94 protein-coding genes and 9 tRNA genes (1 of these 103 running past the window's edge) are annotated in these 115,343 nt (G+C 40.0%); 42 read left to right on the forward strand and 61 right to left on the reverse strand.

All coding sequences use genetic code 11. The features are described 5' to 3' along the window. Positions 1 to 456: 456 nt before the first annotated feature. On the reverse strand, positions 457 to 1,281 hold the full coding sequence (locus tag H9X96_RS18880) for an energy transducer TonB (RefSeq protein WP_187667776.1): 825 nt from the start codon (positions 1,279 to 1,281) through the stop codon (positions 457 to 459). 259 nt (positions 1,282 to 1,540) lie between these two features. On the opposite strand from H9X96_RS18880, the gene H9X96_RS18885 reads away from it, so the two are divergent. Together H9X96_RS18885 and H9X96_RS18890 are read left to right on the forward strand one after the other, a co-directional pair. Then, on the forward strand, positions 1,541 to 3,727 hold the full coding sequence (locus tag H9X96_RS18885) for a glutamine synthetase III (RefSeq protein ID WP_187667777.1): 2,187 nt from the start codon (positions 1,541 to 1,543) through the stop codon (positions 3,725 to 3,727). Positions 3,728 to 3,846: 119 nt separating this feature from the next. Continuing rightward, complete coding sequence (locus tag H9X96_RS18890) at positions 3,847 to 5,028, forward strand: AIR synthase related protein (protein ID WP_187667778.1); 1,182 nt, start codon at positions 3,847 to 3,849, stop codon at positions 5,026 to 5,028. A gap of 490 nt (positions 5,029 to 5,518) precedes the next feature. On the opposite strand, the gene H9X96_RS18895 is transcribed toward H9X96_RS18890, so the two are convergent. Then, positions 5,519 to 7,684, reverse strand: coding sequence for a S46 family peptidase (locus tag H9X96_RS18895; RefSeq protein ID WP_370576759.1), 2,166 nt, complete (start codon positions 7,682 to 7,684; stop codon positions 5,519 to 5,521). 58 nt (positions 7,685 to 7,742) lie between these two features. Then, positions 7,743 to 8,963, reverse strand: coding sequence for an MFS transporter (locus tag H9X96_RS18900; protein WP_187667780.1), 1,221 nt, complete (start codon positions 8,961 to 8,963; stop codon positions 7,743 to 7,745). Between the two features lie 133 nt (positions 8,964 to 9,096). Here H9X96_RS18900 and H9X96_RS18905 point away from each other — a divergent pair, with 133 nt between their 5' ends. After that, on the forward strand, positions 9,097 to 9,969 hold the full coding sequence (locus H9X96_RS18905) for a LysR substrate-binding domain-containing protein (RefSeq protein WP_187667781.1): 873 nt from the start codon (positions 9,097 to 9,099) through the stop codon (positions 9,967 to 9,969). A gap of 340 nt (positions 9,970 to 10,309) precedes the next feature. Here H9X96_RS18905 and H9X96_RS18910 read toward each other — a convergent pair whose 3' ends face one another. The 11 genes from H9X96_RS18910 to H9X96_RS18960 form a co-directional block, all read right to left on the reverse strand. Then, positions 10,310 to 11,410 carry a metallophosphoesterase gene (locus tag H9X96_RS18910; protein WP_187667782.1) on the reverse strand — a complete coding sequence of 367 codons (1,101 nt, stop codon included), beginning with the start codon at positions 11,408 to 11,410 and terminating at the stop codon, positions 10,310 to 10,312. A gap of 6 nt (positions 11,411 to 11,416) precedes the next feature. Continuing rightward, the gene (locus H9X96_RS18915; protein WP_187667783.1) at positions 11,417 to 12,874 is read right to left on the reverse strand and encodes a RagB/SusD family nutrient uptake outer membrane protein; all 1,458 of its coding nucleotides are present in this window, start codon (positions 12,872 to 12,874) and stop codon (positions 11,417 to 11,419) included. 12 nt (positions 12,875 to 12,886) lie between these two features. Then, on the reverse strand, positions 12,887 to 16,117 hold the full coding sequence (locus H9X96_RS18920; RefSeq protein ID WP_187667784.1) for a SusC/RagA family TonB-linked outer membrane protein: 3,231 nt from the start codon (positions 16,115 to 16,117) through the stop codon (positions 12,887 to 12,889). A 313-nt stretch (positions 16,118 to 16,430) separates the two neighbouring features. Next, on the reverse strand, positions 16,431 to 17,582 hold the full coding sequence (locus H9X96_RS18925) for a FecR family protein (RefSeq protein ID WP_187667785.1): 1,152 nt from the start codon (positions 17,580 to 17,582) through the stop codon (positions 16,431 to 16,433). Between the two features lie 71 nt (positions 17,583 to 17,653). Then, positions 17,654 to 18,232 (reverse strand): RNA polymerase sigma factor, encoded by a 579-nt coding sequence (locus H9X96_RS18930; protein WP_187667786.1) that lies wholly within the window; start codon positions 18,230 to 18,232, stop codon positions 17,654 to 17,656. A gap of 179 nt (positions 18,233 to 18,411) precedes the next feature. Beyond that, complete coding sequence (locus H9X96_RS18935; RefSeq protein ID WP_187667787.1) at positions 18,412 to 19,767, reverse strand: rhodanese-like domain-containing protein; 1,356 nt, start codon at positions 19,765 to 19,767, stop codon at positions 18,412 to 18,414. 150 nt (positions 19,768 to 19,917) lie between these two features. Then, positions 19,918 to 20,331 carry a DUF6691 family protein gene (locus tag H9X96_RS18940; RefSeq protein ID WP_187667788.1) on the reverse strand — a complete coding sequence of 138 codons (414 nt, stop codon included), beginning with the start codon at positions 20,329 to 20,331 and terminating at the stop codon, positions 19,918 to 19,920. Positions 20,332 to 20,402: 71 nt separating this feature from the next. Beyond that, positions 20,403 to 20,960 (reverse strand): YeeE/YedE family protein, encoded by a 558-nt coding sequence (locus H9X96_RS18945; RefSeq protein WP_187667789.1) that lies wholly within the window; start codon positions 20,958 to 20,960, stop codon positions 20,403 to 20,405. A gap of 68 nt (positions 20,961 to 21,028) precedes the next feature. After that, positions 21,029 to 21,823: a sulfite exporter TauE/SafE family protein gene (locus H9X96_RS18950; RefSeq protein ID WP_187667790.1), complete on the reverse strand. Its 795-nt coding sequence runs from the start codon at positions 21,821 to 21,823 to the stop codon at positions 21,029 to 21,031. 67 nt (positions 21,824 to 21,890) lie between these two features. Then, positions 21,891 to 22,016, reverse strand: coding sequence for a helix-turn-helix domain-containing protein (locus tag H9X96_RS23140; protein WP_187667908.1), 126 nt, complete (start codon positions 22,014 to 22,016; stop codon positions 21,891 to 21,893). Further along, positions 22,013 to 22,243: a hypothetical protein gene (locus H9X96_RS18960; RefSeq protein ID WP_187667791.1), complete on the reverse strand. Its 231-nt coding sequence runs from the start codon at positions 22,241 to 22,243 to the stop codon at positions 22,013 to 22,015. The genes H9X96_RS23140 and H9X96_RS18960 overlap by 4 nt, the downstream gene beginning before the upstream one ends. 59 nt (positions 22,244 to 22,302) lie before the next feature. On the opposite strand from H9X96_RS18960, the gene H9X96_RS18965 reads away from it, so the two are divergent. Beyond that, on the forward strand, positions 22,303 to 22,647 hold the full coding sequence (locus H9X96_RS18965) for a DUF417 family protein (protein WP_187667792.1): 345 nt from the start codon (positions 22,303 to 22,305) through the stop codon (positions 22,645 to 22,647). A 240-nt stretch (positions 22,648 to 22,887) separates the two neighbouring features. Then, positions 22,888 to 25,875 (forward strand): glycoside hydrolase domain-containing protein, encoded by a 2,988-nt coding sequence (locus tag H9X96_RS18970; protein ID WP_187667793.1) that lies wholly within the window; start codon positions 22,888 to 22,890, stop codon positions 25,873 to 25,875. Between the two features lie 87 nt (positions 25,876 to 25,962). Here the strand turns inward: H9X96_RS18970 and H9X96_RS18975 are convergent, their stop codons facing one another. Then, entirely contained in the window at positions 25,963 to 29,082 is a 3,120-nt protein-coding gene (locus H9X96_RS18975) for a TonB-dependent receptor (protein ID WP_187667794.1), read from the reverse strand. Positions 29,083 to 29,416: 334 nt separating this feature from the next. Between H9X96_RS18975 and lpdA the strand changes: the two genes are divergently transcribed. The 3 genes from lpdA (at position 29,417) to H9X96_RS18990 (ending at position 32,535) form a co-directional block, all read left to right on the forward strand. After that, a complete protein-coding gene (gene lpdA / locus H9X96_RS18980; RefSeq protein WP_187667795.1) occupies positions 29,417 to 30,805 on the forward strand; it encodes a dihydrolipoyl dehydrogenase in 1,389 nt (462 codons plus the stop codon). Between the two features lie 112 nt (positions 30,806 to 30,917). Further along, complete coding sequence (locus tag H9X96_RS18985; protein WP_187667796.1) at positions 30,918 to 31,757, forward strand: MBL fold metallo-hydrolase; 840 nt, start codon at positions 30,918 to 30,920, stop codon at positions 31,755 to 31,757. A gap of 448 nt (positions 31,758 to 32,205) precedes the next feature. Next, the gene (locus H9X96_RS18990; RefSeq protein ID WP_062547393.1) at positions 32,206 to 32,535 is read left to right on the forward strand and encodes a YegP family protein; all 330 of its coding nucleotides are present in this window, start codon (positions 32,206 to 32,208) and stop codon (positions 32,533 to 32,535) included. Between the two features lie 65 nt (positions 32,536 to 32,600). Here H9X96_RS18990 and H9X96_RS18995 read toward each other — a convergent pair whose 3' ends face one another. Continuing rightward, entirely contained in the window at positions 32,601 to 32,834 is a 234-nt protein-coding gene (locus H9X96_RS18995; protein ID WP_187667797.1) for a helix-turn-helix transcriptional regulator, read from the reverse strand. Between the two features lie 505 nt (positions 32,835 to 33,339). Here H9X96_RS18995 and H9X96_RS19000 point away from each other — a divergent pair. After that, on the forward strand, positions 33,340 to 34,200 hold the full coding sequence (locus H9X96_RS19000) for an RNA polymerase sigma factor RpoD/SigA (protein ID WP_062547391.1): 861 nt from the start codon (positions 33,340 to 33,342) through the stop codon (positions 34,198 to 34,200). Positions 34,201 to 34,310: 110 nt separating this feature from the next. Next, positions 34,311 to 35,759, forward strand: coding sequence for a glyceraldehyde-3-phosphate dehydrogenase (locus tag H9X96_RS19005; RefSeq protein ID WP_187667798.1), 1,449 nt, complete (start codon positions 34,311 to 34,313; stop codon positions 35,757 to 35,759). Between the two features lie 57 nt (positions 35,760 to 35,816). Here the strand turns inward: H9X96_RS19005 and H9X96_RS19010 are convergent, their stop codons facing one another. Continuing rightward, the gene (locus H9X96_RS19010) at positions 35,817 to 36,800 is read right to left on the reverse strand and encodes an aldo/keto reductase (RefSeq protein ID WP_187667799.1); all 984 of its coding nucleotides are present in this window, start codon (positions 36,798 to 36,800) and stop codon (positions 35,817 to 35,819) included. 166 nt (positions 36,801 to 36,966) lie between these two features. Here H9X96_RS19010 and H9X96_RS19015 point away from each other — a divergent pair, with 166 nt between their 5' ends. Further along, positions 36,967 to 37,929, forward strand: a complete 963-nt coding sequence (locus tag H9X96_RS19015) for a M28 family peptidase (protein WP_187667800.1) — start codon at positions 36,967 to 36,969, stop codon at positions 37,927 to 37,929. 3 nt (positions 37,930 to 37,932) lie between these two features. On the opposite strand, the gene H9X96_RS19020 is transcribed toward H9X96_RS19015, so the two are convergent. From H9X96_RS19020 to H9X96_RS19040, 5 genes are all read right to left on the reverse strand, one after another. Continuing rightward, positions 37,933 to 38,199, reverse strand: coding sequence for a hypothetical protein (locus tag H9X96_RS19020; protein WP_187667801.1), 267 nt, complete (start codon positions 38,197 to 38,199; stop codon positions 37,933 to 37,935). Positions 38,200 to 38,335: 136 nt separating this feature from the next. Beyond that, the gene (locus H9X96_RS19025) at positions 38,336 to 40,003 is read right to left on the reverse strand and encodes a S41 family peptidase (protein ID WP_187667802.1); all 1,668 of its coding nucleotides are present in this window, start codon (positions 40,001 to 40,003) and stop codon (positions 38,336 to 38,338) included. A gap of 137 nt (positions 40,004 to 40,140) precedes the next feature. Next, positions 40,141 to 40,752: an HAD hydrolase-like protein gene (locus H9X96_RS19030; RefSeq protein ID WP_187667803.1), complete on the reverse strand. Its 612-nt coding sequence runs from the start codon at positions 40,750 to 40,752 to the stop codon at positions 40,141 to 40,143. Between the two features lie 12 nt (positions 40,753 to 40,764). Next, entirely contained in the window at positions 40,765 to 41,262 is a 498-nt protein-coding gene (locus H9X96_RS19035) for a hypothetical protein (protein WP_187667804.1), read from the reverse strand. Positions 41,263 to 41,266: 4 nt separating this feature from the next. Beyond that, positions 41,267 to 41,917, reverse strand: a complete 651-nt coding sequence (locus H9X96_RS19040; protein WP_187667805.1) for an ABC transporter ATP-binding protein — start codon at positions 41,915 to 41,917, stop codon at positions 41,267 to 41,269. 65 nt (positions 41,918 to 41,982) lie between these two features. Between H9X96_RS19040 and sucC the strand changes: the two genes are divergently transcribed. After that, positions 41,983 to 43,173, forward strand: coding sequence for an ADP-forming succinate--CoA ligase subunit beta (sucC, locus tag H9X96_RS19045; RefSeq protein ID WP_062547383.1), 1,191 nt, complete (start codon positions 41,983 to 41,985; stop codon positions 43,171 to 43,173). 467 nt (positions 43,174 to 43,640) lie between these two features. Here sucC and H9X96_RS23145 read toward each other — a convergent pair whose 3' ends face one another. Continuing rightward, positions 43,641 to 44,975, reverse strand: a complete 1,335-nt coding sequence (locus H9X96_RS23145) for a HAMP domain-containing sensor histidine kinase (protein ID WP_187667806.1) — start codon at positions 44,973 to 44,975, stop codon at positions 43,641 to 43,643. Positions 44,976 to 45,075: 100 nt separating this feature from the next. On the opposite strand from H9X96_RS23145, the gene asnS reads away from it, so the two are divergent. Further along, a complete protein-coding gene (gene asnS, locus H9X96_RS19055; RefSeq protein ID WP_222943934.1) occupies positions 45,076 to 46,524 on the forward strand; it encodes an asparagine--tRNA ligase in 1,449 nt (482 codons plus the stop codon). A gap of 80 nt (positions 46,525 to 46,604) precedes the next feature. Here the strand turns inward: asnS and H9X96_RS19060 are convergent, their stop codons facing one another. Next, complete coding sequence (locus tag H9X96_RS19060) at positions 46,605 to 48,269, reverse strand: FMN-binding glutamate synthase family protein (protein ID WP_187667807.1); 1,665 nt, start codon at positions 48,267 to 48,269, stop codon at positions 46,605 to 46,607. A gap of 77 nt (positions 48,270 to 48,346) precedes the next feature. On the opposite strand from H9X96_RS19060, the gene H9X96_RS19065 reads away from it, so the two are divergent. After that, the gene (locus H9X96_RS19065; RefSeq protein ID WP_187667808.1) at positions 48,347 to 48,967 is read left to right on the forward strand and encodes an L-threonylcarbamoyladenylate synthase; all 621 of its coding nucleotides are present in this window, start codon (positions 48,347 to 48,349) and stop codon (positions 48,965 to 48,967) included. A gap of 39 nt (positions 48,968 to 49,006) precedes the next feature. Continuing rightward, on the forward strand, positions 49,007 to 50,188 hold the full coding sequence (gene nhaA / locus H9X96_RS19070; RefSeq protein WP_187667809.1) for a Na+/H+ antiporter NhaA: 1,182 nt from the start codon (positions 49,007 to 49,009) through the stop codon (positions 50,186 to 50,188). On the opposite strand, the gene trpA is transcribed toward nhaA, so the two are convergent. The 4 genes from trpA to trpD all read right to left on the reverse strand — a co-directional run bounded on the left by trpA (position 50,178) and on the right by trpD (position 53,885). After that, positions 50,178 to 50,945, reverse strand: a complete 768-nt coding sequence (trpA, locus tag H9X96_RS19075; protein WP_187667810.1) for a tryptophan synthase subunit alpha — start codon at positions 50,943 to 50,945, stop codon at positions 50,178 to 50,180. The two genes, nhaA and trpA, sit on opposite strands and share 11 nt — an antisense overlap. An 8-nt stretch (positions 50,946 to 50,953) precedes the next feature. Beyond that, positions 50,954 to 52,135, reverse strand: a complete 1,182-nt coding sequence (gene trpB, locus H9X96_RS19080; RefSeq protein ID WP_187667811.1) for a tryptophan synthase subunit beta — start codon at positions 52,133 to 52,135, stop codon at positions 50,954 to 50,956. 113 nt (positions 52,136 to 52,248) lie between these two features. Beyond that, positions 52,249 to 52,899, reverse strand: coding sequence for a phosphoribosylanthranilate isomerase (locus H9X96_RS19085; RefSeq protein ID WP_187667812.1), 651 nt, complete (start codon positions 52,897 to 52,899; stop codon positions 52,249 to 52,251). Next, positions 52,899 to 53,885, reverse strand: a complete 987-nt coding sequence (gene trpD / locus H9X96_RS19090) for an anthranilate phosphoribosyltransferase (protein ID WP_187667813.1) — start codon at positions 53,883 to 53,885, stop codon at positions 52,899 to 52,901. The genes H9X96_RS19085 and trpD overlap by 1 nt, the downstream gene beginning before the upstream one ends. A 199-nt stretch (positions 53,886 to 54,084) precedes the next feature. On the opposite strand from trpD, the gene H9X96_RS19095 reads away from it, so the two are divergent. Continuing rightward, the gene (locus H9X96_RS19095; protein ID WP_187667814.1) at positions 54,085 to 55,050 is read left to right on the forward strand and encodes an ion channel; all 966 of its coding nucleotides are present in this window, start codon (positions 54,085 to 54,087) and stop codon (positions 55,048 to 55,050) included. A 14-nt stretch (positions 55,051 to 55,064) separates the two neighbouring features. On the opposite strand, the gene H9X96_RS19100 is transcribed toward H9X96_RS19095, so the two are convergent. The 3 genes from H9X96_RS19100 to recR are packed head-to-tail and all read right to left on the reverse strand — an operon-like array spanning position 55,065 to position 57,349. Beyond that, on the reverse strand, positions 55,065 to 55,907 hold the full coding sequence (locus tag H9X96_RS19100) for an alpha/beta hydrolase (RefSeq protein ID WP_187667815.1): 843 nt from the start codon (positions 55,905 to 55,907) through the stop codon (positions 55,065 to 55,067). Between the two features lie 3 nt (positions 55,908 to 55,910). After that, positions 55,911 to 56,726, reverse strand: a complete 816-nt coding sequence (locus tag H9X96_RS19105) for an SDR family oxidoreductase (RefSeq protein ID WP_187667816.1) — start codon at positions 56,724 to 56,726, stop codon at positions 55,911 to 55,913. 5 nt (positions 56,727 to 56,731) lie between these two features. Further along, complete coding sequence (gene recR / locus H9X96_RS19110) at positions 56,732 to 57,349, reverse strand: recombination mediator RecR (RefSeq protein WP_187667817.1); 618 nt, start codon at positions 57,347 to 57,349, stop codon at positions 56,732 to 56,734. A gap of 78 nt (positions 57,350 to 57,427) precedes the next feature. On the opposite strand from recR, the gene H9X96_RS19115 reads away from it, so the two are divergent. Then, positions 57,428 to 58,936 carry a sodium:solute symporter gene (locus H9X96_RS19115; RefSeq protein ID WP_187667818.1) on the forward strand — a complete coding sequence of 503 codons (1,509 nt, stop codon included), beginning with the start codon at positions 57,428 to 57,430 and terminating at the stop codon, positions 58,934 to 58,936. Positions 58,937 to 58,954: 18 nt separating this feature from the next. Beyond that, on the forward strand, positions 58,955 to 59,662 hold the full coding sequence (locus H9X96_RS19120) for a TIGR00730 family Rossman fold protein (protein ID WP_062547368.1): 708 nt from the start codon (positions 58,955 to 58,957) through the stop codon (positions 59,660 to 59,662). A 316-nt stretch (positions 59,663 to 59,978) separates the two neighbouring features. Here H9X96_RS19120 and H9X96_RS19125 read toward each other — a convergent pair whose 3' ends face one another. Beyond that, complete coding sequence (locus tag H9X96_RS19125) at positions 59,979 to 60,569, reverse strand: DUF502 domain-containing protein (RefSeq protein WP_187667819.1); 591 nt, start codon at positions 60,567 to 60,569, stop codon at positions 59,979 to 59,981. A 9-nt stretch (positions 60,570 to 60,578) separates the two neighbouring features. Further along, positions 60,579 to 63,038, reverse strand: a complete 2,460-nt coding sequence (locus H9X96_RS19130; protein WP_187667820.1) for a bifunctional UDP-N-acetylmuramoyl-tripeptide:D-alanyl-D-alanine ligase/alanine racemase — start codon at positions 63,036 to 63,038, stop codon at positions 60,579 to 60,581. A 228-nt stretch (positions 63,039 to 63,266) separates the two neighbouring features. Here H9X96_RS19130 and H9X96_RS19135 point away from each other — a divergent pair, with 228 nt between their 5' ends. The 15 genes from H9X96_RS19135 to H9X96_RS19205 all read left to right on the forward strand — a co-directional run bounded on the left by H9X96_RS19135 (position 63,267) and on the right by H9X96_RS19205 (position 74,329). Then, positions 63,267 to 63,755 carry a regulatory protein RecX gene (locus H9X96_RS19135; RefSeq protein ID WP_187667821.1) on the forward strand — a complete coding sequence of 163 codons (489 nt, stop codon included), beginning with the start codon at positions 63,267 to 63,269 and terminating at the stop codon, positions 63,753 to 63,755. Between the two features lie 136 nt (positions 63,756 to 63,891). Beyond that, positions 63,892 to 63,964, forward strand: a tRNA-Gly gene (locus H9X96_RS19140). Positions 63,965 to 64,015: 51 nt separating this feature from the next. Further along, positions 64,016 to 64,100: transfer RNA gene (locus tag H9X96_RS19145), tRNA-Leu, on the forward strand. Between the two features lie 81 nt (positions 64,101 to 64,181). Then, entirely contained in the window at positions 64,182 to 65,537 is a 1,356-nt protein-coding gene (locus tag H9X96_RS19150) for a hypothetical protein (protein ID WP_187667822.1), read from the forward strand. Between the two features lie 135 nt (positions 65,538 to 65,672). Continuing rightward, positions 65,673 to 65,745: transfer RNA gene (locus tag H9X96_RS19155), tRNA-Gly, on the forward strand. Positions 65,746 to 66,152: 407 nt separating this feature from the next. Beyond that, positions 66,153 to 66,228, forward strand: a tRNA-Gly gene (locus H9X96_RS19160). A 44-nt stretch (positions 66,229 to 66,272) separates the two neighbouring features. Then, positions 66,273 to 66,357, forward strand: a tRNA-Leu gene (locus tag H9X96_RS19165). A 127-nt stretch (positions 66,358 to 66,484) separates the two neighbouring features. After that, positions 66,485 to 68,167, forward strand: coding sequence for a PNGase F N-terminal domain-containing protein (locus H9X96_RS19170; protein WP_187667823.1), 1,683 nt, complete (start codon positions 66,485 to 66,487; stop codon positions 68,165 to 68,167). Between the two features lie 286 nt (positions 68,168 to 68,453). Beyond that, a complete protein-coding gene (sufB, locus tag H9X96_RS19175) occupies positions 68,454 to 69,899 on the forward strand; it encodes a Fe-S cluster assembly protein SufB (RefSeq protein WP_187667824.1) in 1,446 nt (481 codons plus the stop codon). Positions 69,900 to 69,927: 28 nt separating this feature from the next. Then, entirely contained in the window at positions 69,928 to 70,692 is a 765-nt protein-coding gene (sufC, locus tag H9X96_RS19180; protein WP_187667910.1) for a Fe-S cluster assembly ATPase SufC, read from the forward strand. An 82-nt stretch (positions 70,693 to 70,774) separates the two neighbouring features. Further along, on the forward strand, positions 70,775 to 72,085 hold the full coding sequence (sufD, locus tag H9X96_RS19185; protein ID WP_187667825.1) for a Fe-S cluster assembly protein SufD: 1,311 nt from the start codon (positions 70,775 to 70,777) through the stop codon (positions 72,083 to 72,085). 1 nt (position 72,086) lies between these two features. After that, on the forward strand, positions 72,087 to 73,394 hold the full coding sequence (locus H9X96_RS19190; RefSeq protein WP_187667826.1) for a cysteine desulfurase: 1,308 nt from the start codon (positions 72,087 to 72,089) through the stop codon (positions 73,392 to 73,394). After that, complete coding sequence (locus H9X96_RS19195) at positions 73,394 to 73,837, forward strand: SufE family protein (RefSeq protein WP_187667827.1); 444 nt, start codon at positions 73,394 to 73,396, stop codon at positions 73,835 to 73,837. Before H9X96_RS19190 ends, H9X96_RS19195 begins: the two co-directional genes overlap by 1 nt. A 3-nt stretch (positions 73,838 to 73,840) precedes the next feature. Continuing rightward, a complete protein-coding gene (locus tag H9X96_RS19200) occupies positions 73,841 to 74,155 on the forward strand; it encodes an iron-sulfur cluster assembly protein (RefSeq protein ID WP_187667828.1) in 315 nt (104 codons plus the stop codon). A 103-nt stretch (positions 74,156 to 74,258) separates the two neighbouring features. Continuing rightward, positions 74,259 to 74,329 (forward strand) — tRNA-Cys (locus H9X96_RS19205). Positions 74,330 to 74,488: 159 nt separating this feature from the next. On the opposite strand, the gene H9X96_RS19210 is transcribed toward H9X96_RS19205, so the two are convergent. The 5 genes from H9X96_RS19210 to H9X96_RS19230 all read right to left on the reverse strand — a co-directional run bounded on the left by H9X96_RS19210 (position 74,489) and on the right by H9X96_RS19230 (position 78,832). Continuing rightward, the gene (locus H9X96_RS19210; protein ID WP_187667829.1) at positions 74,489 to 74,872 is read right to left on the reverse strand and encodes a VOC family protein; all 384 of its coding nucleotides are present in this window, start codon (positions 74,870 to 74,872) and stop codon (positions 74,489 to 74,491) included. Between the two features lie 4 nt (positions 74,873 to 74,876). Continuing rightward, positions 74,877 to 75,899: a YCF48-related protein gene (locus H9X96_RS19215; protein ID WP_187667830.1), complete on the reverse strand. Its 1,023-nt coding sequence runs from the start codon at positions 75,897 to 75,899 to the stop codon at positions 74,877 to 74,879. After that, positions 75,900 to 76,331, reverse strand: coding sequence for a DUF2147 domain-containing protein (locus tag H9X96_RS19220; protein WP_187667831.1), 432 nt, complete (start codon positions 76,329 to 76,331; stop codon positions 75,900 to 75,902). It abuts the gene before it with no gap. 80 nt (positions 76,332 to 76,411) lie between these two features. Then, positions 76,412 to 78,148, reverse strand: coding sequence for a HAMP domain-containing sensor histidine kinase (locus H9X96_RS19225; protein ID WP_187667832.1), 1,737 nt, complete (start codon positions 78,146 to 78,148; stop codon positions 76,412 to 76,414). A gap of 147 nt (positions 78,149 to 78,295) precedes the next feature. Then, complete coding sequence (locus tag H9X96_RS19230; RefSeq protein WP_187667833.1) at positions 78,296 to 78,832, reverse strand: hypothetical protein; 537 nt, start codon at positions 78,830 to 78,832, stop codon at positions 78,296 to 78,298. 191 nt (positions 78,833 to 79,023) lie between these two features. Between H9X96_RS19230 and idi the strand changes: the two genes are divergently transcribed. Next, positions 79,024 to 79,560, forward strand: coding sequence for an isopentenyl-diphosphate Delta-isomerase (gene idi, locus H9X96_RS19235; RefSeq protein ID WP_255431174.1), 537 nt, complete (start codon positions 79,024 to 79,026; stop codon positions 79,558 to 79,560). A gap of 170 nt (positions 79,561 to 79,730) precedes the next feature. Here idi and H9X96_RS19240 read toward each other — a convergent pair whose 3' ends face one another. The 5 genes from H9X96_RS19240 to H9X96_RS19260 all read right to left on the reverse strand — a co-directional run bounded on the left by H9X96_RS19240 (position 79,731) and on the right by H9X96_RS19260 (position 86,495). Next, positions 79,731 to 81,950, reverse strand: coding sequence for an NADP-dependent isocitrate dehydrogenase (locus tag H9X96_RS19240; RefSeq protein ID WP_187667834.1), 2,220 nt, complete (start codon positions 81,948 to 81,950; stop codon positions 79,731 to 79,733). Between the two features lie 270 nt (positions 81,951 to 82,220). Beyond that, positions 82,221 to 82,304: transfer RNA gene (locus H9X96_RS19245), tRNA-Leu, on the reverse strand. A 21-nt stretch (positions 82,305 to 82,325) separates the two neighbouring features. Next, a complete protein-coding gene (locus tag H9X96_RS19250; RefSeq protein ID WP_187667835.1) occupies positions 82,326 to 83,090 on the reverse strand; it encodes an MBL fold metallo-hydrolase in 765 nt (254 codons plus the stop codon). Between the two features lie 38 nt (positions 83,091 to 83,128). Continuing rightward, positions 83,129 to 83,779 carry an outer membrane lipoprotein carrier protein LolA gene (locus tag H9X96_RS19255; RefSeq protein ID WP_187667836.1) on the reverse strand — a complete coding sequence of 217 codons (651 nt, stop codon included), beginning with the start codon at positions 83,777 to 83,779 and terminating at the stop codon, positions 83,129 to 83,131. A gap of 16 nt (positions 83,780 to 83,795) precedes the next feature. After that, entirely contained in the window at positions 83,796 to 86,495 is a 2,700-nt protein-coding gene (locus H9X96_RS19260; RefSeq protein WP_187667837.1) for a DNA translocase FtsK, read from the reverse strand. Between the two features lie 319 nt (positions 86,496 to 86,814). Between H9X96_RS19260 and H9X96_RS19265 the strand changes: the two genes are divergently transcribed. Continuing rightward, complete coding sequence (locus H9X96_RS19265) at positions 86,815 to 87,465, forward strand: ankyrin repeat domain-containing protein (RefSeq protein ID WP_187667838.1); 651 nt, start codon at positions 86,815 to 86,817, stop codon at positions 87,463 to 87,465. Between the two features lie 30 nt (positions 87,466 to 87,495). Here H9X96_RS19265 and H9X96_RS19270 read toward each other — a convergent pair whose 3' ends face one another. The 4 genes from H9X96_RS19270 to pyrF are packed head-to-tail and all read right to left on the reverse strand — an operon-like array spanning position 87,496 to position 90,768. Next, positions 87,496 to 87,717 carry a PspC domain-containing protein gene (locus tag H9X96_RS19270; RefSeq protein WP_062547334.1) on the reverse strand — a complete coding sequence of 74 codons (222 nt, stop codon included), beginning with the start codon at positions 87,715 to 87,717 and terminating at the stop codon, positions 87,496 to 87,498. Between the two features lies 1 nt (position 87,718). Then, positions 87,719 to 88,999, reverse strand: coding sequence for a DUF2851 family protein (locus H9X96_RS19275; RefSeq protein ID WP_187667839.1), 1,281 nt, complete (start codon positions 88,997 to 88,999; stop codon positions 87,719 to 87,721). 51 nt (positions 89,000 to 89,050) lie between these two features. Beyond that, the gene (locus H9X96_RS19280; protein WP_187667840.1) at positions 89,051 to 89,941 is read right to left on the reverse strand and encodes a DMT family transporter; all 891 of its coding nucleotides are present in this window, start codon (positions 89,939 to 89,941) and stop codon (positions 89,051 to 89,053) included. Further along, positions 89,938 to 90,768 (reverse strand): orotidine-5'-phosphate decarboxylase, encoded by an 831-nt coding sequence (gene pyrF / locus H9X96_RS19285; RefSeq protein WP_187667841.1) that lies wholly within the window; start codon positions 90,766 to 90,768, stop codon positions 89,938 to 89,940. Before pyrF ends, H9X96_RS19280 begins: the two co-directional genes overlap by 4 nt. Positions 90,769 to 91,040: 272 nt before the next feature. On the opposite strand from pyrF, the gene rho reads away from it, so the two are divergent. Together rho and pssA are read left to right on the forward strand one after the other, a co-directional pair. Next, the gene (rho, locus tag H9X96_RS19290; RefSeq protein WP_187667842.1) at positions 91,041 to 92,714 is read left to right on the forward strand and encodes a transcription termination factor Rho; all 1,674 of its coding nucleotides are present in this window, start codon (positions 91,041 to 91,043) and stop codon (positions 92,712 to 92,714) included. Between the two features lie 6 nt (positions 92,715 to 92,720). Next, positions 92,721 to 93,437: a CDP-diacylglycerol--serine O-phosphatidyltransferase gene (gene pssA, locus H9X96_RS19295; RefSeq protein WP_187667843.1), complete on the forward strand. Its 717-nt coding sequence runs from the start codon at positions 92,721 to 92,723 to the stop codon at positions 93,435 to 93,437. Here the strand turns inward: pssA and H9X96_RS19300 are convergent. Together H9X96_RS19300 and folK are read right to left on the reverse strand one after the other, a co-directional pair. Beyond that, on the reverse strand, positions 93,421 to 93,798 hold the full coding sequence (locus tag H9X96_RS19300; protein ID WP_187667844.1) for an Hpt domain-containing protein: 378 nt from the start codon (positions 93,796 to 93,798) through the stop codon (positions 93,421 to 93,423). The genes pssA and H9X96_RS19300 overlap by 17 nt on opposite strands. Positions 93,799 to 93,815: 17 nt before the next feature. Beyond that, positions 93,816 to 94,310, reverse strand: a complete 495-nt coding sequence (gene folK / locus H9X96_RS19305) for a 2-amino-4-hydroxy-6-hydroxymethyldihydropteridine diphosphokinase (RefSeq protein WP_187667845.1) — start codon at positions 94,308 to 94,310, stop codon at positions 93,816 to 93,818. Positions 94,311 to 94,367: 57 nt separating this feature from the next. Here folK and sppA point away from each other — a divergent pair, with 57 nt between their 5' ends. The 5 genes from sppA (at position 94,368) to H9X96_RS19330 (ending at position 100,174) form a co-directional block, all read left to right on the forward strand. Continuing rightward, positions 94,368 to 96,143: a signal peptide peptidase SppA gene (sppA, locus tag H9X96_RS19310; protein WP_187667846.1), complete on the forward strand. Its 1,776-nt coding sequence runs from the start codon at positions 94,368 to 94,370 to the stop codon at positions 96,141 to 96,143. 201 nt (positions 96,144 to 96,344) lie between these two features. Beyond that, on the forward strand, positions 96,345 to 98,021 hold the full coding sequence (locus H9X96_RS19315) for a DNA polymerase/3'-5' exonuclease PolX (RefSeq protein ID WP_187667847.1): 1,677 nt from the start codon (positions 96,345 to 96,347) through the stop codon (positions 98,019 to 98,021). Positions 98,022 to 98,040: 19 nt separating this feature from the next. Further along, positions 98,041 to 98,643, forward strand: coding sequence for a DUF4254 domain-containing protein (locus H9X96_RS19320; protein ID WP_187667848.1), 603 nt, complete (start codon positions 98,041 to 98,043; stop codon positions 98,641 to 98,643). Positions 98,644 to 98,646: 3 nt separating this feature from the next. Beyond that, complete coding sequence (locus H9X96_RS19325; RefSeq protein ID WP_187667849.1) at positions 98,647 to 99,711, forward strand: glycosyltransferase family 9 protein; 1,065 nt, start codon at positions 98,647 to 98,649, stop codon at positions 99,709 to 99,711. After that, entirely contained in the window at positions 99,671 to 100,174 is a 504-nt protein-coding gene (locus tag H9X96_RS19330; protein WP_187667850.1) for a histidine phosphatase family protein, read from the forward strand. Before H9X96_RS19325 ends, H9X96_RS19330 begins: the two co-directional genes overlap by 41 nt. Here the strand turns inward: H9X96_RS19330 and H9X96_RS19335 are convergent. The 12 genes from H9X96_RS19335 to H9X96_RS19390 all read right to left on the reverse strand — a co-directional run. Next, positions 100,171 to 101,034, reverse strand: coding sequence for an AMP nucleosidase (locus H9X96_RS19335; protein WP_187667851.1), 864 nt, complete (start codon positions 101,032 to 101,034; stop codon positions 100,171 to 100,173). The two genes, H9X96_RS19330 and H9X96_RS19335, sit on opposite strands and share 4 nt — an antisense overlap. A 123-nt stretch (positions 101,035 to 101,157) precedes the next feature. Beyond that, entirely contained in the window at positions 101,158 to 102,399 is a 1,242-nt protein-coding gene (clpX, locus tag H9X96_RS19340; protein WP_187667852.1) for an ATP-dependent Clp protease ATP-binding subunit ClpX, read from the reverse strand. Next, entirely contained in the window at positions 102,383 to 103,093 is a 711-nt protein-coding gene (gene clpP, locus H9X96_RS19345) for an ATP-dependent Clp endopeptidase proteolytic subunit ClpP (protein WP_062547320.1), read from the reverse strand. Before clpP ends, clpX begins: the two co-directional genes overlap by 17 nt. 175 nt (positions 103,094 to 103,268) lie before the next feature. Beyond that, positions 103,269 to 104,615 (reverse strand): trigger factor, encoded by a 1,347-nt coding sequence (gene tig / locus H9X96_RS19350; RefSeq protein WP_187667853.1) that lies wholly within the window; start codon positions 104,613 to 104,615, stop codon positions 103,269 to 103,271. A 446-nt stretch (positions 104,616 to 105,061) separates the two neighbouring features. Beyond that, positions 105,062 to 105,143, reverse strand: a tRNA-Leu gene (locus tag H9X96_RS19355). A gap of 417 nt (positions 105,144 to 105,560) precedes the next feature. Continuing rightward, positions 105,561 to 105,645, reverse strand: a tRNA-Leu gene (locus tag H9X96_RS19360). A gap of 164 nt (positions 105,646 to 105,809) precedes the next feature. Continuing rightward, positions 105,810 to 106,607 carry an ABC transporter substrate-binding protein gene (locus tag H9X96_RS19365; RefSeq protein WP_187667854.1) on the reverse strand — a complete coding sequence of 266 codons (798 nt, stop codon included), beginning with the start codon at positions 106,605 to 106,607 and terminating at the stop codon, positions 105,810 to 105,812. Between the two features lie 31 nt (positions 106,608 to 106,638). Beyond that, the gene (locus H9X96_RS19370) at positions 106,639 to 108,957 is read right to left on the reverse strand and encodes an ABC transporter permease (RefSeq protein ID WP_187667855.1); all 2,319 of its coding nucleotides are present in this window, start codon (positions 108,955 to 108,957) and stop codon (positions 106,639 to 106,641) included. Between the two features lie 133 nt (positions 108,958 to 109,090). Beyond that, positions 109,091 to 109,780 (reverse strand): ABC transporter ATP-binding protein, encoded by a 690-nt coding sequence (locus H9X96_RS19375; protein ID WP_187667856.1) that lies wholly within the window; start codon positions 109,778 to 109,780, stop codon positions 109,091 to 109,093. Positions 109,781 to 109,826: 46 nt separating this feature from the next. Further along, positions 109,827 to 112,220 (reverse strand): ABC transporter permease, encoded by a 2,394-nt coding sequence (locus tag H9X96_RS19380; RefSeq protein WP_187667857.1) that lies wholly within the window; start codon positions 112,218 to 112,220, stop codon positions 109,827 to 109,829. A 14-nt stretch (positions 112,221 to 112,234) separates the two neighbouring features. After that, positions 112,235 to 114,661, reverse strand: a complete 2,427-nt coding sequence (locus tag H9X96_RS19385) for an ABC transporter permease (RefSeq protein ID WP_187667858.1) — start codon at positions 114,659 to 114,661, stop codon at positions 112,235 to 112,237. A 2-nt stretch (positions 114,662 to 114,663) separates the two neighbouring features. Beyond that, on the reverse strand, positions 114,664 to 115,343 hold the final stretch of the coding sequence (locus H9X96_RS19390; protein WP_187667859.1) for an ABC transporter permease. Its footprint extends 1,684 nt past the window's final position; the window shows 680 of its 2,364 coding nt (coding positions 1,685-2,364); the start codon falls outside the window, past its right edge; the stop codon is at positions 114,664 to 114,666.

Consider the following 115,343-nt stretch of genomic DNA (forward strand, 5'->3'; position numbering starts at 1 on the left):
CTTTCAATGCAAAAGTGAAAGCTTTCAGGGCTACTTCCAGGGGCGTAAGAGATGTCAAATTCTTTCTGTTCAGACTTTCTAAAATCTATGCTTAAACTTCCTTCCCCCCAAGAATTCCGCTTGATCCCTTCTTTCTCGTTTCCAAACACTGAATACGGACATCCTGAGAGAAGCCGCGATTTTGCAATATGTAGGAGCATTGCGCAAATGCAGAATATAAGTGTTTTCATTGTCCCTGTATATAAACTGGACTAATCTATGGGCTTCCATTAAAAAAGACAAGACCTTACAATCTCTCTAAAAATGACAAAGAGAACAACATAAACACAATCAACAGCAATTAAATCCAATAAAAAAGGGGTTCTATTAAATAGGCCCCCTCTTATTTTATTTCCAATACTTCAATTAAATTTATTCTGATACCTCATATAATGCCTGTATATAATAAGGTATATATTACTGCGCCAAGGCAAATGCCAATGGCATCGTATATCTTACCCTAACCGGCTGCGCATTTTGTTGACCAGGTTTCCATTTTGGAGATTTGCGAATCACGCGGAGTGCTTCCTCATCACAACCTGAACCAATGCCACTGATCAGTTTCACATCTGAGATGGATCCATCTCTTTCAATCACGAAACTTACCATCACCCTACCCTGCACTTCGTTTTCCTGTGCTAAGCTAGGATACCTCAGGTTTCTTTGTAGAAATTTCGTCCAGCCTTTCATTCCACCTTCAAACTCCGGATATACTTCTATCCCCCTGACCTCATAGATTTCGTTATCTACTTCCGCTATACCACCAGCACCTTCCGTTCTTCCTCCAGTACCACCTTTACCTGTTTCTGGCAGCACCTGTAAATTGGTCTCCAAACCAGACTGTGTTACAGGACCTGCTACCGCATGCTCCATTTCTTTTAAGGTAGGCGGTTCCGATATTGGATTTTCGACTACAATTGGGTCGCCAACCGCTTTATATGTTTTCAATTTTTCTTTTATCGGCTCCAGTATTGGTGCCTTTTCTTCTTTTTTAGGAACCAATGGTGCTGCAGGAGGTCTCAGCTCCACAACTGTATCTTTTCTTTCAGCGATTTCCGGCGGACGATTAATCATGGTCAGTAAAAAAGGAATCACAAACAATGGTGTAGCAATCAACAGGGAACGCAAAAGGATTTTTGAGGATTCTGCCCTCAATACAAAGGCACCGTAATTTTGGTTTCTGTTTTTGAATACAAGGTCGAGCCACTCGGACTTGTATAAGTTTGAAGAGGAGTTTAGCATAATTCAAAGGTTTTTCAATGTAATGATGGGATTATTCCAAGTATTCCATAATCCGCAGCTGTTTTTAATAGTTTAGGTGAAAATCCGCAAAAACACTAAACAGAAAGCCCAACAAGGCTATTTTTAAGCCTATTTTTCAAAAAACACCAAAAAACCAGAAATATTTCTTTGATTATCTAACGACATTCGTATTTTTACAAACAATTCAAGGAAAATACCAAACAAAAAATATATTTTTGACCAAATTTTAAACAAATAAATGAAAAGCTTAAGGACAACTGCATTAAAAGAGGCACAATCAAGAATTTCACCAGAAGTAAAGTCGCCTTCGACTAAGATTTCTGAGTTTTTCGGAGTGAATGTTTTTGATAAGAAAAAAATGAAAGACTTCTTATCAAAAGAAGTATTTGAAAAATTAAGTTCAACGATTGACCAAGGTGAGCTGATTAACCATGAAGATGCTAACCACATCGCTACTGCAATGAAAACTTGGGCTATGTCTAAAGGTGCAACACACTACACGCACTGGTTTCAGCCATTAACAGGTTCTACAGCAGAAAAACATGATGCTTTCTTTGAGCCAAGTAAAGATGGTGCAATTGAAGTATTTGCAGGAAGTGCATTGGTTCAACAAGAGCCAGATGCCTCAAGTTTCCCTAATGGTGGTATTCGTAATACGTTCGAAGCACGTGGATATACTGCATGGGATCCTTCTTCTCCAGCATTCATTATGGAAAGCAAAGCAGGTAAAACACTTTGTATCCCTACTGTATTTATTGCTTACACAGGCGAAGCCCTTGATTATAAAGCCCCTCTTTTAAAAGCATTATCTGCTTTAGATAAAGCTGCAGTTGACGTTTGTCAGTATTTTGACAAAGGCATCACTAAAGTAACTGCTTCTCTAGGTATTGAGCAGGAATATTTCCTGGTTGACCGTGCATTATACAATGCTCGTCCGGATTTAGCCTTAACAGGTCGTGCTTTATTTGGCCATATCTCCGCAAAAGGACAGCAATTAGAAGATCATTATTTCGGATCTATCCCTGAGCGTGTATTCACTTATATGGTTGACTTTGAAAACGAAGCCTTGAAATTAGGTATTCCTTTGAAAACCCGTCACAATGAGGTTGCTCCTTCTCAATTTGAGTGTGCACCGATTTATGAAGAAATCAACCTTGCCATTGACCACAACCAATTGTTGATGGACTTAATGGAGAAAGTTGCAGTAAAACATAACTTCAAAGTGTTATTACATGAGAAACCTTATGCAGGTATCAATGGCTCAGGTAAACACAACAACTGGTCGTTGATCACGGATACCGGCAAAAACTTATTGTCGCCAGGAAAAACACCTAAAAACAACTTAATGTTCTTAACGTTCTTCGTGAACACGATTAAAGCGGTACACGAACATGCAGATCTTTTAAGAGCAAGTATTGCTTCAGTGAGCAACGATCACCGTTTAGGTGCTAACGAAGCCCCACCAGCAATCATTTCTATCTTCCTTGGTTCTCAATTGAACGACGTGTTAGATGAAATCGAATCTTCAAGAAGCATCATTAAGAAAGTAAAAAGCGAAGATTCATTATGGTTAGGTATTCCTAAGATCCCTCAGATCTCTTTTGATACTACCGACCGTAACCGTACTTCTCCATTTGCCTTTACTGGTAATAAATTTGAGTTAAGAGCCGTAGGTTCTTCTGAAAACTCTTCAGCACCAATGACCGTATTAAACGCAATCGTTGCTGATCAGTTGAATAAATTCAAAGTTGAAGTTGATAAATTGATCAAAAAAGGTGAGAAAAAAGATGTGGCTTTATTAACCATCATCAAAAAATACCTTAAAGAATCAAAAGACATCCGTTTTGAAGGAAATGGTTACAGCCAGGAGTGGGAAGATGAAGCTGCAAAACGCGGTTTATCAAACATCAAAACTACACCTAAAGCATTAGATGCTTATGTAACAGATAAATCTACTGAGCTTTTTGCGAATACTAACATCTTCAGCAAACGTGAATTACATGCTCGTCATGAGATCTTATTAGAAAGCTATTTCAAGAAACTTCAAATTGAAGCAAGAGTTATGGGAGAAATGGTAAACAGTATCATCATTCCTGCAACCATCACTTACCAAAATGTATTAATTGAAAATGCTAAGGGCCTTAAAGACCTTGGATTATCAAAAGAAGCATTAGAAACTCCAGTGAACATTATCAATAAAGTTTCTGAGCATTTGAGCGGCCTGAAAGTAAACATCGACAAAATGCTGGAAGAACGTAAGATCACCAATGCTATTGAAGATAGTCGCGATAAAGCAATCGCTTACGATGAGAACGTAAAATCATACTTCGATACGATCCGTTACCACACTGATAAATTGGAACAAATCGTTGACGACAGCGTATGGCCTCTACCAAAATTCAGAGAATTATTGTTTTTGAAATAGAACCAAACCTCAATAAACCATTAAATTTTAGTTTTAATAACCCTTCAATGAATTTTGAAGGGTTATTTTTTTATTGTTAAGGCCTCAACATTCGGCCGTTTCCCTATCTTTGCAACAACATGAGTGATAACAGGTACAACCAACGTGGCGTTTCTGCGTCAAAAGAAGATGTGCACCAAGCCATCAAGAATATAGATAAAGGTATTTTTCCGCAAGCCTTCTGTAAAATCATACCTGATATTTTAGGGAATGATGACGCATTCTGCAATATTATGCATGCAGATGGTGCCGGAACTAAATCTTCCCTCGCCTACGTATACTGGAAAGAAACAGGTGATATTTCCGTATGGAAAGGAATTGCTCAGGATGCCATCATCATGAACATTGACGATTTGATTTGTGTAGGTGCTACAGACCAAATCCTTTTATCTTCTACCATCGGACGTAATAAGAATCTGATCCCAGGAGAAGTAATTGCCGCAATCATCAATGGTACTGAAGAGATACTTGCAGAACTTAGAGAGCTAGGCATCTCTATCTACTCTACAGGTGGTGAAACTGCTGATGTAGGCGACCTGGTACGCACGATCATTGTAGATTCTACGGTAACCTGCAGAATTGAAAGAGAAAAGATCATTAGCAATCATAAGATTCAGGCTGGTGATGTGATCGTTGGTCTTTCGTCTTCCGGACAAGCTACTTACGAAACAGAATATAACGGTGGTATGGGCTCTAACGGACTGACATCTGCCAGACATGATGTTTTTGATAAGTCGGTGGCCACAAGTTACCCAGAGAGCTTTGATCCTTCTGTTCCATTTGACCTGGTATTTTCTGGTGGCAAAAAGTTAACAGATACCATTAAGATTGATGAGGATACTGAAATTACCGTTGGAAAACTGGTACTTTCTCCTACACGTACTTATGCACCCGTGATTAAACAAATTTTAACCGCCTACAGAAGTCATATTCATGGACTTGTTCATTGCAGTGGCGGAGCACAAACTAAAGTGCTTCACTTTGTAAATGATGATGTTCATATCATTAAAGACAATATGTTCCCAGTTCCTCCATTGTTCCAGTTAATTCAAGAGCAGTCTGGCACAGATTGGAAAGAAATGTACAAAGTATTCAATATGGGCCATAGAATGGAATTATATGTTCCTGCAGCGATTGCTGAAGATATTATCGCCATTTCTAAAAGCTTTAATATTGATGCGCAGATTATTGGCCGTGTAGAAGCTTCTGAGCAGAAACAAGTCACTATAGAAAGCGATAAAGGTACGTTTGTTTATAATTAAGTATTTAATTCGCTGAATAGCGTGATTTATAAAGGAAACCGGTGATTTTATTACCGGTTTTCTTGTTTTGTGAAATTAAGGAGGTAAAAAATAACACCTCGCTCCTCAAAGGCGGAAAGCCTTGCGCTGAAGGGCGAAAAACCTTCTAAGCCTTTTCTGAGAAGGTCTTATTTTTTTAATATTAATTATTCTGCAAGCATTCGAACGAGATGGGTTAAAAAGAAAGATTATTTCCCAAGAGCGCTAAACCGGCTTATTAAACAAGATTGCTAAATAGAATACTAAGCAGCTATTAAATAAATTGGTTAGGCAACAAACCCCAAACCCGGCTTGATAAATAAGGCTAAAAACAGTAATTGATACTGAAATAAATCAGACTAAAACAAATACCTAGCCTATAAAAAAGGGATCAAACTTAGCGTCTGATCCCTTTCTACTTTTCCTGCACCATGGCTAAACACCTTGCAGATCGAATAATTATGATACAGAATTATTTTTTAATGGACAATTCGTTGATAATATTTTTCGCACCACCCAACACATCAATACACCACAATACGTAGCGCACATCCACACAGATCGTACGTTTAAATTTCTTATCAAAAGCGATATCACCACTCATTGCTTCCCAGTTACCATCAAAAGCAAGACCGATTAATTCCCCATTGCCATTGATTACAGGAGAACCTGAGTTACCGCCAGTAATGTCATTGTTAGTGATGAAGTTTACCGTTAAAGTACCATCGTTACCATACTGACCGAAGTTCTTTTTGTTGTAGTTTTCGATTAGGTTAGCAGGAAGGTCAAACTCACTGTCGCCAGGAATGTACTTTTGCATCATACCATCGATGGTAGTGGTTGTTTTATATACAATACCATCTTTTGGAGAATAATCCTGAACGTTACCATAAGAAAGACGCATCGTAGAGTTTGCATCTGGGTACATCAGTTTACCTTTGTTTTTTTCTAAGGTCGCTTTTAAATATAGGTGATCAAGATCTGCTTTTTTGCTTTCAAAATCAGCTACTAAAGAACCAAAATTAGTTTTGATGTAGTCTGGAGGATATACGTTGGCCGCATATTTATAGCCTGGATCAGCTTTAACTGCTTCGACAGAAGGATTTGTGGCCATAAAGGCTTTCAATTTAGCTGTTTTAATCAGGTTGCTATTTTCCCACAGGTAATCTGCGAACTTCTCGAAGGTTGTTTCAGGATTTCCTGTCCAGTACTTTTCAGCGATTTCCGCGAAGAATTTAGGCTGAGATTTCACAGGAACATCTTGGTAGAAACTGGCTAAAATTTTAGCGAAGATCTTTTTATCAGCAGCTTCTACATAAGTCTCCTCATAAGCAGCTGCAGCAGTCTGAAGGTTTGCTTTTACTTTTTCAGCGAAAGCAGCATCGCCTTTTTTCTGATCTACAGCAGCAAAAGAGCGCAGGATTGTAATCGCATTAGGCACCCATGCAGAAGCCATAAAACCTTCATTGATATAAGTCCGCTGTACAGAGATCGGATCGATTTCTTTATAGATCTGAGCATATTGCTCCATCAGACCAGCGAATTCAGTTTTCTGAGCTGCCCAATCCGTAAAAGCTTTCTCTTCTTTTCTTTTTGAATCGGCAACTTTCAGTCTTTTCAACTGTTCCGTCTGACCGATATAATATTTCCAGTAGTTGGCAATATTTGCATATTGAGAAGACAATTTCAAGCGTGTATCTACGCTTTTGTCCATTTCCTGTTTCCAGGATTTCAAGCGGATATCACGTAATTTAACGATAGTTGGACTTACTTTTTCAGTAGCCAAATCCACACCATAAGAAGTTAAATATCTGTCCGTACGACCAGGATAACCATAAACCATGGAGAAATCACCATTTTTCACTCCTTTGATAGAAACAGGAAGGAATTTTTTCGGGGTATAAGGAACGTTTGCTGCTGTATATTTTGCAGGGGCATTGTCTTTACCGGCATAAACTCTGAACACAGAGAAATCACCCGTCTGACGTGGCCATTCCCAGTTGTCTGTATCACCACCAAATTTACCGATATTTTGAGGAGGCGCACCTACCAAACGAATGTCATCAAAACGTTCGTATACAAAAAGGATAAACTGGTTAGATTTATAAAAATCTTTCACATTTGCTTCGATAGTTGGGCCAGTTACTGCGGCTTTAGCAATTGTACTGAATACTTCCAGCATTTTAGAAGATTTCTCCGCACCGGTAAGGCCTTTTGTAGCGGCTTCAACCTGAGGAGTTACATCTTCCATTTTCAATAGGAATTTCACAAACAATCCATCAATAGGCTTCTCTTCCCCATAATTTTTGGCGTAGAAACCATTGTCAAGGATGTTATTCTGAGGAGTAGAGTTCGAAGCGATTGCATCGTAACCACAGTGGTGATTGGTAAAGATCAGTCCTTTATCGGAAACGATCTCACCAGTACAGAAACCACCGAAATGAACGATCGCATCTTTCAGACTGGAGCCATTTGCATTGTAAAGGTCTTTTGCGGTTAGCTTAAAACCCTGCTTCTTCATTTGCTCATAGTTCTTTCCTATCAGCATCGGGATCCACATCCCTTCATCTGCGTTAACTGTATTCGCAAAGGACATAACCATTGCACACAGCAGCAGATAAACTGTTTTTCTCATGATATAATAAATTAGTTTTGATACCCAAAGTTAAGTAATTGTGACCATTAATAGGTATAGATTACAAGCTTACCGTCTTTCTTTGCGCATATTTACTTCTATAAATCACGAAACCTACAGTGGCGGCAATGCCGATGAGTCCTTCCAGGAAGATCGCCGGTCTTGGGCCCATTACATTAGCCATCCAGCCAATCAGCAGACTGCCGATCGGAAGAATGCCCTGGTATGCCATTACATAGTAACTAATGGCCCTCCCACGCATCTCTGGAACCGCATGTGTTTGAATATAAGTATTGATGGCAGAAGTTTGTCCCATCATCCCGATTCCTGTTAGGGTCATAAAAAATAAGGCCAATGGCAATTGCGGCGCATAGGCAAGAAACAATAAGCTACCACCCAGGATTCCTCCGGCAATCACCACCATTTTCATCAGGCCGTTACTATGTTTCAGGTTGGCTAAGTACACCGCAGTAATGATAGAACCTAGTCCGGCAGCACTTTCAAACCAACTGAAAGTCCTGGCATCCCCATTAAAAATGTCTTTGGCAAAAATGGGCATCAAGGTATTAAATGGGATCACAAATAAACTGCTCAAGCCAATCATGATCAGCATACTGCTTAGGTTTTTATCTCCAGAAACGTATTTAAATCCTTCATCCAACTCTTTCCAAATGCTTTTCTCTGATTTTATGATTTCTACCGCTTTTAGTCGCATCATAAACAGGCAGATCAATACCGGGATATAGCTCAGGAAGTTCAGTATAAAGCAAAAGTCTGTTCCAAATGTACTCAGGATGATCCCGGCAACTGCAGGACCAGCGATTCTGGCAAAGTTGACCATCGTAGAATTCAGCGCGATGGCATTGGGCAAGTCTTCTTTATGGTCTACCATTTCCACCATAATCGATTGTCGGCAAGTCATGTCAAAGGCATTAATGATTCCTTGGATCAGACTCAGTGCAACGATTAGGAGGATGTTGTAATAGCCAAAAAATAGGATTCCGGCCAAGGCTCCTGCCTGTAGCATCGAGGCGATCTGCGTGAGCACTAGAATTCTGTAACGGTTATGGCGATCTACCAGACTTCCCGCATAAGGTGATAACAATAACGAAGGAATCAGACTCACAAAACCAACTACTCCCAATAGTAACGCAGATCCTGTCAGCTGATACACCAACCAACTCACCGCCGTCTTCTGCATCCAAGTGCCCACCAGGGAGATAGATTGTCCGTAAAAAAACAGTTTAAAGTTGCGGGATTTGAGTGATCGAAATAGTGCCATGCGAATTTATTTGTGAACTTTTTTTGTCACATCCCAAATCTCGGGATAAAGAATATATTTGTAAAATTGATAGTTTTAATAGTATTGATTAGTTTTAACGATCGATATTATCCATTTTAAAAGCGATAACACTATGGAATTCAGACAACTCAGTTATTTCATCAAAGCGGCAGAACTGCTGCATTTCACCGCAGCTGCAGCGCAATGTTTTGTGACCCAATCTACTTTATCACAGCAGGTAAAACAGCTGGAAGAAGAACTAGGGATGCTGCTATTTGACCGGGTGGGAAAGCATGTACAGCTGACAGAGGCTGGAAAGCTATTTCTAAACCATGCCAGGCAGATCATGCTGGAGATCAAGAAGTCCAAGCAAGCCATTTTTGAACTGAACAACGTAGTGAATGGAGAGCTGAGAATTGGGGTTACCTATGCCTTTATTTCATTACTCCTACCCTCTCTCAGGCCTTTTTCCAATAAATACCCGGGGATTAAACTCCATATAGAGTCTGGCATCGCCGGAGAATTGGAAGCCCGTCTAAAAACCGCAGACCTTGATTTTATCCTGGCCTTTCATGAACAATCTGACAATGAAGGACTAGAGATGCAATTGCTATTTTCTTCCAGGATAAAGATGGTGACCTCCAAAAGGCACCCTCTGGCTAAATTAAGTCGTATCTCTTTAAAAGACCTCGCGCAAACGGAAATGATCTTAGCGAACAAAGGATTCAGCTCCAGGGATATGCTGGACGAGATTTTCAAAAAAAACAACATCATTCCTAATATTAAAATAGAGATGAATGATACCCATTCATTGCTTTCGCTAGTGGATACCGGAAACTGGGTCACGATTATCAACGAGAAAACAATTACGGGCTGGGAAGACCTGGTGGCGATACCCATTACCGGAAAAGAGCTCTATAAAGAAGCTTATATCTTATGGCAGAAGGGGGTTTTTAGAAAAAAATCAGCAACTCTTTTTATAGAAGAGCTGCTGAAGATAGTATAAGAGAGCGGACAAATATCTAGATATTTCAACCCCCCGGAATGTATTTGACAGGTCCTTTCACATTTGCCACCGACAGAAATTATTGCCAGTATTATCAAAATATCCAACTCTCTTCAAATAACAAAATTAAAACTAACACAAATTATTGATAATAACACCAAATTAAATCATTAATTAACAAACAAATAGCATTCAACAAAGTATAACTACAAAAACAGCGGTAAGTTTAACTGTCCTAAAAACTAAGGCAAAAAGAAACCGCCTCCTAATTAAATAGGAGACGGCTTCTTTTTGAAATTGGATAATCCCAGTCAGGAATCTCCCAGTTTATTTAATAGGTTCAAATATTGGATTTCTGACCGGTTGCATCAATTTTATACCAGGCTTTATTTTCATATAAAGCGCCTTCATGTTTCCCCGCATGCTGGTTCACAGCAATTCCTAGTACCTTTCCTTTATAGTAAAAGCCTACATTGGTATCGGTGATCGTATGGCCAACGATAATGGTTTTCACCTTATACAATGCCAAAGTCTGGTCCACTTCCTCCTCAGTCGCCTTAGGTTCTACAAAGTAGCCCCTGTACCAGAACAAAGAAGAACGAGTGCCATCAAAAAACATCATGACCTCTTTATCAGGAATCATTCCTGGTTTTTTATATTGATCATAATAGGGTCTGCAACGGTTATTGATGTCTTTTAAACTCATCTTCAAAGTATTAATGATAGGCGCTACGCCTCCATGCAGACAAAGGTTATCACCAATCTTTTCGATCAGATTTTTACTTCTTAACCATCGCCCAAGCTCAGCATCAGGGCCGTATAACTGGATATAATCCAGGCCCATCAGCTTCGCGTTGTCGAAATATTTTGGCTTTACATAACGTAGGTCGCCGCTCAGGTTCATGATGTCATGATTACCAAGAATGGTATGTAAATACCCTCCTTTGGCTTTCGCATCTTGCTCGAGCTTATAGAGCAGCCAAATGGTAGCCGGCACTTCTTGTCCGCGGTCAAATAAATCACCACAGATCACCAGTTGCCCTTTACCAAAGGTCCAGTTGTATTGCTCATCCATCACCTTATTGGCCAGCAGCAGCTTTCGTAATGCTTCAAACTCCCCTTCAATGTCAGAAAGAGCAAGCAGCTTATCCGGTTGCTTAAATTCTGCCGGTTCATTTTTCAGTACGGACTGCAATTTCAGAGAGAAATTCCATTCCGGATGTTCAGAAAACTCCACATTTATCGGTACCTCTGACTTCTTATTCAAGGGGTAAGTTTCCAGTTTCACTTTCTGCATACCGTTTTCCATCACAATACTTCTTACCTCAATCTGGTTGTTTTTATACAACACATAAGGACCGTCTCCAGAAGGAGCAGCGGCGTAAGCAGTTAAACTGAGGAAGCTGAAAACCAGCGGCAAGGCTATCGTTAGTAATTTCATAATTCGTTATTTATAACCTTCGTTTTGTTCCATATTTGGATTTGCGTTCATCTCTCTCAAAGGAATTGGAAGAACGGTTTTCAAAGAATTATTAGGTACTTGAAGCACAAAATCACTCATACCATATTTAGTAAAAGCCAATTTATTACGTGTCAAGTCGAACAAACGGTGCCCTTCAAAAGCAAATTCTTTCCTGTTTTCATTGATGATCAGGTTGATTAAAGCTTGTCCAGTTGCTGTAGTTGTAGTGGCTGTTAAATCAGCACGTTTGGCAATCACATCAAGATCAGCTGCTGCTAAAGCATCTTTTCCAGTTTGTTTAGCTCTTGCTTCTGCACGAATCAAGTAAACTTCTGCAAGACGGATCACTTTGATACCTTCTTCATAAGTACTGATGTTATTGTACTTAGTGATCACATAAGCAGGATCTTCTCCCCCTGAACCCGTTCTTTTACCTTTTACTACAAAACCTCTTCTCGCATCCGTTGCTTTGTAAGCATTGAATAGATTTTCGGTGGCCAGGCCATCACCATAACTTCCACCTTGAGTCAGGAAGTTGGATAAAGCATCTGTACCATTGTTGCTGGTGGCATTGAAAACCACTTCAAAGATAGACTCCGAATTATTTTGAACTCTAAAATTCAAGTAATTCGCATTGCTTAGCAAAGTATATTTACCATTAGTGATTACGTCTGTCGCGGCAAGCTCTGCATTTACATAGTCGCCCATGTACAGATATACTCTTGCTAACAAGGCCTCTGCAGCAAAACGACCAATGTGACCTTTATTGCTTGCTGTAAAACCTACTGGAGCAGTTGGCAAAATTTCTACTGCTCTTTTCAAATCAGCTACGATCAGATCATAACTTTCTTTCACCGTATTTCTTTTTGGCATGATAATATCCTCCTTACTGGTACCACTCACGCTCACTACTGGCACACCAATATGGCTGGCATCCGGAGTCGCATTATAAGGTGCAGCATATAGACGTACCAAATCAAAATTAGCCAATGCTCTTAACGCATGAGCTTCTCCTATCAGGTGATTCACCTCTGCGGCTTCTGATTCCGGAACGGTTAACACTTTCCCTTTGGAGATGATGATATTAGCATTTACCACGGTACGGTATAAGATATTCCAGGTAGCATTCGCATAAGTATCATTTGTAGCTACTGTATATTGGTCGTAACCGGTATATCTTTTAGAGTTTTTTCTGCTGATATACATGTTATCTGCCATTAAATCCGGCAAAACCATCATATTACGGCCATAATAGGATGCAGACTGTAAAAGTCCGTAAGTACCCATTACCGCAGCTTTCGTGGTTGGTAAATCAATCACCACCAATTCCACATCAGTTTGCTGCTGAGGATTAATATTAAGCAAGTCCTTTTTACAAGCGCCAAAGGATAAGGCTACCACAAGTAATGGTAATATTTTTGAAGTATATTTTATCATTTTCATCTGTAGCTGTAATTAAAATTTAAGATCAAGACCTAGAAGGGCAGTTTTATAAATTGGGATATTTTTATCTGCAAATCCTTCAATACCTACTTCTGGGTCAAAGCTGATGCGTTTATCTCTGATGTAGGTAAACAGGTTGTTTGCTCTGAAATAGATTCTTGCACTGGATATGTTCAGTTTTTTAATCCATTGATCAGGCAATTGGTAACCTAGGGTAACATCCCTCAGACGTACATAATCTCCATCATAAAGGAAACGTGTAGAACTTTGAGAAGAAGGGCCCGATTGTGTTCCGTTGAACACCACTTTTGGCTGATCTGTAATCTGACCTTCATGAGTCCATCTGTTCTCGTAGTAGTAACGTGTCATCTTTGTAGTTGGCGCAAAACCTCCCGAACCATCGCTGAAACTTGTTGCACCGTAGTTATCAAAGATTTTATTACCTAAGTTGAAGTACAGCATGAAGCTCAATGAGAAACGCTTGTAAGAAAACGTATTCGTTAAACCTCCAAATACTTTCGGTAAAGCACTACCTTGATTAAACTGAGTCGCTTTATTGTATTCATTAGTAGTTTCTGTTTTCGAACCATCTTTATACCACAATGCTTCTCCATTTGAAGGGTCTACCCCTGCATATCCCACCAGATACAACTGATAATAATCGCCACCTACAAAACGGTTATAACTACTACCCACAATCGGGCTAACTAATGCCGTAATTTTGTTCTTCATCGTAGAGATGTTGAAACTGGTATTCCAGCCAAAACCATCGTTGTCAGGTTTCACATTGACACTGTTTAATTCCAGTTCCAATCCTGAGTTTTTCATTGCACCGATGTTATCCGTAAAGTTGGTTACGCCATTCGTTGCAGAGATTGGCTTGTCCAATAACAAATCTGAAGTAGCACGGGTATAATATTCAAAAGTACCTGTTAAACGATTGTTCAGCACACCGAAATCAAGGGCCACATTGAAAGGTTTATTTTTCTCCCAGGTCAGCAAATTATTTCCGTAGTTAGAGAAGACTAAACCTGGTGCATTGTCATAGCTAGAGCCATTATATAATGCTCTGGAATCAAAGTTACCAATGTCCTGATTTCCATTTACTCCGTAACTGGTACGGAAACGTAAATCAGAAATCACATCTTGTCTCTGCATAAAATTTTCTTTGCTGATGTTCCATGAAGCACCAAGAGCGAAGAAATTACCATATCTTTTTTCTGAACCGAATCTGGAAGAACCATCACGACGTGCAGAAACACTTAAATAATATTTCGATAGATAATCAAATGAAGCATTGAAGAAAACTGAACTTAACCCATTACCTGTTGCAGTAGATCCGCCGCTAGTTAAAATAGAAGCATTATCTAAGGTATAAGTATTAGGAAGGAAGTTACGTTTAGAAACGGAGTTTCCTACTTCATCAACGCTTTGTTCTTCATAACCCGCATAGGTTTTTAAGCCAAAATCACCAAAATTTTCATTGTAACGAAGAATCAGGGTGTTTACAAAGTTGCTCATTCTATCTGTAGAATTAGTTGCTCTACCACCATCTGAACGCGAAGTACCTACACCAGATTTATTATATTTAATCATTTCTCTGTACAAGAAATTGATGTTGCTTTGATTCTCAATAGATAGAGAAGGTAAGATTTGGTATTTCACTAAGAAATTACCCAGCATACCATAAGCATTGGTTTTATCGTAACTCTCTTTTACCTGAGCCATTGGGTTATAGTTGTTATAATAGCTGAAGTCATAAGTACCATCATCATTATAAGCTTTTAACCAAGGCTGATAAAGTGTGTACATACGTACTGGATTTCCAAAAGTTCCGCCATCTGCCTGACTTTGGTTTTTGCGGTAATTCACTTGTAATCCACCAGAAAATGACAACTTATCCGTAGCCTGGTTCGTCAATTTCAAGTTTCCTGTGCTTCTTGTAAATTCTGAGCCCAATAGTGCGGCTTTAGCTACATAGTGACTTCCCGAAACATAGAATTTCGTTTTTTCAGTACCGCCACTTGCAGAAAGATCAAATTGAGAGTAGTTACCATTGCGGGTTAATAAATCAAACCAGTCCGTGTTTACATTCGGATTTACACCGTCAGTCGCCATTTGTTTATCAAAAAGTGCAGGGTCATTTTTCTTATTCGCCCATCCTTCTCTTAATAATTCCAGCATTTCATTGGTATTCAATAAGTCGTGACCCTTAACTTTAGTCACTTTATTGGAACCTACCTGAGCAGAGGCACTAATTACTGTTTTACCAGCAGTACCAGATTTAGTTGTAATTAAAATTACGCCATTTGCTGCTCTGGAACCATACATAGAAGCAGCTGCAGCATCTTTCAATACCGTTACCGACTCTACATCGAAGTTATTCAAGCTATTGATTTGTCCGGATTCCAGAGGAATCCCATCCACTACATAAAGCGGACTGCTGCCTGCAGTTACAGAACCAATACCACGAATCCTTACATTAGGTACTGCACCAGGCTGTCCTGATCCGCTTGAAACAGCTACACCGGCTACATTTCCCTGCAAAGTTTCCTGAATACTCACATTTGGGTTACCGTTGATTACGGTTGATTTTAACATCTTCGCAGATCCTGTGTAAGAAGCTTTCGTTTGTGTACCATAAGCAACCACCATTACTTCTGCAAGATCCTGGTTAGAAGGAACCATGGTAATGTTAGCCATTACATCTGCGTTTTTAACCTCAATATTGGATACAAATTTTTCATAGCCAACAAAAGAGGCAATCATTTGATATTTACCAGATTTTGAAAGGTTAAAGGAATATTCTCCATTACCATTGGTTTGTGCAGTTTGTTTGAAATCATCGCTGGTCAGCACAATGCTCACACCCGGAAGAGGTTTTCCGATCTCATCCAATACTTTTCCTTTTAACACCATCATTTTGAAGGCATCATTAGTCATCGCAATGGCCAGGTCTTTTCTTCTTAGCAATACATTATTACCTACCACTTTAAAAGTTAAAGGAAGCACGTTTGCACATTCTCTCAATACCGTTTCAAGAGAAGCATTTTTTACCTCAATAGACATCCTGGTCTGACGGACATCATTGCTGTCATAAAAGAAAACATAACCCGTCTGTTTTTTGATAGATTCTAGAATCCTTTCCAGCGGTGCATTCTTTTCTTTTAAATTGATTTGGCTATATCCCTTTGCACTGGCTTGCATAAAAGCCAGAAACAACAAGATGGTGGTCAACTTCATAATCATTAGCAATTTAGGGGGCAGCCAAGTCTTGGACATAGCTGTAGTAATAGCATTAAAATTCATACTTTTGTAATGTTTGGGTTAATACCGTGAATAGTTTGCAAATTGTTTGTCCCGGATCTTTGCCGGGAAGGGTTAACTCAGCATTTACCGCAGTTGTGCTCGAACACTTCTGCGGTTATTTATATCTTGAAAAAGACGCCGTTTATCCCTTGTGGTGTCAATGCTCTTGTAGTTTTATCTTCATCTTAAATGGGTTTGTTTTGGTGAGTATGGTTTGGTATTTATAAGTTTCAATTGGTGTCCCTGTTTAAGGGCTTACTATAATCTGCTTTCCATTTACGCGGAAATGCACTTTAAAAAAGCTAAGAATGTCCAGCACCTGCGACAGGTTACTGTTTCTATCAATCTCTCCTGAAAATTGTCTGGCAGGGAGTGCACCTTCATAGGTTACCTCTAAATCGTACCAACGGGCTACAGAGCGCATCACACTTTCCAGATCTGCATCTTCAAATTTAAACACGCCATTTTTCCAGGCCACCGCTTCTTTTTCTTTACCATAATTAATATGGAACAGACTTCCAGTCCATGCCGATTGCTGTCCAGGTTTCAGGATTAAGGAACGGTCTTCTCTTTCTTTGCTAAATACTTTTACCGCGCCTTCCAATAACGTAGTTTTCGTACTTGGTTCATCTGTGTAAGCATTAATATTAAAATGAGTCCCGAGAACTTCTACTGTTTGTGTACCGGTAGATACCTTGAAAGATTGGGAAGGATTTGCTTTGGCTACTTCAAAATACGCCTCTCCAGTTAAACTCACCTCTCTGTTTTCTCCAGTAAATGCAGTAGGATAACGTAAAGAAGATGCGGCATTGAGCCATACTTTAGTGCCATCAGGAAGATTGATCTGGTATTGCCCGCCTTTAGGAGTGGCAATGGTATTCATCGCCGTTTTTAGTGCATTCGATTTTAGTACTGCTGAAACCGTATACACTAGCTGGCCATCCTTGGCTTTAGTAATGGTGATGCCTGATTGTTCTGCTAGTTTACCGTTTCCAGCTTCATCCAGCGTAATCTGCTGACCATCGCCAAGGGTTAATACCGCTTTATTGCCTCCTGGAAGGATGGGCTTTTTAATACCATAGTGCTCTTCCGCAGATAAATCAGTAAGTTTATTAGAAGCGTTGCTATTGCTGAAAAGATATAAAGCGATTCCTGCAACCAGTAACACGGCAGCAGCGCTGCCAATACGCGGCCATAAAATAGTTTTTTTAACTGGCATTTCTGCGGTTTCATGGATGGGTAATCTGTCCCAGATTCTATCCGTCGCTGCTTCCAGATCTGAAGAAGCTAACTCCGCTCCTTCTTTTGAGAATTTCAAATACCAGGTTTCTACAATTGCTTTTTCCGCATCTGTACAATTTCCTGCCTTATATTTGTCTAATAATTCTTTTGCCTGCATACCAATTTTGACCGCTAATTACCCTATAGACGGTTAGCCTGGACCTTGGGCGTAAAAAAAAATGAAATATTTTATCTATGGCTGATGTACAGCAGATAAATCACCAGACCGAACTTCGCTCTCAGTATTTTAAGTGCATTATTGACATGCTTTTTAACGGTAGATTCTGAAAGGTTTAACTGTACAGCGATTTCCTTATGACTAAGGTTGGCCTTTCTGCTCAATTCAAAAACTGCTTTCATTTTTGGCGGTAATGCGGTAATTTCTTTTTCGATTAGTGCGGTCAGTTCATTGGCCCTTACTAAATGATCAGTCTGGGCTTCACTATGGTCGATAAAATGCTGCAGGGAAACCATGTATTCCGAGGCTACCTTTTTATGAGAGATGAGGTCGATAATCCGGTTTCTAACCGCCTGGTAGAGGTATCCGGAAAGATGTGTTTTTAAAACCAGGTCATTTCTTTTTGTCCAGAGGCTGGCGAAAAGCTCATGAACCACATCATCTGCTTCTGGCTGATTTCTGAGTTTGTTATAGGCGTGGATGTACAATAAGCCTTTATACCGGTTGTAAATTTCGGTAAAAGCAGCCTTGTCACCCTCTTTCAAATGGGCAACTAAATCAATATCAGCTAAGGCGGTGTACGAAGTCATTATTTAGGATTCAACCCCCTTTTTCTGGTAGATCCTCCTCAATATTAATTATTTTTTTTGTAAAAGTTAGTCCACAGCGGTATGAACAAATTATCAAGCCCCAATAAACCGCTAACTATGAACAACATAGATAACATTCCATTGGGGCTTATTAAATTGACTTCGGAAATTTGAAGGGATTAATCCTCGGCTTTCGCAAAATCTTTAACCACTGCACCGAGATCGTAGACAGGCGTTTTCGCACCAAATTCCGCTGCAATAATACTGCTTCCAGCAGCACTTCTGCTACCACCTGCACAATGTACCACAATAGGTTTATCAGCAGGAACCTCTTTGATCCTTTCTCTCAGCTCTCCTAATGGAATATTAGTCGAATTGGCGAACACCTTTTTCTTTTTCACTTCATTTTCATTCCTGACATCAATAATGGTAAACTCTTCAGGATTCGCAATAAAGCATTCCAAAGGCAATACAGGCATAAATACGTCACCGGAATGCGTGACAAAAGCAGCTTCAATAAAACCTTCATAGCCAATGCTGGCAGTCCGATGAATTAATTCTTTTAAATGTGTCAAACTCGAGGCTGTTAAATAGAAATGTTCTCCAGGTCTGATGATACTGCCCAGCCAGGTTTCGAACTTTTTACCGTACACTATATTTACCGCACCAGGAAAATGACCAGCTTTAAAATCCGCTTCAGGACGGGCATCTACCACGATAATGGCTGCATTAATTTCTTCGAGCTCTGGCTGTTTGATGATTTCAACCTGATCTACTAATGCCTTAAAAGGAGCTGCTCCTTTTCTGTTCAGGTCTACAGCATAACCAAAATACTTAGGAATAAATGGCTGATCTGTGGTCAATTCTTTGATAAAGTCTTCTGCTGTCATTTCTTGCAGCGACCAATTGCTATTTTTTTCCGCTCCGATGGTACTCGAGTTTGCCGTACTTAAGGCTTTACCGCATAAAGTACCAGAACCATGTGCAGGATACACAATGACCTCATCCGCTAACACCATCAATTTATCTTTAAGTGAATGGTACATTTGCAGGGCGAGTTTTTCTCTTTTCGCCTGTAAGTTACCTACCGACTCCCTTAGATCCGGTCTGCCGCAATCACCGATAAACAAGGTGTCACCCGTGAACACCGCTTTAGCTTTGCCATCATGTTCCAGCAATATCGAAATACTATCCGGAGAATGGCCTGGAGTATGAATACTGGTCAACTTTATTTTACCGAAACTAACTGACTCCCCTTCATCAAAATAATGTACCGGGTAAGCGGCACCAGTTAAACTATGTGCATATATTTTAGCGCCTGTAGTTTCATGAATTTCCAGGTGGCTGCTCACAAAATCAGCATGTGGATGCGTTTCTATTACGCCAATAATCTGAGCCTCAAATTTCTTTGCAAATTCATAATAAGGTTCAGGATTACGCGCAGGATCAATCAATACGATTTTTTGCTCACATTCACTCACTATCGCATAGCTGTAATGTGCTAAAAACTCATCTTTAAATTGTTCTATAATCATCTTTTATTTATTTTAAAATAACCTGATATTATGCCTCATCAGCATTGATCTTATACAAATTTCAGCATTAAAAGCCATTTATTTTGTGACTAATGTCACCCAGCAAAATGTAACTGGTCAATAACCTTAGCCGGCCATTCTGCCTGCTGATTAATGCGGCAGTTTATCCTTTAACAATCCATAAAGGTAAGTTCCGAGTAAAGCGCCAAAAATGACAATTGCCATCGTTAAATAACCGTAACCAAGGTTTACAAACATTGGCCCCGGACAAGCACCGGTTAGCGCCCATCCCAAACCGAAAATTGTACCTCCAATGATGTATTTCTTATACTGTTTATCTTTTTCAGGGAATACAATCGGCTGGTTTTCTGAATCCTTCAAATGAAACTTCTTGATCAGGAAAACGGCAATGACACCGAGTACTACTGCCGTTCCGATGATTCCATACATATGAAAAGATTGAAAACGAAACATTTCCTGAATTCGGAACCAGGAAACTGCTTCAGATTTACTCATGATGATGCCGAAAAGAATGCCGGCAAGTATATATTTTAATGATTTCATGTGGTTTCTTTGATAATTTGTAATCGTTATTTTTGGGAGTTTTCTCTTAAATTGACCTTACTGATTCTTCCTTAAATCAGGATAGGTAAGATCAGCCAGGTCATCAGCAAGCCGCCGACAAAAAAGCCAATTACTGCAAACAGAGAAGGCAGCTGCAGATTCGATAAACCCGAAATTGCATGTCCGGAAGTACAGCCACCTGCATATCTGGAACCAAAACCAACCAATATTCCTCCAGAAATAAGTAATAACCAGGCTTTTACAGATCCTAATGCCTCCAAAGAAAACAGCTCGTCTGGATTTAGCCCTCCATTAAATTGAATTCCCATCTTCTGAAGATCCTTTATCGTAGCCGCTGACAAGTCCAGGGCATCCGGATTAGATAGGAATTCTTTAGAAATCCAGCCTCCGATAATAGAGCCTAATAAAAATAGCAAATTCCAACGTTGAGTTTTCCAGTCAAAATCAAAGAACTTCAGTTTTTTACCTGCACCGGCTATACTGCAGATCGTCCTTAAATTGGAAGAAAAGCCAAAGGATTTACCCCAAAAATTGAGTAATAGCATAATTACCACAATCATAAAACCCGAAAAATACCAGGGCCAGGGTTGTCTTATAAATTCTATCATTGTATTATTATTTATTGTTAAATATTTAATCTCATCTGAATCTTTTCAAATGCAGGAAGTAATACTCCTTAATAAAAAAGCTCTTTAGTCAATATGTAGATACCCATCAACAAAACAAACCATCCGAAACCAATTTTCAGCTTCCTGCTATCTACCTTCTTGCTCCAATTACCTCCTATAAAAATCCCGAAAATGGCGATCAGCGTAATCTTTAATAAAAACACCCAATCGATTTGAAAATGACCAAAATCCCCGGAAAAACCGATTAAAGAATTGAGCGCGATAATGAAAAGAGAGGTACCAATAGCTTCTTTCATGGGTAATCCCAATAAAACCACTAATGTAGGAATCAGTAAAAAGCCACCCCCAGCACCAAGTAAACCTGTTGTTAAGCCAATTCCAACACCAAAAACCAACAACTTAAACAGGTTTGGATTTTTCACAGCCACAGATTCTGCTGTTTTATCCTTGCCGCTTCTGATCATAGCAATTGCGGCAATCACCATCAATACTGCAAAAAGTCCCATCATCAACATCCTTTCGGTCAATTGAAAATGATCAAAAGAAGCAATATGGTGCGGGATCACAGGAATTAAGAATTTCCTCGTGAGCCATACGGTAGTCACGGAACTCAGTCCAAATAGTAACGCTGTTTTTACCTGAACCTGGCCATTTCTATAATTCTGCCAGGCACCTACCAAACTAGTGCTTCCTACGATAAACAAGGAATATGAAGTGGCCAACAAAGGCGAAACGCCAAATAAATACACCAATACGGGAACCGTCAAAATCGACCCACCGCCACCTACTAATCCCAATGAAATACCGATCAGCGCAGAGGCCAGGTATGCAACAACTTCCATATTTAATTCCTTTAGGACAAAGCTATAGATTCTGCGCCTGACTTAGGGTGACAAAAGTCACCCAGTTTTATTTTATGAGTTCGATATAGTTCCTGCACAAATTAATTTCGCCCTTTTGTTCCATTTTCTTGAGTAGTCTAGAGATCACTTCTCTCGAAGAATTCAGATCGGAAGCGATCTCCTGATGAGTCAGATAAAGCTGATTACTTTGGAATTGCTGCTGTTATTTTCCAGGTAAAACCCTAACCTTTCTTCAAGCCCTTTAAAAACAATGCTATCGATCACCTCCAGCAGCTCTTCAAATCTGGAGCGGTAAGTTTCCATTACAACATAATACCAGGTTGGAAACTTCTTCATTAAATCATCCATTAAGGCAATAGGAACCATTAAAATAGTGCTGTCTTCAATGGCTTTCCCCATAATTCCGCGGGATTCTTGTTTTGCAGCGCAAATCATCGACGGTGCACAAGCACCTCCCAATGTCTGCTCAATTTACGGCCTTCCTTCAAACCCTTTTGGGCCTAACTTCATTGAGTATCCGTTTAATCCGCATTGCGATTGCCATCGTCCTGATTTGGATTGGCGGTTTAAAAGTTTACAATTATGAAGCCGAAGGTATCGTTCCTTTGGTGGAAAATTCAGCACTCATGTCTTTCTTTTATGCAGATCCAACCGGATATAAACCCTATATGCAAAAAGAAGGAGAAGCAAATCCCGAAAAAATCGCCTGGGATACCGACCAGAAAAGCGAGCCAGGGGAAAGATCTGATTCCATTGATATAAACTGGTCTTGCATGACCATCTACGGCGTTTACATAGTTTAAATCTTGAACCATCAGCATTCCGACAATGGCCATGACAATCCCCAAAACGACGAGCATTATACTTGTTCTTTTCATAAGAAAAATAGGATTAAATATCAACAGCATAATCATTGTTTTGATGGCCCCTATATTCATCATGAACCTGCTTCATACTACAAATCAAACGATTGCGTTGCTTTTTTATCACAGCAATGATAAATAACACCTAATTTTAATATTAAAATCAACACAACCCTTTTTATGAAAAAATACTTTGTCCCATTTATTTTGATTTTTCTCGCCGGGGCTGCATCGGCACAGGAATTGAAGTATACCAATGGAAAGGATGCCTGGAATCCAGACTCCCTTGGCAACCACCGCGTGGTGCTCCAGGTCACCAGCAATGGAACCGTTGCAAAGGCAGTCATTCCATGGCGCAGAAGGGATCTGCAACCAGAACTGAAAGAAATCTGGGTAGTAGATGCAAAAACCAATCAAATGGTAAAACAATTGAAGATTGGGGAAATCAATAGGGAACAAGGCACCATTTATTTTGAACCGAGTTCTGGAATTGGCACTTACTATGTCTATTACCAACCCTACAAAGTAGATGGCCGTTCTAATTACCCGAATGCCATTTACCTGCAGAGAAAAACCAGCAGTAATCCTTCCTGGCCATCGGCAGCAGCAAACCTGGCTACTGTAAGAGTTCAGGAAATTGAATCGGTCAATGCCATGAACAGCAATTACCCGATGGAAGTGATCGCTACCGCGAAGGAAACCAAAGACCTCATCAAAGCACATCCCCAGCAAGCTTATTTTGTATTTCCGGAAGACCGCCTAAATCCGATAAAAATGACCACTGATCTGCCGCAGCGCTGGATCTTAAAAGGCTGGAGAACTCAGTTTTCTGGCAGCGCAGCAAAGGGAGAAAACTATGCATTTCAACTGGGCATTTATCCAGTGAAACAAGACTTAAAAAACGTACAGCTAAAATTTACCGACCTAAAAAGCAAGACTGGAATGCGCTTGCCCGCCAGCATCCTTTCCTGCCTGAATACTGATGGCAAGAATTGGAATATGCAGCCCCTGCATAAAACAGTAGACGTAGCACAGGCTCAGGTGCAAGCCCTTTGGATATTGGCTAATTTACCAAAAAAAACCGTTCCAGGAACTTATACTGGCACTGTCACCGTAACTGCCAATGGCGTTCCGGCTACACCAATCCAGCTGAACTTAACGGTTCACAACAAAACTTTAACCTATGGTGGCATCAACGAACCCTGGAAGCAAACCCGCTTAACCTGGTTAAATTCTACCCTTGCACAGAAAAACGACGTCATTGCCCCTTATATCCCATTGCTGGTCAAAGAGCAGAGTATTTCATTGCTGGGCAGAAAAGTAGCCTTAAACAAGGATGGTTTTCCGGCGCAAATCCAGACCTTCTTTACACCGGAAATGACGGAGTTTTCTAAAACTGGTAAGGAGATTCTAACGGAACCGATTCATTTTCATGTAAAAAACAGCAAAGACAAAGATTTCGTATGGAAAAACGGTCCACTAACCTTTACCGAACAGCAGCCGGGAACGGTAAAATGGATCACCACAAACACTTCCGACAGCCTGAAAATGGAGGTAGGAGGCACGATAGAATTTGATGGTTTTCTTTCCTATACCGTCAAATTGATCGCTATGCAGGACCTGAAACTAAACGATGTCCGCCTGCACATTCCTTTTACTCCAGAGGCTTCAAAATACATGATGGGTCTTGGCTTAAAAGGCGGAAACAGGCCGGATTCCCTAAAATGGAAATGGGATGTAACCCACAAAAATCAGGATGGAGCATGGATCGGGGACGTCAATGCAGGCTTGCAATACACCTTAAAAGACAACCATTACGTCCGCCCGCTGAACACCAATTTCTATTTACAAAAACCATTGCTGCTCCCTACTTCCTGGGGAAATGAAGGTAAAGGAGGCATCCAGGTGTTTAAAAAAGGAAAAACGATTTTAGCCGATAACTACAGCGGTGAGCAAATTATGAAAAAGGGGGATACTCTATATTACAACTTTAACTTGCTCATCACCCCTTTCCACCCGATAAATACTGATTTTCAATGGAGCAACCGCTTTTATCATAAGTATGACAACCTGGATTCGATCAAAGCCACCGGTGCCAATCTGATCAATATCCACCATGCTACACCGATCAACCCTTATATCAACTACCCTTTTATCGCGCATAAAGAGATGAAATCATACATCAATCAAGCGCATTTGAAGGGTCTAAAAGTAAAAATCTACAATACCGTTCGTGAGCTGTCCAACAGTGCTTATGAAACCTTTCCTTTAAGAAGTCTGGGCCATGAAATCTATTCCCCTGGAAATGGCGGAGGCTATTCCTGGTTGCAGGAACACTTGGGTAAAGATTATATCGCCGCCTGGTATGTACCGGAGATCAAGGATGCAGCGGTGGTCAACAGTGGCATGAGCAGGTGGCACAACTATTATGTGGAAGGTATGAACTGGCTGGTACAAAATGTAGGAATCGACGGGATTTATCTGGATGATGTTGCTTTTGACCGTACTACCATGAAAAGAATAAAAAGAGTGCTGACAAAAGACGGGCATCCGGGGATAATTGATTTACACTCCGCAAACCAGTACAATAAAAGCGATGGTTTTAACAATAGTGCCAATTTATACATGGAACATTTCCCCTACCTGAACAGGTTATGGTTTGGTGAATATTTCTATTACGACAAAAACAGTCCTGATTTCTTCCTGACTGAAGTATCTGGTATTCCTTTCGGCCTGATGGGCGAAATGTTACAGGATGGCGGAAATGCATGGCGAGGAATGCTGTATGGCATGACCAACAGGATGCCATGGAGTGATGGCGCAGACCCGCGTCCGATCTGGAATGCATGGGATAACTTTGGTATGCAGGGCAGTAAAATGATCGGTTACTGGGTGGAAAACAATCCGGTGAAGAGCAATAACGCCAATGTACCGGTTACCATTTATAAGAAAGATAAAACTGCATTGGTGTCCTTGGCCAGCTGGGCACCTACAGATGTCAGCATTCGCCTAACGATTGATTGGAAAGCGCTGGATATCGATCCCGCGAAGGCCAGCATTACCGCAACGGAGATTAAAAATTTCCAGTCTGCTGCAAGCTTTACCGCAGATCAGGAGATTCCTGTTACCGCAGGTAAAGGCTGGATGTTGGTGATCAAAGAAAAGTAACCAACTCCATTTTACACAAAAATAAAAGCCAAAAAAAATCCCCGCTCCTTTTTCAAGGGCGGGGATTTTTTATATTGTAATAGCTGACTAGTTGAAGATATATCTGATACCAAACTGTGCAGCCCAGCGAGAGCCAACTTGGTCAACAGTGTATCCATTACCAGTAACTGGTTCTCTGAAAGTATAACCACTTCCAGTGTAGCTAATCAATGAGTTAGCCTGGTTGCTTAGGAAATAACCTCTGCCCCAATCTTTCTTGATTAAGTTACCTACGTTGAATACATCAACGGAAAGCTGAATTTTATTTGAAGAACCTTTAACCAATGCACCTAAATCCTGCATTAATCTTAAGTCAAACTGGTGCTGCCATGGCATACGTGCACCGTTACGCTCTGCATATTGACCTCTTCTTGTTTTCAAATAAGGATCTTTATCAATGTAAGCATTTAAGCTATTCCACTGTTCAGCAGCTGTGATAATAGGGGTTGAACCAGAAGCAGGAAGATCTACTAACTTGATTTCAGATGCATTTCTTGGTACATAAATTAAATCGTTACCATTTGAACCATCACCGTTTAAGTCACCGTTGTACAAGTAAGTAAATGGATTTCCAGATCTTCCAGCATAGAATACAGCGATAGAAGTACCGAATAAACCTTGCTTACCATATCTTACACCGTAATTTAAGCTACCAACGATTCTGTGTTTAGTATCAAAAGTCGAATAAGCCAATGGCGTATTGTTAGGATCAGTAACGATTTGGTTGAACTGCCAGTTAGATACAGCTGTTGAGCTGGTACCGCTGTTTACGTCTTTTGCTTCACCATAAGTATAGGCGATGGAAGCACCGAAACCGCTATCAAATTGTTTTTGCAATTGAGCAGTGAAGCTGTATGCAGAACCTTTGTTGCTATTTTGAAGTAAAATTGCATTAGTTACTTTAGAATTTACTTTACCACCATAAGTTGGTCTAGTATCCTGACCACCTGTCAATCCAGCATTTAATACTCCAGTTACACCTTTAATGTTAAGATCAGAGTAAGTAATGTTGTTTAATGTTTTGCTGTAGATTGCCTCTAAAGTTGCAGAGATACCTGCAAATAATTTAAAGTCAGCAGCAAAGTTAGATCTGAATACCTGTGGTAATCTGAAAGACTCATCAATTAAGTTTAACTGGTAGTTACCTGGAGTTCCTACAGTAGACTGCAAGTTTGGATCCGGTTGGAAACCACCTGGGATTTGTGCATTTGAAGTTAATCTAACCTCTCCTGTTAGCAAACCTGAATTTGTAAATTGGTTAGACAACCATACAAATGGGACACGACCAGTAAAGATACCAGCACCACCACGTAATTGAAGGCTTCTATCACCAAACACATCATAGTTAAAACCAACTCTTGGCGCAACTAGAGGTGTGCTTTTTGGTGTTCTGTCTGTTCTGTAACCGAATGAAGCTTCAGCAGCAGGATTGTAACCTGGTTTGTCGAAGAACAATGGAACATCTACACGTAAACCAGCGGTTAATCTCAACTCAGGAGTTACCTGAATATCATCCTGTGCATAGAAACCCAATTGAGCAGCCCCAAATTTAGCTTCTGGATTCTGACCATTGATAGGGAAAATCACCTCTACACGAGAAGGTTTATTCGCTTCAAAATCAGCTAAGTTGTTGAACTGCCAGTAACCATATCTGTTGTTTACAAATAGGTTTCTGAATTTGTAGAACTCATTGTGTGTACCAATAGTGAAGGTATGGTTACCTGCAAAGATTTTAAAGTTATCTGTGATCTCGAAGATGTCCTGATCTAACTCATTTGCTGTACTGCTTCTTTCTGAACCGAAAGCAACAATATTAGTTGAAGCATTAAAGTTACGGATTTCCACCTGAGGGAATAAAGAACCTGAAACAGATCTTGCATCTCTCACTCTTGAATAACCTAATAATAGGTTATTTGATAAAGTTTCAGAGATCTGGCTTCTCAATTCTAAAACGGAGATATTTTGATTACTGTTGTTTCTTCCGCCGTTGTTACCAAATTTGAAACTTGTTCCGGAACGGGAAAGTACATCATCATAAGCTTTAATGTAGTTATGACGAACCATCAATTGGTTTTTAGCATTGATGTTCCAGTCTAATCTTGCAAAAACTTTATCGTTTTGAGTTTCTGCATCCTGCTCACCATAAGAACCTACATCGTATTTGTATTTATCTAATACGTAAGCAGCTAATTTTTGTGCTTGCTCTACAGATAATACTGCACTTGGATCACCTGCATTATTTACAGTAGGTTGTTTTTTTCTACCTAGTTCACCATTCACGAAGAAAAATAATTTATCCTTCACGATTGGACCACCGATTCTGAAACCATACTGGTAATCAGAGAATTTACTTGATTTCAAACCGTTTGGCTGTTTACCTACAGTCGCCTGGTTTCTTCCGAAGAAGTAAGCAGAACCTTCTACTTTGTTTGTTCCTGAACGTGTAATTGCGTTTACACCTGCACCAGTAAAGTTACCGTAAGTGATGTCGTAAGGCGCTAATACTACTTGAATCTCCTGGATCGCATCCAAAGAGATTGGCTGTGTGTTTGCACCTCCACCTGGAGTGATTGAACCACTTGAAGCTGCGAATACATCGTTATTAACCGCACCATCAATAGTGATACTGTTGTAACGTTGGTTGGCACCACCAAATGAGTTACCATTTGCCTGAGGTGTTAAACGGTAAAAATCAGATAAAGATCTGCTCAAAGTTGGCAGGCTCTCTAATTGTTCCTTACTAATGCTTGTAGAAGCACCGTTTTTCTTGTTGTTAAATACAGCACTTTTTGTGCCTACTACCTGAACTTGATCTAAAGTTACACCTTCATCTCTCAACTGTACGTTTAAAATGAAAGGCTCACCTAATTTAAGTACGATTCCATCGTATTCTTGTGGCTGATAACCAACAAATGTTACGACAACTTTATAACTACCACCAACACGCATATTTGCGATGTTAAAACGGCCTTCAGTATTCGTTGAAACTGAATAGGTTGTTCCGGTGGCCACCTGTGTTGCTTTAACACTGGCACCAGGCAAAGGCCCTTTAGCGTCGCGAACGCTACCCGTCATTGATGAGGTAGTCACCTGAGCCTCTACTGCAGAAAACGTTCCCGCAAAGACTAAGATCATAACCACGAATTTAAATAGTAATGATTTCTTCATACTTTTTCTAATTAATGTTTGTTTTTTTATGATACTGCAATACAATATAACGGCACAAAGGTAAAAATTAAATCATCCACGATCATGGTTCCAATGTTAAATTATTATTAAATATCACAATAATTTTCAACATTTAACACCTTCTTTAACATATCTAACGTACAGTTTGTCAGTAATTTGTTAAATTTCAAAATAAACACAATATCAGCGTTTGTAGGGCACTATTTAAATTAAACCACTGAAAAGCAGGGTACAAAAATCTAACAGGTGGTATTAATGAACAATTTTTTTAATTTTGGCAATTACTTAAGTTAAAAATTCCTTTATATAAGATATGAACTACGATGTAATTGTAATTGGCAGCGGTCCTGGTGGATATGTAGCTGCAATAAGAGCTTCTCAGTTAGGTTTAAAAACTGCGGTAGTAGAACGCGAATCTTTAGGCGGAATCTGCCTCAACTGGGGATGTATCCCAACCAAAGCCTTATTAAAAAGTGCACAGGTTTTTGAATATATCAATCATGCTGCTGAATATGGTATTAAAACTGCGGAGGCTGAGGCCGATTTCGCAGCGGTAATCAAACGTAGCCGTGGCGTTGCTGATGGCATGAGCAAGGGTGTTCAATTCTTGATGAAAAAGAACAAAATTGACGTGATCATGGGTACTGGTAAAGCTAAACCTGGAAACAAGGTAGAAGTGAAAGCAGCTGATGGTACAGTAAAAGACTATACTGCAACTAGTATCATCCTGGCTACCGGTGGTAGATCTAGAGAATTGCCTAACCTGAAACAAGATGGTAAAAAGATCATCGGTTACAGACAGGCGATGGTATTGCCTGAGCAGCCTAAATCTATGGTAGTAGTTGGATCTGGTGCGATCGGTGTTGAATTTGCTTACTTCTATGCTACTTTAGGTACTAAAGTAACCGTAGTAGAATTCATGGACAACATTGTTCCGGTTGAAGACGAAGACGTTTCTAAACAATTGCTGCGCAGTTTCAAAAAAGCAGGCATCGAAGTGATGACTTCTTCTAGTGTAGAATCTGTTGATACGAGCGGTACTGGATGTAAAGTTCAGGTAAAGACAGCTTCAGGTATGCAAACTTTAGAATGTGATATCGTTCTTTCTGCTGCTGGAGTCGTTGCAAACATCGAAAATATTGGTTTAGAAGAAACTGGCATTAAAACTGAAAAAGGTAAAGTGATCGTAGACGAATTCTACAGCACTAACGTAAAAGGTTACTATGCAATTGGTGATATTGTTCCTGGTCAGGCACTAGCTCACGTAGCTTCTGCAGAAGGAATCATCTGTGTAGAGAAAATTGCTGGTCAGAAACCAGAGCCTTTAGATTACAATAACATCCCTGGATGTACTTATTGCAGTCCTGAAATTGCTTCTGTTGGCTATACGGAGAAAGCAGCAAGAGCTGCCGGATATGAATTGAAAATTGGTAAATTCCCATTCTCAGCTTCAGGTAAAGCAAGTGCAGCCGGCGCAAAAGATGGTTTTATTAAAATGATCTATGATGCAAAATACGGTGAATTACTAGGTGCACACATGATTGGTGCCAATGTAACCGAACTGATCGCTGAAATCGTAGTTGCCCGTAAACTGGAAACCACTGGACATGAAATGTTAAAAGCGGTTCACCCTCACCCAACCATGAGTGAAGCCATTATGGAAGCTACAGCTGATGCTTACGGTGAAGTGATTCACTTATAATTTATAAAATCGCCTTTTCTTAAGATAGGCTGATTGTTTTAAAAAACCTGTTGAGCTTTTCAACAGGTTTTTTTTTACTTTTATCTTTTTCAATTACTAATTCAAGCTGCACATGAAATTACATACGATCGATACCGGTTTATTTAAATTAGATGGCGGTGCCATGTTTGGGGTAGTGCCAAAATCTATTTGGCAGAAAACTACGCCTGCCGATGCCAATAATATGTGTACCTGGGCTATGCGCTGTCTGCTAATTGAAGACGGAAACCGATTAATTTTAGTCGACAATGGGATTGGTGATAAACAGGATGAGAAGTTTATGGGCCATTATTACCTGCATGGTGAAGACACGCTTGACAAATCACTCGCTGCCAAAGGATTTTCCAGAGCAGACATTACTGATGTTTTCCTAACCCACCTCCATTTTGACCATTGCGGGGGTTCCATTATTCGCCAGGGCGATAAACTCAGACCAGCCTTTAACAATGCGTTTTATTGGAGCAATGCGAAACATTGGGATTGGGCAGTAAATCCAAACGATAGAGAAAAAGCCTCTTTCTTAAAAGAAAACATCCTCCCTATCCAGGAAAGCGGACAATTGCGTTTTATTGCTGATGAAGAAGGTGTTCAATTTCATGACGGCATCAATATTCGGTTTGCTTATGGCCATACCGATGCCATGATGCTGCCGCAGATTCAATATAAAGGGCATACTATTGTATATATGGCAGATTTACTGCCTTCCGTAGGACACATTCCTTTGCCTTATGTGATGGCTTATGATATGTTTCCTTTGAAAACCCTGACTGAAAAAAAATCATTCCTACAAGAAGCCGCTGAAAAACAATATGTCTTATTCCTAGAACATGATGCAGTAAATGAATGCTGCACGCTTCAGCAAACGGAAAAAGGCATCAGACTGGATCGTACATTCGACCTCGCGAGTCTATAGTTTCATAAAACATCAATCAAGCCCAATGGGCAATTTTTATAAGCACCTTGATCAAGGTGCTTTTTTTGATTCCTGCAGCTCCTGTTTATTCAAAGGGTAATACGCCCATCTAACTCCTACTTAAATCGGATTCCCATCTCATTTTCCTTTCCTCCCGACCGGCTATTCTATTACAGTTCTTTTGATCCAGCAAAAGAAAAGCAAAACAACAGCAAAACAGATAGCGAACAGATCCCTTAATTAGGAAATCTTATAGAAATGAGTCATTCTAAATACCATTATTTATTTCTTAAACAATAAACACAGTCCTGCCAAAACTGAACCCATTTCAGCGCTAAATACTGATAATGAAGAGAATGATCGACATCAAAATATTGTTTTGATATCCATTTTTTTATATATTGAAATAAAAATTTCAACCTGGATACAAAAAACCAATTAAACGATTATGGGAAAATTCGAGATCAAAACAAGGAAAAACGGCGAATTTCAATTCGATTTGAAAGCAGGCAATGGCCAGGTCATCCTCACTAGTGAAGGCTATACTGCAAAAGCGAATTGTCATAACGGCATTGAATCCGTTAAGAAAAACGCTAAAGATGACAGTAAATTTGAAAGAAAGACTTCCAGTAATGGCAAACCATATTTCAATTTAAAGGCAACCAACGGACAGGTAATTGGTACCAGCGAAATGTATGAATCGGAGGCCAGCAGAGAAAATGGTATTGAATCCGTTAAAAAGAATGCACCAGATGCGGAGGTTGTGGACCTCAGCTAAGCTTGATAAAACTCAGCATAAAGAAAAAGTAAAGCCTGTTCCTTTTCATTTAAAGCGGACAGCCTTTACTTTTTTATCTCTTCCACATTTGATTCTTCGTACTGGTAGGCCAGCAAATCCCCAGGCTGACAATCCAATACCCGGCAGATGGCATCCAGTGCTTCGAGCCGAATTGCTTTTGCTTTTCCTGTTTTCAAAATAGATAAGTTTGACATCGTAATCCCTACCTGCTGCGTTAAGCTAGTCAACGACATTTTTCGTTTGGCCAGCATCACATCTAAATTCACTACTATTGCCATATTTATTTCCTTAATTATCCCTGACACCATCAATTGACACTATTGTCCCAAAAACAGGACCATTAAAAGCGGAAAAAGAAAGGCTTAATCTGCCAATAATTCTTAATTTTTCGACTTTCTTCCCTGCTATAACAGTTTTTTACATTATTTCTCAATTCTTTTTGCTTTTTGTCAACTGACAGTTTCGCTGTGTTTTCCGAAATTAATATTCCGCAATAAACATTTTTGCATTCTGACTCAGGCTAGACAATCTACAATAAGGTACAAACTTAACTGATTTGTTATTGTTTATCAAAACTTATTTATTGAATAACAATAAATATAGCCATATTCATAATACCGCCATAAAATACTGACAAAAGTATTTTGGAATAATTATTGCTACTTAAAATCCGTAGAAATAGCAGTTGTAAACTGTAACATTTTCAGGAATTTATGTTTTCAAATTGCCTTTAAATTCTTACTTTTGCAAGTTCAAACACATAACGAGTACCAAAGCATATAAATGAGACAACTCAAAATCACGCAATCCATTACCAACCGCGAAAGTCAATCTTTAGACAAATACCTTCACGAAATTGGTAAAGTAGATTTAATCACCGCCGAAGAAGAAGTAATATTAGCAAGAAAAATACGCGAGGGAGATCAGGCCGCATTAGAGCGTTTAACCAAGACGAATTTGCGTTTTGTGGTTTCAGTAGCGAAGCAATATCAAAATCAAGGTTTAACACTAGGAGATTTAATCAACGAAGGTAACCTGGGTTTAATTAAGGCTGCAAAGCGTTTTGACGAGACTAAGGGTTTCAAATTTATCTCTTATGCTGTTTGGTGGATTCGTCAATCTATATTGCAAGCTATTGCTGAACAAAGTCGTATTGTACGTTTGCCATTAAACCAGGTGGGTTCATTGAGCAAAATCAGCAAGGCTTTCTCTAAATTAGAGCAGGAATTTGAACGTGAGCCTTCTCCGGAAGAATTGGCAGATATCTTAGAAACTACGGTTGATAAAATTTCTGATACTTTAAGTAACTCTGGCCGTCACGTATCAATGGATGCACCATTTGTTCAGGGAGAAGAAAATACATTGCTAGATGTCTTGGAAAATCATGAACCAAATACGGATAGCAGTTTGATCAATGAATCTCTTTCTGAGGAAATCAAACGTTCTCTTTCAACTTTAACTGAGCGTGAACGCGAGATTATCGTACTTTTCTTCGGATTGAGCACAAACCATCCCCTATCTTTAGAAGAGATTGGTGAAAAGTTTAACCTGACCCGTGAGCGTGTACGTCAGATTAAAGACAAAGCGTTACAGCGTTTACGTCATACTTCAAGAAGTAAAATCTTAAAATCATATTTGGGCTAGTCTATTAGTTCCATTTAACACCTTGTGTGATAAATTTATAAAGTAAAAAGGTTGGGTATCTCGCTCAATCTTTTTTACTTTTGTGGCATTCTAACCAAAAATATTGCCACATGCTAAAGAAGTACCAATCCGAATTCCAAAGTTGGATTGAAAAAGAGAAAAAAGCCATTGAGCTGATTAATGTCGTAGGCCAGCTCTGGTTCGACAGATCTATCGAACTTGTATTGTTCCGCAAACCTTTATTTGATGTTGGCAGCAGCGAAATCCTTTCGCACCACCAATATGCGAAACAAATCAGTGGAAAAGACATCAGTATTTATGAAACCCTGGAACTGGCTTTGACCATTTCAAAATGTAACCTTGCCCCTTCCCGTATTGACATTGGCCGATTAGCTTCAGAATGGCTGGACGATAATGACCACTACCCTACTATTCATGATTTTGTGGTGAGTAAACTCAGTAAACATATAGGCAAGGACAAAAGAAACCTAGTTCCTAAAGATGTAGTGCTATATGGTTTTGGGCGTATTGGCAGAATTGCCGCACGTGAGTTGATCTTACAGGCAGGTAAAGGCGAGCAATTGCGATTAAGAGCCATTGTAACCCGCAGTTACAGCGATGAAGAACTGATCAAAAGAGCAGAGCTATTACGCACAGATTCTGTTCATGGTCCTTTCAATGGTACCATCACAGAAGATTTTGAAAATAAAGCACTGATTATTAATGGTCAGACGATCTATTTTATTGTTGCCAAAGAACCAGAAGAGGTCGATTATACCCTATATGATATTCATGATGCCTTACTGATTGACAATACTGGCGTTTTCCGTGACCGTGAAGGTCTGGGCAGACATCTCAATGCCAATGGAATCAGCAAAGTATTGCTAACGGCGCCAGCAAAAGGAGATATTCTAAATGTAGTAGCTGGAATTAATGATGCAGGCATAGATTATGAATCAGAAACGATTTTATCCAATGCTTCTTGTACCACCAATGCTATAGTTCCTGTTTTAAAGTTGATTGATGATGCTTTTGGCATTGAAAAAGGACATATTGAAACTGTTCACTCTTATACGAACGACCAGAATCTACTAGACAATTACCATAAAAAATATAGAAGAGGCAGAGCTGCAGCTTTAAACCTGGTGATCACAGAAACCGGCGCAGATAAAGCGGTGGCAAAAGTGATCCCTCATTTGGGTGGCAAACTGACCGGAAACGCAGTACGTGTTCCTACTCCAAATGTTTCATTGGCCATCCTAAATTTGTCATTGAACACCGTCACTTCCAAAGAAGAAGTGTCAGAAATACTCAGACAGGCTTCCTTATTCGGAGATTTATCAGAGCAAATTGAATACTCTATCTCCAATGAATTGGTGAGTACAGATTTGATAGGTAACAGTCACGCTTCCATTATTGACGGTCCGGCTACGATTATGGCCAAAGACAATAAATCGGTGGTATTGTACGCCTGGTATGACAACGAATATGGTTACACCAGACAAGTGATTCGCCTGGCTAAGAAATTGGCAGGAGTAGTGAGGTTAACTTATTATTAAGACTTCAAAAGAATATCCAATAAAAAAGGGCTTTGTTTAAAAACAAGGCCCTTTTTTTTAAAACTGCGGCAAATGAGGTTTCGTCTGCATGATGTCCTCAATATCTGTCATCACCTTTTCAGTAAGTAATGGCAATACTTCTAAAGTGGTCAGATTTTCTTTTAATTGTGCGGTTTTGGAAGCACCTAAAATTACCGTACTCACATTTGGATTTTTTAAACACCAGGCCAGTGATAATTTTGCCAAAGGAATATTCAATTGATCTGCAAGTCCCTGAAGTTTTTCTGCTTTTTTCAGTTTCTCTTCATTTAAGACTGCATCTTTAAGCCATTCCATTCCTTTCAGCTCTAATCGGGTATCTTTAGTCACTCCTGACGTATACTTACCTGACAATAATCCAGAAGCCAATGGCGACCAGATTGTGGTTCCAAGCCCATAATCTTTAAACAGCAATAAATATTCATTTTCCATTTTATTGCGTTCCAATAAATTGTACTGCGGCTGCTTCATCGTAGGACCAATTAAATTGTATTGTTTTGCTACACGAATGGCTTCCATAATTTCTGAGGCACTCCATTCTGAAGTTCCCCAATAAAGGATTTTCCCCTGCTGCAATAAAGTATTCATTGCCCAAACCGTTTCTTCAATTGGCGTATTCTTATCCGGTCTGTGGCAAAAATAAAGGTCCAGGTAATCTACCTGCAATCTTTTTAATGCGCCATGACAAGCCTCAATTACGTGCTTGCGGGACAATCCCATCCGGTTCGGCCCTTTGTTCTCTGTTCCAAAAAACACTTTACTAGAGACCACAAAAGATTCCCTCTCCCATTTTCGGGCCTTAAGAATCTTTCCCATTACCAGCTCAGATTTCCCTTCCGCATATCCTTCTGCATTGTCAAAAAAGTTGACTCCGGCATCATAAGCAATCCCCATCAGTTCGTCAGCAGTCTGATCACTGATTTGCTGACCAAAAGTAAGCCAGCTGCCCAATGAAAGCGCACTCACCTGTAATCCCGATTTTCCTAAACGTCTGTATTCCATCTAATTTATACTTTTAATGAATTGATATATCTTTTTTATTTGTCTTTATTCGTCCTTTTTAAAGGTATTAGAAAAACAGCATTCCCATTATTAAGTTTTCTTTTTTGGGGCCCAGGGGCTTTTCCGATAATATTTTTACCTTTATATAACACAAGCTCCTCACAGAATGAGAATTTATCTGCTAATCCCTCTAATTGCCTTATTGGGTTGTACTGCACAAAAGAATCCTTCGCTGGCACAAACCAAGAAATCAACCAATAAAACGGAACAACAATTATTAAAGGATGTAGAGACCTTATCTTCTGATCGTTTTGAGGGGCGTAAGACAGGCACTAAGGGCGCTGAAATGGCCCGGGCATATATCAAACAGCGATTTGAGGAAATCGGCTTAGCGCCGCTCCCACACCTTGGCAATTATGAGCAGGCTTTTACTTTTAAGGATAGGGCCGGTCAGGAAATTACAGGTAAGAATATGCTGGCTTATGTACCAGGACGAAACACAGAAGTAATCGTTATTTCAGCGCATTACGATCATGTAGGAATCATCAAAGACCAAATTTATAATGGAGCAGACGACAATGCTTCCGGTGTAGCCGCTTTATTGACGTTTGCCACTTACTTTAAAAAGCATCAACCCAATTACAGTATGGTCTTTGCCGCTTTTGATGCCGAAGAAATGGGATTAAAAGGTTCGAAGGCTTTTGTAGAGCTGGCCACTATTCCTTTAGAAAATATCAGGATGAATGTGAATATGGACATGATCAGTCACAATGACAAAAACGAACTGTATGCTTGCGGTACATTTAAATACCCACAATTAAAAAAGTATTTCATTACCACTAAGCCCATTATTAAAGTAATCATGGGCCATGATGATCCAAAAACAGGAAATGATGACTGGACCAATCAAAGTGATCAGGGTTCATTTAATGCGAAGAACATTCCTTTCCTGTATTTTGGAGTGGAGGACCATAAAGATTATCACCAGGCCTCAGATAAGTATCAGAATATCAACAAAAAGTTCTTTACCAATGCTGCTGCCTCCATCTTGGAAATCATTAACAACATTGATAAAGAACGTGATCTGCAGTCTATTTTCAGACAAAAACTGCAGATGAAAAAACAATAGGATTTAGAATTCTATCGCTAAAAGGCTGTTTAAAGGAATATGAATTCCATTTTTCAATTGTAAGTATTTTTCTGTTACCTGCCATACTGTAGTCGAAACTGTCTTAGGTCCTTCTTTTGTATTAAAGGAAATGTCTGCCTTTGATTTAAATTCATTTCCCAGGCGTTGTGCAGAATTCAACTTATCTCTTAATTCTTCGGTATGGTTCTGGTCAGCAGGTATGATCTGGCTGATGTCTATTGATTCTTTCTCGATTAATTCCCCAATCATAATACTCTGGCTAAATTGTAATAAATATGCGTTTCTTAATTTAAAATCGCAATTAAAAGCCATAGATCAAAGTCATTTTGACATCCTATTGTAAATAGGATTTTACAATGATCAAAAAACGCTGATTAACAAGCTTTTATTTTTTCAGGCGATAACGAGTTTCCACCATACCGGCAGCCCTCATGTTGCTGTTTGAAAAGTTTGTATTCATCAGTTTAACCGAACTTTGAGCAGCAACGGCAACACCATTTGAGGCAATTCGACTGGCCAAAGCTGATGGAGCCACTGGAGCAAGAATAGAAAGTGCTTTGTTTAAATAGCTCTCTTTGGGATCACCAAAATCATGCGTAGCATCATCAAAAAGATCAGATGCACCGGTATCTGCAAAGTCAGGCTTCATTCCTGCATAATAACCACCTTCTCCATTTTTATTTTTACTTTCAAAACTTGGCAGGTACACCGAATAATGTTTATCCAGGGTAATTGGAAAAAAGCCGACTGGCTTGCCATAAGTGGTAGTACCCACCAACTTTACACTCTGCATATAAGGTTTAATGCTATTGATCAGCAATTCACTTGCAGAAGCAGTATTACCAGAAACTAGAAACACAATATTTTTCAGTCCATTTAAAGGGCCTTTTTTTGAAAACGAATATACATTTCCCGCATCAGACCATTCCACATCATTCAGTGTATACATCTTACCAGAACTGCTGTATTGAATGTTACCCTTAGCATCTGTTAAAGGCTGATTCTTCAGTATACTGGCTTTTCCACTCTTCATCACACTATTATAAGTTTCAGAAAACATCACTCCATTGGTATTGGCAGGAGCAAGTAGATTCAATAGGTATTCTGCTGTTTCTACAGACCCCCCGCCATTATAGCGTAAATCGATCACTAAATCTGTGACATTATTTGTGGCAAAATTGGCAAAAACAGGATCAATTCGAGTATCAGTTGGGTTTTTACTATCAGGATTTGTCAATACTGAGAAAATAGAATAAGCCAGATAACCTATCTTTTTCCCTCCCTGATCTATTACTTTTGAAGCAAATACCGGACTGCTGGTATATTTTTTAACACTGAGTGCTACATCATTGAAAGTTGTTCCATCCGGTCTGATCCCGGAAAAAGTGGTACTGGTACTGGCACCATTTAGAACCGCATTGATGGTGCTTACCTCTGCATCGAAGTTAGTACCTATAGTACGGCTGCCAATTTTGGTAATCTGGGTTCCTCTTGTAATTTTTGCGAGATCAGCAGGTGAGTTCGGGTAAACAGCCTTTACATAAAGTTTATAATCATTGTCAACACCATAACCTTGAAAATTTAAAAAGCCCATGTCAAATCCAATGTCCGACAGGTCTACACTAGATGATCTATCCGGTGCAGTACTTTGGCTGCCATTTGAGGTATCTTCGTCCCTAATAAATGCATATTTTGGGGAAGAAGAACCGGCAACAGTTTCAAATCCGGAAAATTTGGTAATATTAAACAGCTCATTATTGAAATTGGCCAGGTCAGTACCCAATTTCGTGTAAGTTCTAGGATCAAAAACATCATAAGTAGGCAGTTGATCATTCCAGTAATAAATCTGCTGGGCATATAAAAACAGGGAATCATTAGTCAGTGCTCTTCGGTCTGAGGTAGGAGTCTGTTTCGTATTCCCGCCGGTAGGCTGAGATTGCTCCGTGCCTGAAGTTTCCGGGATAACCTTGCTTTTTTTGCAGGCATTGAAGAGCACAGGAAGAAGTGCTAATGCGATTAAAATATACTTTCCGGAGCTTAATCTTTTTATCATCCTTGTTCCCATTTTCTATTACAAATCTATAATAAAAAAACATCATTACCTGATGATGATCAGCAATTTAACAAGTGTTTTATTTCAAACAGCTTCATTGTTTTTACCACAAAAAAGCTGTTTAAGAATAAACAAAGTTATTTCAGCACCTCTTCAATGCCTAAAAATTCAATTTCTGCATTAAATGCACATTCCTGATCCGCTGGTTTAGTACCAATCAAAACCATTTGCTCTGGTTTTAAATCATGGCGATCCCGGATCATTTCTATCCCTTTTGTACTAGGTTTTGGTTCAGATTCTTCAGAAAAATAAACGATCAGATTCTTCTCCAACCCATTCCATTCTACTTGTCTGATTTTATTTAGTTGCATTAGGGAATCACCATCTACAAATAAAAACACTTGTTTGCCATGGGCAACAATTTCCTGTAGTAATGACAACGTTTTATTATAAATCAGCAGCTTCAATGGAAGTTTTGCATTTTGCATCACCAGATCATAATTTACTTTATACTTCTCTGGAATTTTGAATTCCTCAGCAGTTCTCTCGAATAGACCTTCTGGTCCGGAAGCAAGGTATTGATCGTGCATATATTTAACAATATCACTAGCATTTAATTGTTCCCCATATTCAATAAATTGTGCGAACAGGTAGTAAACCTGCAATAAATAATCCTTTTCAGGATAAATGACATTGTCCAGTTCAAAAATGAATGCTTGTTTGTTTTTTAGTAATTCTTCTAGCCTCATGGGATAAAATGATTAGGAATTGATGGTAAATAAAACTGGCTGCAGTCCTTCCGGGCTGTCAATGGTGTAGAATACGCCATTCAATTTTTCCCTAATGCCCAATTCCTTTTGTGCTTCGTTCGCATTTTCAGGGAAAAGCAATACCTCCTTCTGGTACAATGCCCAATCTCCGCGTTGTTTTTCAGTACTGAGGTATTTAGGTAAATCTGCAGGCTGTGGCAATAATACCTCAATCCCAAATTCTTCAAACAAAACCATAGATTTGGCCACTGCTTCAATTTCAAAATCATGAATTGGCAATAGCATTTCTACATTTTCGTCCAGACAGTTGTTGAGTAAAGTATGCGCAGTAGTATCGTCATTTCTGGTCCCTAAGGAGTGCATTTGATAAGCTGCAGAAGCAAACGCAGGCATATCTCCGTAATCGGCAAGTAATATATGTTGGCTGGCAAAAGCTTTCAGCAGCTTTAATGCTGAGGCAGATTTACCTCCTGTAATTAGTATTTTCAAAATATTATATGATTAATCCGTCTTTCATGGTGACTACCCTATCGCTAATTTCTGCCAGTCCTTCGTTGTGGGTTACGATTACAAAGGTCTGTTTAAAATTATCTCGGAGGGTGATAAAAAATTCGTGTAAGGCATTGGCATTGGCGGAGTCCAGATTTCCCGAAGGTTCATCGGCCAGGATAATCGCAGGATGGTTTACAAGTGCCCTCGCTACGGCAATCCGCTGCTGCTCACCACCCGACAATTCATTAGGTTTATGCGCCGCCCGATCTTTCAATCCCAGCAGGTCCAAAAGCTCCAATGCACGGCGCTCCGCATCTCTTTTACTAGTTTTGGCGATAAAAGCAGGGATACAGATATTCTCTAAAGCACTAAACTCAGGCAACAGGTGATGAAACTGAAAAACAAAGCCTATATTTTTGTTACGAAATACACTCAGCAGCTCCCCGGAAAGTTGATTTACCTTAGCGCCATTTAATTCTACAGTTCCTTGATCTGGTTTGTCTAAAGTCCCTAATATATGCAGCAGGGTACTTTTACCCGCACCTGAGGCACCGATAATGCTGACAATTTCTCCCTTTTCCACCTCAAAATCTACCCCTTTCAGGATGGGTAAATTTCCATAAGCTTTCTTTATACCTGTTGCTTTTAGCATAAATGCAAACTTACTGTTTTTAAAACCAATCTGAAATTGTAGATTTGGACAAATTTTTTCAGCAAATGAATATCCACGAATATCAAGGTAAAGAAATACTTAAAAGTTTTGGTGTAGCCGTACAAGAAGGCGTCGTTGCCCACACGGTTGAGCAGGCTGTAGAAGCGGCTAAAAAAATGAAAACTGACTACAATTCTGATTGGGTTGTGATTAAAGCACAGATCCATGCAGGCGGAAGAGGTAAAGGCGGTGGCGTAAAGCTGGCGAAAAACCTGGAAGAAGTAGCGCAAAGAGCAACCGACATTTTAGGTATGCAATTGGTTACTCCTCAAACTGGCCCGGAAGGAAAGAAAGTGAACAAGATTTTAGTGGCGCAGGATGTTTATTACCCTGGAGCATCTGAAACTAAAGAATTCTATGTGAGCGTGCTTTTAAACCGTTCAACTGGAACTAACATCATTATGTATTCTACCGAAGGTGGAATGGACATTGAAGAGGTTGCAGAAAAAACTCCTCATTTAATATTCAAAGAAGAGATTGACCCTAAAGTTGGTCTTCAAGGATTCCAGGCTCGTAAAATTGCCTTCAATCTAGGATTAAGTGGTGCAGCTCACAAAGACATGGTGAAATTTATCACTGCGCTTTACAAAGCTTATGACGCTACTGACTCTGCGATGTTTGAGATCAACCCGGTATTGAAAACTTCTGATGATAAAATCATCGCTGTTGATGCTAAAGTTGACTTAGATGAGAACGCTTTATTCCGTCATCCTGATTATGCAGCAATGCGTGATAAATTGGAAGAAGATCCAACAGATGTGGAAGCAAGTGAGTCTAACTTAAACTATGTGAAATTAGATGGTAACGTTGGCTGTATGGTGAACGGTGCAGGTTTAGCAATGGCGACCATGGACATCATCAAAATCGCAGGCGGTGAGCCAGCTAACTTCCTGGATGTAGGTGGAACTGCAAATGCACAAACTGTAAAAGCAGGTTTCAACATTATCCTTAAGGATCCAAATGTGAAAGCGATCTTAATTAACATCTTTGGTGGTATCGTTCGTTGCGACCGTGTTGCTCAGGGTGTAATTGATGCTTACAAAGAAATCGGTGATATTCCTGTGCCAATTATCTGTCGTTTACAAGGTACTAATGCCGCTGAAGCGAAACAGTTAATCGATGAATCAGGATTAAAAGTATATTCTGCAATTGCATTGAAAGATGCAGCAGATTTAGTAACTAAAGTATTGGCATAAGCACCAGTTCTTAGTTAAAAGCCTAAAAGGTCAATTGTTTATTCAATTGGCCTTTTTTTGTGCCTGAAATTTTGGTTCTTAAAGCTAAAAAAGCTTTGTACTGAATTTATCCTGGCTATAAAACAAAAGAAGCCTCAAGTCATCCAACTTGAGGCTTCTTTAACCAAATATAAATTAAACGAGCTGACACAAATATAGAAGTTAAACGGACAATTCACAATTTATTTTAAAATAAATTCCAATAAAAATACAAAAACAGCAAAAATTAAGACAAAAACACAATAGAATTGACACAAAAACCAAAAACAACCAGAAAACAATCATTAAACAGATTAAATATTAACTTTTTGTAACCAAAAATCAATATTTATGTTTTTATTACATGAAAAATCTATAAACCAAATACAAAAACAGGGTTAAATTGGATTATTTTACAATTATTTTCAAAAAACACAAAAAACAAGAAGCTAAATCCCTCCTAATTTGAAGGAAACATAAAAAACAGAGCCTTTTTGTGTTTCACTTTCAAACCAGATATTTCCTTGCTGTTTTTCCGTAAACTCTTTACATAAGAGTAAGCCAAGGCCAATCCCTTTTTCATTATTGGTGCCATAAGTAGCGGAGGCATTGAGCACGAAAAGGTGTTCCTGTTTTTCAGGCGTGATACCGATTCCATTATCAGATATAATGATCATCCCACTGGTACCTCGGTAGCGGGTGGAGACGATCACCTCTCCCCCCTCAGGGGTAAATTTAATCGCGTTAGAAACCAGGTTCCGAACTACTAGATGAAGCATGTCATCATCAGCCATTAGATAAAGTTGTCCGGCGGTCAGTATCCGCAAACGGATCCCCTTTTTGTTAGCGATGGTATTTTCTATTTTTAACCATTCCTGAAGGGCTTCGTTTACATCTAAGGCCTTCAACTGCACATTCCCCCCTTGCAGCTGCGTCTTCGACCAGGAAAGCAGGTTCATGAGCATTTCAGAAGTATCTCTGGTAATTTGCAGCAGCTGCCCTTCGATCAATAACTTTTCCGATTCGTCAAGCCCGATGGAATTCAGGATTTCCAGATAGCCCTGAATAGAACTCAAAGGCATCCGTACATCATGTGCTACAATAGACAACAGGCGGTCTTTTTCTCCATTCAAGTACTCCAGTGCTGCTTTCTGCAGTAAGATCTCATCTTTCTGCGCTTCGATTTCCCGATTGCGCTGTTCTACAGACAAGCGCTCATAGTCGTAATTTTTTCGCATATAACTGATAGACAGAAAAATTAAAACAGAGGAAACGACATAAGTGACTGCAAAATCGATCACTCTTGCAAAAGGACTGAAATACAGATCAGGAGCCAATTGGGGCTGATAATATTCTACGATCAGCACTGTCAGTACTATAAATATGTTGACGGGTACCCAAAATTTATGCTGCGACCTTGGAATGATGGTGATGATGAGAAAGAAAGAAAGTGCAAAAAGCAGCACATTTGGTCCAAGAATTCCAGAATTATAAAAATAGCAATAGACAAAGGTAATATTGCTGATGACACAGAAAAGCGTAATGGCCAGGTTGGACTTTCTTTTTATTTTGGAAAGGTAATACAGCCCAACAATAAGCACCATGCCGGCAAAGCATAACCAAGCCAATTCTTTAAGCTCCATTAAATAATTATATGGTGCTTCAACTAGCATGGCAAAAAATGCAAAAATACATAAGGTATTAAAAATACGCTCCTCTAAAGAAAACTCCCCGATGTCGCCTATGGCCTTTTGCCAAAAAGATTTAATATGATTCGATTGCACGCTAATTAAGATTGAGATGTCGCTTCGCAAACTTAATACAATAAGAAACATAAAAAAAATCAATTAAATCCTTATTTTTGAACCTCTCCACAATAAAATCATGATCAAAAGAGAAAAAGTAAAAAGCCTGTTAGAGACAGAGCAGTTCGACAGAGAAGTAACAGTGATGGGTTGGGTGCGTACTTTTCGCAACAACCAGTTTATTGCTATAAATGATGGTTCCTGCATGGGAAACATCCAGATTGTTGTTGACTTTAATAATACGCCTGAAGATTTATTGAAACGCATTACTACCGGCGCTGCCATTGCAGTAACTGGTACAATCGTAGAATCTGTTGGTAAAGGACAGAGAGTTGATGTTAAAGCGAGTACAATTGAAATATTAGGCGATAGTGATCCGGAGAAATTCCCATTGCAGCCTAAAAAACACAGTCTGGAGTTTTTAAGAGAAATCGCGCATTTACGTTTCCGTACCAATACGTTCAATGCAGTATTTAAATTACGTCATGCTTTAGCTTTTGCCATTCATCAGTTTTACAATGAAAGAGGGTTTACTTATATGCACACCCCGATCATTACGGCTTCTGATGCAGAAGGTGCTGGTGAAATGTTTAAAGTAACCAATTTAGACTTGGAGAATCCACCAAAGACTGAAGATGGTAAAGTTGATTATTCACAGGATTTCTTTGCACGGGCTACCAACCTAACCGTTTCCGGACAATTAGAAGGCGAGCTCGCTGCTATGGCTTTTGGACAGATTTATACTTTCGGCCCTACTTTCAGAGCGGAGAACTCAAATACTACCCGTCACCTTGCTGAATTCTGGATGATTGAACCAGAGGTTGCTTTTGCAGACCTAGAAGACAACATGCAATTGGCTGAGGACATGATGAAGTATGTGATCAAATATGCTTTAGACCACTGTAAAGAAGAGATCGATTTCTTAAACAACCGTTTATTGGAAGAAGAAAAAACTAAACCTCAGAATGAGCGTTCTGAACTTTCCTTAATTGACAAGCTGAACTTCTGTTTAGACAATGATTTCCAACGCTTAACTTATACGGAAGCGATTGCCATCTTAAGGTCTTCTAAACCTAATCAAAAGAAACAGTTCAAGTATCTTATTGACGAATGGGGAGCAGATTTACAATCAGAGCACGAGCGCTACCTGGTAGAGAAGCATTTCAAAAAACCGGTGATCTTAACAGATTATCCTGCAGATATTAAATCTTTCTATATGCGCCAGAATGAGCCAGATGCTCAAGGTAGAAGAACTGTGGCCGCGATGGACATCCTTTTCCCTGGTATCGGTGAAATGATCGGTGGTTCTCAAAGAGAGGAACGCTTAGACAAGCTGACTCAAAGAATGGATGAACTAAACATCTCTCAGGAAGAAATGTGGTGGTTTTTAGACACCAGACGCTTTGGATCGGCACCACACTCCGGCTTTGGATTAGGTTTCGAAAGGCTGGTACTTTTTGTAAGCGGAATGACCAATATCAGAGACGTAATTGCTTTCCCTCGTTTCCCAAAAAACGCAGAGTTTTAAGCTTTATATATTTTCTTAAAAAGGGCAGGATTTTTAAAAAATCCTGCCCTTTTTATTTTTAATGCTCAGCAGCGCTGTACTTAACTTTGCGTTGCAGCTGGCAAATTATCATTGAAAGAGTTCGCATGCGCGTAATCCACAATCGAAACCTTATAATCGGTAGGCGCAAAACTACTGGAGCTGCTTAAAGCCATTCCCAATTCAAAGCGCAGCGGATAAGGAGTTTTCAATAAACTCCCTTCTGGGATATAAGGGAAAGTTTCCATATACGACTGCATTACATTCGGAGCGATCCTTCTGTTGATATAAGCCCGGCTGAGCTGATAAGTATGCTGTAAACCCGCAGCGCCTAATAATTCTACCGCACTGCCCACCGTTAGCTTATGAAAGTTATGCACCCGCACCTTTTTATCTTCTACCACTAAACCTTTCATCAAACTTGGGTCTTGGGTAGCTACACCTGTTGGACAGGTATTGCTGTTGCACTCTAAAGCCTGAATACAGCCTAACGCAAACATCATTCCCCTTGCAGAATTACATAAATCTGCACCAAGAGCGATATTCTTTACCAGGTCGAAACCTGAAGCTACTTTTCCTGAAGCAATAATCTTAATGTACTGTTTTATGTTAAAGCCGGTCAGTACATCATAAACAAAGGCAACACCTTCTCTTAATGGCATCCCTACCGCATTTGAAAATTCCTGCGGCGCGGCGCCGGTACCCCCTTCTCCCCCATCCACCGTGATAAAATCTACATATATCCCGGTTTCAGACATCGCCTTGCAAATGGCAAAAAACTCTGATCTTCTGCCAATACAGAGTTTAACCCCAATAGGCTTCCCATCCGACAATTCCCTTAACTTTTGAACAAAAGCGACCAATTCTAAAGGTGTTTTAAAAGCCGAGTGTGCAGGTGGAGAGATCACGTCGAAACCCTCTTTTACCAAACGGATCCTCGCAATTTCAGGAGTCACTTTCTTTGCTGGCAATATCCCGCCATGACCAGGTTTAGCTCCCTGAGAAAGTTTTATTTCGATCATTTTGACTTGTGCCGTCTTGGCTTTTTCTCCGAAAGCTTCATAATTGAAACTACCATCGTGGTGACGGCAGCCGAAATAACCGGTACCAATCTGCCAGATCAAATCTCCCCCAGGATTGGCATGGTAATCACTGATACCACCTTCTCCGGTATTATGAGCGAAATTTCCTAGTTTAGCTCCTCCATTTAAAGCCAGGATTGCATTCTGACTCAAGGATCCAAAACTCATCGCTGATATGTTATAGATACTTGCCGAGTAGGGCTGCTTACATTCAGGGCCGCCAACCAGCACTCTTGGATCTTCATCTAATTCTGTATGACTGATGGCCGCTATACTATGGCTCAGCCATTCGTAGCCATTTTCATAAACATCAAGCTGCGTTCCAAATGGAATGGTGTCATTCTCCCGCTTTGCACGCTGATAGATGAGTGACCTGCTTAACCTGCTGAAAGGTTTTCCATTGGTATCACTTTCCACAAAATACTGGTATACTTTCGGCCGGAGATCTTCCGCCAGATACCTTAACCTACCCAATACCGGATAATTTCTGACTATACTGTGCTTGGGCTGATACAAATCATAGATTCCAAGCAAAATGATTGGGCCAATAAAAATAAATGCCCAATAAAAAGGTGGCCAGGCGAAGCTGATCATTAGCGTAGCACTCACCAAAAATGCAGCAATTGCGATAAAAGCTTTTCTCATAAAGGATAATTTAATGAAAACAAACCATTACAACAACAATAAACCAAAATCGGTATAAAGATTGTGTAAATTTACACATGCTCATAAAAATCTATCCTGAAAATCCAAATCCTAAGGCAATTGAAGAAGTTGTTGAAGTCTTGAAAAAAGGAGGCATCATCATTTATCCTACTGACACCATTTATGGATTAGGCTGCGACATTACCAACCAAAAAGCAGTAGAGAAAATTTGCCGCCTGCGCGGCATCAAGCCTGAAAAGGCCAATTTTTCCTTCATCTGCTCTGATTTGAGACACATCTCTGATTATGTCAAACCAATAGATACCGCTACTTTCAGGGTCTTGAAGAAAGCCCTTCCCGGGCCTTTTACTTTCATTTTTAATGCGAGTAACAACGTCCCCAAACTGCTGAGCTCCAAAAAGAAAACAGTAGGGATCAGGGTACCAGATAATGACATTGCCAGAGAAATTGTGAAACTGCTAGGAAATCCGATTCTATCGACCTCTATTAGGGACGATGATGAGGTGATTGAATATTCTACAGACCCGGAATTAATCCACGAAAAATATGAAGACAGTGTAGACCTGGTAATTGATGGTGGTTACGGTGACAATGAACCTTCTACAGTAGTAGATTGTACTTCCGGAGCATTTGAAATTATCCGTGAAGGTAAAGGCGATCTGGAAAGTTACCTTTAAAATGTTGCCTAACTCCAGCTCGAATCTTATCTTTAGCACATGGCCAAACTATTAAATTTACAAGCATTCAGGGATTTTTTCCGCTCTGGACAAATTGGAGGAATTATCCTGTTGATTTGTGTAGCGATTTCTTTATTTATCGCAAACTCCTCATTGAGTACTGGATTTGCAAATCTGCTGACGACCGAATTAGGGATTAACTTTGGTAGTAGCAACATCTCTTACACCGTATCTGCATGGATCAACGATGCCCTAATGGCGATCTTTTTCCTGTTGGTAGGTCTGGAGATCAAAAGAGAATTGTTGGAAGGAGAATTATCCTCTTTGAAAAAAGCCTCTTTACCCGTTATTGCCGCATTCGGTGGAATGTTGGTTCCTGCCGGGATTTACTTTGCATTTAATGCCGGATCTCCTGCTGCAAGCGGATGGGGTATTCCAATGGCTACCGATATTGCCTTTGCACTGGCCATTATTTCCATGCTGGGCAAAAGCGTTCCTACTTCTTTAAAAGTATTTTTAGCAGCCCTGGCCATCGTAGACGACCTTGGTGCAATTCTAGTGATCGCTGTTTTTTACACCAGTGAGGTTCATTTTGATTACTTACTAATGGCGGCAGGCGTATTAGCCGTCTTATTCCTATTCAATTACCTTAATTTAAAAGCATTATATTTTTACCTGATTCCAGGTATTTTCCTTTGGTATTTCATTCACCATTCGGGTATCCATGCGACTATTGCAGGGGTATTACTGGCTTTCACGATTCCTTGCAACAACACAAGCATTGAATCTCCGCTGGAAAAACTGGAGCATCTGTTGAACGGACCGGTAAATTACTTTATCATGCCCATCTTTGCTTTGGCAAACACGAACATTACTTTTCAGAAAGAGATGCTTGGTGGATTGGTATCCCCGCTTGGGATGGGAATTATCCTGGGCTTATTTGCCGGAAAAACAATAGGGGTGACCTTATTTTCATGGCTGGCGGTAAAGCTCAAACTAGGGACTTTACCTTCCAGATCCGGTTGGAAGCACATCATCGGATTGGGGATGCTTGCCGGGATAGGTTTTACCATGTCCATCTTTATCTCCCTATTGTCTTTCAGCGACGAGATGCAGGTTACGGAGGCTAAATTTGCCATCCTCTGCGCCTCAATAATTGCTGGATTAACAGGTTTTATCTACCTGAAATCAATCAACAAAAAGAAAGCCATTAAGGCTTAAAAGTTTTCATAAATTCTTTCACACTACCGGATACATCATCGGCTTTCAGACTTTTCACAAAGGCAGTCCCGATGATGGCTCCGTTAGCATACTGACAAGCTTTATCAAAGGTTTCTTTGCTGCTGATCCCGAAACCAATCATCGTTGGGTTCTTAAGCTTTAAATCTGCAATTCTGGAGAAATAAGCTTCTGTACCTTCAGACACGCTTAAATTTTGTCCAGTGGTGGCAGATGACGACAGCAGATAGATAAAACCATTACTTAAACCATCAATCTTTTGGATTCTTTCCGGAGCAGTTTGAGGTGTAACCAGGAAGATATTGGTTAAGTCGTACGCTTTAAAATCTGCTGCATATAGTTCCTCGTATTCTGCCATTGGAAGATCAGGAACAATACAGCCGTCAACCCCAACTTCCGCACATGATTTGCAAAAGTTAGCGACACCATACTGTAATAGTGGGTTTACATATCCCATCAGTAAAACAGGGATGCTCACCGTTTTGCGCAGGTCTTTCAATTGTTCAAATAATAATTCAAGGGTCATTCCTGCATCTAAAGCCGCTTTACTGCTGGCCTGAATCACCGGTCCGTCCGCAACAGGATCAGAATACGGAAAACCAATTTCCAACAGGTCTGCACCAGATCTTTCCAGCTCTTCAGCAATAGCTACTGTATCCCCTAAGTTCGGGTAACCCGCTGTATAATAGATGGATATTATATTTTTTTTCTCTTGAAATAACTTATTAATTCTATTCATTGCTGTTCTTATAAACCAAAATACTTCATATAGGTATCCATGTCTTTATCTCCCCTTCCGGACAAACAAATCACTACATTTTCTTTACCTGTAAACTCCATTTTCTCTAAATACGCTAGGGCGTGTGCACTTTCAATTGCAGGAATAATCCCTTCCAATTGTGTTAGCAGCAAACCTGCCTGTAAAGCTTCATCGTCCGTTACGGAAACGTACTGACCTCTGTGGGTCTTGAACAAATGCGCATGCTGAGGACCCACACCAGGATAATCCAGACCTGCAGATACAGAATAAGGTTCAATCACCTGTCCGTCTTCTGTTTGCATTAGGATGCTTCTGCTGCCATGTAATACCCCCTCTTTACCTAAAGCCGTGGTTGCTGCAGAATGTCCGCTGTCTACCCCTTTTCCGGCAGCTTCAATTGCGATCAATTTTACGTTTTCATCGTTGATGAAATGATAAAACATCCCCATAGCATTACTTCCACCGCCAACACAAGCCAATACATAATCAGGTTGATCACTGCCAGTCTGCTCTAGTAATTGTTTTTTTGTTTCTTCCGAAATGATCGACTGAAAAGTAGCCACCATATCCGGGTAAGGATGCGGCCCAACTACAGATCCGATGATATAATGAGTATCAATTGGGTTATTGATCCAGTCGCGCATGGCCTCATTAGTGGCATCTTTCAATGTTTTACTACCAGAAGTAGCAGGAACCACTGTTGCGCCCAGCATTTTCATTCTGGCCACGTTTGGTGCCTGTCGCTGAATGTCAATTTCGCCCATATACACCACACATTCCAGCCCGCGTAATGCACATACAGTAGCGGTAGCTACACCATGCTGTCCTGCGCCGGTTTCTGCAATGATGCGTTTTTTTCCTAAACGCTCTGCCATCAAAATCTGACCAATGGTATTGTTGATTTTATGTGCTCCGGTATGGTTCAGATCTTCTCTTTTCAAAAATATGTTAGTGCCATACTTTTCAGATAAGCGTTTCGCCAGGTATAATGGCGAAGGCCTGCCTACATAGTCTTTTAACAGTTGATGAAACTCTTTTTGAAAGCCTTCATCAGCGATAATTTCCAGGTATCTGGTTCTTAGCTCCTCTACATTAGGATACAGCATTTCAGGGATGTACGCTCCTCCAAAATCTCCAAAGTATCCCTTTTCGTTTACAAAATAGTTCATAATCTTGTTCTTATTTCTTTTATTGATCCTGCCCTTTTTTATTAAAGGTATCTTCCGGGATCATATGTATGGATTAACTGGCCTTTATTTAGTGTATGAATTAGGACAGCAGTTTATAATAATTTGCTTTTAAATACTTTCAATTTTTCCAGATCTTTTAAGCCTGGCTCTATTTCAAACTTGCTGTTTACATCAATCGAAAACAATCTGTGGTCTACAATACTATTCAGCATTTCTGCGCTTTCTGCAGCTATTCCGCCGCTTAAAAAGTAAGGTAGATCCAAGGTATATTTTGTGAGGAGCTGCCAATCAAATTGTTTACCTGAGCCGCCGTGATGAGGGGTCTGTGTATCAAATAAGAAGTAATCTACAGTCGCTGTATATGAGTTCAACAGACTAAAATCAAAGGCTTCGTCCACACCAAAAGCTTTGATCAACTCAACTGTATTTAATGCTGTCATGGAGCCTAAACTAACTTTCAATTCCCTGCAATATTCAGGGCTTTCTGCACCATGTAACTGCAGCGCATTTAACTGGTATTTATCAACCAGGCTGAGCACTGTTTCCAGTGTTTCATTCACAAAAACACCGGTTTTCATGATGTTTTCAGGCAAATTTGCCAATACTTCCGGCAGCACCTCACCCGCATATCTTTTTGAGCCTTTAAAAAAGATGAACCCCAAGTAATCTGGCTGCAAAGCTGCGACCTCCCTAATGTTTTCAGGATGCAGCATCCCACATATTTTCAGTTTTGGAGTATTCATTACCCAACCAGACTTTTAAAGCGTTTCAACGCGTTTTTACTGAACAAAGATTCTTCGGCTTCATAGAAACAATCGGCAAAAGATTTGGTATCGCTGATGGTTTGTATGGCTAGGGCAGCATTACACAAGACCACATTATGCTGCGCATCTGTTCCTGCTCCGTTTAACACATTCATAAATATTTCCGCAGAAGAAGCTACGGTATCTCCTCCTTTAATCAGCGCCTCATCCATCTCTTCAAAGCCTATATCGGACACCTTTACTAAGGCTTCTCCCTTTTTATTGAATATTTTATAGTCGCAGGTTAAAGAAACTTCATCAAAACCGTTCACTGCATGAAGGATGGTATAATTCTTATCGGTATCCTGATATAAGTAAGCATACAAACGGGCTAACTCCAGACTAAAGACGCCTACCAATTGATTTTTCGGCTGCGCCGGATTACACATCGGGCCAAGCATGTTGAAGAATGTTTTTACGCCAAGTTCTTTACGAATTGGAGCTACGGTTTTCATTGCCGGGTTGAACAATGGCGCATGAATAAAGCAGATTCCTGAAGTATCCAGATTTCTCTTTAATGTATCAGGATCGCTTGTGAATTTATAGCCCAAATATTCAATCACGTTAGAAGAACCGCAACCAGAGGACACGCCATAATTACCATGTTTTGCCACTTTATGACCAGCACCAGCAACTACGAAAGAAGCAAGTGTAGAGATGTTAAAGGTATCTTTACCGTCACCACCAGTCCCGCAAAGATCAACCAGTTCATAGTCAGAGAAATCAAGCTGCACACATAATTCCAACATCGCATCTCTGAATCCCTGCAGCTCTTCCACCGTAATGTTACGCATGCCATAAGCCGTAATAAACGCTGCAATCTGTGAACTATTAAACTCCCCTAAAGCAATAGCGGTCAGTATTCTTTGCGCTTCAGCTCTGCTGAAGGTCTTGTTTTCAAATAAGTGGTTTAGTATTTTCTTCATGGGTATAAAACAAAAAAGGCTGCCTTAATAGCAACCCTCAAAATATTTTTATGTAAATAAAACGTTCAGATAGGGGGTTACACTACGCTAATGCGTTGTGCCACCACCAAAGATTAAGTACGTTTGTTTGTATCATCTAAAGCAAAGATGTAATAGTTTTTAATAATTGCAAAATTTTTATTAAAATTAGTAAGGAATTATGGCATTATTTAAACGGAAAACACAAATCGATGACGATTTAGGATTTGGTAACCAACCGGTTACCGCGAATCAAAGGTTAATGAATGCTGACGGCAGTTCTAATATCAAAAGAATTGGCCTTCCGCTGTTCCGAACTGCCGATACTTATAACTGGCTGATTTCCATGTCCTGGAAAAAGTTTCTGCTGATCATTCTAGTCGTTTATCTTTTGGTAAACATGCTTTTCGCCCTGATCTATGTGGGGATTGGCATCGAACATTTGCAGGGGGCTACTGGGATTACGCCAAGAGATCATTTTTTTGATGCTTTCTTCTTTTCCGCTCAAACGATTTCTACCGTAGGATATGGACACATTAGTCCGGATGGTTTCATGACCAGCTGTGTGGCCGCTTTTGAGTCGATGCTGGGATTACTGGCCTTTGCACTCGCCACAGGACTGTTGTACGGCCGTTTTTCCAGACCTAATGCCAAGGTGATTTATAGTGAGAAAATGGTAATTGCGCCTTATAAGGAAGGCAAAGGACTCATGTTCAGACTGGCCAATTTACGAAACAACCAGCTGATAGAAATTGAAGTTCAGGTGGTATTTTCGTATAATGAAACGGTCAACGGGAAGGTCTCGCGTAGGTTTTATCCACTGGAATTAGAAAGATCAAAAATTGGTTTGCTTACTTTAAGCTGGACGGTAGTTCATCCCATTGATGAGCATAGTCCGATTTTCCAGAAAACAGCACAGGATCTTGCTGATGCAGAAGTAGAAATCCTGGTTTTATTGAAAGCTTTTGATGATACTTTTTCGCAAACCGTACATACCAGAACTTCTTACCGCGATGAAGATATTTTACAGGATGCTAAGTTTTCAAATATTTTCTCCAAAGATAGTACAGGCAGGACTAATATTGACCTTTCCAGGATCGGAGCAACGGAATCATCTGGCTCGGGAGATGCTGTTAAAGACGCTTAATTCTTTGCTGCAATTTAATCCTTTGCTACAAAATCAAGGATTTTTTGATATAGCAGATTACCTCCAAAGATCATCTGACTGATCATTCCCACGTGTTTTTTACCATTGATCACATAGATTGAACTTGGTACCTGCTCTGCAGTTAACTGCTTTTGAATGCGTTCTGATTGTATTTGTATGGCCGGGTATGTTTTTTCTCCGTAGAAAATCAGATGAGGGTTCTTGATTTTCTGCACATAATTTAATGGAGATGCTTTGGTCCAGATTTTCGGATTGTCTGTAAATGTGCGCAGAAAGTTGTAATAATTATCATCATGATCCGCCATGCTCAGATATTCATTCATATCCAGGCCAAAAGCATCATTTAAGATCATCCCTTTAATTTTCCCTTGATATCCTGCAGCTTTGAAATATTTAGGGTCTGCATTGATCAGTTCTGCAAGATGCCCACCCGCAGAATGTCCCATCAGGAATAATCTTTCCGGATTTCCACCATAACAGGCGATATTTTGAGCTACCCAGTTTACCGCAGCAGCGCAATCAGCCGCCATTTGCGGATATTCCTGATCAGGGGCCAATCCATAATTAATGAGGACTGCAACCAGCCCCTTACGCGCCAGATTTCTCCCTAGCCACCAGTAAGTTTCCTTTTTACCACTACTCCAAGATCCTCCGTGAATGAAAATAACCACTCCTTTTTTAGCAACCGTATCTGCCGGATAATAGATGTTCAGCTGGTTACTGACCTTCCCTTTTTCCTGGGCATAATCAATAGCCTTCGCTACCCTAACCTGGGCACCCGAAGTGAATATTTGTCCGAAGAAAGCGAATAGCATCAGTAATATCCAGGTTTTCATAGGTTATTTTATCAATGCGTTTTTCTCTTTAGTAAAGTGGTTGAACACCAATTTATCTGTCAATGCAGGCAGCAGTTTATTGAGCCAGACGGTTAATTTGCCTTGCCCAGTCATGATTAATGTACGTTTTCTTGCTGCGATGCCATCCACAATACTAGTTGCCACTACATCAGCCGTTACCATTTTACCTTCTTCCATACTAGTTTCTCCATGCGCAGTGCCGTCTTTTGCCAATGCGGTAACACGAATATTTGAAGCCGTAAAACCAGGGCAAGCCACCATCACGTGTACTCCTGTTTTTAACAATTCTGTTCTTAAAGACTCCATAAATCCATTCATTGCAAATTTCGAAGCCGAATATCCGGTACGTCCCGGTAGTCCGCGGTAACCTGCAATAGAAGATACGCCAATAATACTGCCTTTGGTTTTCAAAATCTCTGGTAAAGCATATTTTGTACAATATACGGTACCCCAAAAGTTCACATCCATCAGGTTTTTCAAGACAGAAAGGTCAAGGTCATTGAATAGCGCACGCATCGACAACCCGGCATTATTGATCAGCATATCCACCTTACCGAAACTGAGTACAGCTTGTTTACTCAATTCCTCACAATCCTGCTCTTTACTCACATCTGTTTGTACAGCAACCGCGCGAATACCATATCTGCTTTCCAAATCGGCTGTAACTTCGCAAAGGGTTACATATTGACGGGCAGCAAGTACAAGATTTGCACCACGTTTGGCAAATTCTTCGGCACAAGCCTTTCCTATACCGGAAGATGCACCGGTAATGATGACTACTTTATTCTTAAAATCCATGCTGATTATTTGATGAGTGAGTTTTCATAAGGCACCCTTGTAATGATAGAGCGGCCCAGGGTGATTTCGTCTGCATATTCCAATTCGCCGCCAAAAGCGATTCCTCGAGCAATAGCGGTAATCGGAATTTGAAAATCTTTAAGACGTTTATAAAGGTAAAAAAGAGTAGTATCTCCTTCCATGGTGGCGCTCAATGCTAAAATCACTTCTTTAACCGGACTGGTCGCCACACGCTGCACCAGAGAATCTATAAAAAGGTCAGCCGGACCGATGCCATCCATTGGCGAGATTAGACCTCCCAATACATGATAAACGCCGAAATACTGTGAGGTATTTTCTACCGCCATCACGTCTCTGGTATCTTCAACCACACAAATAATTTCTTTATCACGCTTGTTAGCGGTACAGATTTCACAGTGTATATGATCCGAAATGTTATGGCAAACCGCACAATGCTTGATCTCTTGCCTCAATTTAATGATGGAATTTCCGAAGTTAGAAACCTCTTCCTGTTCCTTATTTAACAAGTGCAATACCAAGCGTAATGCCGTCTTTTGTCCGACTCCCGGTAACTTAGAAAATTCGTTGACAGCGTCTTCAAGAAGCTTGGATGAAAAGTTCATTTTACAAATTTATATTTATCTTCCGTTATTTGATTTTTAAAATATGATTTTCTTACATTTAGCTGCTAAAAACATACTATGAGCCCAGCTATACTTTTGTCTTTTTTGATTGGTTATTTCCTGCTATTGATCGTTATCGCCTTCGCTACTTCCAAAAAATCATCAGACAATGCTACCTTTTTTATTGCAAATAGAAATTCAAAATGGTACCTGGTTGCTTTTGGGATGATTGGTACTGCTTTATCCGGTGTCACTTTCATTTCCGTTCCAGGAGAAGTAGGTGCCCCTTCCGGTAACCAATTTCAATATTTTCAATTTGTATTGGGAAATGCGGTCGGTTTTATCATCATCGCTACCGTATTACTGCCCTTATATTATCGAATGAAACTCACTTCGATTTATAGTTACATCGAACAAAGGCTGGGCTTTTATAGCTATAAGACGGCGGCATCGATCTTTTTGATCAGCAGAACGATAGGTTCAGCTTTCCGTTTATACCTGGTGGTGATCGTTTTACAACGCTTTATCTTTGACAGCTATGGAGTACCATTTTGGGTAACCGTACTGATTTCTTTAGCCTTAATCTGGTCTTACACCTTCAAAGGTGGATTAAAAACGATCATCATCACCGATACGCTGCAAACATTCTTCCTGGTATTGTCAGTTTTCCTGACGCTGTATTTCATCTGCAGCAGCCTGGATATGAATATCCCTCAGGCCTTCGAAGCGATTAAAACAAGCGGCTATTCTAAGATTTTCTTTTACGAGGACTTCATGACAAATGGCTTCCATTTCAGTAAACAGTTCATTGGAGGGGTATTTGTTACCATAGCTATGACGGGTTTGGATCAGGATTTGATGCAAAAAAACCTGAGTATGAAAACCATTGGCGAGGCACAAAAAAACATGTTTACGTTTACAGGAATCTTTGTCATCCTAAACATCTTTTTCCTGAGCGTAGGCGCTTTGTTATATATCTATGCTGCTAAAAACGGCATCGAAATTCCTTTGGATCACATCACCGGAAAACCAAGAACGGATTTTCTTTTCCCGGAAATTGCACTGAATCATTTAAGTGTAGTACCGGCGATCGTGTTCATGCTGGGTTTAACTGCGGCAACATTTGCCACTACCGACTCGGCGTTAACTGCATTAACCACCTCGTTCTGCGTGGATTTCCTGCACATGGACAAAGGTGATAATGCGAATGCAGACGGAGCTGTAAAAAAAAGACACCTGGTACACATTGCGTTTTCGCTGCTGATGTTTATGGTCATCATTGTTTTCAATACTTTAAATGATGAGTCGGTCGTTAAAGGGATATTTAAAGTGGCCTCCTATACCTATGGTCCATTACTTGGTCTGTATAGTTTTGGTCTTTTCATGAAGAAAAGAGGACTTCATGATAAATTAGTACCTTTAGTATGTATCCTATCACCATTGATATGTTACTTGCTCAACGCGAACTCTGCCACTTTACTTGGTGGATATACGTTTAGCGTGGAACTGATTCTGGTGAACGGATTGATCACCTTTATCGGACTGTTGCTGATCAGTAAAAAAACAGCATTACAAACCAGATTTTAAGAACTAAATATCTATAGAATGACAAGTGAAGAGAAAATTAGAAGTGCATTTGAGAACAAAAACTGGCAGGAAATAAAAGTTACAGATTCCTGGCAGATCTTTAAAATCATGGCTGAATTTGTAGATGGCTTTGAGAAATTAGCGAAAATTGGCCCATGTGTGTCTATCTTCGGATCTGCAAGAACAGCGGAAACAAATAAGTACTATGAGATTGCAGTAGAATGTGGCAGGTTGCTTACAGAACGTGGATATGGCGTGATCACCGGTGGTGGTCCTGGAATTATGGAAGCAGGAAATAAAGGCGCACACATGAATGGCGGGAAGTCTGTAGGTTTAAACATTGACCTTCCTTTTGAACAGTTCCACAACAAATATATTGACCATAATAAGTTATTAGAATTTGATTATTTCTTCATCAGAAAGGTGATGTTCATGAAGTACTCACAAGGTTTTGTCGTATTGCCTGGTGGTATGGGCACTATGGATGAGCTTTTCGAAGCGATTACTTTGATTCAGACGGGCAAAATTGCCAGATTCCCAATTGTATTGGTAGGAAAAGAGTACTGGGGTGGTTTAGTAGATTGGATTACTTCAACGATGTTGAACAAAGAACATAATATTCATGCCGAAGATCTAAACCTGTTTAGGTTAGTAGATACAGCAGAAGAAGCTGCTGAGCATATTTTCAGGTTCTATGATAAGTATGTGTTAAAACCGAATTTCTAGGAGGTGCTACTTGGTGTTTAAGACTTCTTTAGCACTATAGTTAGTAGTTTCAGTACTAAAAAAAAAAAGGATAGTTGCTCCCCGCCTCAAATCTTTCGCTGAAGGGTAAAAAATTTGAATGTAGGGCACTCAACTATCTTTTTTTGATGACAATTAAGTGCTGACTCCTGAAGATTAAATCATGATGAAGTGCTGATTTGGTGATGACCAATTAATGATTTCACGACCATCAAGCACTAAATAACCGGAGGTTAACTAATGATTTATAGACAATTAATCACTAATTCCAAGGAAACGAGATTTGGGTTTAAATCATTTAGAAATGACTTACTCCACCAGAAACCACCAATTTCATGGCCTCTGCGGCGGTCATATTTAAAGGCTTGATTTTCTCATTTTTCACTACATATACTTGTCCGGCGAAGGAGTAAGAAAAGGGAAAATAGACGATAGATTCCCCTGGGAGGCCAATTGCTGATAGGTCGCTTTGGGTTAAAAACCCGATTCTCTTCAAATCACCTTCTACTTCTACCAGCACCGGGTTATTAAATTTCTTTTCATCACCAACAAAGGCTTCGGTCAGGTCTTTGATGGACGAATAAATAAATTTAAGTATAGGCAGCCTGTCCAGGATTCTGGCAAACCAGTTGTACATGGGTTCAGTTACGAAATTGGTCACGAAAATACCGGCCACAAGCGTGATCGCCACTACAAGTGCTAAACCAAGGCCGGGGATGTTCCTGCTGGCTCCTGTCTGAGGGTCAACACCCAGGATATTGTTCACGTTTAACCAGCTGTCTACTGTAGTTACCGCTACGATCACAATAAAAATACTAAGGGCAATAGGCAATACAATTAAGAGTCCTTTGATGATGTATCTTAACAAGGCTCTACCGATTCTGTTCATGCTACAAAACTACTCATAAAAATAAATCCGTTTAACTCTTTGTGAAATATTTGTTAAAATCTCATAAGGGATGGTTCCAATCTGCTCAGCAAGCATCGCTACGGTCAGCTTTCCATTGAAAACGATCACCTCATCACCAGTTTTAACATCCAAACCGCTTACATCCAGCATACACATATCCATGCAGATGACACCAACTGTTGGTACCAATTGACCATTGACCAGCATTTTACCGACCCCATTTCCAAACCTTCTGGTATAGCCATCAGCATAACCGATTTTTACGGTTGCAATGGTTCCTCCATTGGGTAAAAGCCCTTGTCGACCATAACCAACAGTTTCATTTGGCTTCAGTTCTTTTACTTGGGTAATCGTTGTTTTCAATACGGCCACGGTTTGCAAGCCTTTATTATGGTTCAATCCGCCATCGTGTCCGTATAAACCAATGCCTAAACGGACCATGTCAAACTGGGCTTCCGGATGACGAGAGATGCCCGAGGTATTCGAAATGTGCCAGATAAATTTATAATCAAGTCCATCGGCTATCTTTTGCGCAATAGTCTTGAACCTTTGAATCTGGTATTGAGTAAATTCATCATGCTGGATTTCATCACTACCTACCAAATGGGAAAAGGCAGAGGCTACTTTGAGTTTTTTAGTACCCTGAAGCGATTTTAATAACTCAGCAACTTCGGTTTCCTCAAAGCCCAGTCTGTGCATCCCCGTATCAATTTTAAGGTGTACCAGATAATCCCGGGTTTCAAAATTCAGGAAATTTAAAAAGCTATTCAGGATGTCAAGGTTATAAATTTCGGGTTCCAGTTTATATTTCACGATGGCATCAAATGCTGAAGGCTCAGGGCTCATCACCATAATAGGCATCGTAATCCCACCTTTTCTTAAAGCGACCCCTTCGTCAGTATAGGCTACAGCCAGGTAATCAACTTTATGATATTGTAATACATTGGCAATTTCAAAACTGCCGCTTCCATACGAAAATGCTTTCACCATGGCCATAATTTTTACCCCGGGCTTCAGCTTATTTCTATAAAATTGCAGGTTTCCGGCAAGCCCATTCAGATCGATCTCCAATACGGTATCATGAACTTTTTGAGCAATCAGCTTACTGATACGCTCAAATTCAAACTTTCTCGCGCCCTTTACCAGGATGGTTTCATCGTAGAAATGCACTGCTGGTAAATGGTCTATAAAATCCTGGGTGCTTTCAAAAAATGAGGCTTCCAAATCAAATAAAGAGGCCATCGCAGAGATATTAGGCCCGATTCCGATTAATCGCTGCAGATTTTTCTGTTTGAGTAAGTCCGCGATTTCTTTATAAAGCAGGCTTTCCTTTTTCCCGGTTTCATGCAAATCAGATAGGATTAATGTCTTTTTAGGGTGCTGATTTTGAAGGTTCAGGAAATCAAGTGCTATCGCAAGAGAAGGGATATCTGCTATATAAGAATCGTCAATTACGGAACATTGGTTAATGCCATTTTTTAGCTCCAGCCTCATCCCTACCCGGTTTAATTTCTCCAGACGCGTATCTGCTTCTTCGGGCGTATAGCCCATTGAAAGTAATGTGGCCCAGCAAATGATGCCATTTTCAACAGAAGCCCGGTCGCTGAAAGGGATCAGACATTCTATTTCCGCAGCTTTATAAATTGCCCGAATATAGGTTTTGTCTTCAATTGGCTCCACAAATGAAATCTGCAAATCCGCTTTTTGACTCAAACTCCAGGAGAATTTCCTTAGACCAGGAAGTTCCTGAATCGGAATTCCGCTGGTATATTCAGGAGAATAAATGAATAGTTCCGCTTCTTTAAAGAGTTTCAATTTTTCCAGCAGCTTCACCTTTTGAGAAGGAAAACCCTCGGCATGTGCCTCACCTATATTAGTTAATACGCCAATTGTTGGTTGGATAATGCGCTGGAGTGCTTCCATTTCATTTTCTTTGGAAATTCCAGCTTCGAAAATCCCAAGCGTATGTTCCTCGCGGATATTCCATACCGAAAGCGGTACTCCGATCTGAGAGTTAAAACTTTTAGGGCTGCGAATGATGTTATCATCTGCAGCTAAAAGCTGATAAAGCCACTCTTTGACAATGGTTTTCCCATTGCTTCCGGTAATGGCCAGCACTTTTAAGTCGTATTGATCACGATGAGCAATGGCCAATGTTTGTAAAGCCTGGCCTACATTCTCAACCAATAGCATGTTTGCATCCGGAAAAGCATTAAAATATTGTTCATCACTGATCACAAAACAACGGATTCCGTTTGCGTAAGCTTCCTTCAGATACTCATGACCATCACGCTTCGCCTGCAAGGCAAAAAATAAAGAACTTTCAGGGTCAATCACCGCTCTACTATCGATTACCAACCTGGTAATGATCAGCTCCGGCTGAGAAATAAAAGCTTTTGCATGAAGAATTTCTGCAAAATAGTCAATGGTATAGGTCGTACTGCTCATGGTTCAAAATTAAAGTTTTTGCAGGGATAACCATCGCTTGCTTGTAATATTAGTAAGATTTTAGCAGCATTCCTCTTTATAGTGATCTCCCCTTTCTACTGAAATACTTTTGCCGATCCTCGCTATATTTATGTTAAACGCTTTATTTGTATTAAAAACGTCAATATTACGGAAACATGAGATGATTTCTAATTCTGGTCGGTCTTGATTGTGTATTATTGTAATACATTGGAAAATTCAGAGAAAAAAACCGTCAAATACGATAAGAAAACAGCTTTATTCAAAGCTGAGCATTATTGTGCTTACCAGGAACGCGCACAGCAGGAAGTCAGGAATAAACTTTATGAATGGGGATTGAGGCCTGATGAGGTGGAAGAAAACATTTCTGAACTCATCACGACCAACTATTTAAATGAAGAAAGATTTGCGCAGGCCTATGTTTCCGGCAAGTTCAACATCAAAAAATGGGGAAAAATAAAGATCAAGCAGGCTTTAAAACTTAAAAAGGTACCTGAGAAAATGATCTTAAAGGCTTTAAATACGATTGATTATGATGATTATGTAAAAGCAATATTGGTTTCTGCGGAGAAAAAGTCGAATTTAATTAAGGAAAGTGATCCATATAAAAGAAGGAATAAGCTCATTACACACCTCATGACAAAGGGTTTTGAAAATAATTTGATCATGGAAGTCCTGAAAGACAACAGCTTATACTAGATACTCAAATTAATTATAAAAAAAACTTGACAGAAAGATAAAAGTCCCTATATTTGCATTCCCAAACGAAACAAAGGGTATTAGGAAATACACTTTAAGAAATGGGAACATCGGATGATGTTAAAATAAAAACCATGCGAAAGTAGCTCAGTTGGTAGAGCACGACCTTGCCAAGGTCGGGGTCGCGAGTTCGAATCTCGTCTTTCGCTCTAAATAACTTCAACTATCATGAAGTTATTTAATTTAAAAGGTTAACACCTGCTCAGATGGTGGAACTGGTAGACACGCAGGACTTAAAATCCTGTGACCTTAAAAGTCGTGCGGGTTCGATTCCCGCTCTGAGTACATAGCCTCTTTACGAAAGTAGAGAGGTTTTTTTTGTGCTCAAAATTGAAACCTTTTAAAAAAATATCCGTCCTTTAGGATATGAAAATCTCTAGTCTTACCTACTTATCCCTCTTGCTGTTCTTTGCAAATCTGGTTTTTTCCTTAAACCTGGTTGCGCAGAAAAACACCGGGAAAGTTGTTACTGATGACATTGATAACTTTTGGACAGCTTATGATAAAATAACCAGCACCAAAGACAGTGCTGCACAATACCGTTATTTAAATCAGCTATTCATTGAAAAGGGATCGCCTGGGCTAAAAGCCATTATGGAGGTGAAAAACTATACGGCTAAATCATATATTAATGCCATCAACAGCTATCCGCTATTTTGGAGTTCCATCAGAAAAAATACGCTCAAAGCAAAGGGTATTGCGGAAATGATTGAAATAGATGTGCACAAAATGAAGAAATTGTATCCAGAATTAAAACCGGCCAACATTTACTTCACAATTGGCGCGTTAAGAACCGGAGGAACGACATTAAATGGGATGGTTCTGATTGGTGCCGAGATTTCTATGGCCGATCAATATACCGAAACCAAAGAATTTCCCAGCAATTACCAGCATCTAAAAACTCATTTCAAGACCAATCCGATCCATGATATCGGATTTCTAAACGTCCATGAATATGTACATACACAGCAAAAAACTACCGAAGCAAAGCATCTTCTGGGGCAAATTACGCTTGAAGGTGCCGCTGAATTTGTAGCGGTAAAAGCTACAGGGAAACCTTCTACACTACCTGCTTTAGCTTATGCCAAAACCAAAGATGAAAAAGGGTTAGAAAAAGAGGAAAAAATTAAAGCAGCATTTTCTTTGCAAATGTTTAACCCATCACCTGGATATTGGCTGTATACTAATGAACCAAATCCATTCGGACAGCGAGATTTAGGGTACGCTGTTGGCTATATCATTTGTGAAAAATATTATGAAAAAGCCAGAAATAAAAAACAGGCGATAAAGGAAATGATAGCACTAGACTACAACGACAGTACCGCACTGGCCAGGTTTATAGATCAATCCGGATATTTACCGAAGTCTGTAAAAAGCTTAAAAAATGAGTACGACCGCCAAATCCCAAAGATTATTGGCATTAAACAACTCAAAAATCACAGCCAGGATGTAGACCCCTCCATCAATCAGCTCACTATTGAATTCTCTGCGCCTATGAATAAAAAAAGCAGAGGTTTTGATGTAGGACCATCAGCAGGAGTAGACAAGCTATTGCGTGTAAAAAATGTGGTTGGATTCTCTGAAGATGGCAAGTCGATCACCATTGATGTAGACCTGTTACCCGGTAAAGATTATGAATTGCTCCTGACAGAGCGGTTCATGAATACTAATTTCAGTCCAATTTCCGCCTACCTGATTACCTTTATAACCGCGGATAAATAGCCAAAAGCTTGGTTAAGCTACTCTAGAAAGACCTCAATTAAAATTTTAATCCTTGAAATCCAGTCGCTTCGATGAAATCTTAAAAAGAGTTTGCAGAAAAATAAAAACTATCCCTATCTTCGTGGCACGTTAACAGCGAAAGTAGCTCAGTTGGTAGAGCACGACCTTGCCAAGGTCGGGGTCGCGAGTTCGAATCTCGTCTTTCGCTCAAAAAGCCTTCCCATCGGAAGGCTTTTTTATTTTCATCCAAAAATCATTCGAGGCCTCTCAGCTAATTTTCTATCTTGAGTTCAGCAGGGAAGTTTCCTGATGAATTTCTAGACTTTATTTCTTTTTTAGTTTCATTCCAGTTATTCATCAATAAGAATCAATATCAGATACTTTCTATCTGGGGAGCATTAGTTTTACGAATATATAATTTATTTTAAACCCGCAAACTCCTTTATGAAGTCCAAAACCCATTTTATGAACCTAAATTGGATATTTCAGGTTAAAAAAAGAAGGTAAGAAAAAATAAATGATTTTTTTCTACTTGAAATCCAGTGTATTCGGTAAAATCTTCCCTGTAGAGTATAAAAAAGTCAAAACAATACCTATCTTCGTATCGTCATCAACGCGAAAGTAGCTCAGTTGGTAGAGCACGACCTTGCCAAGGTCGGGGTCGCGAGTTCGAATCTCGTCTTTCGCTCCAATCCCTTCCAGATAGAAGGGATTTAATTTAAAAGGTTAACACCTGCTCAGATGGTGGAACTGGTAGACACGCAGGACTTAAAATCCTGTGACCTTAAAAGTCGTGCGGGTTCGATTCCCGCTCTGAGTACATTGCCTCTTTACAGCCCGTAAAGAGGCTTTTTTTTGCTCAAATTTTAAATACCAGCAGGGAAGCACTAGAAATTTCAGGTCGCTGGTTCTATCCCCTATCAGAATAATTCTTAGCTTTATCACCTATGAAAACCCATTTATTTAGTATCGCAATGCTATTCATCAGCACTGCTTTATGCGCACAAAAAAACACACAAGCTACCGAAGCAGTCATCACCTATGGTTCCCGCAGCAACGGCAAAGAAGTTGGCGGAGAAAAAAAACTTTTTATCAAAGGAAGCCAGGCCAGAATCTCCGGTCAGGAGCGCCAGGCAAAACAAGAACAATTCCTGCAATTTGCAGAAGCAGCTACCTATCAGGTACTCAATAGCAATGGAAACCTATACACCTTTAAAAAACCGTTCTCTGCATATGTAACAGCAGAACTAATCGCAGGTACAGACACCATCATGGGCATCCCCTGTAAAAGAGCAAAGGTATTTATCCGTTCCAATACCATTGAAATCTGGTATACAAACGACCTGAAAATTAAAGGAACACCAGACTTGACTATTACGCCAGGCCTCGGTCTTATCCTGAAAACCATTCGCAATGGCAATACAGAAACTTATGCAAAAAAGATTGATTACCGCAAAGTAAAACCTGAGGAACTTTCCTGGCCAAAACAATTGGGCAGCCTGCTTGACGAAGCCGCATATCAGCGCCAGATCATTGAAAGCCGCTACCAAACTATCAATGTCTTCCATAAAGAAAAGATCAGTTTTGGAAACAAAATAGAAAACCCAACAGCTAACCAGCCGAATGCCACTTATCATTTTTCTGGCGGTACGGTAATTCTTAAAAAAGTAAAGCTTCCCACAGTAAAAGCGGGACAATCCGTTTTTGCTGAACTGATCCAAAATTCTAATGGTGATGCTTATGACAGAACAGGGTCTGTATTTATGATTCCTGTAGATAAATCCATTTCTTTTCTGGACGCTTTGCAGAACGGTTTGCAGACTTTACCAGTTTACAATGCCAGCAACGGCAAAAAGTATCAGGGCGTAACGGCTACAGACAATTATCTTCCGCCTCTGGAACTCATGCGTTTCTTCACCTCCTTTGGAGTGAAACATTTCAATGAACAGGCAAAAATCAAAGGATACAACTGGGCAGATTCTGTCATCTATAAACAAGATATTACGTTGCTTGCACCAAAATTGCAAGGCGAGGTCTGGATTGGTGTGTTTATCGGAAACTACGATAAAGGCGGACATACAGTAAGTTTGAATCTAAATTACTATCCAGGATACGAGGGAGAAAAAGAGCAAGAAAAAAAATCTTATATCATGCCTGTATTTAACACGACCAATCTAATGGAGATGGCTGGACAAGAATACGGAACTATGTTTGAGAAAGATTCTTTAACAGTGACTATTGATGTACCAAAGGGGCTCAAAAATATTCGTTTAAGGTACCTCACAACTGGTCATGGCGGCTGGGGTAAAGGCGATGAATTTGTTCCGAAACTGAATGAGCTTTTTGTAGACGGAAAAAGAGTCTATCATTTTATTCCTTGGAGAGAAGATTGTGCAACGTACCGTTTCAACAACCCTTCTTCCGGTAATTTCGGAAATGGTCTTTCTTCTTCAGATTTAAGTCGCTCAAACTGGTGTCCTGGAACACTTACCCTTCCTGTCGAAATCCCATTGGAAAACTTAAGTCCGGGAAAACATACCCTGCAAGTTGCGATTCCTCTTGGAAAACCTGAAGGCACCAGCTTCAGCTCTTGGAATGTTTCCGGTGTATTAATTGCTGATCAGGAATAACCTATAAATTACCGTCTAAAAAAGAAGCTTGATCACAAGATTGTCAATGTTCCCAAAAAGCCATAAGCTATATCAGGGCATTGCAATTTTGTGATCAGGCTTTTTGGTTTTATACGAAAAACAGGATCCGAGTCCTTGCATAAAAAGCGGATTATCCAGCGATAAAAAACTCAGAATCCACTATAAATCTTACACTTAACTGTTTTTGTTTTTTTGTAAGCCCCATGCTTTAGCCGTATCTTTATAGGGTACAGTTATTGTGAGCACTAGATAAAAGACCGATATCATGAATGAAGATTTGGATATGTTGGAGCAATCCGCACTAAACGACTACAAGTACGGCTTTGTTACAAATATAGATACCGATACCATCCCAAAAGGATTAAATGAGGGCGTAATTACACTCATTTCTAAGAAGAAAAACGAGCCGGACTGGATGCTTGCCTGGCGACTTAAAGCTTATGCTTATTGGTTAAAGCTAGAGGAGCCCAACTGGGCAAACATCAAACACCCACCGATTAGTTATCAGGATATTATTTATTATGCGGCTCCTAAACAAAAAGAGCAACTCAGCAGTCTGGATGAAGTTGATCCGGAACTCTTAAAAACTTTTGAAAAATTGGGCATCTCCTTGAATGAACAAAAGAGACTTACCGGAGTCGCAGTTGATGTGGTAATGGACAGTGTATCTATTGCGACCTCTTTTAAAGAGCAGTTGTCCGAAATTGGGGTCATCTTTTGTTCCATCAGTGAAGCCATTCAAAAACATCCCGAGCTGGTAAAAAAATACCTGGGTTCGGTGGTGCCAATGACCGACAATTACTTCGCTGCTCTAAATGCTGCAGTTTTCACAGATGGATCTTTCTGTTACATTCCAAAAGGTGTACGATGCCCAATGGAACTTTCTACCTATTTCAGAATCAATGCCGAGAATTCTGGTCAATTTGAAAGAACATTGATCATTGCAGAAGAAGGGAGTTATATGAGTTACCTGGAAGGCTGTACTGCGCCAATGAGAGATGAAAACCAATTACATGCCGCAGTGGTAGAACTAATTGCTATGGAAAAGGCGGAAATCAAATACTCTACCGTTCAAAACTGGTATCCTGGTGATAAAGAAGGTAATGGAGGAATCTATAATTTTGTGACTAAACGTGGTATTTGCCAGGGAGATTATGCTAAAATCTCCTGGACACAGGTAGAAACCGGTTCAGCCATCACCTGGAAATATCCAAGTGTAATCCTCAAAGGTGACTATTCTATTGGTGAATTCTATTCAGTAGCCTTTACCAACCACCACCAACAAGCAGATACGGGGACTAAAATGATACATCTTGGAAAACACACAAGAAGTAGAATTGTAGCGAAAGGAATCTCCGCCGGACAAAGTCAGAACAGTTACCGAGGACTAGTTCGTACAGCGAAAGGTGCCATTAATGCCAGAAATTACTCGCAATGCGACTCCCTCCTATTGGGTGATAAATGTGGTGCACATACTTTTCCCTATATAGAAGTTAAAAATAAAACCGCCATTATTGAGCATGAAGCGACGACTTCTAAAATTGGAGAAGACCAACTTTTCTATTGTCGTCAAAGAGGCATTGATGGAGAAGCCGCAGTGGCACTGATCGTAAACGGTTTTGCCAAAGAAGTAATGAATCAATTACCCATGGAATTTGCTATAGAGGCCCAAAAACTACTCGCCATCAGCATGGAAGGCAGTGTAGGCTAATTTTAATTCCGCTAAAATTTAAAATATGATGTTATCTATTAAAAATATACACGCAAATATTGAAGGCAAAGCGATCCTTAAAGGTATCAATCTGGACATCAAAGCCGGTGAAGTACATGCGATCATGGGGCCCAATGGCTCCGGAAAAAGCACTTTAGCCGCTGTACTTGCTGGAAGAGAAGAATATGAAGTAACTGAAGGTACCATTAGCTTTTTAGATAAAAATCTGCTGGATTTATCCATTGAAGACCGGGCAAGAGCCGGTTTATTTCTTGCTTTTCAATATCCAGTAGAGATTCCAGGGGTCAGTACAACCAACTTCATCAAAGCCGCTGTTAATGAAAAGCGTAAATATAATGGCCAGGAGCCATTGGATGCCCTTGCTTTTTTAAAGGTGATGAAAGAAAAAATGGCCATGGTAGAGATTGATCAATCTTTACTCAGCCGTTCGATAAATGAGGGTTTTTCCGGGGGAGAAAAGAAACGTAATGAAATATTTCAGATGGCCATGCTAGAGCCCAAACTCGCTATCCTTGATGAAACAGATTCCGGACTGGACATCGATGCCCTGCGTATCGTAGCCAATGGCATCAATCAATTGAGAAATGAGCACCGCGCAATCCTATTGATTACCCATTATCAGCGCCTCCTGGATTATATCCAGCCGGACTATGTCCATGTCCTTTACAATGGCCGAATTGTTAAATCCGGCAGCAAAGAACTCGCACTGGAACTGGAAGAAAAAGGATACGATTTCATTACAGATGAAACAGATTTAACCGCAAAAGCTTAAGCATATCCTCCTTGGAAAGGATAGATTCCTCCTTAAAAACAATGAACTCTCCAAAAAAGACCTCCTTAACAAAGAAAAGATCATGATGAACACCGCTTATTTTAAAGATCAATTTGAAGGTTTAGCCGATGACAGTTCTGCCGATACCATAAAGGAACTGAGTAAAGCTGCTTTTGAGTCCTATAATCATTCGGGATTGCCCAGCTCTAAACTGGAAGAATGGAAATACACGAACATCAGCAGTTTGTTTGATAAGAATTATCAGTTCTCAAAAAACAATTCGGAGGAAGAGCTCAGCTATACAAGCCTGAAAGCGCTCAATTTACCTGGGCAAAATGAAGCCAATGTGCTCTACTTCATTGATGGGCGATTTATGCCTGACTTATCAAAGATCCGTTCTTCGGAAAAAGAACTGGTTATTTTACCATTGGAAAAAGCAGCAGCCGGGCCTTATCAAAAGATCGTAAAAGAGCATTTAGGCAGCAGTAGTAAATACCTGAAAGATGGCCTTCATGCATTAAACACCGCATTTATACAGGAAGCAGTTTTCATTTATCTCCCTAAGGGGCAGCAATTGGAAATACCTTTGTACCTGCACCATGTTACTCATGCCACTAAAGAAAATATTCTTTCCCAGCCGCGTAGTCTGATCTATTTAGCTGAAAACTCAAATTTACAACTTGTAGAAACCTATACTACACTAGGCAGTATGGACAGTTTCAATAATGAGGTGATAGAAATTGTATTAGAAGAGCATGCATTTCTAGCCTATTATAAACTTCAGAATGATGGTCCGAATGCCGCACAAGTGAGCAGTACACATATCCATCAAATCGGGAAAAGTTACGTACAGTCCTTAACGATTTCCCTGAATGGCGGGGTAATCCGCAATAACCTGAACCTTGTTTTAGATGCACCAGGGAATGAAACACACCTGTATGGCCTTTCTCTTTTGAAAGGAAACAGCCATGTAGATCACCATACTTTGGTGGACAATAAACAGCCAAATTGTTTCAGTAATCAGCTTTACAAAGGAATTGCTAGCGATACTGCAACCGCAATTTTCAGTGGAAGAATCATTGTACAGCCTGATGCTCAAAAAACCAATGCTTATCAATCCAGCAAGAATATCATTTTGTCTGACCAGGCCACGATAGATGCCAAGCCCCAGCTAGAGATCTTTGCCGATGATGTAAAGTGCTCCCATGGCTGTACCGTTGGTCAGCTAGATGAAGAAGCCATGTTCTATTTAAGAGCAAGGGGCATTCCTTTAAAATCTGCTGAGTCCTTATTATTACAGGCTTTTTCATCCGATGTTTTGACCCAGATCAAGCTGGAGCCTTTACGCAAACACGTTGAACAATTAATTTCAGCTCATTTAGCCAGTTCATAAAATGAAAACGCCAGCCTTCAAATCTTCTTCATTAACCGATAATGATACCCCCACAGGTGAAAGTACCAATCTTGCCCAGCATAAACAAGAGTCTTTTGATGTAAAAGCGATCAGAGCACGATTTCCCATTCTAAGTAGAAGGGTAAATGAGAAAGATCTTATTTATTTCGATAATGCGGCAACTTCTCAAAAACCAACGGCCGTCATAGATTCGATAAGCGACTATTACAGTCGCTACAACGCCAATATCCACCGCGGAATACATACGCTGGCAGAAGAAGCGACATTAGCTTATGAAGCCAGTCGATATGCCGTTCAGGAATTCATTGGAGCAGCAATGGTAGAAGAAATAGTTTTTACGCGGGGAACCACGGAAGCAATCAACCTAGTTGCCTATACCTGGGGTCGGCAAAACATCCATGCAGGAGATGAAATTTTAATTTCCGGAATGGAGCACCACTCCAATATTGTACCCTGGCAAATCCTTTGTCAGGAAAAGAATGCAGTTTTAAAGGTAATTCCTATATTGGATGATGGCACACTTTCCATAGCACAATATCAGCAGCTGCTTAGTGAAAAAACAAAAATAGTTGCCATTGTACAGGTATCAAATGCCTTGGGAACTGTAAATCCTGTGAAAGAAATGATTGCAATGGCGCATCAATTTGGAGCGAAGGTATTGGTAGACGGTGCCCAATCTGCAGTACATCTCGACATTGACGTGCTGGACCTCGACTGTGATTTCTTCGCTTTTTCCGGACATAAACTATACGCTCCTACTGGTATAGGAGTACTTTACGGAAAACAAGAGCTTTTGGAAACGATGCCTGTTTTTCAGGGTGGAGGGGAGATGATCAAAGAGGTGAGTTTTGAACACACTACTTATAATGACCTCCCCTATAAATATGAAGCCGGAACGCCAAATATTGCCGATACCATTGCCTTAAAAGCAGCTTTCGACTTTATTAAAAGCATAGGAAAAGATCAGATCAGAAAACATGAGCGTGAATTGCTTGTTTATGCGACGAGTCAGTTGGAAAACATCCCAGGTTTAGAGATCATCGGAAAAGCAAAAGAAAAAGTAAGTCTGGTTTCATTTATCATCAAAAACCTGCACCCGCAAGACATTGGCATCTTACTGGACAACCTCGGAATAGCCGTAAGAACCGGGCACCACTGTACACAGCCACTGATGAAGCGATTCGGTATTCCTGGTACAGTAAGGGCCTCCTTTGCACTGTACAACACGAAAGAAGAAATCGATGTGCTGATTGCAGGAATTTATAAATCTATTAAAATGTTATCCTGATGAATCAAAAGAGCATATCCGAAATAGAAGAAGAAATTATCTCTGATTTTTCCATGTTTGACAGCTGGGAAGACAAATACGAATACCTGATTGATTTGGGAAAACAATTGCCGGAATTAGAGGAAACTTTTAAAACTACCGATCACAAAATAAAAGGTTGTCAATCGAGCGTATGGCTCATTGCTTCCTATCAGGATGGTCAGGTGTTTTTCAAAGCAGATAGCGATGCGATGATTGTGAAAGGTTTAGTGAGCATGCTGATTAAAGTACTGTCCGGGCAACCTCCTAAAGCCATCCTGGAGGCCAAGCTGGAATTTATCAAAGAGATTGGCATGTTCAGCCATCTGGCACAAACCAGATCTAACGGATTACTAGCAATGATCAAACAAATGAAAAATTATGCATTGGCTTTTCAATCTATTGAAGAGCTTGAAAATAAATAGCTCATGGATCAGGAAGAATTGAAACAAAAAGTGATTGACTGCTTGCAGACCATATACGACCCAGAGATACCGGTTAGCATTTATGAGTTGGGCCTTATTTATGAAACAATGGTGATGGCTCCATTCAATAATGTACAAATCGTGATGACACTTACTGCCCCTGGCTGCCCTGCGGCACAAAGTATTCCGCTGGAAGTAGAGGAAAAAGTGAAAAAGATTGAAGGGGTTAATGAAGTCTCCGTTGTGGTGACTTGGGACCCACCCTGGAATAGGGATATGATGTCGGAAACCGCCAGATTTGAACTGGGAATGATGTAGCAGATCTATTGAAAAACCCTAAAAATAAAATAGTTGAAATAAATACTACTAATTTAGTATACTTTATTTATATTTACCGCTGTCAGCGTTTCAGACTATAAAAAGTCATGTGGCCGAGTGGTTAGGTATGGGTCTGCAAAACCTTTTACGGCGGTTCGAATCCGCCCATGACGTCTTTAAAAGCTTGCCTATCGGCAGGCTTTTTTTATTTCCATAAAAAAAGACAAAAAGAAACGGGGATATAGCTTCCAGCCACATCCCCGTCATCTAAATTAACGCTCTCCAATATAAGACGACTAAATCATCCAATTATTGTATGCAGCGTAAAAAATATTATTGCTCATAGAACTCTACAGGTAGTAAATCAGGATCTGCAATAAAAGTAAATCGCTTACCGGTAAATTCGTCTACTCTAATGGGCTCTGGTTCTACTCCTTTTTCCTTTAACCTCTTAATTACTATTTCCAAATCCTCGACTTGGAAAGCCAGATGTCTTAAACCTACAGATTCCGGTCTGGAAGGACGAGCAGGCGGATTTGGAAAAGAGAAAAGCTCTATCACATACTCCCCATTCAGCGCAAGGTCTAGCTTAAAAGAATCTCTTTCCGCTCTATATACCTCCCGAATAATAGTCAAACCCAATACATTCGTATAAAAATTCTTAGAAACATTATAATCGCTGCAAATAATTGCAACATGGTGAACTTTATTTAACATAGCATTACTTTGTAGTAATGGTTAACTGATAAATCTGTCCTTTATTACCTGCTAACAGAATTAAATGACCATCTTTTGATTTTTGAATCACGTTCATGCTTACCACAGAAATATTATACCAGTTCCTGCCCCCATCTGAAGAAACATCTGTTCCTGAACTGCCAGTAGCAACCAATGTTTTATCGGTAATATAGGTAACCCCAGAACGATAGCCATCTACCGGTTTGGCTGGTTTTATCCAGGTTTTACCGCCATTGCTGCTGAGTAAAACATTGTTTTCATTTTCTTTGTCTTTCAGGTAATCTCCACCCACAATTACGCCATGATCATCATCATAAAAATCCATAGAAAAGGGGCCGGTACTGCTTTCTCCTTGAAGAATCGGGCATTCAAAAACTTGCCAGGTAGAGCCAAAATTACTGGAATAGTAAATATTAGAGACTTTACCTCCTGTAGCGATCCATACTTTTCCATTACCGAGGGTCTTGATTGTGGTTCCGCTGGCAGCAAAAGCAGCTTCGCCTAGTCCCATTTTGGCTTGCAGATTTTCTGAAATATCATTCCAGGAAACCCCGCCATCAATCGTCCTCAGCAACTGCATCTTACTATTGATGGGATCACCAAATACGATCCCACGCTGGTCATTCCAAAATCCCATACCATCTAGGAATATGGCAGAATCGACGTTTTTATAGCGTTCAGTCCAGGTTTTACCTCCATCAGTAGTTTGTAAAATATAAGCTGGAGCGCCTGCATTTACGACAATTGCTTTATCGGCATCAAACGCTTCAATATCTCTAAAGTCAAGCTTTTCGTGACCTTCAGGTTTGATCCATTGCCAGGTTTTACCGGCATCAATTGTTTTACCAATATGGCCATTACTGCCACTTACCCAGGCCACTTGATCTGAAACCACACTCATTCCCCGCAGACTGGTATGCTCACCTGATGTCAATGGAATCAGGTCGTAAGTTTGTGAAAATGAGTATAGAGGAAAAAATAATAAACAAAAAATAAGTCTGCTCATCTATTTAAATCTTTTCCAAACATCAGTCCTACCAATCAGTGAGAATCCGATATAACCTCTAACATTCAAATCACCATTGTTTTTCAAGCTCATATTACAGCTATAAGTTTTTCCTACTTTCGGGTCATAGATGGTCCCATCTACCCATTTACCATTATCGTAAGCAAAGCCCTTTAGCATTTCAAGACCTAATATTGGTCTGGATTTTAAATTGTCAGCAGGATTTTTCACGTCTAGTTTAGGATTGCCTTTTTCGTCTTTTGGTTCCTTTAACCAAACAATTTTACCAAAGAATCGATCTCCTTTTTTTTGAATCTCAATGTGTGCTTCACCAGAAGAATTAACCCATTGCCCCAAAACAGCATCGCTCGTTTGAGAAAATCCGGAAAATGAAATTGCAGTGAATAGAAGTAACAGCGAAATGTATCTCATATTTCTTATTTTAAATGTACCTAAAGTTACTAAATAGCCCCTAGATTAATGAAAGAACAGAAAAATTAACGCTTTGTTTGCTATCCAGGTTTTTGATAAGGAATCGCGAATTTAAAATGACATCCTTTCCCAGCCTCACTCTCCACACTGATCTGCCCATTTTGAAGCTCGATCAACTGTTTACAGATGTAAAGCCCCAATCCAGTTCCAGGTTTCCCTGCAGATCTGTTGGCCTGATAATACCTCGTAAAAAGTTTTCCCTGCTGATCTTTAGGAATACCAATTCCGGTATCAATGATACTGACATTCAACTGCATTTGCTGCTCATTCAGTTCAGAGAGGTCCACTTTGACCACAACCCCACCATGATCAGTATACTTTACTGCATTGCTCAGCAGATTGATCATGATTTGCTTTAAGCGGAAAGGATCACCTTTGACCATGGCTTCTTCTGCTCCGCTAAACTCGGCAGTTAAAGAAATCTGTTTCCTTTCTGCAATGAAAGTCATTGCGGCAATCGTCTCTTTAATCTCTACGGAAGGCTGAAAAGAAACAATATTCAAAGCTGTCTCTTTTTGATGATCAATTTTACTGACATCAAGGATATCATTGATGGTATTCATCAGCATGCTTGATGATAAGTTGATGGAATTGAGTTTCTTTTTTTGATCATCATTAAGCGGACTCCGGTTCAGGAGATAAATTAAACCAGTAATGGTGGTCAATGGGTTTCTAATCTCATGACTCATAATAGCGAGCATCTCCGATTTTTGTTCTGCCAATGCCACGGCACGCTCGTTTTCACGAATGTAATTGTCTTCAGATTTTCCAGCTTTACGGATATAAATAATCAGCAAAACAATAAAAATCAAGACCATTACTACTGCTACCCCTGTAAAGCTATTCATATCATTGGTAGCCGATTGATATTGATTGAGCATTTCTGATCTCGCTCTTTCCCAATCGCTCAAATGAATATCTTTCAGCTCCTGAACCAATTGGTGTAGTTGAATCACGAGACTAAGATTTGCTGAGATGAGCTGTTGGTTAGATTTCGCTAATCGTCCGTTTTCTTCATTGAGTTTACGTAGAATATCTCCCTGAGAATGGTTCTGTTTTCTAAGTACAGATCGGTTTACTGAATCTCGGATCTGCTTTTCACGATTTACGGTCACCACTTTAACAGATTGCGAATTTTCCTGCTTGTTTTCTATAGCATCCTGCAGACGCTTAAAAAGCCCTTTTTTCTTAGCTTCAGGCCTAATGACACGTACAGAAGTATCTGCCTTTCCAGTACTACTTTTTACAGTAGTATTGAACTTATACTTTTCAACAATGTCTTTTGAGGGTTGCCCGCCAATACTTTGAATATTCGTGATTCTTAGTAAAGAATCAAAATTATGTTTGAGGCTAAAAATTTCATTAGAGATCAAGAGCTTATCATCAAATGCTTTTCCAAGCTGCGCTTTATTCGCGGATAACATTCTTGTACTGTCTAGGTCATACTTTTTCAAGATAACTTCGATCTGGTTAAATGTTCGGGTCAGTTTAGTTTTATAATCTTCCAGCTTCTGACTCTCTCCATATAAGATGGCTTGCTGGAAATCACTTTCAGCACCGTTTAAGTCGAGCAGAATATTACTAATCTCCTGATTCTGTGCATGTCCACGCAATTGCTCTGCGAGTGTGTCTAATTTTTTAAAAATAGAATGCCTCAGCAATAAAGATCCTGCGGCTATTAAAAAAGTGAAAGCGAGAAATAAAACGAAGAGTTTACGCAGATTATTAGACGTTTCACCTGATTTGTTAACGAGCATAGTATGATGTAATGTTTCCTCCTAAATTTTTTATAAGAGTGCAAATTTATCAATATTTATCCGCTATAATAGAAGAAAGAACAGTAAATCAAGCAAATAAGTACGATAAATTTTAACCTGGTTTAGCTAAAATCCTTTTTCTGGTCATCAGCGAAGTGATACATTAAGTGCGATAGCTTCCTTATTCTGCGAGGCTAATCTAATTTTTGATCTTTGATAAACTTCTTTAAGGCGTTTTAGGTCTTGTTTCATCTCTTTTCGAGCCACACTACGGTCGGAAGCATTGTCAAACTCCATACTTTTAAATACTTCTATGATTTCTTTACGCTCTAATTCATAGTCTGATTTATCCAATGCAGCATCCATCTCAGTAGAAAAAGCCTCACTTTCTACGGCAAATTTAGACAGGGAGGCTGCATCAATCAAACCGCCGTTACCAGGCATCACCGACCTCATTTGCTGGATCATGATTTTGGCCAGATCCTTCGGCATTTGCTTTTTAAGCTGTCTTTCCATTTTAGCCCATTCTTTAGCACTGGGTTCTTTTTTTATCGTATCCACAGCAGGGATCGAGGCATCAATTGTATAAATCTTAATTTTTACAGTTGCTATCGGATGACTTTCCACAGCATGAAGCAGGTTAAAGGGCAGTAATGCCAGCATTGTAATGAGTAATCTTTTCATAAAAGTCATTTAAATGTAAACTAATATAATCATTTAAATAAAGATTAATGCAAAGAAAAAAGATGAAATCAGTACACATTGATCAAAGTCCTTAGAAAAAATTATTCATTTACTGCTTTCATTAAGAAAAATGCTGACCTTTGTGTCTACCCATTTTGAGGTACACAAAACTGCAGCTTACAGAAAAAAAGATGAATTTGATGAGAGAAGAAGAAGTGATCCTAGTTGATAAAAATGACAATCCAATAGGTACAATGCCAAAATTAGAGGCGCACCTTGAAGGCGAACTTCACAGGGCATTCTCTGTATTTATATTTAACAGCGCTGGAGCACTCTTATTGCAGCAACGTGCACTTGACAAATACCATTCTGCAGGAAAATGGACCAATACCTGCTGTAGTCACCCTAGGCCTGGAGAACTTACTGCCGATGCTGCGAAAAGAAGGTTAAAAGAAGAAATGGGTATGGAATGTGAATTAAGACCTATTTTTAGTTTCTCTTATCGTGCTGAAGTCGAAAATGGACTAGTGGAGAACGAATATGACCACGTTTATTTTGGCAGCAGCGATACCCTTCCGATTCCAAACCCTTTGGAAGTGGCAGACTTTAAGTACATCAGCATGGAGGCGCTAGAGCTAGATTTACAAAACAATAAGGGCAACTATACGGAATGGCTAAAAATATGCTTTGATCAAGTGTTGCGACAATACCGTAAAATGTCTGTATAGAATTATCCAAAACAAAGCCCAGAGCAAACCGGGTACGCTTCCTGTATGCAGGTCGTAATTTATTGCAATGAGTTTCTCCCTAGTAGAGAACTGCCCATAACTGACTCCTTTTTGCGTGTATAAAAAAAGCGCCCTGATTTTCATCAGGACGCTTATGTGATTCAATTAGCTTATAAAGAAGCTAAAATAGTATTCAAAGTTTCGCTTGGGCGCATTGCTTTATTTGCCAACTCATCATTTGGATGGAAGTAACCACCAATTTCTTGTGGTTTACCTTGGGCAGCAATTAGTTCGCCAGCAATTGTAGCTTCATTTTCGTTTAATGCTTTAGCCAACGGTGCAAATCTAGCTTGTAAATCAGCATCCTTAGTTTGTTTTGCTAATTCCTGAGCCCAATACAAAGCCAGATAGAAATGAGAACCACGGTTATCAATTTGTCCAACTTTACGAGCTGGAGATTTATCATTGGCTAGGAAAGTTTCAGTTGCTGCGTCTAAAGTCTCCGCTAAAACTAAAGCTTTTGCATTGTTTTGTGTTTGACCTAAATGCTCCAAAGAAGCACCTAAAGCTAAAAACTCTCCTAGTGAATCCCAACGTAAATAACCTTCTTCGATAAATTGTTCGATGTGTTTTGGGGCAGAACCACCAGCACCAGTTTCGAACAAGCCCCCACCATTCATTAAAGGTACGATCGATAACATTTTAGCAGAAGTTCCTAACTCTAAAATCGGGAATAAATCTGTTAAGTAATCACGCAATACGTTACCAGTTACAGAGATGGTATCTAAACCTTTTCTAATTCTTTCCAAGGTGAATTTAGTGGCTTCAATTGGCGCAAGAATTCTAATATCCAAGCCTTCAGTATCGTGATCAGCCAAGTATTTTTTTACTTTTGCAATGATTTCTCTATCGTGTGCTCTGTTTTCATCTAACCAGAAAATTGCTGGAGTAGCTGATAAACGGGCTCTGTTTACGGCTAATTTAACCCAGTCCTGAATTGGCGCATCCTTAGTTTGACACATGCGGAAGATATCACCTTTTTCTACTTTCTGATCGAAGAAAACTTTACCCTCTGCATCTGTTACACGAATCGTTCCGTTTCCTTTTGCCTGGAAAGTTTTATCGTGTGAACCATATTCTTCAGCTTTTTGTGCCATTAAGCCTACGTTTGGTACAGAACCCATTGTAGCTACGTCAAAAGCACCATTTGCTTTACAATCGTCAATTGTTGCCGTGTAAACACCCGCATAACAACGATCAGGAATTAAAGCGGTTGTATCTTGAGATTTACCTTCTTTGTTCCACATCTGACCCGAATTACGAATCATTGCAGGCATAGAAGCATCTACAATGACATCACTTGGCACATGAAGGTTGGTAATTCCTTTATCAGAATTTACCATTGCCAACGCCGGACCATTCTCTATTGCTTTAGCTAAATCAGCTTCCACTTCTGCCTGTTTAGGCTGGCCGGCAATTTTTGCATACACATCACCTAAACCATTGCTCGTATCTACATTTAATTCTTTAAATAAATCCGCATATTTAGCAAACACATCAGCGAAGTAAACTTCTACAATGGCACCAAAAATAAGTGGATCAGAAACTTTCATCATTGTTGCTTTTAAGTGAGCAGACAATAAAGTTCCTTCAGCTCTTGTTGCTAAAATTTCTTTAGCTACAAATGCTTTCAAAGCAGTTAAGCTCAAAGCTGAACTATCAATTACTTCACCTGCCTTTAAAGCAGCTAAACCTTTTAATTCAGTTACACTGCCATCTTCAGCAACAAATTCAATTTTAAACTGACTCGCATCAGCAAGCGTAAGAGATTGCTCTGAACCATAAAAATCACCTTCGCTCATGCTGGCTACACGAGTTTTAGAATCTGCAGACCATGCACCCATAGAATGAGGGTTTACTTTTGCATAATTTTTAACCGCTTTAGGCGCTCTACGGTCAGAGTTACCTTCACGTAAAACCGGGTTTACTGCAGAACCCAATACTTTGCCGTATTTGGCTTTTATGGCCTTCTCTTCTTCAGTCTGTGCGTTATCTGGGTAATTTGGCAAAGCATATCCCTGTCCTTGTAACTCAGTAATAGCTGCTACCAATTGAGGGATAGAAGCTGAAATATTTGGTAATTTAATAATGTTAGCCTCTGGCGTTGTTGCTAATGCACCAAGCTCTGCTAAAGCATCACCTATTTTTTGATCATCTTTTAAAAACTCAGGAAAGTTTGATAAAATTCTACCTGCTAAAGAAATATCTCTTGTTTCTACATCAATACCTGCTGATGCGGTAAAAGCTTGTACGATTGGTAAAAGTGAATAGGTGGCCAACATTGGCGCCTCATCGGTCTTGGTGTAGATAATTTTTGATGTATTCGACATATTGATTTTTGCTTTATAAGATTAATTATTCGATAGATTTTTAATGATAAACCTATCCATATTTTAAAATCGCCTAAATATAAAATAATCGATCGACTAAAGGAACACGCGAATGTATTTTATGGTATTAATATAGTCGATAAATGGAATGTTTTTGACCAGTGCAAACAGGAATTGATTGGATGGATCCATTCCTGTTGCTCAAGCATAGCTGGAGATCAAAATGAACGAAAAACAAAAAGCCTTAGATTTCTCTAAGGCTTTACTAGGTACCCAGAAGCAGATTCGAACTGCCACGCCTTTTCAAGCGCCACCCCCTCAAGGTGGTGCGTCTGCCAATTTCGCCACCTGGGTATTTCTATCGCAAATATATATTTATTCGGAGAATAAACTTAAACCATCGTAAGCTAATTTAATATTTTCTGGTAATTCGCGTTCCACCTCCTCATGCAAACCTAAATTATGGCTGATGTGTGTCAGATAAGTCATTTCTGCCCCTATCTTTTGCGCAAATGCTACCGCTTCCTTTAGTGTAAAATGAGAAATATGCTCTTCATGCTGCAATGCATTGATCACCAGAATCTTTGTACCCTTTACTTTTGCTATAGTTTCTTCAGAAATCGTCTTGGCATCAGTAATATAAGTGAAATCATGAATCCGGAAGCCCAAAATCGGCAGCTTATAATGCATGATATTTAATGGAATCACGGTAGTATTACCAATTTCAAAAGGTTGATCTGTAATCGTATGCAACTCTATCTGGGGCAATCCAGGATAATGCGTGTCTGCGAAAATATAAGAAAACTCTCTTTTTAAGGCATCCTGAACACGGGTGGTCGCATAAATGTCAATGTTCTTTTTCAGCAGGTAATTAAAAGGCCTGATGTCATCTAAACCCGCCACATGGTCTTTATGTTCATGTGTATATAAAATTGCATCCAGATCTTTGACATTTGCACGCAGCATCTGGTAGCGGAAATCAGGACCGCTATCAATTACGATCGTCTTATCTCCCATTTCCAACAGTACAGAAACCCTTAACCGCTTGTTTTTATGATCTGCCGACTGACAAACCGCGCAATTGCAAGTAATGACTGGAATACCCTGGGAAGTACCTGTGCCTAAAAATGTAACCTTCAAAATTGATGAGTTGAGACCATATTTTCAAAAATAACAAATTACCTTAAGTCTACAACTTCTACACCGGGATACTTCTTAGGATCAAACGAAAAAGTACTTTCCGGAACCTTTATGCTGGTCACCATTTTGCTGACAGTATAGCTGTATTTGTTTCCGCCTTTATCAAAAATAACTACGGTACCAATCTGTTTTGCGACCTTATCAATTCCCAGGCGTATCTTAAAGTAAGATTTACTAACATCTATAGGGGAAAGATCGATCATCTGATAAACTTTGCCTCCGACCTTACTTTCGCCGGTATAACCGTATTTAAAGCCTTTTTCGTAAATCGTGAATAGCTGAGCAGGATTTAGCGCATCACCACTATGGTCTGCATCTGTCACCTGTACTTCTTTATCTTGTTTTAAATAAGTCCATTGAGTTTTACCATCGCTGATCAATTCCTGATTCGTCATCGTCACTCGATACTTATTTGTTTTCGCTTTCACGATGATAGTACCTTGCTGATTCTCTTTCAGTTTAGCCTGTGGATTGTCTAAAGAAAAGGTAAAGTCTGCCTTTACCACATCAAAAGAACGGTATTTCTTACTTACCTCAGCTAATATTGCTTTCGCCTTCGCATCCTGCTGTGCGTAACTGGAAAATCCAAAACCTGTCAATACCAGTAACGACCATATTATCTTTTTCATCTATTTCTATTTCGGATTAGTTATTCTTCAGGTCAGTCAAGAACTGTTCCAAAGCATAATCGTCCGGGATCAATACTTCTCTCGCTTTACTACCTTCAAAAGGTCCTACCACACCTGTGGCTTCCAGCTGATCAATGATCCTGCCTGCCCTATTATAACCTAACTTCAACTTCCTTTGAATCAAAGAAGTAGAACCTTGCTGATGCATCACAATTAAGCGTGCAGCCTCTTCAAACATCGAGTCACGATCCTTAGGATCAAAGTCTAATTTTGCCGATTCTGCGGCTTCATCTACATATTCAGGCAGCTGATAAGCCTCCGGATAACCTCTTTGATTGCCAATAAACTCCGAAATACGATCTACCTCTGGTGTATCCACAAAAGCACACTGCAAGCGGATCAGGTCATTTCCTGTAGACAATAACATATCTCCTCTACCGATCAACTGATCGGCACCACCACTGTCAAGAATCGTTCTGGAGTCAATTTTCGACAATACCCTAAAGGCCAGTCGAGCAGGGAAATTCGCTTTAATTGTACCGGTAATGATGTTTACAGAAGGACGCTGCGTAGCCAGCACCAGGTGAATACCTATCGCACGTGCCAGCTGTGCCAAACGGGCAATCGGCGCTTCCACCTCTTTACCAGCAGTCATCATTAAATCCGCAAACTCATCCACAATCAACACAATGTATGGAAGGAAACGGTGCGAATTATTCGGATTTAGTTTTCTTTTGATAAACTTCTCATTGTACTCTTTCAGGTTTCTTACCTGTGCATCTTTCAATAAATCATAACGCTGATCCATCTCAATACATAAGGAATTCAGCGTATTGATCACCTTTTTGGTGTCCGTAATGATCGCATCTGCTTCCCCTGGAAGTTTCGCCAGGAAATGACGCTCAATTTTATTAAACAAGGTTAACTCTACTTTCTTGGGATCAACCAGTACAAATTTCAACTGTGAAGGGTGTTTCTTATAAAGCAGTGAAACCAGAATAGAGTTAATCCCCACCGATTTACCCTGCCCTGTAGCACCTGCAACCAATAAATGGGGCATCTTGGCCAAATCACCAATATAAACCTCATTAGAAATGGTTTTACCCATGGCAATTGGCAGCTCCATCGTAGTGGTCTGAAATTTCTCTGTAGCCAGAATACTTTTCATTGACACCATTTCAGGGTGTAAATTAGGTACCTCAATACCAATTGTGCCTTTTCCTGGCATCGGAGCGATAATCCTGATTCCCAAAGCTGCTAAACTTAAAGCGATGTCATCTTCCAGATTTTTAATCTTGGAAATCCTAACTCCTGGCGCCGGTATAATCTCATATAAAGTAACTGTTGGACCAATCGTTGCTTTAATTTTATCTATCTCAATATTGTAATGAAGCAGGGTATTGACAATCTTATTCTTATTTGCTTCCAATTCGTCCGTATTCACAGGAATCTTATTGGAACCATAATTCTCTAATAAATCAAGTCCAGGATATTTGTAACTCGCCAAATCCAGAGTAGGGTCATAATTACCAAACTGTTTTACCAGCTCATCGGAAGTTTTCTCATCCTCCGACTTTTCAATCACCAATTCCAATTCTGGTTCTTCCTCTGGCACTAATTCTGGTGTGACCTCTAATTCCGGTTCCGGTTCCCGAGCAGGTGTAATTTCCATAGGCATTGTCTCTACCGACATCAGTGGAGCTGGCGGCAATACCGGCGCTACCGGTGGTACTACAGGTACAGGTGGTATTGGAGTTACCGGAGTAGTTTCCAGCTGTATATTAGCTAAAGCTGAAGCTGCCGAAACATTTGCAGCGCGATATTCTGGAATAGGGTCTCGTTTCAATTCCTGCTCTTCAGCTTCTTCAAACCTTGTAGAAGGCCTGATCGTCTGCTGTTCTCTTTTTTGATCTCTTGCCAATCTATCATTTAAAGTAAACTCTACCGGCTCTGAGCGCATTTCATGATCAGTTCCCAATTCTTCTTCTGAAAGATCAGGTAACATCCTTTCCTTTTTCTTACGCTCCGGCAATTTAAAGTCAATATTATAAGCAATAATCAGGATAGATAAGCCTAAAAAACCTATTAATCCCGCTACACCGGCCTTTCCTATTTGTGCAGTCAGTAATTTATTGGTCCAGTATCCAAACTCACCTTCTAGAAAATGCGGTGCATCACTGATAAAGGAATGCGCAAAACCAAAGGTTAAAGAGATGAACAATAAAAAGAAAAGGCTGTAAGCCAATGTTTTTTCAATAGAGCATATTTTCACCTTAAAAAGCAGGCGGTAGCCGATCACAAAGAATACGAAGATGAATAAGAAGGAAGCTAAACCAAACCATTCATAAATAAACTGGTGGGCCAGTAAAGCGCCGATTTTACCCAGCCAGTTAGACACCACCGGATTGATATTTACCTGTTGCAGTTCTTCATAGGTTTTAAAAAGATTACCCCATCCACCATTGGCATCAATCACATAACTGTGATCTTCCTGCCAGGTAAAAAGGTAAGAAGTAAAGGCAATTAGAAAATATAAAGACAATACGACAAACACTAACCCGATGATCTTAAACAACCTGCCATTCTGAAAATCCAGACGCGGCATGATGTTAAATCTTTCTGTTGATGGTCTGGACGTTGATGACTTCGAGCTCTGTTTATCGCCAGATTCGTTTTTAAACGAATTGGACCTGAATTGATTTCCCCTTACCGACATTTTTCGTGACTAATATTATACACAACAAATATAAAACATATCCTTGTATGTACTAAGTTATTATAAATACATTTAAACGTATACTTATTAAACAAAAATTCTTAACTGCTTAAATAGATCAACTCAGCAAGCATTTCCATACCGGTTAAACCTTCTAACGTAATCATAGTCATACCAGTAGCGTTTAAGTTTTAATTAGAGATAAGTTTTGTTTTAAGGTTAATCCCAGCAGGTATTTTTATTTGCTGGGATTTTTTTTATGATGATGTCATTTAAAATTTGTTAATTTATTCCCGTATTTTAAGATCTAAATCTAACAATGGACATCTCTCAGCTCGAAACACTAATAGAAACAGACAATAAACAAGAGATTTCTGTATTGCTGACCAAACATCCGGAACTAACCAGCCAGGAAACCAGCCATGGAATATCACCACTACTACTCGCTTGTTACTACAAAAAACCTGTCGCCGCAGGGATCATCGCCAGATTTGCGAAAAACATCACGCTTTTTGAAGCCTGTGCATTAGGTAAGTTTCAGGAAACAGATCATTTACTTGCAGATCAGCCAGAATTGCTCAATACTACTTCAAAAGATGGCTTCACAGCTTTAGGATTAGCCGCTTACTTCGGTCATGAAGAAATCACCAGATTATTACTTTTCAAAGGAGCAGATCCAAACATTCCTGCCAGTAATGGATTCAGTGTTTTCCCAATTCATTCCGCAGTTGCGGCAAAAAGCTTTGCCATCACCAAAATGCTTTTAGAGGCAGGTGCCGATGTAAATGCAAAACAACAAGCCGGACTCACCGCATTACATGCCGCTGCACAGATTGGAAATATAGAAATCATTATCCTATTATTGGAACATGGAGCAGCTTTAGACATCAGAATGGAAGGCGGCAAACTGCCAACCGACCTCGCTAAAGAAAAAGGATTTCCGGAGATCGCTTCTATATTAAAAGTTTAAAGCTTTCCTAGCCGGGACACCGCAAAAAAATCAAACATCCCAGATACGCAGTCTTATTTTTTTCACATAATGTCTCACATCAAGCACCAATGCGGCAAGAATGTAAAATATAATTGGAAAACCAACTGCCAGAAAGGAAGAATAAATAAAAAACAGCCTAATTTTACTGATCGATATATTAAATCGCTCCGCAAGGTAAGTACATACCCCAAAACTCTGCTTTTCAAAAAATGTAATGATTCGTTGGAACATCTTATTGGTTTAATATCTTGATTCCGATACCACAATTTAAGCATTTTTTTTGAGCACAGTAATATTTATTTAGTTGAAGGATTGCTTGCGAGAAAAAAGCACTCTCTATCACTACACCTGCTTGCTGATAATGACTGATGATGACATTGCTTTCGGCAGGCATCTGCTCCAGCAACTGTAAGCTGCGATTCATCAAATCCGGCTGATCTGAATATTTACCATAAGCCGCAGCAAAAAGACACACCACATTCATGATCAGGTGTAAAACGGAGCGCTGTCCAAGTTGAATCTCTACCTTTTTTGTTTCCTTCTGAAAGTGATAATGGGTTTTCCAATAAGGATTGACGGGAAGCACTTGCAGCAATTGCGTTAATTCAGACAATTTTTCCAGTTCGAGTACTCTGGAAAATAAACGATCTGATTTCAACAGTAAAGCGCAAAATTGCGCCAGCCTCAAAGTTGGGAAATTCTGTGGCCGCATTCTCAAAAATCGCCAGGCCCCTACTCCAATAGGAATTAACCCATACTTCTTTTGCAGAAACCCATACTCCTTCTTTAGTTTACTAGGATAAGAATCCTTAAAGGTTCCCAATAAAAAACCAGCTTGTCCAAATACCAGAGCTTCCACCTGCAAAGGATGATCCAGATGTTTCCGAATCACCGATAAAGGTAATGAAACCGCTAACATTTCAAAAGGAACCTCATTCACCTTAAAACCAAAGCTCTTAGCGAGGAAATGATAGAAAGTACTTTCCCAATCTCCCTTTACCTTAGCCAGGTGATCAAACACCAGATCGGATTTCTGTGCCAGGCGTTCAATCATCATTCTGGATAAAAAGCCATTGATGAGGATCGGGTCTATGCTACGAATTTGTTTTTCGCAGGGAAAGGAATGGATGGAATTGACCAGTCCTTCATAATGCAGTAAAATACTTTCCGGAAACAGGTCTTTCAAGATCAGCACCGGAATCAAACTGCCATCCTTCCTGTAAATCACTTGGTCATGTTCATAAACCACATGTAAAATCACCGCGTCATAAGCTGGATCATGATGATGACCATGCAAAAACCAATCGGAAGACTTCAAGTGGATTTCTACATCACCAATCCAGGTACGGTCGCCAATAACTAGTTTCGATTGATTGAAATCCGGCCCTGCATGTTTATTGACCATTCCAACGCCCAATATACACAGCGATTCCCCTGTTGTACAAAACAGATTTAAAGCCCGGAACAGTCGGAATTGCCAGATAAAATGAAGAAAACTTTCAGAGAATCTCATACAGTCTAACTTAACTAAAAAGAGTTAAATTATCACCAAAAGATCAATTGTTTATTTCCTCCTATAATTCGTAATAAACACACCGGCAATAATCAATACCGTTGCGGTGATAATATCTTTTGTGATCACCTCATCTAAAATCAGCCAGCCCAGAAATAAGGCAATCACCGTATTAAAATAAGTAAGGATGGAAACCTCTGTAGGCGAAACCCTTTTTAAGGCATAGTGGTAGCAGAAAAATGTCAGTACAGAACCAAATACTGCCAGATAGGTCACTGCCATTAAGCTATGCAAACTCCAATTGCTCAGTGAGGTAGTTCCTGAAAACAGGAAAGCCAGGGCAAATTGAGCCGCTGCCGAAAATGCGAACTGATAAAAAAGATCCAGTAAAATATGATCTGATTTGTGGCTGTTTTTCTTCGTGTAAATCGTTCCGATTGTCCAGCCACTAATGGCAAAACAAAGGAACATGATCCCCGTTTTATAATTTGGATCCAGCAATTCACTTAGGCCATCTCTAAAAATAAACACCACACCAAGAAAAGCGATCATCACACCTATAAACCCTTTCCAGCTTGGTTTTTGTAAACCAACGGCCACACAGGCCAGAAAAACAACCAGCGGATTTAAGGAATTCAACAAAGAAGTTAAACCACTAGGAATGGTTTCCTCTGCCACCGTCACCATTCCATTCGCCATCACCACCATTAACGTAGAAAGTAGCATCTGACGACGCAAGTAGGGCCAGCCCATCCAGGCCAATTCTTTTCTGCAGATTAAAATAGTCATCAGTATCAAAGAAGCAATGGTTTGTCGCATTGCTGCCACAAACCAGGCAGGAATCGTTTCTACCGCTACACGAATACTAAGATAGGTAGTCCCCCATACTATGGCGACTACCAATAAAGCCCCGATCAGCTTTAAATCGGTCTTTTGGGTCATATCAATTGAGCAGCCAATAGAATTGCTTCCATTTCCTGCTGTAATTTCAATGCTTCTTCTCTTGCACGTTCTGCAAAATCTTCCCCTTTACTTGCATAAATAATTCCTCTGGCAGAATTCACCAATAAACCACAGTCTTTATTTAAGCCAAATTCACACACATCAGCTAAACTTCCGCCTTGTGCGCCAACACCTGGAACCAATAAGAAGTGATCCGGTGCCAATCTTCTGATATTTTTAAATTCTGAACCTCTGGTTGCACCAACTACATACATCAATTGTTCACTATCCGCCCATTCAGAAGAAATGCGAATCACTTCTTCATATAATTTTCCTTCTGGGGTCTGGTGTAACTGAAAATCGCTATGGCCAGCATTAGAAGTCAGTGCCAATAAAATCACCCATTTATCTTTGTAATTTAAGAACGGACTAACTGAATCTTTACCCATATATGGGGCTACGGTAACTGAGTCAAAACTCATGTCCGACTTTGCCTCATTAAAAAAAGCATCCGCATACATTGCAGAAGTATTGCCAATATCGCCTCGTTTTGCATCTGCAATACTGAAAATATCTTCCGGCATATATTGCCAGGTCTTGATCAGAGTTTCCCAACCTTTCAATCCCATACATTCATAGAAAGCAGTGTTCGGCTTATAAGCCACACACAAATCTTTCGTAGCATCAATAATCTGTTTATTGAATTCTAAAACAGGATTTTCATATTTTAGAAGGTGCGGAGGGATATTTTCTAATACTGGATCGAGACCAACACACAAAAAAGATTTTTTAATCTGGATCTGCTCAAATAGCTGTTTTTTATTCATCTATGCGTAATTTTGTGTACAAAGATGCCAAATTTCGTAGGGATTTAAGTCTTGTTTTTAAACTTTTCAATGTAATTTTTATAAACATTTGAAAGTTTTTCTTGGAGATTAATTTACAAATACATACAATTGTGGCATAATTCCCTAAAGTTTATCTGACCATTCCAGAAAATCTCATAAAATTTTGTTCCATACCATCTTTTATAAATGCATTTTTTGCCCTGTTCAATTGGATAAACAATTTTATTTAAAATATTCTCTACACCCATATAATGTTTAACAAAACAGAATTAAATGAAAAGCTCACCGCCGAATTGCGGGAGATAGCTAAAACTCAAGGTATCCTAAATGCCGATGAGTTGCGTAAAGCTGAACTGGTTGAAATCATCTCTCAAATGGCAGAGCAAGAACCAACTGCTGCACCTGTTGAAAGTGAAGCACCTGCAAAAGCGCCAAAAGTGAAAGCTGTAAAAGAAAGCTCTGCTGAGAAATCTACTAGAAAAAGGATCAGAATTACACCTAAAGAGGAAGAGGAAAGCAAGAACAGCAACTTTAACAGAGCGGCATTATTCGACAATGAGCCATCCCAGGCAAAGTCGAAATCACCAGCTGTAGCGGAAGAGAAAATTACTAACGCTCCAGAATCTGCCCAGGAGCAAACGACTGTACCAGCAACAGAAACTGCAGCAGAAGTAAGAACCGAAACGGTAGTAAATGCTCAACCGGAAATCAAAAAGCAACGTCCGGTAAGAGAAGACAACAGACCACAGAAAACACCTAACCACAACACGAATCAGAAACAAAGCGAGAACAGCTATTCAAACCTGGATTTCGACAATACCATTACCAACGAAGGGGTATTAGAGATCATGCCTGATGGTTACGGTTTCTTAAGGTCTGCGGATTATAACTACCTGTCTTCTCCGGATGATATATACGTATCACAATCTCAGATCAAATTATTTGGTTTGAAAACTGGTGATACTGTAAAAGGAAGTATCCGCCCTCCAAAAGAAGGTGAGAAATATTTCCCATTAGTGAGAGTAGAAACCATCAACGGACGTTTACCTGCTGATGTAAGGGACCGTGTTCCTTTTGACTACCTGACGCCATTATTCCCTACAGAAAGATTAAATCTGTTCACCGAAAGCAACAACTACTCGACCAGAATCATCGATTTATTTACCCCAATCGGTAAAGGACAGCGTGGCCTAATCGTAGCACAGCCTAAAACTGGTAAAACCAATTTACTGAAAGAAGTTGCAAATGCGATTGCTAAAAACCATCCAGAAGTATACCTGATCATTTTATTGATCGATGAGCGTCCGGAAGAGGTAACAGATATGGCAAGAAGTGTAAGAGCTGAGGTAATCGCCTCTACCTTCGATGAGCCTGCAGAAAGACACGTTAAAATTGCCAATATTGTTTTGGAAAAAGCAAAACGTCTGGTAGAATGCGGTCATGATGTGGTGATCTTATTAGACTCTATCACCAGATTAGCCAGAGCTTATAATACCACCGCTCCTGCTTCAGGAAAAATATTATCAGGTGGTGTGGATGCCAATGCATTGCACAAACCTAAACGTTTCTTCGGTGCGGCACGTAACATCGAAAGAGGTGGTTCACTCACCATTCTTGCGACTGCTTTAACAGATACCGGTTCGAAAATGGACGAGGTGATCTTTGAAGAATTTAAAGGAACTGGTAACATGGAATTACAGTTGGATCGTAAATTATCTAACAAACGTATCTTCCCTGCTATTGACATCACGGCATCAAGCACACGTAGAGACGATTTACTACACGATAGAGACACTTTACAACGTGTATGGATCTTGCGTAATCACCTGGCAGATATGAATGCTCAGGAAGCCATGGAATTTGTACAGCAACAAATCAGAAATACAAAAACCAACGAAGAATTCTTGATTTCTATGAATAGTTAATTAGAAATGATCATAAAACAAATACCCAATGCCATTACCTCCGCTAACCTTTTTAGCGGATGTATTGGTATTGTTTTCGCATTTAACAGCGATTTAAGAATGGCTGCGCTTTGCATTCTAATCTCCCTTTTCATCGATTTTTTTGATGGTTTTGCCGCACGCGTTTTAAACGTAAGCGGACCTATGGGCAAGGAGCTGGATTCCTTGGCAGATATGGTGAGCTTTGGCGTATTGCCATCCGTAATCCTATTCCATATCGCACCAAAAGCTATTTTTGTATATGGGAACTACTCTATCCTTTCCTACCTGGCATTCTTTATAGCTGTATTTTCTGCTTACCGATTGGCAAAATTCAACCTCGATACCAGGCAGACTGATAAATTTATAGGCGTACCCACTCCGGCCATCTCCGCAGTGATTGCATCCGTACCTTTTATCTATGAAAGTGATTCTTTTTATTTAGACAGTTCTACAACTGCCATAGCGGTATACCTGGCTTTTATTCCCCTGGCATGCTATTTACTGGTCAGTGAAATTACACTAATCGCTTTAAAATTTAAAAGCTTCGGCTTTGCTGAAAATAGCTTCAGATATATCCTGATTGTCGCTGCTATATTGCTATTAGTGATCTTCAAATTTGTGGCGATCCCACTTATTATGGTATTGTATATCGTTCTATCCATTATAGAGAATAGAACGACAAAAGTTAAAGCCGTTTCTTAAGATCGGCTTTAGCTTCATCCAATTGTCTATACAAGACTGCAACAAATGCATTAAGCTCTTGAAATGCCCCTGGCAATCCTTCAATATTAGTGAGTTCTCTGGCATTCCTTTCCATCATCTGCATGTGGTCTTTCGCATCCTCACGTCCAACATAGGCAAATGTAGGTTTGATTTTATGCGCACAGCTTGATGCCCTTGGCCAATCTTCATCTGCCAAAGCCTTTCCTAGATCTGCAACATAAGTAGGCGTTTGTGCTTTGAAAAGGTCTAGCATCTCTATAATAAATTCGGCGCTATCCCCAGACATATCCTTCAGATAAGTCAGGTCAAGTGGTTCGTTGTTCTTATTCTGGTCGATCATCAAACAAATCTAATAAATTAAATTTTTGTTACAGTTAAATTATCCTCTAATATAGCTAATATTTCTGATACACGTTTTCCGATAAGGGGATGAATTATCTCACCGGCAATCTCTGCTAAAGGAACCAATACGAATTTTCTATATTGTAGCTGAGGATGAGGGATTTGAAGCTCTTCACCCAAATCTACCACTTCTTCTCCATAGAACATGACATCAATATCAATCAGCCTTGCTCCCCATTTTTCCTTCCTTACCCGGCCCAGTTCCGCTTCAATTCCCAATACGGCTTTCAAAACTTCCAATGGACTCCGCTCAGTTTTCAGTCCTACAGCCAGGTTTAAAAAGGCAGGCTGGTCCGTTTTTCCCCAGGCAGCAGTCTCATAAAATGACGATTGCGCAAATACTGCACCTACCTGATGTCCGATTTCTACAACGGCCGCTGTTAACAGTGCTTCCCGATCCCCTAAATTACTTCCCAGTAACAAATAAACATTTTTACTATCCAACTCCATATAAAAGTCTAAGGCATTTTTTTAACTATATTTACAAATTAAATATTTAACCGTCAAATGAAAGAATTTTTTAAGTATGTTTTTGCAACTGTCGTAGGAGTTATTTTATCGGTAGTGGTGTTTTTATTCTTGTTCATCGCAATTATCGTAGGTGTCGTTTCTTCTATTGGTGATGATAAAACAGTAGTAGTCGACAATAACTCTGTACTTTACCTCAACCTGGACCAGGCTGTTACTGAACGTACTTATAGCGATCCCCTATCTGAATTACCTATCGTAGGCAATGAAGGGAAAAAAAGCATCGGCTTTACCGACATCATCAAAGCCCTGAAATCAGCAAAATATGATGACAATATTAAATGTATCTACCTGAGCGTCTCTTCTCCAAATGCGGGCTATGCCAACATGAGGGAAATCAGAGAAGCCCTGATCGACTTTAAAACCAGTAAAAAGAAAATTATCGCCTACAGCGAAGTCTATACGCAAGGTGCTTATTACTTAGCTTCAGTGGCGGATAAAATATACATCAATCCGGAAGGGGCATTGGAATTTAAAGGATTAAGCTCACAAATGCCCTTCTTTAAAGGCGCACTGGATAAACTAGGTGTGGAAATGCAAATCGTACGCGTAGGTAGTTATAAAAGTGCTGTAGAGCCTTTTATTGATACTAAAATGAGTGATAAAAACCGGGAGCAGGTCACTGCGTACGTAAGCGGACTGTATACGACCTTCCTGAATGACATCGCAAAAAGTAGAAACATCTCTAAAGACAGTCTTTTCCAGATTGCCAATGAGTATAAAATCCAGCAGCCTAAAGATGCAGAAAAGCTCAAAATGGTGGATGGACTAAGGTATAAAGACGAAATTCTTGACGAGTTAAAATCATTGAGCGGTACTAGTAAAAGCAAAAATATTACCACCATTTCTATCAATGACTACGCGAAAAATGTCATCATGGGCAGCAAAGGAAATACCAATAGAACCAAAATTGCGGTCATCTATGCCAATGGCGATATTATGGGCGGTGAAGGGGGCAATGATCAGATCGGTTCGGAAAGAATTTCCAGAGCCATCAGAAAAGCCAGAACTGACACCAGCATTAAAGCCATTGTTTTAAGAGTAAATTCACCAGGCGGCAGCGCCCTTGCTTCGGACGTAATCTGGAGAGAAGTAGTGCTGACTAAAAAAGTGAAACCAGTGATCGCTTCTTTTGGTAATGTAGCCGCATCCGGCGGATATTACATTGCCTGTGCTGCCGATTCTATCTTTGTACAACCTAATACCATTACCGGCTCAATCGGTGTATTCGGTATGATTCCTAACTTTCAGAAATTATTTAACACCCATCTTGGCGTTACATTTGATGGCGTAAAAACCGGGCAATATGCAGACATCATGAGTACCAACCGTCCAATGACTGCCGGAGAAAGACTGATCATTCAAAATAGTGTAAACCATGTCTATGATAGTTTCATTACCCGTGTAGCAGATGGTCGGAAGAAAAGTAAAACTTATATCGACAGCATCGCAGGCGGCCGTGTCTGGGTTGGAACTGATGCCGTTAAAATTGGTCTGGCCGATAGAACAGGCAGTTTCGAAGATGCCATCAAAGCGGCGGCTAAAAAAGCTAAAATCACCGACTACAGAATCGTAGAATATCCAGAAATGATTGACCCGATCAAAGCTTTACTGGAAACTTCAACTGATAAAATAAAGAGCTATTATGCCAAACAGGAACTAGGCGCCAATTACCTGATCTATGAGCAAATTAAAACTGCGGTTTCAAAATCAGGAGTACAGGCAAGAATGCCGTTTGAAGTGAATGTAAACTAAAGCAATTCAAAAAATTCAGCAGGTCTAATCTTTAATCCGCTATTCAGGGATTAAAAGATTAGACCTTTTTTTATGCATTTCCCCCCACTCCTCCCGATTCTAGGGCGACAATACCTATTCCCCATCATTAAAAAGCAAGAAAGACCAGGCATTTCCAGTTTAATCGGAAAATCGGGGCTTTTTATTTAATTTAGCATCCCCATGGAAAATAAGACCATTGCACGCAATTTGCGACTGCTTTCTCAATTGATGGAATTACACAATGAGAACCCTTTTAAGATCAAATCAGTAGCCAATGCTGGTTTAAAAGTAGATAAACTTCCTTTTGCCATTCAAGGTAAAAGCCTGGAAGAAATCGCACAGATTGACGGACTTGGAAAGAGTATTTCTGCCAAAGTCTGGGAGCTCCTGGAAACAGGTACAATGAGCGATTTACAGGAAATTCTGGAAAGAACACCAGAAGGTATTGTCGAAATGCTGGGCATTAAAGGTATCGGACCTAAAAAGATTCTTGTGATCTGGAAAGACCTCGGCATTGAAAACATCGGAGAACTTTATTACGCCTGTAATGAAAACCGCCTGATTGAAGCTAAAGGTTTCGGATTAAAAACCCAGGAAGAGATCAAAAAAATCATTGAGTTTAGGATGGCCGGACTAGGGAAATTCCTGTACGCCCATGCAGAAAGCACCGTAAATAAGCTATATACAGACCTTGCAGTGTGGTTAAACCAGATTTCTGGAGCGCCATTATTGGGTATTGCAGGCGAATACAGACGCTGCATGGAGATCATTGAAAACGTTCCTTTCTTAATCGGTGCCACTAAACCTGAAGAAGTTCAGGAGAAAATCATCGCATTCGACAGCCTTGCTTTTGAGGAACAAGCGGATGGAACTTTCCATACCACCACGCTATCCGGATTAAAGATACAAATACACATCTGTCCAAAAGAAGCATTTTACCTGAATTGGTTTAAGCTGACCGGCAATGAACAGCATGTTCATGAAGTCCTTTCTTTGGCAGGAAACGGCCCTTTTGAAACAGAAGAAGCCATCTATACAGCCGCTGGACTCGCATTTATAGCCCCTGAAATCCGCGAAGGATTAAACGAAGTACAGCTGGCAAAAGAAAACAAACTGCCAACGCTGATCAGCTACCAAGACCTGAAAGGAAGTTTACACAACCACTCCACATGGAGCGATGGTGTGCATACACTGGAGCAAATGGCTACTTTCTGTAAGGATAACCTGAAAATGGAATACTTCGGAATCTGCGACCACTCCAAATCAGCATTTTATGCCAATGGACTAAATGAGCAGCGCTTATACGCACAACACCAGGAAATCGACGCCTTAAACGCAAAACTTGCCCCTTTCAAAATCTTTAAAGGAATTGAAAGTGACATCTTAAACGATGGGTCTTTAGACTATAGTGATGATATTTTGAAAACATTCGACTTTGTTGTAGCCTCCGTACACAGCAATTTAAGAATGGATGAAGAGAAAGCTACCACCCGACTAATTAAAGCCATAGAGAACCCTTATACGACAATCCTTGGACATCCTACCGGCAGGTTGCTATTGAGCAGAAAAGGCTATCCCATTGACTATGCAAAAGTAATTGACGCCTGTGCAGCCCATAAAGTAGTCATCGAAATCAATGCCAATCCTTTACGTTTAGACCTCGACTGGCGCTGGCACCGTTACGCCTTAGAAAAAGGCGTTTTATTATCCGTTAACCCTGATGCGCATAGAATGGAAGGCTTCTACGACATGCACTATGGCGTACTGATTGGAAGAAAAGGCGGACTGGAAGCCAAACAGTGTTTAAACGCCATGACCCTCCAAGATATCTCAGAATACTTCCACAATAAAAAATAGTTATCCTTACCTTTGAGCCATGATTAGCCAGCTTTGTAATAAAATATTTCAGGATGTGATCAATGATTATCACGTTCACAATAATATAGATCAACCCATTGTAAATCCTTATCCGATTGGTACGCTAGCACATTTACTCTACATGAAATGCTGGATCGATACTGCACAATGGCACATGGAAGATGTGATTCGTAATCCGGAAATTGATCCGGTCATCGCGCTGCAATGGAAACGCCGCATTGATGCTTCTAATCAGGAACGTACAGATGTTGTTGAATATATCGACAGCTATTTCCTGGAAGAATACAAAAACATCACGCCGGCAGCAAATGCAAAGATCAATTCTGAAAGTCCGGCATGGGTAATCGACAGGCTATCCATACTGGCTTTAAAGATCTACCACATGAACGAAGAAACCCTTCGTGAAGATGCTTCTGAAGAACATAAGATCAGCTGTACTACAAAACTTAACATTCTGTTAAACCAAAGAACAGATCTTTCTGCTAGTTTAGATGAATTGATCGCTGATATTGAAAGCGGTGCAAAATACATGAAAGTTTATAAGCAGATGAAAATGTACAATGATCCAAGCATGAACCCTGTGCTTTATAACAATAAGTAATTAATGCCTAAAGAAACTGCTAAAATCTTAGTAATCCGTTTCTCAGCAATGGGGGATGTCGCTATGACTGCCCCCATTCTAAAAGAATTCAGCGAACATTATCCTTCACATCAGCTGCTGATGGTCAGCAGGCCTTTCTTTACACCTTTTTTTAACGACATAGCGCAGCTGAGTTTTCATCCTTTTGATCCTAAAGGAACACACAAAGGCTTTTTCGGACTGATAAAACTTTTCCGGGAATTGAACAGACAGGACATTACCGCAATTGCTGATTTACACAGCAACCTGAGGAGCAAAATATTATGTTTCCTTTTCCTGTTAAAAGGAATCAAATCTGTATCTGTCGACAAAGGAAGAAAAGAGAAAGCCGCATTAACCCGCAAAGCCGATAAAATTTTCATTCCTCTTGAATTGACGGTTGCACGTTATGCAAAGGTATTCCAAAAATTAGGCTTCCCTTTTACGCTTTCCAACACTTTGAAAGAACGTCATCCAGCACCATTAAAAAACCTGCTTTTCCCAGAGAAAACACAGAAGTGGATTGGCGTAAGCCCGTTTGCCCAGCATTTACAAAAGGTTTACCCCTTGCACAAAATGGAAAATGTGGTTCGTGAACTCGCAAATTTGGGCCACCACCTGTTTATTTTTGGCGGATCCCCAGAAGAAGAAGCAACCGCCAATAGCTGGGCTGCTCAACATGAAAATATTACTTCTCTGGTGCGGAAAGTTAAGCTGGATGAAGAATTAAATTTGATATCCAACCTGGATGTGATGCTCAGTATGGATTCCTCGGGAATGCACCTGGCTTCTCTAAAAAATATCCCTGTAGTCTCTGTTTGGGGTGCTACACATCCTTATGCCGGATTTTTAGGCTACGGACAATCGATAAATGACGCAGTACAAATCGATTTGTATTGTCGCCCATGTGCTGTTTATGGGAATATTCCATGCTACAGAGGTGATTTTGCCTGCATGAACAATTTAACTGAATCAACTGTTATAAATAGTGTTTTAAATAAACTAATTCATGGGCAAGCAACTTCTATTGATAAGACACGGAAAATCTGATTGGGGAAATAGCCATATTTCCGATTTTGATAGACCATTAAATGCCCGAGGGCTCAGAAATGCGCCTGAAATGGCGGACAGAATATTAAAAAAAGACCAGGTTCCTCAGTTATTGGTGAGTAGTCCGGCTGTTCGCGCACTGACTACCGCAAAGTATTTTGCCGAGGTTTGGAACAGACCCTTGACGCAGATTCAGGAAGAAACATCAATTTATGAAGCCAATGTGATGGCATTGCTGAATGTGCTGAATAAGCTGAGCGACAAATATGATACAGCAGCCTTATTCGGTCACAATCCGGGACTTACAGAATTCGCTAATTACCTGAGTAATGCGAACCTCTATAATATCCCTACCTGTGGTACAGTGCTTATTGAGTTTCCATTTGAAAAATGGGCACAGATAAGCCACCATACCGGTAATTTATTAGCTTTTGACTTTCCTAAAAGTGCTGAGGAAGACTAAAAATGCAAGTGCTTCACTGTTAAGCCATTATTAATCAACTGCTTTAAGGAGTCAATTCCAATTCTTAAATGCGTATCCACATAATTGCTGGTTACTGAGCTATCGCTTTCTGCTGTTTTCACTCCTTCAGGAATCATTGGCTGATCAGAAACCAGCAGTAATGCTCCGGTAGGAATTTTATTGGCAAATCCTGTGGTGAAAATCGTAGCAGTTTCCATATCCACAGCCATCGCACGTAATGTTTTTAAATACTTTTTAAACGCTTTATCATGCTCCCAAACCCTGCGGTTAGTGGTATAACATGTTCCGGTCCAGTAATCTCTGGAATGGTCACGAATGGTGGTAGAGATCGCTTTCTGCAAGGCGAAGGCCGGTAACGCTGGCACTTCAGCAGGCAGGTAATCATTAGAAGTACCCTCTCCTCTGATCGCCGCAATTGGTAAGATCAAATCACCCAATTGGTTTTTCTTTTTCAAACCACCGCATTTTCCTAAAAACAACACTGCTTTAGGCTCGATTGCAGTTAGTAAATCCATCATGGTCGCTGCCATCGGACTTCCCATTCCAAAATTGATAATGGTGATCCCATCAGCAGTTACACTCTGCATCGGTTTATCTAGGCCCATAATAGGTGCATCACCATGCCATTCAGAAAACATCTGTACGTATTTGCTGAAATTGGTCAATAAGACGTATTGTCCAAAATCTTCTAATGCCCTACCTGTATATCTCGGAAGCCAGTTTTTAACGATATCACCTTTAGATTTCAAACCAGATTTTACGGGAGTTTCTACCTCTTTGACTTTCTTTACTTTTTTACCCTGTTGTCCGTCTTTGTTTACTTCTAATTCTTCGTTCATATATCTCCTTTTTCTAGTATAGTTGTATTCATATTTTATTGCCGCAAGGAACTTGTCACGGTTTATTTCAAATCCTAAAATAACAAGTTAAAAAAAATCCCCGTAAAACGGGGATTAAATTATTTAGGCAGCTTTCAGCTTTTTAAAATCAGCCTTCTCAAATTTCTCCAGCGCGTATTCGAGCGTAATGCTCAACTCCTTAATGCTAGGATCGGAAGGGATGTCAAACATGGCATCCAGCATAATTGCTTCACAGATGGATCGCAAGCCCCTTGCACCCAATTTGTATTCCATTGCTTTATCTACGATGAAGTCTAAAACATCATCTTCGAAAGTCAATTTCACACCTTCAAATTCAAACAATTTCACGTACTGACGGAACAAAGAGTTCTTCGGTTCAGTCAGGATGTTACGCAATGCTGCCTTATCTAAAGGATTCAGGTGGGTTAATACGGGTACACGACCAATTAGTTCAGGAATCAGACCAAAAGATTTTAAATCCTGAGGTGTGATGTATTTATAAAGGTTTTTAAGGTCTAATTCTTCTTCGTCCTTTTTCACTTTATAACCTACTGCCTGTGTACGCAACCTATTCGCGATTTTGCGTTCGATACCATCGAAAGCTCCACCACAGATGAATAAAATATTGTTCGTATTCACAGGAATCATTTTCTGATCCGGGTGTTTACGTCCGCCCTGAGGTGGAACATTCACTATAGTCCCCTCTAAGATCTTCAATAAAGCCTGTTGTACGCCTTCTCCCGATACATCTCTGGTAATAGAAGGGTTATCGCTCTTACGCGCCACCTTATCCACCTCGTCAATGTAAACGATACCACGTTCTGCTGAGGCCACATCGTAATCCGCAGCCTGCAATAAACGCGTTAGGATACTTTCCACATCCTCGCCAACGTATCCGGCTTCGGTTAATACCGTCGCATCACAAATACAGAAAGGAACGTGTAAGATCTTCGCAATAGTTTTTGCCAATAAGGTCTTTCCAGTTCCGGTTTCCCCAACCAGCATGATGTTTGATTTCTCAATCTCCACCTCATCTGCCTGGTCTACCGATTGACCCAATCTCTTATAGTGGTTATATACCGCTACAGAAAGTACTTTCTTGGCATCATCCTGACCGATTACGTATTGGTCAATATGCGCTTTGATTTCCATTGGTTTCAATAAGGTAATCGAGGTATCCATTGGTTTCCCTTTTTTGCTTCCCAGTTCCTGAGCCAGTAACTGATTGGCTTGAGTTACACATTTATCGCAAATGTAGGCATCAAGACCTTCAATAAGCATTAAAGTATCCTGCTTACCTGATCCGCAAAAAGAGCAACGGGATTCTTTATTTTGTTTCGCCATTTTTTTCTTTGTTATTCGCTCCCAGCACTTCATCAATCATTCCAAAGCCTTTGGCTTCATCAGCTTTCATCCAGTAATCACGGTCTGAAGCTTTTTCTACCCATTCGTAATCTTGTCCGGAGTGGTTAGAAATGATATCATATAATTCTTTTTTCAGTTTCAACATTTCTCTCAGGTTGATCTCCATATCTGAAGCAACACCTTGAGCACCGCCTGAGGGCTGGTGGATCATCACACGTGAGTGTGGCAATGCAGCACGTTTTCCTTTAGCACCTGCAACAAGTAATACAGCGCCCATAGAGGCAGCCATACCAGTACAGATCGTCGCCACATCTGGTGTGATGTATTGCATCGTATCATAGATACCTAATCCTGCATATACAGAACCACCTGGTGAATTGATATAAATCTGAATGTCTCTATTGTTATCGGTAGACTGTAAAAACAGTAATTGTGCTTGTATAATGTTTGCGTTACCATCATAGATCGCATCACCTAAAAATATGATACGGTCCATCATTAAACGTGAAAACACATCCATTTGTGCCACGTTAAGCTGACGCTCTTCAATAATATAAGGAGTCATACTTTTTGGAGAGTTATTGGTAGCACCAATAAAACGATCCACGTTTAAACCATTAATACGATGGTGTTTAACAGCGTATTTTCTAAATTCGTCTTTGTCTATTTTCATCAGTATGTCTATTTTATATTTAATTCTACCCTTCTAATTTCACCAAATTAGCAAAACTAAATGGGTAAATTATTGTGGTATTGTAAAATTCTGTAATGTCTTTATATAAATAAGGCGGCCTTAATAAAGCCGCCTTATTCTAATATCGATTAAAGTATCTGGTTTTTACCCCGGATTACTTCATTTCGATGAATTTATTATAAGCTATTTCTTTTTCTTCAATAGTAGCTACAGATTTGATGTATTCAAAAACTTTAATTGCTTTTACTTCATCAAAAATACGGTTTGCATTGTCTTTCTCTTTCAAGAAAGTAGCCGTATACTGTGCCAATTGATCTTCTGGCATTGGGCTTGGGCTATACATTCTAAACTGTGCATCTAAACGTTGTTTAGCAGTTTGGAATACATCCTCATATTTGATTTCGATGCTATTGTCTTTAATTAATTTGTTTTCAATTAAAGTCCATTTCAGGTTTTTAGCGAAATCATCATATCCTTCAGCCAATTCCGCGTCAGTTAGTTTTTCGTTAGTTGCTTTTAACCACTTACGTAAAAACTCATCTGGCAATTCCATTTTCACAGATTCAGTTAGTTTCGTGTAGATGTCATTCTGCAATTTGCGATCTGCATCCTGCTGGAACATTCCTTCTACTTCTTCTGTGATTTTAGCCCTAAAGCCAGCCTCATCAGTTACCACACCTTCACCAAATAATTTATCAAAGAACTCTTGATTTAAATCAGATTCCTCTAAACGGTTTACATTTTTAACCGTTACCTGGAATTTCGATTTTACTTCTTTAGCTTCTTCTTCAGGAATGTTTAACAATTTGGCAATGATCACCTCATTGTTATCAAACGCTTTCTGAACATCTAATTCCACAACATCGTCTTTTTTCAAACCAACTAAGGTTTTCAAAATCTTTTTATCAGTTACCTGATCTAAACGAATAGATCCAGTACTGGTGATGCCACCTTCAAAAACTGAACCATCAGCAGAAAGTTGTGCTAAATCGGCATAAAGGACGTCATCTTCTGCCGAAACTTCAGGGTTTGTCATTTTGCCATAGCTTCTTCTGATATTTTTGATACGTGAAGCCAATGTTTCAGCATCTGCTTTAACTACGTATTGTGTAAATTTATCTTTAGCTGTGATTTTTACCTCTACTGCTGGTGCCAAACCTAATTCATAGTCAAACTCGAATTCATCAGTACCATCCCATTTGTATTCTTTAGTATCATCCATGATTGGTAATGGCTGACCAAGAACTTCCACTTTATTATCTGCAAGGTGCTTGCTTAAAGTTTCGCTCAATAGGGTATTGATTTCTTCCACTAAAATGTTTCTGCCGAACATTTTCTTAATATGTGCTGCAGGAACCATTCCTTTACGAAAACCAGGAAGGTTTGATTTTTTAGCTTGTTCTCTTATAGATTTATCAACCTTTTCAGTATAATCTTCAGGTGAAATCTTAATTTTTACAACCGCGTTTAAGTCGTTAATTTTTTCCTGTGTAATGTTCATCTTTCTGAATCAATAATTATTAATGTCTATATACAAAAAATCCCCCGTGTTCCGGAGGAACTTTTATTGCGGAAGAATTGACTCCAATCCACCGCTCAAATTTCCCTTTCGAGGGCGCAAATATATTCTTTTTTGTTGATTTCAAAGCCTATAATTGAAAATATTACGCTACTGAGTATCTGAATCTCAGCGCCCCAAAGGTTAAATAAACAGGCAATATACCGCAGTAAAAACCTACCTTCATTTGCACCTTCAATGACAACCTGCTTGCAGCTTCATTTTCTGCACATCATTAAGTTTAACCGGAAGAACGGTTAAAAAATAGAAAACAGACCAGTAAAATGATTGGATATTAGTGCTATGCTCAGCGCCGATGAAGAAAAAAGCTTTCAAAATTAGCTGAAAATAAAAAAGGTGATCGCTTTTGCAAGTTATCACCTTTTTTGTGCGGAAGAAGGGACTCGAACCCCCACGCCGTGAAGCGCCAGATCCTAAGTCTGGTGCGGCTACCAATTACGCCACTTCCGCAGTTAGGACATTCCCTTTCGGGATTGCAAAGATAGAATAGTTTTTTAAAAACACATAAATATTTTAAATAAAAAATATGTTTTTTCGATCCCCAATAAGCAGCCTTTCTTTTTACCTCAAATAATCAGGCATTTAGCTAATCAATCATTCCTGATCGGGGCCACAAATAAAGGACAAATGAATAGACCTGTCCTGAGCCGTATTTACCCAAGCTCTACTAAGTTGTTAAAAGAGCTCTGGCAGCGTCTTGGGCCCTAGCAGGACCCTACCAGCCCCCTACTAGAACTCAGCCAGGGCTTTAAAAGGATAGCGCACAAACACCACATGCCATCACCTGACAGCAACGTCCTGAGGTGGAAAAAAACTGAAATTTTTGGATAAAAAAAAACAGCCCTTTCGGGGCTGATTTTTCAAATGTGGTGCGGAAGAAGGGACTCGAACCCCCACGCCGTGAAGCGCCAGATCCTAAGTCTGGTGCGGCTACCAATTACGCCACTTCCGCAATTAGGATGTTCCCTTTCGGGATTGCAAATATAGATATTGTTTTTATACTTAAAAACTCTTTTTCAATTATTCAGCGGCACTTTAGCTAACCTATTGATCTTGCAGGATTTAATTTTCAATCTTTTTTTCAGCCCCTTAAAATCAACACTAAAAACAACGGATTTAGTACAATTCTTTCTGCAATTGAAATAAATATTGAACCGCTTTTACCAATCTGCTGCCATACCAGGAGAACATTTCACCATCCACCAGCATCACTTTTGCATTCGGTAATGCCTGTCTGATTTCTTCCAGATGTTTTTCTTTAAAAGGATAAGGTTCTGAGGATAGAAACACCAGATCTGGATTCAGCCCTGCGAGTGTTTCCAAATCCATTTCGGGATAACGGTTTTCTTTAACCACATTGTTCAGGCCATTCATAGCCAGCATCTGATTGATAAACGTGTTTCTTCCAGCCAGCATATAAGGTCCCTTCCAAATCAGGTAAGCCACTGATTTATTCAGGCCATTTTGCAAAGTTAAAGTTTGCAGATCATTGAATCCAGCGGTAATCAGGTGATGAAGATACGCAGATTCGGGCTGCCGATCTACCAGCACTCCTATTTCTGTAATCGTTCTTTTCGCCCCATCTAAATCATGAATATCGCTCATCCATACCGGAAATTCGACCATTAATTCTTCAATCTGCCCCTGTTCATTCTCTTCCTTATTTCCAATGATCAGATCAGGTTTCAAACTCCTGATCAGCTCCATATTTAGTTTCTTGGTACCGCCAATTTTAGTCTTTTCTTTAAACTTGGCCTCCGGATGAATACAGAATTTGGTAATCCCAATCACTTCTGTATCCAGTCCCAGCTCAAACAATAATTCGGTCTGAGATGGGACTAGTGAGATGATCCTTTTTGGCGGATAATTAACATTTATACTGCGATTAAGCTGATCTGTAAAACGACGTTGCATCCCACAAAGATACGTGTCATTCCCTAAAATTCTATTCGTATTTCAATGCTGCTACCGGATTTGTTTTCGCTGCTTTGTAAGCCTGCCAACTCACCGTTAGCAGCGCCACCAAGAGTGTTAACAGCGCTGTCAATACAAAAACAGGAACACCAATAGCAATATGGTAGTCAAACTTCGACAACCATTTGTCCATCATCAAATAGGCGATCGGCATCGCAATGATCAAGGCAACCAGTACCATTTTCACAAAATTCAGCGACAATAGTTTCATCAGCCCCCCTACGGAGGCGCCCAGTACTTTTCGTACCCCAATCTCTTTTGTGCGTTGTTCCGCACTAAATGCAGACAGGCCAAATAAGCCCAGGCAGGAAATAAATATCGCCAGTCCACCAAACAGATTAGACAATATACCAAGGATCATTTCATTTTCAAATTTAGCCTGAATCAGCTGGTCTACAAACTTTATGTCGACAGGGAATTCCGGGTTAATCTCTTTTGTAATCCTACTGATGGTCTCTATATTTTCTGAGGTAGTCTTGGAAGTATTCATTCGCATGTTAATCACATCGCTATTCTGCGGGTTAAAACCAATCATCATAGGCAGGTTCATTTTCGCTGGATCTCCCCAGGTCAGGTCTTTAAATATCCCTACAATGGTTCGATCTGCACCCCATAGTTTGATCTTCTGCCCTATAGGGTCTTTTAACCCCATCGTTTTGATGGCAGTTTCACTGAGCATCAGCGCCATTTTATCTGAAGCCACTCTAGGGTCAAAATCACGTCCTTCTATTAACTTCATGCCATTTGTTTTGATAAAATCATAGCTGGTATAAATCTGGTTAAAGGACATGCGTTTGCAAACTTCAGACATCCCTTTCCACTCCATTCCTGAGCCATTTGAATTGGGCATAGAAATACTTCCCGAAGACTGGCATACGCTCGTTACGGCACCTGAAGCCAAAAGTCGTTCTTTTAACAAATCAAATTTCGGATATAGATTGCCTTCATGAGGCATTTCCAATAACGAATTCACCTCATATCCCAATGGCTTATTCTTAATATACTGTAGTTGCTGATACACAATCAGCGTCCCCACAATGAGTACAATTGCAAAGCTAAATTGCACCACGACCAACACCTGTCTGAACGATAATGAGAAACCTTGTTTCGCATTTACCGCCTTTTTCATCGTTTGAATCGGATTAAAAGAAGAAAGATAAAAGGCTGGATAACTTCCTGCCAATGCGCCCGTTATTAAAATCAATGCAATCGCAGTCAGCCAGGCAAAGGGATTTCCGTAATCAAGTTCCAATTGAATATTCAGTAAATGATTAAACTTAGGCAAGGCCAATTCTACCAGTACTACAGCCAGCACTACACTCACAAAAGTGAGTAACAACGATTCCAATAGAAACTGTGCCACCAGGGATTTTCTCGAAGCGCCTATCGTCTTCTTTATGCCCACTTCTTTTGCTCTCTTTTGAGACCTTGCAGTAGCTAGGTTCATGAAATTAATACAGGCAATGATCAAAATTCCTAAGGCCAGCGCAACAAAGAAACGCAGCTGCTCAATTCTTCCTCCTGCAGGGTGTCCGTTTTTAAATTCTCCGTATAGATGAAGATCCACCAAGGGCCGCACAAAAACACTAGGATCTATATGGTCACTTGGTGCATGCTTAACGATGATATTGCTAATTTTAGTATTAAAATGGTCTACATTAACCCCTTGTTTCAAGGTCAGCAACGTATAAAAGGCGAAATTTCCCCAGTTTGGTTTTTCAACCCAGTCGTCCAGCTTTGCTTGCAATGTCCATGGAATTAAACAATCAAACTTATAAGTTGTATTTGGCTCATGGTCTTTGATTACACCGCTCACCTTCACATCTGCCTGATTTTCATACTTCAATACCTTATTCAATACATCAGTACTCCCGAACAGTTTTTTAGCCGTACTTTCCGTCAGCACAACTGAATTAGGGTCTTTAAAAGCAGTTTCTGTACTGCCAGCGATAAATTTATAATCGAAGATTTTTAAGATTTCCGCGTCGGCAGATCTACCTTCTACTTTAAATATATTTTCTCCATTTGCTAGAAGACGTGGTATTGGCCAAAGCACCCTTGCTACGTGCTCAATCTCCGGAATTTCTTGTTTTAAAGTTTTAGCAAGCACATTTGGCGCCTGATCTCCAGTGGCAGTCACCTGCTTATTCTGATCAGAAAAATTGACCATTACCTGGTAAATATTATCCTTATTTTTATAGCCTCGATCATAATTCCATTCGTAGGCTACGTACATTAATAACATCAGACAAGCAGCAAGACCGATGGCCAAACCACTAATATTAATCATCGATGCAGTCTTATTTCTTAATAAATTTCTGAGCGCAATCTTAAAGTTCAATTTAAACATCGATCATCTGGATTAGTTGTAAAAAACATTTCTTATATAGGTTTCAATTCATGCCTGGAGGTAAAACCTCCAGCTAAACACCTTGCTCAACGGCCATATCTTCTTTAATCACCCCATCTAATAAATGAAGGACACGGCTTCCATAACTGGCGTTTATTTCTGAATGTGTCACCTGAATAATGGTGATCCCTTCTTCTTCATTTAGTTTCTTAAACAGCTCCATGATTTGCAATGCCTGTGCAGATTGTAGGTTTCCCGTAGGCTCATCTGCCAGAATAATAGAAGGCTGTGCCACCAATGCTCTGGCTATCCCAACCAATTGCTGTTGGCCCCCAGAAAGCTGATTTGGGAACAGGTCTTTTTTAGCCACCATATTGAAACGATCCAATACATCAGCAACTCTGCTTTTGCGTTCCGCTCCGCTTACCTTTTTATACAATAGCGGTGCTTCAATATTCTCTGCTACGGTCATCTCATCAATCAAATGATAAGCCTGAAAAACAAAGCCGATATGGTTCCTATACAGCTCAATTCGCTTGCGTTCATTAAGAGAAAGCACATCTTCTCCCATAAACTCATATGCCCCATAAGTAGGTTTTTCCAACATGCCGAGGATGTTCAGCAACGTTGATTTGCCGGCACCGGAAGGGCCCATAATAGATACAAATTCCCCTGTTTTAATTTCGGTACTCACATGGCGAAGGATGTAACTTTTAACGCCTTTATTTGCGTAAAATTTCTCTATATTTTTAAGTGTGATCATGATCAGCTTGATTAATGTTATATTTTTTTATTGATATTTTATTGAATTATTCATATTTCAGCGCGTCTATTAGATTGGTCTTCGCCGCTTTTAAGGACCGTAAACTTACGGTAATCACTGTGATCAGCACCGACAGTGCCATCGCCAAAACAAATGGCCAGACGCTCAGATCAGTCCGGTAAACAAAGCCAGCCAGCCATTTGGAAGCTAGAATATAAGCCAGCGGCCAGGCCACCAGGTTGGCCATAAGTACCATAATCAGAAAAGAACGGTTCAGCATTTGCACCAGCTCCATTGTGGAAGCACCCAATACTTTCCGAATGGCAATTTCTCTTGTTCTTTGTGTCGCGATGAAAGAAACCAATCCGAATAAGCCAATAAAAGAGATGAAAATGATTACACCCGCAAATACTTTGAAAAGCACCCCCATCACCTGCTCTGTTCTATAAAAACTTTCAATAGACTGGTCCATAAACTCGAGGTCATACACATAATTAGGAAAGGTAGTATTCCAAATCTGCGCTACTTCAGGCAATACTTTACTGATCTTCTTTGGATCAAGCTTCAAAGCCATGGAATTGTAGGCTTTCCATCTGCTGAAGATCGCCACGGGACCAATGGCCTCTTTGAGTGACTTATTGTTGAAATCCTTGATGACCCCAATGATAGGTCCTTCCCCTGCACTCATCACAATCCGCTTACCAATTGCATCTTCCGGACGCAGTACATTTAACAATTTCAGCAACTTCTCGTTGACCATAAATTCCTTTACTGTATCGCTTTTTGACAAACCCCGTCCGGCCACTAATTTCATATCGAAAGTTTTCAGATAATGCTCATCTGCATCTTTTACATTCAATTGAAACGCTTCATCTTTCGAACGGTGATCGTAAGAAAAATTAACTTCATTGTTGCCATTAGACAAAGGGGCAGCACTGAAATAGCTGCTTTCCTCAATGCCGGGTAATTGCATGATTCTTTCTCTAAATCCATTCAATTTAGACATGTTGATGCTGTCAGCAGGAACATCAATTACGGCAACCGATTGATGGTTAAAGCCCAAAGGCTGCGCGCTCACAAACTTCATTTGCCTGATCACCACCAGCGTCGAGATGATCAATACTGCAGTAATGGCAAATTGTACCACCACCAATGTTTTTCTTAATCCTAAACCTCCGGCATTAGCCACGCTGATTTTGTTTTTAATGGCCAGCGCCGGACTAAATCCAGAAATCACGAAAGCCGGATAAAGACCTGCCAGGAAGCTCACCACCAATACCAGCAGCAGCATAAACACAAAGATCATAGGTTCAGAAAACAGACGGAATGAAACCTTATCCTCCATTAAACTTTCCATTCCTGGAATAGACAATTCTGTGATCACACAAGCCAACAATAAGGCAATTACGGTAATCAGTGTGGTTTCACTTAGAAACTGCCAGATCAATTGTCCGCGGCGACTGCCCATTACTTTTCGTACCCCCACCTCTTTAGAGCGGCTGATGGCCTGTGCGGTAGCCAGGTTGATAAAATTAATACAGGCAGTGATCAAAAGAAAAAGACCAATCACACCTAATCCTGTCAGTTCCTGATAAGAAATGGTATTGTAGCTGAAATTACTGAAACGCGTATCATGGTGTACCTCTGCAATTGGCTGGAAAATATGGTTCTCTTTTCCAGGCCCTGGATCTGTATAATATTTTGCCACAAACTTTTTCAATGGTGCATCAAGATCCGCAGCGGTTACCCCAGGTTTTACCAATACAAAACATTCCGAACGGTTCGTTACTTGCCCCCATGCTTTAGCATCTTTCCCGGCGAATGAGGCATAAGAAGCGATCATTTTAAATGGAAAATCGCTGTTTTGAGGCATATCTTTGTAAACACCTGTGATCTTAAAGTCTGTCTTTTGACTAAAATTCAACGTTTTTCCAATTGCATTCTGCCAGGAACCGAAATATTTAATCGCCGTTTTTTCAGACAAAGCCATCATTCCCGGGCCAGACAATGCCTGAGCAGGTTTCCCCGACAACCATTCTATATTGAAAATATCGAAAAATTGAGGCTCCACATAAAAGAGCTGTTCTTTTCTTTTCACCTCTGTTACTCCTGGGGCTGCCTTTATTAACACAACTCCATTCCTGCTCCGGACTGCAGCCACCTGTTCCAATTGTGCAAAGTCATTGCGCATAGCAGGAGCCAGAGGCACAGGCACCCCATTGGAATAGAAATCCCCATCCGGATAAGTCCAGGAAGACACCACCCGATAAATGCGGTCCTGTTTATCATAGTTCGCATCAAAACTGGTTTGGAATCTTAAAAAAAGAAAAATCAAAATACAACTCGCCAGCCCTATGGACAGCCCAATGACGTTGATCGCAGTATAACCTTTATACTTCCAAAGGTTCCGTAAGGCGATTTTCAGGTTCAGTTTAAACATGGTTGAAATAGTTATTATTCATATTTTAAAGCATCAACAGGGCTTGTTTTTATGGCATTCCTTGCTTGAAAACTTACGGTTAATAAAGTCAAAAGGATACTGATCAATCCGGCAATCAGGAAGGGCAACATAGGCACTTCAATTCTATAAGCAAAAGTATCCAGCCACCTTTGCGCGCCGATGTAAGCGAGAGGCCAGCCGATAAGATTGGCCAGCAGGACAATGCGGATAAAGAAATTATTCAGCAGGCTGAGGATATTAAAATCCGTAGCCCCCAATACTTTTCTAATAGAAATCTCCTTCATCCTGCTGCTGATCGTAAAGGCAGAAAACGCGAAAAGACCTAAAGTAGCAATGAAAATAGTGAGTAAAGCTGCCCCATAAAATACCGATTGCAGCTGCTCTTGTTTTTTAAACAGGCGGCCATACAATTCGTCCATAAACTCGTACCTAAAGTCGTCGCCATCCAACTTATTCAGATTCTTCCAGTCTGATTTTAACGTGGCCAGTACCCCAGCCATACGGTCAGGGTCTATATTGACCATCAGCTTCATTTTACCATTCGCACAAGGACTATTCACCGCATAAACCGTCGGTTCAACCGCGGTTTCAAAGCCTTGCATTTTGGCATCTTTAATCACTCCTACAATTCGATAATCCATATCGCAGCCTCTGATTGTCTTTCCTACAGGATGTGTAATGGCATATGCCGACACGGCTGATTCGTTGAGGACAATTCCATTTTCAGCATCAGCAGGAAAAGTTTTGGAGAAAAAGCGACCGTCTTTAAGTTTCAGCTGAAGGGTCTCAAAATAATCGAAATCAGTATGAACAATGTCCATTCCTAATTCCTTACCATCCATGGAGTAATCGACTCTTCCCGGTCTTGAGCCATCAGGAACATCCGAAGCCACCGTAAAAGAATTGACCCCGGGTATCGCCAGAACCCTGGCTTTCATGTTCTCAAAATAGCCGCGATCGAACCAGACCATATTCTTGATGTACACCACTTGCCCGGCTTTAAAACCCGTATCTTCAGTCCTCATATATTTCAGCTGACTGCTCACAATCAGCAGTCCAGCCATGAAAATGATGGCCACCGTAAATTGTGTCACCAATAAGCCATTCCTCAGCCACAAGGTTTTATGGCTGGTTTGAAGATTTCCTTTCAACACAGCAGCCGGTTTAAACCCTGACAAAACTAATGCAGGGTAAACACCAGAAATCAGGGTAATGATCAGCAATACGACTGGGAGTTGCCAGGTCAGGGCAGTGTTGTCTTTCCATAGCGAAAATGAAACACCAAAAGCATCATTAAACAGTGGCAGGAATAGTTCTGCAAGCAACACACCCATCAACAAAGCAACCAGACATTGCATAAAGATCTCTATTAGAAACTGGAAAATCAGCTGGATGCGGTAAGCGCCCAATACCTTTTTCACTCCTACTTCTTTTGCTCTCCTATTGGTTTGCGCGATGGTTAGATTGGTGAAATTAATACAAGCAATCACCATCACCAATATGGTCAGTACCGACAGGGCCATTACAATTTTATAATTGGTATTGCTGCCTGCAATCGGTCTTAAATGCAAATTATCTAAAGGATCTAAAAACACAGCTGATTTATCCAGTCGATTAAGATCAGCAGCCATAGTTACATCAGGGGCAACCCTTAATGTAGCGTCCTCCCGATCAGCAGCAGCTGTTAACCGCGACTTTTTCAATTCTTCCTTAAAAACAGCATCTACCTTTTTCTGCAGCAGGTCGAAATCAGTGCCTTCCTTAACTGCAATATAGGTTTGGTAATTATTTGCAGTTGGTTCCTGACCAGCACCCACATCATCCGTAATAATCAAAGCATCAAAAACCAGATTGGAATGTGCAGAATTATGGTTGATAATACCTATAATATCTCCGTACTGAAGTGCGTTTGAAGGTCCGATACCCACCTTAACAGGAAAAGTTGGTGTTTGCTTTGGAAACATGGTCGACACAAATTCTTTTGGGACATATAAGTTTAATGCTCCTCCTTCCGGTTTAGTTAAGCCCCCTTCTGGTTGGATATGAAACATTTTAGCCAATGAATAATCAATCGAAATGACCTGTTTCCCATATACACGGCCATCCTGAGTACTAAATGCGAACTCAAAATTCGTTTGCCTGCTCCTACCCACATTTTCAATCTCCGGGATCGCATCCTTCAGCGCTTTTGCCAAAGACATAGCAGTATAATTCGTTTTGCGATCGGGCAATATTCTTCCTACCTGATAAATCTGCTTATAGTTTGGAATATTGTGGTCAAAACTGGTCTCGAAACGAACATAAATCGCTACTAAAATAAAAGCAGCTAAAGCGATGGCTAGTCCGCCGATATTGATAGCAGTATATACCCTATTTTTCCAAAGGTTACGCAGCGCGATTTTAAGATTGAGTCTGAACATATCTATTCGTATTTAAGTGCATCAACAGGGTTTGCTTTCACTACTTTCACAGATTGCATGCTCACCGTAAACAGGGCAATAATCAAGGATAGGGCAAGGGCAACAGCAAAGGGAATCAAAGAGATCTCCACCCGGAATTCATATTTAGAAAGCCATTTATTAATGACGATGTAGGCCACTGGAAAAGCGATTAAGTTGGCAATCACGACCAGCTTCATAAAATCTTTATTTAATAAAGTAAGGATATGGAAGGTATTTGCACCCAACACTTTCCGGATACTGATTTCCTTCTTGCGCTGTTCGGCCATAAACAAAGTGAGTCCAAGCAGTCCCAAACAAGAAATAAATACCGCGAAACCACCAAACCAATTGGCCAGTATACCCAATAATTTTTCATTATTGAACTTCGATTCAAAGCTGTCTCCCACAAACGTAACAGAGGTTGGAAAATCAGGGTTCACCTCTTTCATCATGGCTTCTACTGCTGCTACGGCCGTACTGAGATTCTGTTCAGGATTCAAGCGCATTGCCATCACTCCTTCTGTTTCAATACCTTTAACAATTACCATAGGTGTCGTGCTTTGATAAGGAGATTCCATCACAAAATCTTTCATTACCCCCACCACAGTGTATGGATCGTCATTCCAGGTGATCACCGAGCCCACAGGCTTCGTTAGACCGA

This window comes from Pedobacter sp. N36a, from assembly GCF_014472395.1.
Classification (GTDB): domain Bacteria; phylum Bacteroidota; class Bacteroidia; order Sphingobacteriales; family Sphingobacteriaceae; genus Pedobacter.

Excerpts from the sequence above, each read along its gene's own strand:
- H9X96_RS18880 (WP_187667776.1), bottom strand. The coding sequence starts at position 1,281 with ATGCTAAACTCCTCTTCAAACTTATACAAGTCCGAGTGGCTCGACCTT.
- H9X96_RS18885 (WP_187667777.1), top strand. The coding sequence starts at position 1,541 with ATGAAAAGCTTAAGGACAACTGCATTAAAAGAGGCACAATCAAGAATT.
- H9X96_RS18890 (WP_187667778.1), top strand. The coding sequence starts at position 3,847 with ATGAGTGATAACAGGTACAACCAACGTGGCGTTTCTGCGTCAAAAGAA.
- H9X96_RS18900 (WP_187667780.1), bottom strand. The coding sequence starts at position 8,963 with ATGGCACTATTTCGATCACTCAAATCCCGCAACTTTAAACTGTTTTTT.
- H9X96_RS18905 (WP_187667781.1), top strand. The coding sequence starts at position 9,097 with ATGGAATTCAGACAACTCAGTTATTTCATCAAAGCGGCAGAACTGCTG.
- H9X96_RS18910 (WP_187667782.1), bottom strand. The coding sequence starts at position 11,410 with ATGAAATTACTAACGATAGCCTTGCCGCTGGTTTTCAGCTTCCTCAGT.
- H9X96_RS18915 (WP_187667783.1), bottom strand. The coding sequence starts at position 12,874 with ATGAAAATGATAAAATATACTTCAAAAATATTACCATTACTTGTGGTA.
- H9X96_RS18920 (WP_187667784.1), bottom strand. The coding sequence starts at position 16,117 with ATGAAGTTGACCACCATCTTGTTGTTTCTGGCTTTTATGCAAGCCAGT.
- H9X96_RS18925 (WP_187667785.1), bottom strand. The coding sequence starts at position 17,582 with ATGCAGGCAAAAGAATTATTAGACAAATATAAGGCAGGAAATTGTACA.
- H9X96_RS18930 (WP_187667786.1), bottom strand. The coding sequence starts at position 18,232 with ATGACTTCGTACACCGCCTTAGCTGATATTGATTTAGTTGCCCATTTG.
- H9X96_RS18935 (WP_187667787.1), bottom strand. The coding sequence starts at position 19,767 with ATGATTATAGAACAATTTAAAGATGAGTTTTTAGCACATTACAGCTAT.
- H9X96_RS18940 (WP_187667788.1), bottom strand. The coding sequence starts at position 20,331 with ATGAAATCATTAAAATATATACTTGCCGGCATTCTTTTCGGCATCATC.
- H9X96_RS18945 (WP_187667789.1), bottom strand. The coding sequence starts at position 20,960 with ATGATAGAATTTATAAGACAACCCTGGCCCTGGTATTTTTCGGGTTTT.
- H9X96_RS18950 (WP_187667790.1), bottom strand. The coding sequence starts at position 21,823 with ATGGAAGTTGTTGCATACCTGGCCTCTGCGCTGATCGGTATTTCATTG.
- H9X96_RS18960 (WP_187667791.1), bottom strand. The coding sequence starts at position 22,243 with ATGGGGAAAGCCATTGAAGACAGCACTATTTTAATGGTTCCTATTGCC.
- H9X96_RS18965 (WP_187667792.1), top strand. The coding sequence starts at position 22,303 with ATGTCTGCTCAATTTACGGCCTTCCTTCAAACCCTTTTGGGCCTAACT.
- H9X96_RS18970 (WP_187667793.1), top strand. The coding sequence starts at position 22,888 with ATGAAAAAATACTTTGTCCCATTTATTTTGATTTTTCTCGCCGGGGCT.
- H9X96_RS18975 (WP_187667794.1), bottom strand. The coding sequence starts at position 29,082 with ATGAAGAAATCATTACTATTTAAATTCGTGGTTATGATCTTAGTCTTT.
- lpdA (WP_187667795.1), top strand. The coding sequence starts at position 29,417 with ATGAACTACGATGTAATTGTAATTGGCAGCGGTCCTGGTGGATATGTA.
- H9X96_RS18985 (WP_187667796.1), top strand. The coding sequence starts at position 30,918 with ATGAAATTACATACGATCGATACCGGTTTATTTAAATTAGATGGCGGT.
- H9X96_RS18990 (WP_062547393.1), top strand. The coding sequence starts at position 32,206 with ATGGGAAAATTCGAGATCAAAACAAGGAAAAACGGCGAATTTCAATTC.
- H9X96_RS18995 (WP_187667797.1), bottom strand. The coding sequence starts at position 32,834 with ATGGCAATAGTAGTGAATTTAGATGTGATGCTGGCCAAACGAAAAATG.
- H9X96_RS19000 (WP_062547391.1), top strand. The coding sequence starts at position 33,340 with ATGAGACAACTCAAAATCACGCAATCCATTACCAACCGCGAAAGTCAA.
- H9X96_RS19005 (WP_187667798.1), top strand. The coding sequence starts at position 34,311 with ATGCTAAAGAAGTACCAATCCGAATTCCAAAGTTGGATTGAAAAAGAG.
- H9X96_RS19010 (WP_187667799.1), bottom strand. The coding sequence starts at position 36,800 with ATGGAATACAGACGTTTAGGAAAATCGGGATTACAGGTGAGTGCGCTT.
- H9X96_RS19015 (WP_187667800.1), top strand. The coding sequence starts at position 36,967 with ATGAGAATTTATCTGCTAATCCCTCTAATTGCCTTATTGGGTTGTACT.
- H9X96_RS19020 (WP_187667801.1), bottom strand. The coding sequence starts at position 38,199 with ATGATTGGGGAATTAATCGAGAAAGAATCAATAGACATCAGCCAGATC.
- H9X96_RS19025 (WP_187667802.1), bottom strand. The coding sequence starts at position 40,003 with ATGATAAAAAGATTAAGCTCCGGAAAGTATATTTTAATCGCATTAGCA.
- H9X96_RS19030 (WP_187667803.1), bottom strand. The coding sequence starts at position 40,752 with ATGAGGCTAGAAGAATTACTAAAAAACAAACAAGCATTCATTTTTGAA.
- H9X96_RS19040 (WP_187667805.1), bottom strand. The coding sequence starts at position 41,917 with ATGCTAAAAGCAACAGGTATAAAGAAAGCTTATGGAAATTTACCCATC.
- sucC (WP_062547383.1), top strand. The coding sequence starts at position 41,983 with ATGAATATCCACGAATATCAAGGTAAAGAAATACTTAAAAGTTTTGGT.
- asnS (WP_222943934.1), top strand. The coding sequence starts at position 45,076 with ATGATCAAAAGAGAAAAAGTAAAAAGCCTGTTAGAGACAGAGCAGTTC.
- H9X96_RS19060 (WP_187667807.1), bottom strand. The coding sequence starts at position 48,269 with ATGAGAAAAGCTTTTATCGCAATTGCTGCATTTTTGGTGAGTGCTACG.
- H9X96_RS19065 (WP_187667808.1), top strand. The coding sequence starts at position 48,347 with ATGCTCATAAAAATCTATCCTGAAAATCCAAATCCTAAGGCAATTGAA.
- nhaA (WP_187667809.1), top strand. The coding sequence starts at position 49,007 with ATGGCCAAACTATTAAATTTACAAGCATTCAGGGATTTTTTCCGCTCT.
- trpA (WP_187667810.1), bottom strand. The coding sequence starts at position 50,945 with ATGAATAGAATTAATAAGTTATTTCAAGAGAAAAAAAATATAATATCC.
- trpB (WP_187667811.1), bottom strand. The coding sequence starts at position 52,135 with ATGAACTATTTTGTAAACGAAAAGGGATACTTTGGAGATTTTGGAGGA.
- H9X96_RS19085 (WP_187667812.1), bottom strand. The coding sequence starts at position 52,899 with ATGAATACTCCAAAACTGAAAATATGTGGGATGCTGCATCCTGAAAAC.
- trpD (WP_187667813.1), bottom strand. The coding sequence starts at position 53,885 with ATGAAGAAAATACTAAACCACTTATTTGAAAACAAGACCTTCAGCAGA.
- H9X96_RS19095 (WP_187667814.1), top strand. The coding sequence starts at position 54,085 with ATGGCATTATTTAAACGGAAAACACAAATCGATGACGATTTAGGATTT.
- H9X96_RS19100 (WP_187667815.1), bottom strand. The coding sequence starts at position 55,907 with ATGAAAACCTGGATATTACTGATGCTATTCGCTTTCTTCGGACAAATA.
- H9X96_RS19105 (WP_187667816.1), bottom strand. The coding sequence starts at position 56,726 with ATGGATTTTAAGAATAAAGTAGTCATCATTACCGGTGCATCTTCCGGT.
- recR (WP_187667817.1), bottom strand. The coding sequence starts at position 57,349 with ATGAACTTTTCATCCAAGCTTCTTGAAGACGCTGTCAACGAATTTTCT.
- H9X96_RS19115 (WP_187667818.1), top strand. The coding sequence starts at position 57,428 with ATGAGCCCAGCTATACTTTTGTCTTTTTTGATTGGTTATTTCCTGCTA.
- H9X96_RS19120 (WP_062547368.1), top strand. The coding sequence starts at position 58,955 with ATGACAAGTGAAGAGAAAATTAGAAGTGCATTTGAGAACAAAAACTGG.
- H9X96_RS19125 (WP_187667819.1), bottom strand. The coding sequence starts at position 60,569 with ATGAACAGAATCGGTAGAGCCTTGTTAAGATACATCATCAAAGGACTC.
- H9X96_RS19130 (WP_187667820.1), bottom strand. The coding sequence starts at position 63,038 with ATGAGCAGTACGACCTATACCATTGACTATTTTGCAGAAATTCTTCAT.
- H9X96_RS19150 (WP_187667822.1), top strand. The coding sequence starts at position 64,182 with ATGAAAATCTCTAGTCTTACCTACTTATCCCTCTTGCTGTTCTTTGCA.
- H9X96_RS19170 (WP_187667823.1), top strand. The coding sequence starts at position 66,485 with ATGAAAACCCATTTATTTAGTATCGCAATGCTATTCATCAGCACTGCT.
- sufB (WP_187667824.1), top strand. The coding sequence starts at position 68,454 with ATGAATGAAGATTTGGATATGTTGGAGCAATCCGCACTAAACGACTAC.
- sufC (WP_187667910.1), top strand. The coding sequence starts at position 69,928 with ATGTTATCTATTAAAAATATACACGCAAATATTGAAGGCAAAGCGATC.
- sufD (WP_187667825.1), top strand. The coding sequence starts at position 70,775 with ATGATGAACACCGCTTATTTTAAAGATCAATTTGAAGGTTTAGCCGAT.
- H9X96_RS19190 (WP_187667826.1), top strand. The coding sequence starts at position 72,087 with ATGAAAACGCCAGCCTTCAAATCTTCTTCATTAACCGATAATGATACC.
- H9X96_RS19195 (WP_187667827.1), top strand. The coding sequence starts at position 73,394 with ATGAATCAAAAGAGCATATCCGAAATAGAAGAAGAAATTATCTCTGAT.
- H9X96_RS19200 (WP_187667828.1), top strand. The coding sequence starts at position 73,841 with ATGGATCAGGAAGAATTGAAACAAAAAGTGATTGACTGCTTGCAGACC.
- H9X96_RS19210 (WP_187667829.1), bottom strand. The coding sequence starts at position 74,872 with ATGTTAAATAAAGTTCACCATGTTGCAATTATTTGCAGCGATTATAAT.
- H9X96_RS19215 (WP_187667830.1), bottom strand. The coding sequence starts at position 75,899 with ATGAGCAGACTTATTTTTTGTTTATTATTTTTTCCTCTATACTCATTT.
- H9X96_RS19220 (WP_187667831.1), bottom strand. The coding sequence starts at position 76,331 with ATGAGATACATTTCGCTGTTACTTCTATTCACTGCAATTTCATTTTCC.
- H9X96_RS19225 (WP_187667832.1), bottom strand. The coding sequence starts at position 78,148 with ATGCTCGTTAACAAATCAGGTGAAACGTCTAATAATCTGCGTAAACTC.
- H9X96_RS19230 (WP_187667833.1), bottom strand. The coding sequence starts at position 78,832 with ATGAAAAGATTACTCATTACAATGCTGGCATTACTGCCCTTTAACCTG.
- idi (WP_255431174.1), top strand. The coding sequence starts at position 79,024 with ATGAATTTGATGAGAGAAGAAGAAGTGATCCTAGTTGATAAAAATGAC.
- H9X96_RS19240 (WP_187667834.1), bottom strand. The coding sequence starts at position 81,950 with ATGTCGAATACATCAAAAATTATCTACACCAAGACCGATGAGGCGCCA.
- H9X96_RS19255 (WP_187667836.1), bottom strand. The coding sequence starts at position 83,779 with ATGAAAAAGATAATATGGTCGTTACTGGTATTGACAGGTTTTGGATTT.
- H9X96_RS19260 (WP_187667837.1), bottom strand. The coding sequence starts at position 86,495 with ATGTCGGTAAGGGGAAATCAATTCAGGTCCAATTCGTTTAAAAACGAA.
- H9X96_RS19265 (WP_187667838.1), top strand. The coding sequence starts at position 86,815 with ATGGACATCTCTCAGCTCGAAACACTAATAGAAACAGACAATAAACAA.
- H9X96_RS19270 (WP_062547334.1), bottom strand. The coding sequence starts at position 87,717 with ATGTTCCAACGAATCATTACATTTTTTGAAAAGCAGAGTTTTGGGGTA.
- H9X96_RS19275 (WP_187667839.1), bottom strand. The coding sequence starts at position 88,999 with ATGAGATTCTCTGAAAGTTTTCTTCATTTTATCTGGCAATTCCGACTG.
- H9X96_RS19280 (WP_187667840.1), bottom strand. The coding sequence starts at position 89,941 with ATGACCCAAAAGACCGATTTAAAGCTGATCGGGGCTTTATTGGTAGTC.
- pyrF (WP_187667841.1), bottom strand. The coding sequence starts at position 90,768 with ATGAATAAAAAACAGCTATTTGAGCAGATCCAGATTAAAAAATCTTTT.
- rho (WP_187667842.1), top strand. The coding sequence starts at position 91,041 with ATGTTTAACAAAACAGAATTAAATGAAAAGCTCACCGCCGAATTGCGG.
- pssA (WP_187667843.1), top strand. The coding sequence starts at position 92,721 with ATGATCATAAAACAAATACCCAATGCCATTACCTCCGCTAACCTTTTT.
- H9X96_RS19300 (WP_187667844.1), bottom strand. The coding sequence starts at position 93,798 with ATGATCGACCAGAATAAGAACAACGAACCACTTGACCTGACTTATCTG.
- folK (WP_187667845.1), bottom strand. The coding sequence starts at position 94,310 with ATGGAGTTGGATAGTAAAAATGTTTATTTGTTACTGGGAAGTAATTTA.
- sppA (WP_187667846.1), top strand. The coding sequence starts at position 94,368 with ATGAAAGAATTTTTTAAGTATGTTTTTGCAACTGTCGTAGGAGTTATT.
- H9X96_RS19315 (WP_187667847.1), top strand. The coding sequence starts at position 96,345 with ATGGAAAATAAGACCATTGCACGCAATTTGCGACTGCTTTCTCAATTG.
- H9X96_RS19320 (WP_187667848.1), top strand. The coding sequence starts at position 98,041 with ATGATTAGCCAGCTTTGTAATAAAATATTTCAGGATGTGATCAATGAT.
- H9X96_RS19325 (WP_187667849.1), top strand. The coding sequence starts at position 98,647 with ATGCCTAAAGAAACTGCTAAAATCTTAGTAATCCGTTTCTCAGCAATG.
- H9X96_RS19330 (WP_187667850.1), top strand. The coding sequence starts at position 99,671 with ATGGGCAAGCAACTTCTATTGATAAGACACGGAAAATCTGATTGGGGA.
- H9X96_RS19335 (WP_187667851.1), bottom strand. The coding sequence starts at position 101,034 with ATGAACGAAGAATTAGAAGTAAACAAAGACGGACAACAGGGTAAAAAA.
- clpX (WP_187667852.1), bottom strand. The coding sequence starts at position 102,399 with ATGGCGAAACAAAATAAAGAATCCCGTTGCTCTTTTTGCGGATCAGGT.
- clpP (WP_062547320.1), bottom strand. The coding sequence starts at position 103,093 with ATGAAAATAGACAAAGACGAATTTAGAAAATACGCTGTTAAACACCAT.
- tig (WP_187667853.1), bottom strand. The coding sequence starts at position 104,615 with ATGAACATTACACAGGAAAAAATTAACGACTTAAACGCGGTTGTAAAA.
- H9X96_RS19365 (WP_187667854.1), bottom strand. The coding sequence starts at position 106,607 with ATGCAACGTCGTTTTACAGATCAGCTTAATCGCAGTATAAATGTTAAT.
- H9X96_RS19370 (WP_187667855.1), bottom strand. The coding sequence starts at position 108,957 with ATGATTAATATTAGTGGTTTGGCCATCGGTCTTGCTGCTTGTCTGATG.
- H9X96_RS19375 (WP_187667856.1), bottom strand. The coding sequence starts at position 109,780 with ATGATCACACTTAAAAATATAGAGAAATTTTACGCAAATAAAGGCGTT.
- H9X96_RS19380 (WP_187667857.1), bottom strand. The coding sequence starts at position 112,220 with ATGTTTAAACTGAACCTGAAAATCGCCTTACGGAACCTTTGGAAGTAT.
- H9X96_RS19385 (WP_187667858.1), bottom strand. The coding sequence starts at position 114,661 with ATGTTCAGACTCAATCTTAAAATCGCGCTGCGTAACCTTTGGAAAAAT.